The following is a 98,806-nucleotide window of genomic DNA, read 5'->3' as shown; positions in this document are numbered from 1 at the left end:
CAATAGAATTGATATGTATTTTAAATACACGTATAGGATACAAAAATATAGGGGCCTATAGTGTATTAATAATTATACACTAAAACCCCCGAATTATTACGCTGCGATATTCTCCATCGCCTGCAAAATACGCTTATCAGATATCGGATATGCTGTACCCAGCTGTTGGGCAAACAGGCTGATACGCAGTTCTTCAATCATCCAGCAGATTTCTTTTACTTCCGGTAACTGTTTTTGCTGAACAGAAAGCTTAGCTAACCATTGCTGCCATTGTTGCTGAATATATTCAATCCGGCTCATATGCGTCCTATCCCTGTTTATATCAATAGCCAGTTTTTCCAACCGGCGTTCAATACCATTCAGGTAACGCAATACATCTGCCAGACGTTTCCAACCGTGGGCAGTGACGAAACCTCTAAAGACCAGACCGGAGATTTGCGCTTTGATATCAGATAGTGCCAATGCCAGAGAAATATCTACCCGCCCTTTCAGGCGCTTATTAATGGCGAATACCGTTGTCAGGATCTGCTCGACCTGTTTGGCAATGTCGACCACTGCATCATTCAAATCAGCCCGGACTTTATCCTGCAAATCTGAAAATGCCTGTTCATTCCATGCCGGACCGCCATTTTCTGCAATTAATTTGTCCACACCGCAGGAAATACAATCATCTATCAAATCCAGAACTTTTCCATATGGATTGAAATATAGCCCCAACTTGGATTTATTCGGCAGTTTTTCATGCAGGTATTTAATCGGTGATGGAATATTCAGCAACAGTAACCGACGCGTTCCTTCCCACATTGCATTAAGCTGTTCGGATTCAGTTTCGAACAATTTAATACCGATACTGTCTTTTTCATCCACCAGCGCCGGGAATGCTTTAACCGAATAGCCACCTCGTTTCTGCTCATAGCGTTCAGGTAATTCGCCAAAACTCCAGATATGCAGCCCGCTTTGTTCAATACCATCATCCGCTACGGCTGAAAGTGTTTCCTGTACTTTATCTTTCAGTTTCAGCTTCAGTGCCGAAAGATCTTTCCCTTCCGCCAGCGCTTTGTTTTTCTCTCCAATAACACGGAAAGTCATTTTCAAATGATCCGGAACCTGTTCCAATTGCCAGTCATCACGTGACAACGTCACTCCCGTCATGCGACGAAATTCTTTTTCAAGACTTTCCAGCAATGTTGCCTGTGGCTGAGTTACCCGCTCCAGAAATGCCTCTGCGTAATTAGGTGCCGGTACGAAATTACGGCGGATCGGCTTCGGTAACGATTTAATTAATGCCACGACCAATTCATGACGAATTCCCGGAATTTGCCAGTCAAATCCCTCATCTCTGACCTGATTTAATACTGGCAATGGAATATGCACCGTGACTCCATCAGCATCTGTCCCCGGTTCAAACTGGTAAGTTAAACGAAATTTTAAATTATCCTGATACCAGTAATTGGGGTAATCCAGCGCACTGACTTTATTGGCATCTCCTTTAATCAACATGCTCTTTTCAAAATTGAGCAATTCCGGTTGATCTTTGCTTACTGTTTTCCACCAGCGGTCAAAATGGCGGGATGAAACTACGTCCTTGCCAATCCGCTGATCATAGAAGCTGAATAATGTCTCATCATCCACCAAAATATCCCGACGGCGGGATTTGTGTTCCAGCTCTTCGACTTCTTCACGTAATTTGAGATTAGCCCGGAAGAATGAATGGCGGGTTTGCCAGTCCCCTTCCACCAGCGCATGGCGGATAAATAATTCGCGGCACAGCATCGGGTCAATCTGACTGTAATTGACCAAACGACCCATCACTATCGGCAATCCATATAAGGTGACTTTCTCTGATGCCATTACCGCACCCTGAGATTTTTGCCAGTGTGGTTCACTGTAATGACGCTTGATCAGATGCGATGCCAGAGGTTCTATCCATTCTGGTTCAATGCGGGCGGCAATGCGCCCCCAGAGGCGGCTGGTTTCCACCAGCTCCGCTACCATTCCCCATTTAGGCGGCTTTTTAAATAACCCCGAACCCGGAAATATGGAAAAACGAGCGTTACGGGCACCGGTATATTCCTGTTTCTCGACATCTTTCTGACCGATATGGGATAAAAGCCCGGTCAGTAATGCAATATGAATACTACGGTAATCGGCTTCCTCGCTGTTAACCGGAATACCGATCTCTTTGACTACCTGTCGCAATTGGGTGTAAACATCCTGCCATTCTCTGACGCGCAGATAATTCAGATAATCCTGACGACAAAGTTTGCGGAACTGAGAACTGGATAGTTCTTTTTGCTGTTCTGTCAAAAAATCCCACAATTTCAGGAAAGCGATAAAATCTGAGTCTTTATCAGCAAAACGTCGATGTTTTTCATCGGAAGCCTGCTGTTTTTCCAGCGGCCTTTCTCTCGGATCCTGAATGGATAATGCCGCTGTAATCACCATAACTTCACGCACACAGCCATGCGTTCTGGCTTCCAGCACCATACGGGCCAAGCGCGGATCAATCGGTAACTGTGCCAACTGCCGCCCCATTTGCGTCAGTCGGTAAGTGCCATCGGTTGAAGACTCTGTATCGATAGCCCCCAGCTCTTCCAATAGTCGGACACCATCCTGAATGTTACGTTTATCAGGCGCTTCAACAAATGGGAACGCACTGACATCCCCCAATCCAATCGAAGTCATCTGCAAAATAACGGATGCCAGATTGGTACGCAGAATTTCAGGGTCAGTAAATTCCGGACGGGATAAATAATCATCTTCAGAATAGAGTCGAATACATATCCCGTCAGAAACACGGCCACAACGACCTTTTCGTTGATTGGCTGATGCCTGAGAAATAGGCTCTATCGGCAAACGCTGAACTTTGGTTCGATAACTATATCGGCTGATACGCGCATAGCCAGTATCGATAACATATTTAATGCCCGGTACAGTCAATGAAGTTTCAGCGACGTTAGTGGCTAGAATAATTCGCCGCCCGACGTGCGACTGGAAGATCCGGTTTTGCTCGTTATTGGAGAGACGCGCAAACAGAGGCAAAATTTCGGTATGCTTAAAATTCTGTTTACTAAGGGCATCAGCGGTATCACGGATTTCACGCTCTCCGCTCATAAATACCAGAATATCACCGGCACTTTCGCGGCCTAATTCTTCTACCGCATCAATGATAGCTTCTAACTGATCCCTATCGTTGTCATTATCGTCTCCTGCTATTGGCCGATAACGAACTTCCACCGGGTAAGTGCGACCTGAAACTTCAATAATAGGCGCATTACTGAAATGACGGGAAAACCGTTCAGGATCAATGGTTGCAGAGGTAATAATCACTTTCAGATCGGGACGCTTCGGCAATAACTGACGCAGATATCCCATAATAAAATCGATGTTCAGGCTACGTTCATGGGCTTCATCGATAATCAGTGTATCGTATTGTAATAACAATCTATCCTGCTGCAATTCCGCCAGCAAAATACCGTCAGTCATTAATTTGACCAGTGTATTCTCACTCACCTGATCATTAAAACGAACCTTATAACCGACCGCTGAACCCAGCGACGTTTCCAGTTCATCGGCAATACGGCTGGCCACTGAACGAGCCGCTAAACGGCGGGGTTGAGTATGCCCGATAAGCCCTTTAATCCCCCTGCCAAGTTCAAGACATATTTTAGGGATCTGGGTGGTTTTACCAGATCCTGTTTCACCAGCAATAATAACAACCTGGTTATCCCTGATAGCTTTATAGATATCATCTTTTTTCTGGCTAACAGGCAGGTTTTCAGGATATTTAATCGTAGGACATGCCGTTTGACGATTAATAACTTTTTGTTTTGCTGTAGTAATATCCGCAGCAATAGATTGTGCTACAGCCTGTAAGGAAGCCTGATTTTTTATTTTTGCAGCTCCCTGTAAACGTTTTCTTAAACGGAACTGGTCACGCAACGGCGTGTGCTCAAGTTCAGCGTATAATTCAGCAATCGTCGCTGTTAAAGGTAATTCCACTGTGATAAATCCTTGTGACGTTCTTAATTGAGTAGTGCTGTTTTTCTGAAACACACTTTATTGTCAAAATTTCTTTTACTATCAAGGTATTCTAGTAAATTGAGTTATAGGATAGGGTTTTATAACTGGGCTATCAGAAGTGTAACATATCTTGAGTATTTCAATGTACTGCATATAAACGCATTTATTTCCCTCATCTTTCAGGTTAAAACCGATGACATCAATCTGATGTTCAATAATTTTGAATACAAACCTCGAAATATTGCGCTATTTACTGAATGACTATCCCATTAAAATGCCTGACCTATAGAAACCGTTGACAATGTATTAGTTACAGTAACAAATTAAGGAATTAAAAATGAGTAAATTACTGGTTCTGAAATCCAGCATTATGGCGCAAAATTCACAAAGCAATAAAATGGCGGATAATTTTATTGAGCAATGGTCCACCAGCCATGCAGATAGTCACATCACCATCCGTAATTTAGCTGAAGAACCAGTTCCGGTGCTGGATGGGGAACTATTAGGTGCTATGCGTCCAAGTGGCGCGGAACTGACAGAGCGTCAAAAAACGGCGATGGCACTATCTGATGAATTGATCGCCGAATTAAAGGCTCATGATGTTATTGTAATCACAGCACCAATGTACAACTTCTCTATTCCTACCCAATTAAAAAACTACTTTGATTTGATTGCTCGTGCTGGTATTACTTTCCGCTATACTGAATCAGGCCCAGAAGGCTTGTTGAAAGGAAAACGTGTTATTGTGCTAACCACCCGTGGTGGAATTTATCAGCAAACACCAAAAGATTTGATCACTCCGCACTTACAGATTTTCTTGGAGTTTATTGGTATTACTGATGTTAAATTCGTCTTTGCAGAAGGGATTGCGTTAGGCAAAGAACTGGCACATCAGGCACACCAAAACTCTCACAATGCAATAATTGAAATTATAGAAAAAATAAAGCAGGAACAATCTGAAGAAATTGCAGCCTGATTCTGTTGTTACTAACGGTGCGTGCCAGCCTAAAAATGGCACGCTTTATTTCTTCAACCAGTTACCATTAATACCACGCACATATTCCCCTGCTCCTGCACGACTAACCAGCTTTTCACCGGCTATTCTTGCCACTTGATCGGTAGTTATATTATTTTGCGCCGCAATCTCCGCATACTTTTTTTCCCGTTCACTATTGATTTGCTTAACTACGGAAAGTGCATCCTCAGTATTCCGGACAGGAGCCAGATATCCGCTGAATGTTTCACCTACCAAACCTTGTTGTTTTGCTTCATCCAGCGTCATACTCATTGCAAAAGAGCTAAACAACAAGCTTAACCAAAGTATCACTCCTGTTTTTTTCATATTCTCACTCCTTAGAATAAGTCAGAGTTATTTTTGAGCATATCTTCAATCTGCCGATCGACTTTAATATGAATTTCATGTTCAATTTTCACATTCATATTAATATTGATGGGCTTATCCGGTGTTGCAACTTCCAGCCTGATACACCCAACCAAACCTACGCAGATTAACGCCATGCCACCAATGACCATCGTTAATCTGAACCCACGCTTTGTTATCATTTATTATTACTCCCGGTTAAAAACACCAAACTATTCCAGTTCAGCGATAATTCTACGGTACAGAGCAAAGTATTAAAACACAGTAATCTCTTAGGGAATTCGGAACTCATTGGATATAGAACTTTTTACCTATAATTTCCACTTGCTTTTTTCTATGCAGATTGCTAAAAACTTAAACATTATGAAAATTAAATCAATCTTCATTCTGGCCATGCCAGCTCAACAAACTACCACCACCGAAACCACTAGGTTGTTCGGGGGGTAGTCTCGACAGAATTTTAAAAAACCCTCTGAGCGACTCGCCAGAGGGTTTTTTAATACCTGCCTTATGCGTTTCGCTCAGAGTTTCATAACAGGAGAAGCTATGAAAACTCATCGTGAGATTGCACAACAACTTGATTTGTTTCATTCAGAACCCCAAGGGCCGGGAATGATTTTCTGGCACCCGAACGGCTGGCGGCTATTTCAAAATATTCAACAGCATATGCGGAAAATTTACCAACAGCATGGCTTTCAGGAAGTCCGTACACCTCAATTTTTGAAAAAAGAGTTATGGCAAACTTCCGGTCATCTTGCTATGTACGAAGAAGATATGTTTTTCGGCGGTGGTCAGGACGGCATATCGGATTATGCTTTAAAACCAATGTCCTGCCCGGCGCATATTTTACTTTTCAAACGTGGTGTACATAGTTACAAAGAACTCCCTATAAAACTGTTCGAATTTGGTTTAGTCCATCGCAATGAAGCCTCTGGTGCATTGAATGGCTGCCTGAGATTGCGCCAATTTACTCAGGACGATGCCCATGTCTTTTGTGCATGGTCACAAATTCAGGTAGAGGTAATTAATTTTCTGAATAGAGCTAAACTTGTGTACAGCCAGTATGGTTATCATCAACTTTTGGTCAGAATTTCTACTCGGCCAGAGTCTGCCCTCGGCGATAAAGCTTTATGGCAGAAAGCTGAAAAAATATTAATTGATGTATGCCAGGAACAATCTGTTGATTTCGAAATACAAATCGGTGAAGGCGCGTTTTATGGTCCCAAAATCGAACTGGCTCTTAAAGATAATATGGGGCGTGAGTGGCAGTGCGGAACAATACAGCTGGATTTTAACCTCCCGGAACGCTTTGATATTGCTTATACAAATTCGTCCGGCGAGAAAGAACGCCCGGTGATTTTACATCAGGTCATATATGGCTCAATAGAGCGCTGGATCGGCGTGTTACTGGAAAGCACTCAGGGCGCATTGCCAGAATGGATACATCCATTACCGGTTGCAATCGCAACAGTGAGTGAGGCAGCTATTGATTATGCTAACGCACTGGTTTATTCACTCAACTCTGCGGATTTGCCTGTATTAGCTGATCATAGTAATAGCTCTGTTGCTCATAAAATCAGGCGATTCCATCAGTTGAAGATCCCCAATATTCTGATTGTCGGAGAGCAGGAAATGAAAACAGATCAGGTTGCTCTGCGTCGGGGGAAGGTTATCTCTATCGTAGGGAAAGAGCAGCTGGTTGAGCAGTTAATGGTTTATAGAAATAAATGATGGTTCTTAATTGTATCCGGTCATTGAATTCTCAATGACCGTTTTTTTAATCTGTGAATGTTCATTCCGGTAAAGCAATATTTTTCTCTAACCATTCCTCCAAATTGCTGCCAAATCGCAGGCTGCGCCATAGCTGAAAGATATTCTCTTCATGCCGGTAGCTCAGCCTGACTTCACGCTTTTTATCCACGACTGGATTAACACCGTTTATCTCTGAGTGCATGACCAAAATACCCAGATTATCCAGTGTTACATTCGCTTTAGAGTGGCTGATTTCCAAATAACGTAGCCAATCCATTGCTAAACCAGCCGTTAAATCATTTTTTCCTATTGAATCAACCGTATCTTTATCAAGCCTTAATGTCAGGCCGCCTTCGTTAGCTATCCAGCCTTGCTTAATAAGCCACTGTTTATCATTTAATAACAGCGGTAATTCACCACTGATTCTTCCTGACATAGCAAGTTGCTTCACTTTCAATACATAAAATAATTTACTCACATTCAGATGATTAAAACTCAGTACCGCAGGCTGTTTTTGTGGGAGCTGTAATTTATCTAATTTGAGACCACCATCCAGCATATCAATATTCACATTGGATAATGTTAGTGGCTGAATCTGAGTCGGGGGATAAAAACCCTGCAAATCGGCAGAAACATTATTCATCTCGAATAGGCTATTGATTGTTTTAACCCGTAACTGAACAGGCGATGTAACACCTAATTGCCAGGTCTGTTCCTGTAAACGCCACGGTAATACAAAATCCAGCCCGTCAATACTTCCATCTTTCAGCCAAATTCCTGCATTTTTGACTACCCAGTGCCCACCAGCACGTAAACCTTGCCCTTTTGCGGCAGAAAATGCTGCCTGCGCATAGATATTGCCGCTACGCACGGTAATCCCCAGATCCGCGGGAATCAGCGTCTGGAATGCCAGCAATGACTGCCTTGGCCAACGCGCCTCTCCTCTTAACCTGACGCCATCCCAACGACCATAAACTGGAATCGGCCCTATTCCCTTAGCCTGCAATTTACCATTTAACATAAAATTATCAGGTGACTGACCCGTTACTGTTGCCCTGAAATTAACTGGCGGTAAAAAGCCACCGGAACGAAAATCAGTTCGCAAGGCAGAAAGTTGTAGTTCTCCCGCTAATTCTGGCTGGGTTATGGAACGATTCCATATCAACGGTTTTATCAGCTGCAAACGAGGAGCTTTCATTTTTACAAGGCCATAATTGATAGTATCAAACCCTGTATTGAGTTCACTTATCGCTATCTGTGACTGATTCCAGTTTCCTTTACCCGATATATCCCATTTAGCCTGCAACGGCGGTAAATCACCGTTCCCCCAATACCGCCAGTTCCAGTTTCCATGATCGGGAATAAAATTTTCGGCCATTCCATCAAAATGGAGCCTGAAAGTTCCCCAATAGCTCTCTTTTGCAGTTACTATTGCCTGTAAACGGCCCGTAAAACCATGACGGGTAAGGTAGGTTCCAGCCAAAGGTAATCTGGCTTCTTTGATAATAAAATTTTCGCTGACTTTTCCCCAGACACGGAACAGAGAACCGGGCTTGAATGTTATCTTCGGATCAGCTAATGAGCCTGTTATGACTGTCGGCAATGACATTGTCATGATCATTTGCCCGCTATTCATTTGCCCTGTCAGTTGGAGAGGAATATGTGTATTTGTTAGGCTTACCTTTGTCGGTTGCATGGAAAGAACCACATTACCCTTGCCAAATTCACCCTGTGTGATCAGATTCACTTTTCCACTGATCTGGCTACCATTAAAGCCTTTCTTCCAGTCTCCGAGAGTAAAATTCACTCCCCCGGATAATGGCTGCCCTGCTCCCAACCATTGCCATTTTCCATGCTGAATAACAAATTGAGACTGATTGAACGACCACGGTAATTCAGCCCATATCTGCGGCTTACTCTTGTTGTTTTTGTCTAATTGGCTGGGTTCCTGAGTGATCGTGAATTTTCCATTCTGCCCTTTCCATTCCAGTAACATCACCAAAGGCTCAGGAAACTGCCCGACAGACAACTGCCCCGTTATTCTGCCCTGTTCCGGCAACTTGTTGATATCCAATGGCAATGAAAAACCACCATTCAGGCTAATAGTCTGGTGGGGTAATTTTGCAAAAAATTGGTGAACGTTCAGGTATTTTTTATCTGTAATATCAGCCGATAATTTTAACTGACTCCCCTGATAAGAGAGCGTTTGCTGGTGAGAAGATGAATCAAACTGAAGCTTTCCGGCAAATTCCTGCCACGGAGAAAGAGCAACGTGGTCAATAACTAATTTAATTACAGGAATGGAAGATAAGATCTCATCAACGGATACGGGAGCTGGCTGCTTTTGCGTTATCGGTAATTGTGGCAAGCATTCACTCTGGCTATAAACATTAGCAATATGAATATCCCAATACTTGCCTTCTGCCCGTTGCTTTGGCAAATATCCGGCAGATAAACCAGATAACTTTATGAGTTCACATTTTTGTACCTGCACGGTTAGGCTATCAAGCTGTAATCTGTTATTTGTCCATTTGGGCTGAGTCAAAGAAAGCGTCATTCCCTGTGGTAACCAATGGCTGGCAACCAATGGTAACCAGTGAGAAAGAGTGAACCATCCTGTCAACACTAATAACACCAGTAGTATTACCATGACTGCGAACGCTTTTAATATCCTGATCATTTATTGTCGAACTCTTCTTTTTCAGTCTGAATATAACTTCCTGTTATGATAATCTCATGGAAAACTATGAGTCGGTTTATTATACCGATGAATTTCAAGTTGCATCACCATGGCAAGGACGAAAACATAGCCCAAAAACTATATGCCTAATGTATTTCAAGCCAGATAGTAGTGGCAAGAGAACAAATTTGCTTAGTCATCAAGGAGGAGGCTTGAAAAACAACAGGTATACTCTATGAACTGGAAAGCTCAATAAGTAGCTCGAATGAAATTAAGCACCACACAGTCAATAAAGTACCGGAGATAAAGTTATGAAAGTTGCTGTTTACAGTACAAAGCAATACGATCGTAAACATTTTGAATTACTCAACCAAAAACTTGGCCTTGATTATCATATCGAGTTCTTTGATTTTCCCCTTAGCCCACAAACCGCTAAAAATGCTGTTGGAGCTGATGCTGTCTGTATTTTCGTCAATGATGATGGCGGACGTGAGGTCCTGCAAGAACTGGCAGAAATGAACATCAAAATTCTGGCATTACGTTGTGCCGGTTTTAATAATGTTGATTTAGATGCAGCTAAAGAACTCGGCATTCAGGTTGTTCGCGTACCGGCCTATTCACCGGAATCCGTTGCTGAACATACAGTCGGGTTAATGCTATGCCTGAACAGACGTATCCACCGTGCTTATCAGCGTACCCGCGATGCCAACTTCTCCCTTGAAGGCCTGACTGGGTTCAACATGTATAACCGTACCGCAGGTATTATCGGTACCGGGAAAATTGGCCTTGCTACCTTAAAAATCCTGAAAGGTTTCGGTATGCACTTATTAGCACATGATCCTTACCCAAATAAGGAAGCATTAGAGCTTGGTGTGAGATATGTGGATTTGGATACTCTGTATGCCGAATCTGATGTGATCTCACTACATTGTCCAATGACTCCGGAAAACCATCACTTACTGGATGAAATTGCGTTCAGTAAAATGAAAGATGGTGTAATGATCATCAACACCAGCCGGGGCGCATTGATTGATTCTGTTGCTGCAATCAACGCATTGAAACAACAGAAAATTGGCGCATTAGGTATGGATGTATATGAGAACGAACGCGATTTATTTTTTGAAGATAAATCAAATGACGTTATTCAAGATGATATCTTTCGCCGTTTATCCTCCTGCCATAATGTCTTATTCACAGGCCATCAGGCATTTTTGACAGAAGAAGCATTAACCAGTATCAGTGAAACAACGTTACAAAGTATCCAACAATTAACTTCTGGTGAACCCTGCCCGAATCTCGTTGGATGAAGTAATAAACATCAGGAGATAAAATGAACAGAGCGATTCCGTTAGCGGTCGCCACCTTGTTACTTACAGCATGTCAATCCACAGGGGTAAGTGCCACAGGAAATGTAACTGCCAAAGATTTGCAGCACCATAAATTTGCGTTAGTCAGCGTTAATGGTGAGAATGTATCCAATAAAGAAGATACAAAGCTGTCCATCACATTTGGTAAAAACATGTTTGTTTCCGGAACAATGTGTAACAACTTTATGGGGGTAGGTGAATTAAAGGATAATGTTTTAATCGTCAACAATTTGACTAAATCCGACATATTCTGTGTTAATGAAAAGCTCAACAAATGGGATCGGGTTATTATTGATATCCTGACCCACGGTGCAACAGTGAGTTTACAAAACAGGCAATTAACACTGAAAAATAACAGAAACAAGCTGGTTTATACTTTGAGAAAGCCTGCTCAATAATGCGATAAGCTAAAGTTATTTTATTCTTTGTCATCGATATTATAGATTTCAAGATACGTCGAAGAAAAAAGGAAACGTATTTTTTTCCAGTCAAAGACTGGCCTCTTATTCATTCCCGGAAGCATAGATAACCGCATGTTTATAAAACGGTAACCCGTGCAGCCAACAAAGAGGCAACTTGAAAGACGAAGAATTGCAGTTAAAAACATCAGGATTACCCGCATACGTCGGGTAATCTGTTTTCTAATAACTGATTACCTAATAAGAGTGTCTGTCTTATTTGTCATCGTCAAATTCTACTTTAATTCTGACGGCAGATGGGCACTTTTCATCTAACGACTGGCGATAACGAGTACAACCTCGCATAAACTGCGGCCAGTCCGGTACTTCAATTTCTGTGTGTTTATATTCTGGCAACAATCCCCATAAATCAGGATGATACCAGCAAAGATCATGACCGGATGAATCTCTGTGCTCTCTTATTCCTTCCCTGAGCTTCTTGATTTCTTCAATTAATTGCTCTTTCGACATATTATTGAGATCAGAGTCAGCCAAATTCTTTCCCAAAATAAAGCTCCTGCAATAAATAATGTTACTGTTCAAATGTAAAAAAACCTCGCCAAAGCGAGGTGACAAAATTTATATCATAATCATTTATTATGACAACATAATCCCGATCATTAACGTTACTGCAATCCAGAAACCTAAAAATTTCATATAACACATCCAGTTACTGTTCATTTTTCGACTCCCTCATTATCAAACAAACATTCGCAGCAACACAGTCAAGGCTGTCAGGTATCATGGTATTACTTTACCAATGTATCCCTATATATTTGTTCAATGAATCGGAAGCTATTCTATTATTTATTACTGGTTTATTAATTTGAAATATAAGAAAATTTACCTACATCAGTTTGTTTTTCAGACTGCCATTTTTTATTTACTGGATTAATCAGTTTTCTGGATGTTCCTTATCAATATACAACGCAGCGCTCCAGTTACTGTAAGTACAGACAAATATGGAAGGGTCTTTGCTTGAATAAGACTTAGCAATGGATTTGATTTTTTCTGCCAGTTGAAGAGAGCCTAATGAAGAATTACCAATATACGTTCCACTTGGAAGGCGATGCCACTTTCCATCGGGGAAACGTATAGAGCGACTGAACTGATTGCCTGCCATCCTTTTATGTAGCTTTTCATATCCCGCAGACCCCGTACCATACAGTTCTACTCGAATTAAATAACTTGCCATTTCTCTTTCCTTGTCTTGACTGCCAAATAGTCAAACTATCAGTTTTTCTTCTCTGATAAAAGTGAGAAAAACGAGAAGAAATTTGGCATTAATGGCAATTTAAGCACTGGGTATATTTATGGCGGTTATTTCGACATCCTCTGTAGTTCTGAAACCCAGTTTGGTTCAGAGAACAATTGCCTCCCGACAGCTACTAAGTCAATTTGCTGGTTATCTAACTGCCGTATCAATACTTCTAAGTCAGAACTGTAAGCTGAACACCCTGATAATGACAAATCGATCCAACCACCTGCAATGGTAGGAAGTTCTGTCAATTCTTTCGCCCATACAGCTAAACTACGATCTGAATTCCGAAAAGCAGGTTGGCCGAAATGGCCGTCTGAAGCATGTAATATAGTTGTACCAGCCTGAACAATCGGATCAAGCAGGGTTTCTAAGTCCTGCGGACTGGTTGCAATAGCCGCGTTATTGGCACCCATCTTCCATTGCGAAAATAAAAAAGAGATCGGGAACAAACGGCCTGTAGCTCTACGCACCGCGGCGATTATCTGCGCCGCAAATTGCGCACGATTACGGATGGATCCGCCCCATACATCTTCGCGGCGGTTCGTATTTGCCCAAAGGAACTGATCTATCAGATAACCATGTGCCCCATGAATTTCTACACCGTCAAATCCTATTGACTGGGCGAAACTGGCGGCTTTTGCAAAAGAAGCAATAATCTCATCAATGTCGTCCAGCGTCATGGCTTTGCCATATGAGCCACGTGTGGCAGAAAATCCCGACGGACTCCAGACCAGTGACGGATCAAGCCGCCCTGAATCATCGGCACCCGGATGAAATAATTGCGCAAAAATAACTCCGCCAGTAGCATGTACGGCCTTAACCATTTCAGAAAAGTATGCTTCTGAGCCAGAACCCAAGCGGGATAAATCCGTTTTTTCTCCTGCGGAGGGATGATTGATATAGACGGCCTCCGTGATAACCAGACCAGCGCCTTCGTTAGTTGCACACTGGCAAGAGTGTTCTGCCATTTCTTTCCCTGACACTTCTCCGAATGAGCGCTCCTGCTCTATTGAAGCCATAACAAAACGGTTTTGTAATTTCAGGGTACCTAGTTCAAATGGCTTGAATAATGAGGTGATGGAATCTTTCATGCTAGCGTTTACTCCTTAATAGCAGGCCCGAATCCTTTAGCTTTGTTTTAATACAGGCTTACTAAGGTATGCACTTTGTATATTGCTGATATTAAAGCGTACAGTGTATTTTAATTGCTAACAAATTTTGGAGTATTTTATTTTCCACTTATTAATTTCCGTATAAATAAGCCAATATCGTTCATATAGATTTAAATATGATGGATCATCGGCATTGATTAATCTGGTTATGGCATCAATTTATTAAATCATGACCAGATTTTTAATGAAAAAGGCAGGATGTTATATAAACATAAATTAAAGAAGAAGGAACCTTATTATTTATTTTATAGGCTAAAAATATTTACTTCTTAAAAAACTTACCGATGAAATAAAATAATCACCTTAGTACCCAATAGAAAGCCCAAATGGGCTTTCTATTACTCTAATATATTAGCCTACTATCCCGATATGAAACACTATCGCTTCATTCATCAGAGTACAAGTAGCACTTCTACCATCATCAGCTAATGTAAAAGCAAGCTTTATATATTCCGCACGATCACCCCCCCCCTCGCCCATCGGGATATTATACTCCATAGGCTGATTATATATATCCCTACTGGCAGGTAACAACATAGTAACATATCCGATCAACCCCTGATCACCATCCGACGAACATATTAAATATTTCCCCCTGACATCTTCCGGAAAATACAAAGTTTTCACAATGACTAAGCCACGATAATAACCAGGATTTCCCCATCCATCTGCCCCCTTGGGCATAGGAACCCAACGAATATTTTTCAATGCCTCTTTAGATTGGTATCGTTCATCGGATTCGGCTTTTGTATAGCTCACCCCTTTGGCTTCGTATCGTCCATCAGATTCGGCTTTTGTATAACTCACCCCTTTGGATTCGTATCGCCCATCAGATTCTCCTTTCGTATAACTTACCCCTTTGGATTCGTATCGCCCATCAGATTCTCCCTTTGTATAGCTCACCCCTTTGGATTCATATCGCCCATCAGATTCTCCCTTTGTATAACTTACCCCTTTGGATTCATATCGCCCATCAGATTCTCCCTTTGTATAGCTCACCCCTTTGGATTCATATCGCCCATCAGATTCTGCTTTACTGTAAGCGCCCACATCATCGGCAGTCAGATCAGCTTTTAACTCCACCCAGGCATTCCCTGTTTTTGGCTCTTCCTTGTTGTTATCAATACGGGATTGCCAGAGTTTTTGTTTATGGTAAACCAACCCACGCAAAGGGTAAGGCTGGCCTTCTACAGCCCACTGCGATGCACCAAAAGTCTGAATCTCGCCCACCGCTTCCGTAATATCGTGAAAAATGCCATTCATTTTTTCACGTTCAATTTCCCTTGCTGTAGGATCTTCATTTTGGTCAAGCCCGTATGCAGCACCGTACCCTTTAGCATATGAGACAGCCCCCTCTGATTGGGCCTCATCAGGTACAGAAACTCTATCTCCTTGCGCGGCAAAAGGAACTTTAAATTGTTTTGTCATGGTATTAAGCTCCGAAATGGCTGTTAAAGAAGTTGGCATGTGAATAACCAAAGCCAAAGATATTACTGACTCTGTTTTCGGCTTGGTTTCGCGTGACAGTCTGCTTTTCCCTGATTGAGCTATCAGGGAGCACATCATCTTTTTTCGTCGTCTTATCCGGTTTATTATTTTGAGAATTCATTTGTAACCCTCATTTAATCAACAAATACATTGTTAAGTAATATGAAGGCGGTTGATACTTCTCCGCCTGTAAACATCATTTATCAGGTTTAACAACACGGAAAGTCTATTTTGGTGAGTTTCTATTTCTATCCGTGGTATAAGCATTTTCCACGGCCATACTTTTATAACAGAAGCATAAAATATAAGATATTAATAAATTTTATTTCACCAGTAATACTTAATGTAATACAACAGGATATTTATAATTTATTCACACTATTAGGAGAGAAATGTTGTAATTAAGGTTAATTTGAGAATATTACTTAGCCCACGATAGTCTGAAAGGTTCTTTGGTGTTTATACTTTCTAGATAAGATTACGAGGTATACAGAACCGTAGCTTTGGCACTCTTACATCAGAAGTACCATCTTAACTTAATAATTTATTAAAAATAGAGTTAATTACATGAGCGAAATCAAGGTATTCATTAAACAAAATAAATAATTGAAAATATCCAAACCAGTACAATCCAGAAGAGTTTTAATATGTAATAGATTATTTTTTAATTAATTGTCGCTGTAGAGCTTGTTATGCATTCATTCTTAACAATAGCCATACAAATTTCATTAATTTACTACCAGTTATTCCATGTCATCCTAGAACCAAAACATGTAGCCTACCCACTGAACTAAAAAATAAAGCGTGTTCTCCATTACTGATGAATCCATTTATTAATATTCATCGGTGGAGAAACATCGCCCTCAGAAAGTTATAAAAAGATATTGGAGGTAATGCTATGTATGATTGGTCTGGAACTGTGTCTGGAAAACTTCAACAAGGTCAACCCACGGGACTTGTACTCAAAAAAGGGGATGTGATCTCTGTTATTGCGTCAGGATGGGTTCAGTATGCCAATGATAACCGACCGAATCCTTGGTCTGCCCCTCAAGGGGTTCCACCTAACCCTCCGGGAGGTGCTTTAGCTGCAAAAATTGGTGATAAGACCTATGAAATTGGCAATGGTGTACTTCACAGAACTATTCCCACCGATGGAGAATTAATTCTTTTATTTTTAGATACTCATTATGAAGATAATTCCGGTGACTTTTATGTCAACGTTAAAATAGAGTCGCGTTATTCTCCTCTCCAATAAATAAAATAAATAACTAAAATTCTAACCCGCAATTTTCTGCGGGTTAATCATACCATTACTCCATCTGCTCAGCCTTGTTCACTATCAGTGGCAGCCTCTACCATCTTCTGCTTCACATTCCACACTGAATCCTCCGGCATCTGAATACGGACATCCAAACGATAACCTGCGGAAATATTGCACGGCTCACAATCATGATACTACCGCCCTTATTCACCTTGTCATCAAGGTAGATTAGTTCCAGTCCGTTGTTATTCTTTAGATGCGCGTGCTAATGCAAGGTGAAATTCAGATATAAGACCACGGGATGTGATGGCTTGGATATTCCTTTAACCACTCAGGGGATGGGTGAAGAAATATTGACTTTAGTTTCAATAGGTAACTAATTGTTAAGAATTATTCGCTTGTTGTTGCAGTGTGATGGGTTTATTAAATTTACCAGTTTTTTCGATAGTAATGATGTAACCGATGTGGGGGATACCTTTGAGAAAATACGTTCTTCTTTGCCTAGTGGCTGGCACGACTCTTTTAGCCTCAATGCAGACTTATGCCAATATTTGTTCAGATTTATACGCTCCTAACAGCCCAGAATATAGAGACTGTCAACTTGTATGCTCACTATATCCTGGAGGGACTTGTTCATCATAAAACTGAGGGAGGTGGAAGTGTTTCGACCTCCCTTTTATTCTTTCCAATTCACCACGCTGCGCCCTGATATACTCCTGCAACCCCAGAATCATTTGCTCTGAGGTTACAATGCGTTCTCTGAGTAACCAAGGATTTCTGATAGCGGGTCACCTATTTAAATGACCCGATAAGTCGGTTTTTATTAGGCAGCCAACATTGCTAAGTATGACCACCCACCTGGAGAACCCTAACTACTTCATTGACACTATCTATTGTAAATAAAACTCTGTGCCTCTGACTAAGTCTGATGGTATATAGTTCGGTTGCACCGCTCAACATTTTAAAATTGGAGTCTCCTATATCACGTGCAGCATCACTTGGAGATCTATTATTTTCTACTATAATTCTCACCCATTCATCATATTTATTTTCGGCAGCACGTGGTATTTGTGCCCATTCGGCACGTTCGTCATCAACTACCCATACCATATATCACCTCTATTTTTTAGAAATGGTTTTTAAATACTACTCCTAATGTATTTTTTTAAATCATCAAATTTTGTACGCCTAATACAGTAAAGTAATAAGTCAGGAGACCAGAAATGAAAAATAAATTTAATGAAGAAACTTCATCTGCTGATTTTTTAAGTAAATTATCACAAGAATATACTGATGAAATAGAATTAGCTGATTTCTGTAAAAATAACGAAGAAAAATCAGTAGCATTCGGAAAGATGTTCAATAGCAGAAATCAATGATTTTATGACAGCACTGCAATAATCAATTCATTATTGCAGAACGCCGAAACTTATAAAATTGATGGATATATCAAAACCCAAAACTCTATTTATAATATACGTCAACCAAATAAATAACTGAAAATAATATGGCAAATTTTGGAAATAGTAATACCTCTCCCGTTATTTAAAGCGCTCGACCTAGAATTTAGGTTTACCCTTGATGTAAAGGTGGTGATTGCTATTCTCCGGGATCATCTGGAGCTACGTGGAATCCCCCAAGCATCTACCCTATGATATAAATTCCCTTTTATATCAATAAGTAAAATACCTACTCAGGCTTATTCAAGATATGGTCTTCCCAGTCCACTACATCAACCTCACGCACAGCAATATGCCTGACAGAAATGCGTTCTGCGTGCATGGCTGATTTTGAACCGCTGACTAGCGGGTGCCACGGCAAAAGGCCTTTTCCTTCGTCAATCAGACGATAAGCACAGGTTGTGGGTAGCCACTCAAAAGTCACCATATTTTCACGAGTCAGTTTTATACAGTCAGGTTCATAACTGAAACGATCTTCATAATTTCTGCATTGGCAGGTTTTGATATTCAGCTGATTACAGGCGACATTGGTGAAATAAATTTCATCAGTGTCTTCATCCATCAACTTGTGCAGGCAACACTGACCACAGCCATCACACAGAGCTTCCCACTCCTGATCGGTCATTTGTGCCAAGGTTTTCATCTGCCAGAAAGGTTGGGACATAATTACTGCCATTCCTCATCATTAAATCACTCTGGTAGTTAAAACGTGTTCATTAAGAGAAACGTTCAGAACATCACCAGATTTCAAAGCCCCTACTCCCTCTGGTGTTCCGGTCAGAATAATGTCACCGGGACGCAGGGTAAAAAATTGTGACATGTAGCTAATCAAAGGGATGATTGGCGTTCGCATGTCACTCGTATTGCCGTTTTGACGTAACTCGCCATTTACTGTCAGAGAAAGACGGACGTTCTGTGGATCTCCAAAGACATTAACCGGAATAAAACCCGAGATCGGGCATGAGCCATCAAATGCTTTACTCTTCTCCCACGGCTGGCCTGATTGTTTAAATTCACGCTGTAAATCGCGCAGTGTCAAATCTAAAGCAACGGCAAAACCAGCAATGGCGTTACTGACCCGTTCCTCATTGGCATTTTTGAGTGTCGAACCAATTAAAACCGCCAGTTCTACTTCATGGTGCACTGCCCCCAGTTTTTCCGGAATAGATATGGGTTGGCGCAAATCACAAAGCGCAGTTTCGGGTTTAATAAATATCACCGGCTCATCAGTGATACTGGAACCCATCTCTTTAATATGCTTAGCGTAGTTACTACCAACGCAAACAACTTTATTAGCAGGAAAATCCAGCAGTGCCCCCTGCCAGTCTCTATGCTGGTACATAGTACTCTTCCTTAAACTGTCATCAACCTGATTACTCAGGCTCTGATATTTAATGAGTGAGATGACGCATTCTCTGTTCGATACCGTCAGCCATCATACCAACACTGAGGGCAAAATAGTAAGAACGATTCCAGTGCATAATAGTACGGAAATTTTGCGTCACCCAAAACGCCTGCGGTTCGACCCCATCAGTGATTATAATCCAACCGTTGGTTTTAGCGGGTAATTGTGCAAATTCAGGAGAAAAAACACCCAATGACTGCCATTGTGAAATAGATTTACCCTGCTCCACCTTAACGCCTTCCAGCGCTTTATCAAAATTAGCCGGCAATGAAACGGCAAAACCCCACGGTAGTCCTTTTTGCCATCCTTCTTTATGCAGGTAATTAGCGGTGGAAGCAAAAACATCTTCTTTGTTGTTCCAGATATCGATCTTTCCGTCACCATTACCATCTGCGGCATAAGTCAGATACGAAGTCGGCATAAACTGGCTTTGCCCCATCGCTCCAGCCCAAGAACCTTTCAGAGTCTGGTCTGCGCCAATGTATTTTTTCTCCATAATCTCAAGAGCGGCCAGAAGCTGTTTGATAAAGAAGTCTTCCCGCCGCCCTTCAAAAGCCAGCGTAGACAATGCGGATATGACATCTTCCTTACCCTGAATACGGCCAAACCCGCTCTCCAGCCCCCATAAGGCGACAATATAAGATTCAGGGACACCATATTTACGACCGACCCTTTCTAATTGCAGGGAATTATTCTGATATTGTTCAACGCCCTGTTTTATTTTCCAGTCCGGCAAAACACGTTTCAGATACTCATCCAGCGTCGCTTTCTTCTCTGGTTGATTACGATCTGATTTAATGACCCGTGGGATAAAGTGTATATCAGCAAATGCCCGTTTTAAGGTCTCCTCACTGATCCCCTGTTGCCGCGCCTGCTGCCTGATTAAAGCCACATAAGCAGGAAACTGCGATGATTCACGTAAAGCGCGTGGAAACTGCTGTTCCAGTACCTTAACATCCACTTGAGATAAAACCGTCAACCCTGAATCCTGCTGTATTTTTTTATCGGGTGAAATACACCCAGCCAGCAGTATTACACTCAATAATAAAGGTACCTTGATGATTAATTTCATAAATCACCCTCTTAATTCAGGATCAAGCCACTATACGTGGCTCTTCGGATGACGATTTTTTTCATGATTTGGCTGCTGCCAGATGTTCATTGATTAAACTTTCAACGGGAGGGGGAACCTGCAAGTAAAAACCCTGCTCACTCAGTGCCGCTTTTACTTTTTCAATATCCGCATTAGCTAATTTTTTTCTTTCTGATAACGAAATCATCATAGAAAATTGTGGCTCGCCAAAAGCTTTCAATAACTCTTCAGGAACAGAGGAAAAATCTCCTTTTTTTGTAAGATAGAGATATGTTTGTTCACGCTTTGGACTTCTATAGATTACACAAATCATTGTCATAAACTCTTTTTAATTAACACTGCGACTTGCTTGAATAATTCAGTAACTATAACATGCTTATTATATTTAAGAATATCGTATCCTTGGAGTTGTTCCATGGAACTTAACCTTGCTGAGTCTGAATATCGATGTCACAATCGCCAATTGAGCTAAAAGGCAGTAATTTTACGCTTTCGGTCGTTCATTTGCATGATGACCAGCCGGATATCATTCAAAAGGCCATACAGGAAAAATTGGAGCAAGCGCCCGAATTCCTGAAAAATGCTCCAGTTGTTATCAATATATCCCATCTCCCTGCTGGTGCAGACCTTCTTGCTCTACATCGTGTGGTTGAATCTAGCGGGCTACGTATTGTTGGCATCAGCGGCTGCCAGGATGAAGAACAGCGGAAAATTGTGTTGGAATCGGAACTCCCTTTATTAAAAGAAGGGAAAAGCCAGAAAATTCGTACTGAAGAAAATAAGCCACCTGAACCTATTTTCAAAAAAACTCGTATAATTAATACGCCTGTTCGTTCAGGACAAAGGATTTATGCTCCGAATAGTGATCTTATTGTCACCAGTAATGTCAGTGCTGGTGCAGAATTAATCGCTGACGGGAATATTCATATATATGGCGTGCTACGTGGGCGTGTATTAGCAGGCGCATCTGGCGATCAAGAAAGTCAGATTTTCTGCACCCATTTAAATGCTGAGCTAACCTCTATTGCCGGCCAATATTGGCTCAGTGATGAAATTCCAGATAATTTTGCTGGTAAAGCGGTGAAATTACGTCTGGTAAATAATGAATTAACTATTGAAACCTTAATCTAGCCCTTATAACAAGGAATCGCTTCATGGCACGCATTATTGTTGTTACATCTGGTAAAGGTGGCGTTGGCAAAACCACTTCAAGCGCGGCCATTGCTACCGGCCTCGCACAAAAAGGGAAAAAAACCGTAGTCATTGATTTTGATATCGGGCTGCGTAATCTCGATCTCATCATGGGATGTGAGCGCCGTGTGGTTTTTGACTTCGTTAACGTGATCCAAGGTGACGCCACATTAAATCAAGCGCTGATAAAAGATAAGCGCACAGAGAATTTATATATTCTGCCTGCTTCTCAGACTCGGGATAAAGATGCCCTCACCCGTGATGGTGTCGAAAAAATCCTGAATGAATTAACTCAGCAAGGGTTTGAATTTATTATCTGTGATTCACCAGCAGGTATTGAAAGTGGTGCCCTGATGGCTCTCTACTTTGCCGATGAAGCTATTATTACAACAAATCCGGAAGTTTCATCTGTTCGCGATTCAGATCGAATTTTAGGTATTCTCGCGTCTAAATCACGTCGGGCTGAACGAGGTGAAGATCCTATCAAAGAACATCTTTTGTTGACTCGTTATAACCCCGGTCGTGTGAACCGTGGTGATATGCTGAGTATGGAAGATGTCCTGGAAATTTTGTGTATTCCTTTAATCGGTGTCATTCCTGAAGATCAATCTGTTTTACGCTCTTCGAACCAGGGAGAGCCTGTTATTCTGGATAAAGAGTCTGATGCGGGTAAGGCATACGAAGACACAGTTTTACGTTTACTCGGTGAAGAGCGGCCTTTCCGCTACATTGAGGAAGAAAAAAAGGGCTTTTTGAAACGCCTGTTTGGAGGGTAACGCATGGCTTTGTTAGATTTCTTCCTGTCGAGAAAAAAACCGACAGCCAATATTGCCAAGGAACGGCTGCAAATCATCGTGGCAGAGCGGCGCCGTGGTGATGCTGAGCCTGCCTATTTGCCCGAAATGAAACGCGATATTCTGGCTGTTATTTGTAAATATGTACAAATTGACCCGGATATGCTTTCTGTACAGTTTGAGCAAAAGAATGATGATATCTCCGTACTGGAACTCAATGTAACATTACCGGAGATTGAGGAATCGCCAAAATAACGCTATCAAATGGCGCTATTTAATTTAAGCGTGTGATTTCCCGAAAGTAATCGGGATGTTTATACATCCCGATTTCAGTTCCGACAAATGAATCACTGAACTGGGTAATCAGCTAATATTTCAGTAATCTGTTCAGCCAATAGTTTATTCCGCCAGCCCCGTAATAACTCAGGTAGATTTGCTGATGATTTCAGTTTCCAGTGAGCACTGAGTAATTGATTAATCTGACGGCGGGATGCCAATAATTCAGCGCAAAACTGGTGTGGTTCACTGACCGTATTTATCAATGATTTTATTTCTTTAAACGCTTTACGATATTCAGGATAATCAACTAAGTTTTTAATTAATTCAGGGCATTCTTCATCTGAAAGATCCCGGCATTCTGCCACCATTGCCAGTAACCGACGCCCATGACAACGAATTTCCTGCCCGCTTAAACCCAAAGCATCCAGCTCGCCCAGTGAAGCTGGCATATAACGCGCCACCTGCCACAAGTTTTCTTCACGAATAACAAAATTAACCGCCAAATCCCGCTCACGAGCCTGATTTAAACGCCATGCAGCCAGTTTTTTTAAACAGGCTAATTGCCTTGGGCGTAGTTGGTTGGCATTGCTGATATCTTTGTATGCAGACTCCGGCATTAAGATCTCTTTGCGACGCTGTACAATCAGTTCGCTTTCATCTTTTGCTGCGTCCATATAACCCGCCTGCTCTGTGGCTGTCATCAGAATACCAGCCAGAGGCAAGAGATAATAAACATCCGCCGCCGCATATTCACATTGCTTTTCACTGAGAGGACGAGCCAGCCAATCGGTACGCGATTCACTTTTATCCAGTTCTACATGCAAATATTCTGAAACCAGTGTTGCAAACCCGCACGACAAAGGATGCCCAATAAACGCCGCCAATACCTGAGTATCTATGATCGGAGTCGGCATGCACTGAAAGCTGTTCCAGAAAACTTCCAAATCTTCGCTGCCAGCATGAATGAATTTTACGACATTCGGATCAGTCAGTAATTCGCACAAAGGCTGCCATTGAGAAATTTCAAGGGGATCAATCAGAGAAAGTTCTTCCCCATCAAACAGTTGAATCAAGCCTAATTGGGGATAATATGTCCTTGTGCGTACAAATTCTGTATCCAGCGCAATTTTTGCATGTTGTTTGGCCCGATCACAGATGGACTGTAACTGGGCATCGGAGGTAATCAATTGATAATTACAATTATTTAGGAAAGTATCCTTTAAATACATTGTCTTATATAACCATATATACTATTAAAACATAAACATGCACACAATCATGTACACACAGTAAAATCTCTAAATATTCTTTACTCAGATAGCTGTTTCTATAGTATTAAACATACCTTCCACTTGCCACAACTTTGAAAAATTTACACTGAGGAATATCAGAAAAATCTTTAAAACGCTTGTTGAGGAGATAGGTGTTGACCACCCAGATCACTCTGAGTTGTAAACGCTGACTTGATTACTGCAAATACGAAAAAGGCCACACCGAAGCGCAGCCTAAAATTCAGAAGGTAGGTTCAGGCAGGCTATTTCCAGTTGAAACAATAGGGAAATAAATCACCTGCGTTTTGGTGTTGCAGCAGATTACCCAATCTTTGGGCATCATCGTTACCATACGCGCCAATAAACTCAAACTCATGCTTACCATATAAATGGTTATCGGTGCTACCACCCAATTGATAATCGATACCGCTCACATTTATCGTGAGGCTTTTCTTAAATAATTCCACCATCTTCTGATAACCTTGTTGATTGTTATCCGAAGAGGCCCGAATAAAAATCTTCTGTTGCTTACCATCCCAGACAAGCAACGAAAATTTTGTGATATCTGTTTTATTCTGGAAATTACTCAGAGTACCGAAAGGCCCTAAATGCTCCCCCATAGGTTCAAACTCAGCATCAGCAAGATAACCCCACAACTGATCCTTATTAGAAAAAGAGCCAGTCCCCACTACAAGATAAAATGATAACATACAATCAGCTGGCTGTGGCTTTGGTGTTAGCACCTGCAATTTCCAATCACAAGCCATCAACTCTTCCTGTATAGGTACCCAATCTGACGTGCCATATTTATCATGTTTAACAATATGAGCGGCGCTGTCAGGACTTTGAACTGTCAACGCTATATACTCTTCAGGTGCTTCCCACTCACTACGAGCTACTATCTCTCCCTTATACACCTGAATTATTGCCCACGGCAGAGAACCTTCTGGAGCAAGGTTATCAATTTTCATCTGATATTTATCAAGATCAAACGGGCATTTTTTATTATCCAGCTTATTAACTTCAGACATAAACACCTCACTTTATTATTCGTTAAAGGTCATTTCATCCTACTGCTAACCAGCTGGTTAATATTACTTAGGACGGATTTTTATCTCAATTGAATAACCTATAACAGAATCAATACGCATTAAAATAAGGTGCTGTATTATAATATATGTCTGTTTGTCGAGTGACTGATTAAGTGAGTTGTATATTTGAAGTTTAGTGCTGAAACATGCTAGATCTACTATTAGCCAGATAGTAATTATTTTCTGAAGATTTTTAATATAAAACAGGGTATACCTTCATGGCTTCTAATAGCCTTAATTTTCACCCAATAACTCCTGACCATAAAAAGGTATGACATAATTAATATATTGATTATCTAAATAGTAGTTATTCAGTTAATTCAAAAAATTAATGCCATACCTGTTTATAAAACCTGCCTATGATCTCTAAAGAATATCTCAAAGTCAGAGGCAGTTTATTCTAAAATTTAAAAATTTTAGAATCGATAACCAACACCGACCATCCATGTACCAACTTTAACATCATCAAGTTTTGTATATTCGTATGATGCGTCAATAGCTATATTAGGGATCGGATTAACCTGAAAACCTGCACCATAAGCAAGTTCAGTTTTGCTTCCACTTCCACTTTCACTCCTTAATCCCCAGCGTGTCCGCTCCAGATAGCTGTACTCCGCTTCACCATGACCTGCACCAACCAAACCATAAACACTCACATAATCATTGATGCGATAGGATGGCCCTGCTGTTAATGAGTAGTAACTTACACTGGAGTCACCTACCTTGAAACCGCGATCACGATATTCATATCCTTGATGCGTATATACAAATGAACCCACTACACCCCAATTATCATCGGACTCATAGCGATATTTGACGTTAAAGCCTTTTGGATTATCTTTTGGTTTTTCACCGTAAAGCTTAATACTATTCTGCGCATAACCTGCTGAAATTGTACTTTCACCCGCAGCATATGCACCTACTGAAACCGCTGATAGTCCCAAAGTAACTAACGAAGTTAAAATTATTTTTTTCATTATTATTCCCTTAATGCAATTAATGAAGCAAAAGCATTATACAGAAAATATTATTCTTGTCTTTTTGTGCTTTATGAAAAATTGAATTAATGCGTTGTATTTGATGTAATTTTCTACAAGTTAACGAAGCTATTGCCTTAACAACAAAAATAACTTTTTAACAGATTACAACTCGTTAATTTGTAAGTCGGAATATCAGTAATATACAACAACGCCGGTAAAAACCGGCGTTGTTCATGTAATAGGCAATTAACATTGCCTTTTTAAACACTCTCTAATCTATTTTTCTGCTTTTGCTATTTCTTCTTTACGCAGTTCTTTACGAAGAATTTTACCTACATTCGATTTCGGTAATTCATTACGGAATTCGATAATTTTCGGCACCTTATAGGCGGTCAGATAGCGGCGGCAGTGTGTTTTAAGTTCATCCTCAGTTAAACTCGGATCTTTACGAACAACAAAGATTTTAACCGTTTCACCTGAGTTTTCGCTCGGAACACCGATTGCCGCTGACTCCAACACTTTGGGGTGTGATGAAACAACATCTTCCACTTCATTCGGATAGACATTGAAACCGGAAACCAGAATCATATCTTTTTTCCGATCAACAATATGCAGGAAGCCTTTTTCATCCAGATTGGCAATATCCCCTGTTGCCAGCCAGCCATCTTTTAATACCTCAGCTGTTGCATCAGGGCGATTCCAGTAACCTTTCATTACCTGAGGCCCACGAACCCACATTTCACCAGCCTCTCCCATAGGAACTTCATTCCCACTGTCATCCATTAATCTAATATCTGTTGAAGGAATCGGGAAACCAATGCTGCCACTGTAGTGATCCAGATTATATGGGTTGGCAGCCACTAAAGGTGCACACTCAGTCAGGCCATATCCTTCCACTAAATGGCAGCCTGTCAGTTTTTGCCACTTATCCGCAACGGCACTCTGCACTGCCATACCACCACCGACAACCAGACGTAATGCAGAAAAATCCAGTTTCTGGAATTCCGCATTGTTCACCCAGGCATTAAATAACGTATTCACGCCAGACAATGCGGTAAATTTATAGCGGGAAAGTTCTTTAACCGTTGAGTTCACATCACGTGGATTAGTAATCAATAAGTTCCGGCCACCCAATTCAGTGAACAGCAGACAATTTATAGACAGAGCAAAAATATGGTATAGCGGCAACGCCGTGACAACCAGTTCTTGTCTTGGGCGTAACAACGGTGCATAACTGGCTTTCACCTGCTCAAGGTTCGCTAACATATTCCGGTGGGTTAGCATGGCTCCTTTTGCCACACCTGTTGTGCCACCAGTATATTGCAGAAATGCCAAATCTTCGTTATTTACCTCTGGTTTGACATACTGCATGCGATAACCCTTGTGGATAACGCTGCGAAATGAAATTGCATCCGGCAAATGGTATTTCGGAACAAGCCGTTTAATATATTTTACGACGAAATCTACAAGAGTCCCTTTTGGACGGGATAACTGGTCACCCATGCGAGTCAAAATGACATGTTTGACCGGAGTGTTGAAAACTATTTTTTCTAAGGTATGAGCAAAATTAGAGACAATGACTATAGCCGAAGTACCACTGTCAGTCAGTTGGTGCTCCAATTCTCGCGGGGTATACAGTGGGTTTACATTAACGACAATCATTCCCGCACGCAGAATACCAAAAAGGGCAATGGGATATTGCAGCAGATTCGGCATCATTAATGCCACACGATCGCCTTTTTTAAGCCCCAATCCATTTTGTAAATAAGCAGCAAAAGCGCGACTACGCTCTTCCAGTTTGCGGAAAGTGAGAACCTCACCCATATTAATAAATGCGACCTGATCAGCATAGTTCGCCACGGCATTTTCAAACATTTCAATCAATGATGAATAACGATCGGGATCGATTTCTGCCGGAACATCCGCCGGATAATGTTTTAGCCAGACTTTTTCCAAGTTGAGTACTCCTGAAATCTAATTGCTGTGTAACCATTGACCATGAAACAAAAACCAGACCTGTGTATTTAACAAATTATTAACTCAGCGTACCAGTTTGAAAAGGAACATTGTTCAGGTTGGCGATACACATCACTAATTTAATACTTCATTATCGCTGCTAAAAAATAAGGCAGCTTATGCCGCCCATATGTTTTTATTATTTATCAAATAGTTAATACCAAAACTAGTATTTAGATGTATAATTCACTAATTATACACTGATTTAGCTATTTTTGCCGAAAACCCATATCATTATTCCAAATAGTTATAAACAATGTAAACCAATGCCCGATAATTATTAAGGGTTATTCGCATGTCCCTGGTTAATATTCAAACAAAATAATGCGTTAACTACTCTCCCTAAGATGAGCTCCCTTGCCACCGCCACGTATTCTGAAATCCATTGTGTACACATCTTGACCTAATAAACGCTTCGGTATTGTTTATCTTGTATTGATAATTTTGTCACTATATTAGGACAAGGTCATTTTATTCATTGATAGTCCATCTGCAATCAGGTGGGTATTTTGTCATTAGCAATAAAACTTACATGTACGAGTCGGTAGAAATGAAGGTATTTTAATGAACGAACAAAAAACAATTCTTTTTTCATGCTTTTTACTCGTTGTTGGTTTAATGGCTGTTGATTTTTTTAACCCTTCACTACCTTTTATTTTAAAAGAACTCAATACTTCACAAGAAAGCATCAAAAATTTAATTGTAGTTTATATGGCAATACTGGGTATTTCTCAGTTTTTTTATGGCAGTATCAGTGATCACTATGGCAGAAAGCCTGCTATTGTTATCGGATTTGCCATTTCTATTATTGGACTGTTCTTATCAGGCTATAGTGAAAAAATCAGTTACCTCTATTTGTCCAGAATAATCACAGCATTTGGTGCTGCTAGTTTTACTGTTATCTCAAGGGCCATTATCGTTGATGTCTTTCAGGAAAATATAAAATTAAAAAAAGCATTTTCTTATTTTTCAATGTCCAGCCAGCTATCTCCGGCTCTTGCCCCTGTCTTTGGAGGCTGGCTACAAATGAAATATAACTGGCATATATCCTTTTTTACACTGGCTGTTATTTATTTTGTTGGTCTAATTATTACCTTACTTATAATGGATGAAACGAGGAAAAAGGAACCAAAACCATCAGCGTTCCTGACACCATATATTCAATTGGCAAAAAATATACAATTTATTGCATTCAGCATTGCATCATCACTCATCTTTTCTTATACAATAGGCTATTACTCCACCTCTCCTTATATTTTCCATAAACTTGGTTACAGCCCGATAGAAAACAGCCTATTCTTCATTATTTATTCTGCTGGAATTATTCTAGGATCATGGTTGTTAGGAAGGCAATTTATAAGAATAACGTCTAAAAAACTCTATTTATTATCACTCATATTTTATAGCTTTATCCTTATTTTTTTCTCATTACAAAAATTAGAAACACCCATTAATATTATGATATTCTCTTTTTTATTAGCCACTGTATCAGGTGTTACTGCACCTTTATCATTGATTTTGTGCATGGAGAAGGTAACTAAGAACAAAGGTGCTGCCAGTGCTTTACAGGGTGCATTAAAAATGAGTTTCACCGGCGTATTTATGATGTATTTTGATTTATTTCATATAACTGAGTTTCATCAGTTAATTAATATTTTCATGATTTTCACTATCCTTTTGTTTATAATATATTTTTCTTTACGACTCCAGTCTTGTAATAATAAAATTTAGTACTTATTTAAAATGGCCCCATATTTTTTACAAATATGAGACCACCTTTATCACTCGGCTGGATGTTTCTCAGTCAAGATAGTTTCAACAGGCGCAGACTGAATTTCTGGACGTTCTATCCATTCATTAAAATAGGGATCACCATAATAACCCCACATATTTCCTACTGAAGGTGGTAATGAAATACGTCTTATTTCATGCCAGCGTTTAAAACCATTAACATTCATCACAACATAGTTATATGGGCTATCGCCGACTTTTCCTTTTTCTATTCCCGTAATCAAGCCGACAACAGTCACATAATGGTTCTTGAAATCGGTGGGTTCCAGAAAAGAATTCACGTAAGCATAAAGCCGGCCGAGTGAAGGGGCACCAATAAGAGGAGCAGCATTACTTGCCAGTGGCATTGTTGAAATTTCTAACCGTGTCCGTCCTTTTTCATTTAAGACGCTTAGGACTTTTCCACCAAAGCGCCCTTCATGCCCAACATATAAATCGGGTTTGTTTTTGACACTAATCAGGTTTTCCTCCGGGTGTTTAGTTGCTCCTTTTATTGAGTCCGGAACTGATGCACAACCGATGAGTGCCATTGCCCCCATAAATACAATAGATTGCAATATGACCCGACAGTATGTTCCATTGAGCATAATAAATACCTCCCATACAGGAAAAATCAGAGAATGCGACTTCTTCGTCTTTCAGATTGCCTCTTCTTTGGCTAAGATTCAACCTGAAAGACAGTGGGTATAGCCAGTCCTGTTTTTATGGATATCAATATTTCATGGACACCAGTTTCCGCTACAAGTTGCATTAAATTTATGCAACTTTCTCCCCTAAAGTTACCTGAACAATTTTAACGGCCCGGTAATTTTTTCCATGTGACTTCATTACGTAGATAAACGGGTTCTGCCAGCTCAACTGCGGTTGCCTCGCCCTCTTTCCACATCTGAACGGCTAACGGCAGCATGTCTTCTGCATGAGGTAACGCCATATCTCCCGGAATTAAAGTTAAATGGCTTTCCAGTAATTGAGGATAAGCTTCCCATCCCGTTCCAGCTATTGCCCATTCCCCTGTTAAATTAGACATAATGGCCTGTACCTGCTCAGGTTTTAACACAGATTCAGTTTCATCCCCTGACCATATACCCTGTTCATCACGGGTATACTGTGCCCAATAAACCTCTCCCATACGGGCATCAATGGCAACCAAGACATTCGATATATTTTTAAGACGGAATACCCCCTGAACCATTGTTTTCAGGGAAGAAACACCTATCATTGGCAGTTCAGCTCCTAAGGCCAGCCCCTGAGCAATCCCCACTCCAATACGCACACCAGTAAAACTACCCGGACCTCTGCCAAACGCCAGTGCATCCAATTGTTGTAACTTTATACCACCTTTGGACAATACCGCCTCCACCATAGGTAGAATGCGTTGAGTATGTTCCCGTGGGGAAATTTCAAACTGCGCCTCGATGAGACCATCATTCCAAAGTGCAACAGAACATGCTTCAGTTGCAGTATCAATAGCTAAAATCCGTGTGGACATGCCTTAACTCCGGCAAGAATAGAATTCGAAATAAGGGGGCTATGCTATCATACCCCCAGAGATTTTACTTCGACTGTGATTGACGGGATTTAAGAAATTCCACCGCTTTCGACAGATCCCGGGTACGGGGAGATGGAGGCAGACTGTTGAGAAAGACTTCACCATAAGGGCGCATGACTAATCGATTATCACAAATAACTACCACGCCATAATCATCAACATCACGAATCAAACGCCCGACTCCCTGTTTCAGGCTAAGTACGGCATCAGGAAGCTGAACTTCACTGAAAGCATCTCCCCCTTTATGCTGACAGTCTTCGATTCTCGCTTTAAGTAGCGGATCATCCGGCGCCGTAAAGGGTAATTTATCGATAATGACACAGGATAGTGCATCACCTCGCACATCCACGCCTTCCCAAAAACTTCCGGTAGCCACCAGCAGAGCATTACCTGCTGCGAGAAATTGTGACAATAATTTTCCCTTACTGGTTTCGCCCTGTACCAATACAGGTAATGTCATACTTGCACGGAATTCCTCAGCCAAACTGCGCATCATTTGATGGGAGGTACACAGGAAAAAACAGCGTCCTTTATTACTTTCGATCAGTGGTTTCAACATACCTGCTAACCATTTCGCCCCACCATTCTGATTAGGTAGTGGTAAATGACGCGGAACACATAACAACATTTGGCGCTGATAATCAAACGGGCTGGGAAGGAGCAAAGTTTGAGCCTGTTTTAACCCCAGACGCGCGGTGAAATGTTCGAGTTGTTCGTTAACTGACAACGTTGCTGATGTGAAAACCCAACAACCGGATTGTTCACGGATCATTTCACTGAATTTATCAGAGACAGACAGAGGCGTTAAAGCCAGCAAAAAGTGCCGCCCATAACTTTCAAACCAGTAACTATAATCAGACACAGTCACATCAATCAGTCTTTTAAGACGGTTACGATAGATTGTAGCCCGTTCAAAAGCTGCATCCAGCATTGCTGAACGCCCCAGTGACAGTTTCATAACGTCATAACAAAGTTCCAGTGCATCATCCAGCCGCACCAATGCCCGCTTAATATGTTGCTGCTGCAAAATTTCACGGAGATTACCACGATAACTGTTTTCTCCGAGTTCTAAACGAAAATCTTGCGTACTCTGGCTCAGACGATCCGCACTTTTCTGTAACTGAGCCTGATCCCTGACTTCCGTGCGGTAAGCCATGATGATATCCCGGGATAAATCCAGTAATTGTCGGCTGCTTAACTGCTGCCCAAAATACTGGCTGGCGATATCAGGAATTTGGTGCGCCTCATCAAAAATCATCACTTCCGCCTGCGGAATTAATTCGCCAAATCCGGTATCTTTGACAACCGCATCCGCCATAAACAGATGATGATTGACGATGACAATATCTGCTTCCATCGCCCTACGGCGGGCTTTCAATACAAAACACTCCTGATAATTCGGGCAGTCACGACCAAGGCAGTTATCATTAGTGCTTGTTACCAACGGCCAGACAGTGCTGTCTTCCGCAATTTTATGGCAGGTACTGATATCACCATCTTCGGTTTGTGACGACCAATTTTTCAGCGTAATTATTTCTGAGAGTGTTTCTGGCTCAAGTTGAGAGCCACCGATTGATTGCTGTTCAAGGCGCTCAAGGCATAAATAATTTGAACGTCCTTTTAGCAGTGCCAGACGACCGGAAAATGCCAGCGAATCAGTAATAGCAGGCAAATCCCGGCTATAGAGTTGATCCTGTAACGCCTTTGAACCCGTGGAAATAATCACTTTCTTGCCCGACCGCAATGCAGGCACCAGATAAGCAAAAGTTTTCCCCGTTCCTGTCCCTGCTTCTACCACTAACTGTTGCTTATTTTGAATTGCCGCAGTAATCGCAGAAGACATTTCCCGTTGTGCATCGCGGGGTTTAAAGCCCTGTATGGTTTTGGCAAGTATGCCATTTTCTGCAAAATCGTCTGACACAGATCGTCTCTTTTAATAGAATAAGATTGATTTAAAAATCACAATATAAACATAGAAATTAAGATCAGGATAATTCATTTCACCTAAAAATGCCGCTAGTCTGCAGATGCACAGCGCAAAATGACAGTATGTATTAGCAGCTCTCTTTTATCACTCAGGGAATGGATAAATATTAACTTTAATCCCAGACATTTCTCGCAAACATTACGTCCTGATATATCCCAATAATAAAGAGCTTGCAGACGGAACTGGACAACAGGTTATGACATCACAATAATGAACACCCCCTATCAGGATAAATGTGCTATGGGTTTATTTCCATAGACCTTTTACAGGGACAATAACCCGCCAATTCAGGATCAAAATTGTACCAATCGACAGGAAATTAAATGACTATTAAACGCATTGACCCAGATACCCGTTGGTCAGAAGCTGTTATCCACAACGACACCATTTATTATACCAGTGTGCCAGAAAATCTGGATGGTGATATCACAGCGCAGACCGCCAGTACACTGTCTGACATTGATGCTATGTTGCAACGTTTGGGTTCAAACAAAAGTAAAATCATTGATGCAACAATTTTTCTGGCTGATAAAGCCGATTTTGCAGGCATGAATGCCGCTTGGGATGACTGGGTTGTTGCAGGCCATGCTCCTGTACGTTGCACTGTTCAGGCTGGGCTGATGCATCCAAAATACAAAGTGGAAATCAAAATTATTGCAGCTTGTTAAGCTCTAATATTATTCTAATACTGAAATAAAATTTATGGCATTGAAAATTGTTAACTTATTCAATGCCATTTTAGCAGTCAGGTTTAAGCTGAATTTATGCCATTTTGATCATAACCATACCGATCAACAATAACACAATTCCTCCCCATCCCTTAAAATTCAGACGCTGGTTAAACATAATCCAGCCCGCCGCAACTGTGGCAATAATTCCGAATGCTCCCCAAAGCGCATATGCAATGGAAAGTTCAATACCTTTTACCGCTTGTGCCAGTGCGCTGAATGCACCTAAAACAGCCACCAGCGATAAAATACCAATCCAGAAGCGCTCGAACCCATTGGAAAGTTTCAACAAAATATTTGCCACAATTTCTAAACAAACAGCCAGAATCAGAAAAGCGATATGCCACCATTCAAAATGCGCCAGCATATTATGCCTCCTTCTCTTTCATCTGGAGTTTTGGTGCTTTTTTTGCACCTGCTTTGATAAGTGCAATACCCATTATTAGCAGTGACAACCCACCTACTTTCATCGGTGACAATGATTCATCAAACCACAACACACTAAACGCTGTAATAAACAGGATACCGATCCCTTCCCACAAAGCATAAGCAACACCCAAAGCCACTTTTTTAACCGCTATTGCTAATAAAATATAAGACGTTGTGATCATGAAATACATCACAAACATACCGGTGAAATCACCTGAAATACTGGCTTGCTTCATGGACAGCGTACCAATAACCTCTGTCACAATCGCCAGTGCAAGAAATATCCAATAAATCATTTTTCTCTCCCAAACATACCGCATAGGCATGCCAAGACATCAAACTATTCATGCCAATAACATCACCTAAAAATGCGATATCAAAAGAAGCCTGATATTTTGGCTCATAATTAGTTGACTAATAATTGGCTAAAAAGTCGCTAGAATTTTCCGGAACAAGCCGGTTAATAGGAGAAAAAGAAGCTAAAGTGCACCACACCAGTAGTGTTCACTGGATAAAATAGCTGAGAGGAATAAGACGTGAGTATTGCTTTGAATTTTGGTACTACGTTGGATTTTTACGCTTTTGGCGCTATTCATGATGTTTTATTCTTTCATCACACGGAAATCACTGTGTAATATACTACGAACCCTCATATTAGTGGTGTAACTGATTGCGCTATATTTCTAACATATCCAAACAATAAACACAATTAATGAAATCACTTAACTCATTTGAGTTAGCTTAAACAATATATGGATAGTGCGAGCAGGATCTGACCGCTAACGCGGCCAGATTTAATAACATTTAGTTATTCAAATTCATTCCATGAGCGCCCATCTCGGGTGATCATCGCAATAGAGGCAACCGGTCCCCAGGTTCCTGCCTGATAAGGTTTTGGAGGCTCGTTATCCGCCGCCCATGCTTCCATAATGGAATCAACCCATTTCCAGGCTTCTTCCACTTCATCCCGACGGACGAACAGTGCCTGAATACCACGCATTGCTTCCAGCAATAAGCGCTCATAGGCATCAGCAAGGTGGGTTTGATTGAATGTTTCAGAGAAGCTCAAATCAAGTTTTGTTGTCTGTAAACGGTGCTTATGCTCCAGCCCCGGTGCTTTATTCAGCACTTCAATATCAATACCTTCATCCGGTTGTAAACGAATAGTCAGCTTATTTTGAGGTAACTGCTGGTAGGAACCAGCAAACAGATTTAATGCAGGCTCTTTAAAATAAACTACAACCTCAGAGCATTTCGCCGGTAAGCGTTTACCCGTTCTCAGGTAGAAAGGCACACCCGACCAACGCCAGTCATCAATATCGACACGAACCGAAACAAAAGATTCCGTTTTGCTGGCCTTGTTTGCCCCTTCTTCTTCCAGATAACCCGGAACCTTTTTACCATGCACAAATCCGGCGGTATATTGCCCGCGAACTGTTTTTTCCCGTACATTAGTATGGTCAATCCGGCGCAATGAACGAAGCACTTTAACTTTTTCATCACGAATACGATCTGCCGACAAATCAGACGGAGGTGACATAGCAATCATAGTCAGGATTTGCAGCAAATGATTCTGGATCATATCCCGCATCTGACCGGCCTGATCGAAATACCCCCAGCGCCCTTCGATACCAACCTCTTCAGCAACTGTAATTTGCACATGGTCTATCGTGCGATGATCCCAGTTATTAACAAACAAAGAGTTAGCAAAACGTAACGCCAGCAGGTTCAGTACGGTTTCTTTACCCAGATAATGATCGATACGGTAAATCTGATTTTCACTGAAATATTTTGCTACTTCATCATTGATAGCACGAGAAGAGGCAAGATCTGTACCCAATGGTTTTTCCATCACGACACGATTGGGTTCTTTATTCAATCCCGCAACACCCAACCCATGGCAGACAGAGCCAAAGGTGTTTGGAGGCATAGCAAAGTAATGAATGGCAGGTAATTTATCCTGATTGAGAATTTTCGCCAGTCGGGAGAAATGTTCCGTCTCGTTGACATCCAGATTACAAAATTCCAGACGCGAACTGAGTTTCTTCCATAATTCCGGGTCCAGTTTTTCGGACATAAATGTTGTTAATGCTTCTTCAACCAACTTTATATAGGCTTTTTTATCCCAGTCAGCACGACCAACCCCGATAATACGGGTATCCGGATGGATATAACCCGCTTTCTCCAGCTGATAAAGGGAAGGCATTAATTTCCGGCGTGCTAAGTCTCCTTTTGCCCCAAAAATCACCAAATCACAAGCCTGAGCTGTAGACGTCACCGCCATGTTGCATCTCCTCAATTACGGGATATTGTAATTTTTTTACAGAAATTGCAGGTAATGTACTCTTTTGGTTATATGCAGTAAATACTTCATTCCTCGATCATGGTGGCCTGCATGAATCTTACTACCTGACTCATTGTGTATAAATTTTTACATTTCATCTTGTATTATGAATGATATTTGCAGCGAAAAGTGGTAATCAGGTGAAAATTTACTACGAATAAGAAGTAATCTTACCAAGTTGAAAGTTAGATGTTTGTCATATTTTCATGAAAAATATCAAGTTATTGACTTTTACCTCTGCCAGCTTTCAATAACAAGTAGTATATTTTCACGAAAATTACATAGATTTCCCCTGTTAATGAAATCGTTAAAACCGAGGTTTAACTGCGTCTTATGAACACACTGGAACGGCTCCAAAATAGCCTTGATGTTTTGAGTAAGTCTGAGAAAAAGGTTGCGCAGGTCATTCTCGATTCACCCAATACTGCCATTCATTCAAGTATCGCTACTCTGGCAAAAATGGCGAATGTCAGTGAACCTACGGTTAATCGTTTTTGCCGTCGCCTGAATACCAAAGGCTTTCCTGATTTTAAACTGCATTTGGCACAAAGTCTGGCGAATGGCACTCCTTATGTAAATCGCAATGTGGAAGAAAGTGACAGTGTCACCTCTTATACTAATAAAATTTTTGAATCGGTGATGGCTAATCTGGAAACAGTCAAGAGTAATCTGGATATCACAACCATTAACCGTGCTGTTGACCTTCTGACACAGGCAAGGAAACTCTCTTTTTTTGGTCTGGGCGCTTCTGCTGCTGTCGCACACGATGCCATGAACAAATTTTTCCGCTTTAACATTCCCGTCAGCTATTTTGATGATGTCGTTATGCAGCGAATGAGCTGCATCAACAGTACTGAAGGTGATGTTGTCGTGCTGATCTCTCATACAGGACGGACTAAAAATCTGGTGGAACTGGCCAGACTGGCCCGTGAAAATGACGCAACAGTTATTGCCATTACCTCAACGGGTTCCCTGCTGGCACAGGAAGCCACTCTCTCTATTCTGCTGGATGTTCCCGAAGATACTGATATTTATATGCCGATGGTTTCCCGGATTGCTCAGCTTACCATCATTGATGTGCTGGCAACGGGTTTTACATTGCGCAGAGGTTCAAAATTCAGAGATAACTTGAAGAAAGTCAAGGAAGCATTACGCAATTCGCGGTTTGATAAGCACGACTAAAGCATAAAAATAGACTGTGTTTTTGTTCACTATTTATCAACTCTCCAGCCTGATAGCATAATGGAAAGTTTATCCCCGTCAATATTATGCATATTACACATATTGCGGGGTTGATAATCAAAAAAGTTGTATGGTTATCTCACGGTAATCAAGCATCCATACTTTACAGGTCAACGGAGTAATACATGTCCAGACGGCTCAGAAGAACTAAAATCGTCACTACACTTGGTCCCGCTACAGATCGTGACAACAATTTAGAGAAAGTGATCAATGCGGGAGCCAATGTTGTCCGCCTTAATTTTTCTCATGGTACCGCAGAAGATCATATCCTGCGCGCAAATAAAGTACGGGAAATCGCAGCCAGGCTGGGTTGCCATGTCGCTATCCTTGGTGATTTACAAGGCCCTAAAATACGTATATCGACGTTTAAAGAAGGGAAAATATTCCTCAATATCGGGGATAAATTCCTGCTTGATGCCAACTTAGGCAAAGGAGAAGGCGATAAAGAAAAAGTCGGAATTGATTACAAAGGACTGCCATCAGATGTTACAACCGGCAATATTCTGTTGCTGGATGATGGACGAGTTCAATTGAAAGTACTTGATGTGCAGGGCATGAAAGTATTTACAGAAGTGACTGTAGGCGGCCCGCTTTCCAATAACAAAGGTATTAATAAACAGGGTGGCGGCTTATCTGCCGAAGCACTGACAGAAAAAGACAAAGAAGACATTATCACTGCCGCAAAAATCGGCGTTGATTATCTCGCGGTATCTTTCCCCCGCTCTGGTGAAGATCTGAATTATGCCCGCCGGTTGGCACGGGACGCTGGTTGTGAAACACAAATTGTAGCCAAAGTAGAACGTGCTGAAGCGGTCAGCAGTGATGAGATTATCGATGAAATTATTCTGGCATCTGATGTAGTCATGGTAGCCCGTGGCGATTTGGGTGTTGAAATCGGCGACCCTGAATTAGTTGGAGTTCAGAAAAAACTTATTCGTCGTGCCCGTCAACTGAATCGTGTCGTAATCACAGCGACTCAGATGATGGAATCGATGATTACCAACCCAATGCCAACACGGGCGGAAGTGATGGATGTTGCCAATGCCGTCCTTGATGGTACTGATGCGGTTATGCTATCTGCGGAAACAGCGGCGGGTCAATATCCAGCGGAAACTGTTGCGGCAATGGCTCAAGTTTGCCTGGGTGCAGAAAAAATGCCGGGGATCAATGCATCCAAGCATCGGATGGATATCACATTTGACAGTATTGAAGAAGCTATCTCAATGTCTGCCATGTATGCAGCCAATCATCTGAAAGGGGTCAAGGCCATTATCGCCATGACCGAATCAGGTCGTACAGCACGTATGATGTCACGTATCAGCTCCGGTCTGCCTATTTTCTCTATGTCACGCCATGAATCAACGCTGAACCGTACCGCATTATACCGTGGTGTCACACCGGTTTATTGTAGCAGCCACATTGATGGTATTGCCGCGGCGAGTGAAGCAGTCAGCCGTCTGCGTGACAGAGGTTACTTAGCCTCTGGCGATTTGGTGCTGGTCACTCAGGGGGATCAGATGGGAACTATCGGCAGTACCAATACTTGCCGAGTGCTTGAAGTCGAATAACGCAAATACTTATTCTGCGCGATCTCAAAAACGCGCAGAATAACAAAATAATATTAATTCTGTTCAGCGACTAATATCGCCTGTGTATCCGGTTCCAGTGCCTTAAATATATGCTCCTGATCTGCCGGATAACAGATGTAATCGCCTTCACTTAATTCTTCCGGGGCTTCTGTTAGCCCCACCAAAGCCCGTCCTTTCGTGACAATAATATGTTCTACCGAACCGGCTGGATGCGGATCTGAAAGGCGATCTGCTCCCGGCTGAGTCATCAGCAAATAGATATCACGACGGGCGCCCGGTGGACAGGTTGCCAATAAAGTTGCCTGATAGTTTGCCTGTTCAGCCGTGACTTTAGTTCCTTCACCACGTCGAATCACTTGCGTTTTATTACTTTGAGGTTCCAGCAAACGGGCAAAAGGAATATTTAATGCCACACACAATGCCCAAAGCGTTTCAAGACTGGGATTCCCATTCCCTGCTTCCAGCTGCGAAAGTGTAGATTTGGCAATACCTGCGCGCCGCGCTACTTCCGTCAGTGAAAGACCGCTTCGTGCACGTTCACGAACTAAACTCTTCGCAATTATGCTGATTGGCTGTGTCATTATTGCTGCTCCTTTGTTCATTATAATGAACAAAATGTTCATCTTGACCTGCGTTTTAATAATGTTCATTATAATGTAATTTTGTTCGATATGGGTAAATGTATATGTTCACACACCATTTTTCCTGTTTGTCAGGAGAGATAAAAAAAGCAATATTTCTGGTTTATCTGGCTGTCGGCGTTGTTGGCGTTTCTTACGGATCGCTCGCCATTGCTTATGGCTTTCCATTATGGCTTCCTCTTGTGTTATCCACATTCGTGCTGGCAGGCGCATCTGAGTTTATGTTTATCGGTATTATTGCCAGTGGTGGTAATCCACTTGCTGCGGCAGCGGCGGGTTTATTGGTAAATGCGCGTCATTTACCTTTTGGTGTAGCGGTACGCGAATTAGTCGGAAAAGGTACAGCAAAGTTTTTCGGCTGCCATATTATGAACGATGAGAGTGTGGTATTCGGCATGTCACAGTCGACTCCCGAACAACGTAAGGCCGCATACTGGTTTTGTGGTATCGGAGTCGCTCTATTCTGGCCCTTAGGTGTTCTTATTGGCGGTACAGTTGGCAAATTTATTCCTGCACCAGAAACGATTGGTCTAGATGCAGTCTTTCCAACCATATTACTGGCAATGGTGATCCCTGCATTCAAGAATAAAACATCTCTTATTCGTGCTTCCAGCGGAGCAGCACTTTCACTTTCCGTTGTACCTTTTATACCCGTGGGCTTACCAGTTCTGCTGTCGTTATTGGGCTTATTCGCGAGGAAAAAATAATGGCTGATTACTCTCTGATTATTATTGGTATTGCAATACTATCGCTGGGCACTTATTTAATGCGTTTCGGTGGAGCAAAACTGGGTAATAAGTTAGCTTTATCTGAGCGTTCTCAGGCACTACTTTCTGATGCAGCAACCACATTGTTGTTCGCTGTAGCACTGGCTGCAACCTTCTACGAAGGTGAACATTTTGCAGGTATGGCGCGTGTATTGGGTGTTGTTATTGCGGTATTTCTGGCCTGGAGAAAAGTGCCGTTAATTGTGGTTATTCTGTCGGCGGCGCTCATAACAGCGTTACTGCGCTATGCAGGGATAAACTAAAAAGCGCTTAAATTTACAGAATAATCTTTACCCGATAATAATCAGGGGCGGCTTCTACCCCTGATTATTATACACTTCGTCTTTCAGGTTGCCTCTTTGTTGGCTGCGTTCGTTCACCCCAGTCACATCGTTATCTATGCTCCTGGGGACTTTCTCCCTTGCCGCCGCGACGCATCTTGAAATCCATTGTGGATATTAAATCAAATATCTTTCCTTTTATAAGGCTCGATATCACCCTCTTTACGGGTTTTAAGCAGTTTCAATATCCAAGTGTATTGCTCAGGATTAGGCTTCACCAATTCTTCCAATTCCTGATTCATACGGCGGGCGATATAAGCATCATCCTGCCCTGCTATATCGTCCATCGGTGGACGAATATAAATATCCAGTTGATGCGTTTCACAGTTATAAACCGGGAACAAAGGAACAATTGCCGCTTTACACACTTTCATCAGGCGTCCGACAGCAGGCAGCGTAGCTTTATAAGTTGCAAAAAAATCGACAAACTCACTGTGTTCTTCGCCATGATCCTGATCCGGAAGATAATATCCCCAATACCCCTGACGCACAGATGCAATAAAGGGCTTTATCCCCGCATCACGGGAATGTAAGCGGCCACCAAAATAGCAACGCGCCTTGTTCCATAAATAATCAGCTACCGGATTACTCTGGTGATGAAACATGCCTGATATTGGTTGACCCCGAGCAGCCAGTAACATGGCCGGAATATCGATAGCCCAGCCATGTGGGATCATAAAAATTACATTTTTGCCCTGCTCTTTTAAAGCCTGAGTGATTTCCTCTCCATGCCACTGAGTACGTTGGAGTGTAGGCTCCACACCTCTCAGGCAAAGCTCGGCAAGCATAACAAAAGATTGTGGCGCTGTTGCGAACATTTTGTCGATTAATATTTCGTGTTGTTGTTCTGATAATTCAGGAAAACAATACAACAGATTAATCTTCGCTCTTCGCCGGGCACTTTTTGCTTTACGGCCAGCAAAAACGCCTATTTTAGCCAGCAAAGGGTCACGCCATTTAGCGGGGATATAAGCCAAACCTGCCAATATTCCAACACCAGCCCAAATTCCCCAATAACGAGGGTGCAAATAGGATAAATGAAACGTTGGGATATAACCCAGTTTGCTATCTGTATCTTTTTCTTTATTCATGAGCTAACTCTGCTGGCTCCAACATAAACTTCCAAATCATTTGTTTTCAATCTGTTTTCAATCTGTTTTCAATCTGTTTTCAACAAACATAACATAAAAGATAAAAGCGGATGATACCAATCATCCGCTTTTATGTGTTAACAATCTGGATTTTTAATTTAGTGATAATTGCGGTTTAAGCTCCTTAACCATCGCAATATATTCCGAACGATCTTTACCACTTAATCCGCCGGAACGAGGTAATTTTGCAGTCAATGGATTCACCGGCTGCTGATTATCCCAGAATTCAAAATGCAAATGAGGGCCAGTTGTGCGGCCGGTGTTACCCGACAGACCAATACGTTCGCCACGTTTCACTTTTTGGCCCGGTTTTACCAATAGCTTTCTTAAGTGCATATACCGGGTTGTGTACTGACGACCATGCCGGATAGCAATGAAATTACCTGCTGCACCATCAAATTTGGCAACAATAACTTCGCCATCACCAACAGCCAGAACAGGTGTTCCTACAGGCATGGCAAAATCAACGCCTCTATGAGCTGTCACTCTTCCCGTGACAGGATTTAAACGACGCGGATTAAAAGGAGAAGAGACCCGGAACTGTTTTGTTGTTGGGAAACGTAAAAAACCACGCTCCAAACCAGATGCATTACTATCGTAAAAACGACCATCATCAGCCCGGAATGCATAATAGTCGTTACCACCACTTCGTAAGCGAACACCCAATAGCTGGCTCTGTTCACTTTTTCCGCCAAGCATTTCGCGGGACAATAATACAGAAAACTGATCACCTTTTCGCAGCTTGCGGAAATCAATCTGCCATTGAAGTGCTTTAGTCACATCCCTTGCTTCGCTGCTGGTTAACCCTGCGGCTAAAGCACTTCCGGTAAAGTTACCATTCACAGCGCCTTTTATGACACTGTTTACCCACTCACCCTTCTGGAGCTCTTTTGTTTCTTTGAAGATATCACCTTCACGAGTATAAACCCGTGTCTCACGACGCGACATTCCCCATGTTAACGTTTTCAGACTACCGTTTTCATCGACAGTCCATGATAATGACTGACCAATATTCAGGCCACGCAGTGCCTTATTCTGATTCGCCAATAAAGCAATATCGGACGAATCAATACCAAACTGATTTAAAATAGAACTTAAGGTATCACCACTGGAAACAACATATTTATGAGGAACATTTACAGCTGCTTCCGATTCATTTTCCTCATCTCTGATCCCTTCATCAGAGAACTGCTCATTACTATCACCAATCGTGTCATCTGTTGCATCAGGGATAGTGCTGGGAGCTGTGATGGTGATACTCCCCGATCTTTCCATTCTTTCTTCTTGTTCGTGATAAACAACCGGACGCCACACAGCCACAGCTAAAGTGACCAACGTCAAAGAACCAAGCATGATTTTGTGTGGTCTAGGCAGGTTGTTATATACCAGAACGATAGTTTTAACCATCTGCTGCACTATTTATAATTCCTTATTATATTAATTCAGGCAGCTCGAGTATTGTTCTGACAACTGAGTTATAAATTTCATATAACTGTCTTTATTCAATACAATGCCGCTTCCCAATGGGTCAAGTGTTCCAATACGTACATCAGTACCTTTTGCAACGGCATGAATGACGGCTGGCCTGAATTGAGGCTCAGCAAAAATACACTTCGCTTTTTGCTCAACCAATTGTGTTCGTATGTTATGTAATCTCTGCGCACCGGGTTGTATTTCAGGGTTCACAGTAAAAACACCCAACGGTGTCAACTTATAATGTTTTTCAAAGTAGCCATAAGCGTCATGAAAAACGAAATACCCCTTCCCTAACGCGGGTTTTAGCATATCTGTAATATTCTTGTCAGTTTGTACAAGCTGTCCATTGAATTTACGTAGGTTTACTTCTAATTGTTGCTTATGTTGAGGATATCGCTCGACAAGACGGGTATATATCGCCTGAGCCGCCTTCTGTGCAATGTTTGGTGACAACCAAATATGCATATTATATTGGCCATGGTGATGATGTTCGTGATCTGTTTCATGTTTATGCTGATTCGATTCATCTGAATCATGGTTATCTTCGCTATTTTTCAGTAATAAAGGTTTGATGGTAGGTAAATTAGCCAATTCCAGTTGTTTATTTTGTGCAATTTTCTCTATTGGCTTCGCTAAAAATGTTTCCATATCCGGGCCAATCCAGACAACCAAATCCGCCTGATCAAGTTTGCGGATATCCGAAGGCCTTAAAGCATAATCATGTGGAGAGGCGCCATCAGGCAAAATTACCTGCGTCTCTGTTACACCATCAGCAATAGCTGCAGCAATAAAGCCCAGAGGACGAATAGATGTGACAACATCCGCCTGTGCAGAATAATTAATACCCGCGGTCAGCACAGAAATCAGAGCTGCCTGACGAAAAAATGTATGCGCGTATCTGTGTGGTTTGTGTAACATATTATGAATATCCCATGCATAGAATCTAAAAATGTTATATTATAACATTCCAATGATTCTGCAAGACACTTTTAACATGCCTGTTATGTAACATGCCAATTATGATCACCCTGAAAAACATTACGGTTAAGTTTGGTAGCCGCACGGTATTAAACAATATTTCTTTCAGCCTTACACAAGGTAAGATCCTGACGTTAATCGGCCCAAATGGAGCCGGTAAATCAACGTTAGTACGCATTGTTCTAGGATTAATTCGTCCTACTTCCGGTGTCATTGAGCACAACCAAACACTAAGGATAGGATACGTTCCACAAAAATTAAATCTTGACCCTACTCTTCCTTTGACTGTTAAACGTTTCATGATGCTTAAACCGGGGGTTAAATCAACCGATATCACCCCTGTTTTAGAACGAGTCAAAGCTGCTCATTTATTGCAGCAACCCATGCAAAAACTATCAGGAGGAGAAACTCAACGAGTTTTGCTCGCCAGAGCATTACTCAATCATCCTCAACTGCTGGTTCTCGATGAACCGACACAAGGTGTGGATGTGAATGGTCAATTAGCACTTTATGATTTAATTAATCAAATCAGAACAGAACTAAATTGCGCTGTCCTTATGGTATCGCATGACCTGCACTTGGTGATGGCGAAAACAGACGAGGTTTTATGCCTTAATCAACACATTTGCTGCTCAGGTACCCCAGAAGTGGTATCCATGCATCCGGAATTTATTGCCATGTTTGGTCACCGCGGTGCCGAACAGCTGGCAGTTTATCGCCATCATCATAATCATCATCACGATTTAAGAGGGAAAATTATTTTGAAAAAGGGTGGAGAGCCTCGCCAATGATCGAACTACTATTTCCGGGCTGGCTGGCCGGAGTTTTATTGGCGATTGCCGCAGGGCCTCTTGGCTCTTTTGTTGTCTGGCGCAGAATGTCCTATTTTGGCGATACACTGGCCCATGCTTCACTGCTTGGTGTGGCATTCGGCTTCCTGTTAGATGTGAATCCGTTTTATGCGGTGATTGCAGTGACACTGATACTGGCTGTTATTCTGGTCTGGCTGGAAAAACGTCCACAATTAGCCGTTGATACATTACTGGGCATTATGGCCCATAGCGCATTATCACTGGGTTTAGTGGTTGTCAGCTTTATGAGCGGCATCCGCGTCGATCTGATGGCTTATTTGTTCGGTGACCTACTTTCTGTAACGTATGAAGACCTCTGGCTGATTACGGCAGGCGTTGTTATTGTGGCAGGGTTACTAGCATGGCAATGGCGCGCTTTACTGTCGATGACCGTCAGTCAGGATCTGGCTTTCGTTGATGGAGTTAATATTCAGCGGTTACGTATATTGTTGATGCTGGTCACTGCATTAACTATCGGGCTAGCAATGAAATTCGTCGGAGCGCTGATAATCACTTCTTTACTTATTATCCCGGCAGCTACTGCTCGTCGTTTTGCTCGCACACCTGAACAGATGGCAATTTGTGCAATTGGTATAGGTATGTTTTCCGTTACCGGCGGGTTGACTTTATCCGCGTTTTATAACACACCAGCAGGGCCTTCTGTTGTGCTTTGTGCTGCGGTATTATTTGCTTTAAGTTTAACTTGTAAGGCAAAAAGTTAATTTTTTAATCAAATAAATAGTTGGGTCATAATTTAAATAATTATGGCCCTTTTATTTAAATCAACATTAAATTTACTCGCCAAGTGAATTTCAAGACTAATCAACATCAATAACTTCATTCCTTACCAATATAATTTTTCACTATAAAAAACAATATCTTTTATAAATTCAATTATGACAATATATTATCTTTATCTAGAGATATGAGTAACTCACCTATATTTTTTAACCGTTCTGACTCATATTCCAGTTTAATTAAGCTCACAATTTTCGTTATGCTTCTTTCCGCAAGATAATACATGCTATCGTGTCTTGGGTCTGCATGATCCATTGGTACATTATTAACTTTTCATCACCCAGTCACTCAGAGAATTTATCGTAATATGAAGTTCCTGCTGACGACTCTGCCAATCTTCTTCATTCCCACTCAAATAAGCCTTCCGCGCATCAGCCAAGACTGTGGATTGTATAGCGGGAAGACGTGCCGCCGCCCAGTCAGCAGCAATATCCTTAGGAACAAACTCTCCGGTAACTAACGTTCTCCACATACGCGCCAGCGTTAACAAAACATTACGTTCATCTCCCTGTAAGGTTTCAATTAACCCCGGCAGAACATCTTTAATAGCCCGACGAATCTCTGACTTTGGAATAACTGGAATTAGATCACTTACGGGTGGGCCAATCAGAGGGGTCGCTTCCTGTCGTGACTGAGCCAACACTAAAGTTAGTTCCGGATCACAAACAGGTTTAAGCATTTTTCTTTCTTCATATTGATGACGTAGCCATTCGCCATATATGAACTCACTTCGGGCTGGATAATTCGATGCTGTCAGATCAGTGCACAGGAAAACAATCAGTTCAACCGGGCGACGTCCATCAGGATCAGAAGGATATCGGCCCGATATCAGCATTAAATCAGTAGCAAGACATTCCCGGATTTCAGACGTCAGTGGTTTATTAATGACTACCAGTAAATCTACGTCACTGTTTGGGCGAAGACCTCCTGCCACAGCCGATCCATGAAGGTAAACAGCCACCAGCGATTCCGCTAATCTATTCTGGAGGATTAACAATGCATTATCTGCTTCAGGAGGAGTAGTCATTAATGTAATTTTTACTCGTTTTCTTTGCTCAAACCAAAATGCCGGTAAGCATGGTTAGTTGCTATTCGGCCCCGAGGTGTACGCTGGATAAAACCCTGCTGTATCAGAAAAGGCTCCAGAACATCTTCTATGGTTTCCCGCTCTTCACCAATAGCTGCGGCGATGTTATCCAAACCAACCGGGCCGCCCATAAATTTATCGATAATGGCAACCAGTAATTTGCGGTCAAGATAATCAAAACCCGCTGAATCCACATTCAGCATATCAAGGGCTTTAGCGGCGATATCATTGTCAACTGAACCATCGCCTTTTACCTGAGCAAAGTCACGTACCCGCCGCAGCAAACGGTTTGTGATACGCGGAGTTCCACGGGAACGCATGGCAATTTGCCTTGCTCCATCGTCTGAAATCTCCAACCCCATATAACGGGCACTACGGGAAACGATACTTTGCAGATCATCAACGTTATAAAACTCAAGGCGCTGCACGATACCAAATCGATCACGTAAAGGAGAAGTTAAAGAGCCTGCGCGGGTTGTAGCGCCGACTAATGTAAACGGAGGCAAATCAATCTTGATTGAACGGGCAGCCGGCCCTTCGCCAATCATGATATCCAACTGATAGTCTTCCATCGCCGGATAAAGAATTTCTTCTACAACCGGAGATAAACGGTGGATTTCGTCAATAAACAGAACGTCATGAGGTTCAAGGTTCGTCAGCATCGCAGCGAGATCACCCGCTTTTTCCAATACTGGCCCTGAAGTTGTACGCAGATTCACACCCATTTCGTTGGCAACGATATTCGCCAGCGTAGTTTTACCCAATCCTGGAGGGCCAAAAATCAGCAGGTGATCTAACGCATCCCCCCTCTGCCGTGCAGCCTGAATAAAAATCTCCATTTGCTCACAGACATGAGGCTGACCAACATATTCAGATAAGAATTTTGGCCTGATAGCGCGATCAACCGCCTCATCATCTTGCAGAATTTCTGCTGAAACCAGACGATCAGCTTCAATCATCACTTAACTCCTGCCATTATAGAGCCGCACGAAGCGCTTCTCGGATAAGGGTTTCACAATCTGCGCCCGGTTTAGCCACTTTGCTGACCATCCGGCTTGCTTCCTGTGGTTTATATCCCAGTGAAACCAGAGCTGCCGCAGCTTCTGCTTCAATATCAGCATCGGAATTAGCCGGTTGTGTTGCTGCTGGCAAATTAATATCGCTATTTTGATTGAACAGATCGCCATTAAGCCCTTTAAAACGATCTTTCATTTCTACGACTAATCTTTCCGCTGTTTTTTTACCAACTCCCGGTAACTTAACCAGAGAAGAAATAGCCTCCTGCTCAATAGCAGTAACAAATTGCTGAGCAGACATACCAGAAAGGATCGCCAGTGCCAGTTTTGGCCCGACGCCATTAACTTTAATCAGTTCACGGAAAAGAGCACGCTCTTGCTTATCATTAAACCCATATAGTAGTTGAGCATCTTCCCGTACAATGAACTGAGTGAATAATATGGCTTCCTGACCAATTTCAGGTAGTTCATAGAAGCAGGTCATTGGCATATGAACTTCATAACCTACACCATTCGTTTCTAACAAAACCAGTGGTGGCTGTTTTTCCAATACAGTTCCTCTCAAACGCCCTATCACTACTTACCCCCTGAAAATAAAAATAAATGATTCGATAAAGCTTATAGCATAAAAAAAGCTGGATGCATATCCAGCCAAAACAATTGAAAGGTTATTTCAGACGCCCTCGCGCTAAATTTAACCTCGCATTGCCCATACGGAGTAAATTCTGGCTCATATGACAATGTGTAATCGCAATCGCTAAAGCATCTGCTGCATCGGCCTGCGGGTTAGCTGATAATTTCAGCATTGAACGAACCATATGCTGAACCTGACTTTTATCTGCTGCGCCAGTGCCCACAACCGTTTGTTTCACCTGACGTGCTGCATACTCAAATACAGGAATGGATTCATTAACTGCCGCAACAATAGCGACACCACGCGCCTGCCCAAGTTTTAAGGCTGAATCTGCATTTTTCGCCATAAAAACTTGCTCTATTGCGAAAACATCAGGTTGGAATTGAGTGATTATTTCAGCAACACCTGCATAGATTCGCTGTAAACGACCGGGAAGATCATCAACTTTTGTCCGGATACAACCGCTGCCAAGATAAATAAGCTGTCGTCCCTGCTGGCGGATAACACCATACCCTGTCACTCTGGAACCAGGGTCTATACCAAGAATAACCGCCATGCTGTTTATTCACCTGTTGTATGGAATAAAAACTATGGAATAAAGAAATCCGGAATAAGAATGCATGAAATAAAAACGTTAGAGAAAGTGCCCTGACATGAGGGGCACTTTCTCTACGCTGTGAACCCTAATGTTAATTACAGCAAGGCTGCAACTTCATCAGAGATTTCACCATTGTGATAAACTTCTTGAACGTCGTCAGAGTCTTCAAGCATATCAATCAGACGAAGTAATTTAGGTGCAGTTTCTGCGTCCAGTTCTGCTTTCGTCGATGGGATCATGGAAACTTCGGCAGAATCAGCCTTGAAACCCGCTGCATCCAGTGCATCTTTAACCTCACCAAAACTCTCTGGTGTAGTATAGACATCAATCGCACCATCATCATAAGTTTCAACATCATCAGCGCCTGCTTCCAAAGCCGCTTCCATCACAGCATCTTCATCCAGACCCGGCGCATAGGAAATAACACCCTTTTTGGTGAACAGATAAGCAACAGAACCATCCGTACCCAAATTACCGCCGGTTTTGGTGAATGCGTGACGAACATCGGAAACTGTACGGTTACGGTTATCACTCAGGCACTCAACCATTACAGCTGTACCACCCGGGCCATAACCTTCATAAATGATGGTTTCCATGTTATCTGACTCGTCATTACCCACACCACGGGCAATAGCACGGTTTAAGGTATCACGAGTCATGTTATTGGACAGTGCCTTGTCAATCGCTGCGCGAAGACGTGGGTTAGAATCAGGATCACCACCGCCCAAACGTGCTGCAGTGACTAACTCACGGATAATTTTAGTGAAAATTTTACCGCGTTTTGCATCCTGCGCCGCTTTACGGTGCTTCGTATTGGCCCACTTACTATGACCTGCCATGAAAATATCTCCGATAAAACGTCTGTGCCCTTCATCATTCAGTTTACCTGCTTTATCTGCGGTAAAGTGAAATCTGTCAGGTTTAGCAGACTAAATAACAAACTCTTCAATTGCCTGCTGATTACTCCATGACTTAGTCAGGCTGGCAGCTTTTTCCACTGCCAACCATTGATAAGCCAGATGCTCTGTCAGCAGGATCTCGCACTCCCCGGGCAACGGCAGCAAAAACCAGTGTTCTTTGTTCCGTGTTACCCCGGGAGCATATCGATAACGTAAATGTGAGAAAATCTCATAATAGAGGCTGCGCTGGCAATCTATCAGTTCAAGATTGGCACTGATAATATCAATCCCGATCTCTTCCTGTACTTCACGCAACGCTGCTTCATACGGCTTTTCGTTCTCTTCGAGGCTCCCCGTAACGGATTGCCAGAAATCAGGATCGTCCCGCCGTTGTAACATCAGCACCCTTTTGCTGTCGGCAGCATAAATAACAACCAGTACAGATTCAGGGCGCTTGTAATCCATTATTCGCTCTCTTTTTTAGTAACCGAAATAGCTAACTCTTCCAGTGCTGCCGAACTTGCGTAACCCGGTGCTTCAGTCATCAGACATGCTGCTGCGGTTGTTTTCGGGAATGCAATCACATCACGGATATTATCAGTATCTGTCAGCAACATGACGAGGCGATCCAGACCAAAAGCCAGCCCTGCATGAGGAGGAGTGCCATATTTCAGGGCATTCAGAAGGAAACCGAATTTTTCCTGTTGCTCTTCTTCGGTGATACCCAGAATGCGGAATACCGCCTGCTGCATTTCATTACGATGGATACGGACTGAACCACCACCCACTTCGTAGCCATTGATAACCATATCATATGCATTCGCAATAGCAGATTCAGGGCTACTTTCCAGATCTTCAGCAGACATATCGCATGGAGAAGTAAATGGATGGTGCATTGCAGCCAGACCACCTTCTCCATCGCCTTCAAACATTGGGAAATCAACAACCCAAAGCGGTTTCCAGCTGGTCAGGTCAGTCAGGTTCAGGTCACGACCCACTTTCAGACGCAGTGCGCCCATGGCATCGGTAACGATATTTTTCTGATCAGCACCGAAGAACAGAATATCTCCGTCTTGTGCATTAGTACGGGACAACAAGCCCTCAACCACTTCTGCGGACAGGAACTTGGCAATCGGGCTTTGAACACCTTCCAGACCAGCGGCACGGTTATTAACCTTCATCCATGCCAATCCTTTCGCACCATAGATCCCGACAAACTTGCCGTATTCATCTATCTGTTTGCGGCTCAGCTCAGCGCCACCCGGTACACGAATGGTTGCTACACGCCCTTTAGGGCTATTCGCCGGTTCAGCGAAAACAGCAAATTCAACGTCTTTAACCAAATCAGCAACATCAACTAATTCCAGCGGGTTACGCAGATCCGGTTTGTCCGAACCAAAGCGGCGCATAGCTTCAGCGAACGTCATAATAGGGAAAGTCCCCAAATCGACACCACGAATTTCCAGCCACAGTTCACGGATCATTTTTTCCATGATTTCGCGAACCTGCTCAGCGGTCATAAATGAAGTTTCAACATCAATCTGAGTGAATTCTGGCTGACGATCAGCACGCAGGTCTTCATCACGGAAACATTTGACGATTTGATAATAACGGTCAAAACCGGACATCATCAGCAATTGCTTGAACAGCTGTGGAGACTGAGGCAGTGCATAAAACTTGCCTTTATGTACACGGCTTGGTACCAGATAATCCCGCGCACCTTCTGGTGTTGCTTTAGTCAGCATCGGAGTTTCCACATCCAGAAAACCGGCATCATCCATAAAGCGACGGACAAAACTAGTGATTTTTGCCCGGGTTTTGAAACGCTGAGACATTTCCGTGCGACGCAGATCAAGATAGCGATATTTCAGGCGCTGTTCTTCACTGTTGTTTTGGTTGCTATCCAGCGGTAATGGCTCTGAACGGTTGAAGATTTCAAGACTTTCAGCAAAAACTTCAATTTCCCCTGTCGCCATATCTTTATTGATCTGGCTGTCAGGACGGGCGCGCACAATCCCGGTAATTTGAATACAAAACTCATTACGCAGTTCAGAAGCCTGAGCAAATGCGTCTTTTCTATCCGGATCAAAAAATACCTGAACGATACCTTCACGATCTCGCATATCAATAAAAATAAGACCACCCAAATCACGACGGCGGTTTACCCAACCTGATAAAGTCACTTTTTGGCCTTCATGGGCCCGGCTCAACTGCCCACAATAATTAGTACGCATACAATATCCTTTTACTCAGCTCGTTATGCATTCTGCTGCGGAAATTTTGGCATTGTTCTTTTAGGAAGAATTGTCAAAAAAGGAAGCCATTATACTGGAAATTCTATCCGGAGATAAGGCTATAACACGCTTCATGACAAGACAATTTTCACGATCAGATAAACCAAATCCAATTTATTATTAAATATGATGATTTATAGCGACAGTTTTACTTTTGAGGTTTATCATCAGTAAGCCGTTTTTGGGTTAGGCAATGGAGTTAGAAATGGTTAGCTCACTTTATATTGTATTGGGCGCACTATTGTTAATTAAACTGTCTCTTGATGTGATTAAATTAAGAACACAGTATCAGGTTGCATATGGTGATGGCGGTTTTTACGAATTACAAACAGCGATTCGCGTTCATGGTAATGCTGTTGAATATATTCCTATTTCCTTACTTTTGTTACTGGTCATGGAGATGAATGGAGCAACAGTCTGGATGCTGCATATTTGCGGAATATTGCTACTTGCTGGCAGGTTATTGCATTTCTATGGCCTAAAGCAGCGTGAACTCCGATGGCGGCGAATGGGTATGGGGGCGACCTTTATGTCAATGATCATAATGGTTGTTGCCAACATATATTATTTGCCCTGGGAGCCAATATTTTCTCCTTATTCGTAACCTGCCCCCAATTGACTGATTATTAAAGAGGCCAATTATTCATTTCAATTGGCATCTTTACTACCTGATCTTACTGCTCAAAACAGTTCTGTTAGATTAGCGCTTCCTGCCTTTTCCTGCATTCTGCTAGAATAGCCAATTCTTAATTGTTTCCAAAATCAATGTTGTTATGTCAAATCAAGATCCGCACAACCAACGGGACAGTCTGTTTTCTGCTCCAATCGCTAACTTAGGTGACTGGAGTTTTGATGAACGTGTTGCCGAAGTCTTTCCAGATATGGTGAAACGCTCCATTCCTGGTTACTCAAATATCATCTCCATGATAGGCATGCTGGCAAGCCGCTTTGTCACGCCGGACAGCCAGATTTATGATCTTGGTTGCTCCCTCGGTGCAGCCACTTTATCTATTCGCCGCAATATTGATGTTGACGGCTGCCGTATTATTGCTGTTGATAACTCACCGGCTATGGTCGAGCGCTGCCGCCGTCATATTGATGCTTTCAAGGCAAAAACTCCCGTTGAAATCATCGAACAGGATATTCTTGATACCGACATTCAAAATGCTTCAATGGTGGTACTGAATTTCACATTGCAGTTTCTTCAGCCGGATGATCGCCAGAAAATATTAAATAAAATTTATGCCGGACTAAAACCCGGGGGCGTTCTGGTTCTGTCTGAGAAGTTCAATTTTGAAGATCAGAACATTGGCGAGTTACTGTTCAGCATGCATCATGACTTCAAACGGGCTAATGGTTACAGTGAGCTGGAAATTAGTCAAAAACGCAGCATGCTGGAAAATGTCATGCGGACAGATTCTGTTGAGACTCATAAATCACGCCTGAAACAAGCCGGTTTTCAGCATAGCGAAGTCTGGTTCCAGTGTTTCAATTTCGGTTCGTTATTAGCTGTTAAGGGAGCCGAATAATGATTGATTTCGGGAATTTTTATCAATTAATTGCCAAAAACCACCTGAATCATTGGTTGGAATGCTTACCGGCACAATTAAACCATTGGCAGAAAGCCTCATTACACGGCCAATTCAGCTCATGGTTAAAGAATCTGGATAATTTGCCTGAAATTCAACCATCTCACCTTGATCTGAAGAATGGTGTTATCGCCACACACATTCCCGAATTACCCGATGGTGAAAAGGCACGTATCCGCAATATTCTGAAAATCCTGATGCCCTGGCGCAAAGGGCCTTTTTCGTTATACGGTGTTGAAATTGATACTGAATGGCGTTCTGACTGGAAATGGGATCGTGTTTTACCACATCTCTCCCCTCTCGAAGGAAAAACCATACTTGATGTCGGTTGTGGCAGTGGTTATCACATGTGGCGTATGGTCGGCGAAGGTGCGGAGTTAGTTGTCGGTATCGATCCTACTCAACTTTTCCTTTGCCAGTTTGAAGCCGTCAGAAAACTCTTGGGTAATGACCAGCGTGCTCACCTGCTCCCGCTGGGTATTGAACAGTTACCTGAATTAAAAGCATTTGATACTGTCTTCTCCATGGGGGTGCTTTATCATCGCCGTTCACCTCTTGACCATTTGTGGCAGTTGAAAAATCAGTTAGTCTCAGGCGGGGAGCTGATTCTGGAAAGTTTAGTCATTGAAGGAGATGAATATCAATGCCTAATCCCGGGTGAACGTTACGCGCAAATGCGCAATGTTTACTTTATTCCTTCAGCTGAAATGTTGAAAACATGGCTGGAAAAATGTGGTTTTGTCGATGTCAGGATCGTTGATCAGGCAGTGACAACGACGGATGAGCAACGTCAGACAGAGTGGATGAAAACTGAATCTTTGGCTGATTTCCTTGACCCGTCAGATCAGCGCAAAACAATCGAAGGCTATCCGGCACCATTGCGCGCCGTTCTTATTGCCCGCAAGCCTTAATACCTGAAAATTTAAATATTGATGTGTGAATTGCTCGTTATGGCAGTTCACACCTTCAATGTTCAGAGGTGGTTTTAGCCGGGATTTAGTTATCAATCAGGATCATCACTCCTTTCATGGATTCTACTAACTCAGGATCGACACTATAATTCGTGTATTCCTCCATTTCACGGTCTTCGGAATTCATTCTTACACCAGCCTTACGGTAGACCATTTTAGAAGATACAATTTTACCTGCTGAGCTGTGCACTTCCTTTACTCCAATTTCTAAAAACTTACTAATATTACTGGCCCGGACACCCGCTCCCGGCATAATACTAGGGCCACGACTGGCCTGCGCCAACTCTTTTAATAAATGTAAGCCTAACTCTGCACTACTTTGCTGACCAGAAGTTAATATACGCTTTACACCCAGTTCAGTCAGCTGGTCCAGCGTATATAGCGGATCACAACACATATCAAAAGCGCGATGGAACGTAACAGCCATATCTCCAGCCAAGGACATTAGTTGCCTCATGCGCAACATATCAACTTTCCCTTCTTCGTTCAAAATACCGAAGGAAACACCGGGAAACCCCATATCGCGGATACAGGAAACATCATTTTTCATCGCTTCAAAATCGAATTTACTGTAGCAAAAATCCCCTCCTCTGGGCCGAACAATCGGGTGTACAGGAATAAATAAGCACTGCAACGCTTGTTTTAATATTCCCATACTGGGGGTCAGCCCCCCTTCCAATGGCCCTGCACACAATTCGATTCGATCAGCTCCTGCCTCTTGTGCAATAAGCGCACAATTTACGCTATAACAGCAAATTTCCAGTTTTAGCATTAACCCCTCCTCTGAATTCAAATCTGTCAATGCGTCATAAATAGATTCGAAATATTCCATTAGCGAACTTATTAACTATGACAACTATTTTTCAAAATGACATATTGCAAATCACAAGAACAGAATTTTTTGCTGATAAATCGTTATGAAAAAGTCAATTTTGCTGATATGTCCGCATTTTTATCAAGATTAATAGATAGAAAAAGAATAATGCTTGATCACAGTGGCATTATCAGCTATTAGCTGCACAATTATAACAATCTGAACATCCAACAAGATAAATCCATTAGCTAAATATTTTCTAAATATCAGAGTATTAATCACATTTATATGACTCTTTATCAGCGCGATAATTGCCTGTACAGAGGCTCATATTTTGTTCAGCCACTAATTCTTAATTTAAGAGAGCATATTATTATAATTACTCATTAATTCTTTGTATTGGATAGTAATTATTAATATTTCTATTATTTTGGCGTAATAACAAACACATTATTTATCCATATTACGGATAACCCAGAGCCTTTCCGCTCATGGCAGGATGTCATTAATATTATCCTTAGTCATGAATACAGAAACATTGCTGATTTCATAATCAATGAGGCTTGCTTTCATCCTGATTTTTTCAGATTAAAAACGGGAATTGCTGGCGAGATGCTGCAAATCTTCGTTAATTATCGGGTAAAAGTCGCTATTTTAGGGAATATGACGAAGTACACCAATATCAGCACTAGTTTTCGTGCTTTTGTTGTGGAAAGTCATCAAAATAACCAGCTTTTCTTCGTATCAGAGATTAATGATGCTATCAGATATCTTTCCTCGACGAAGAATCCACCAAAAGAAGTGGCAAAAACAAAAAGTCCCCCTGCCAACTGGGGCTGATAGTAGCATGCAGGGTATTGAATATGGTATAAACCCCGTTATTTTCTCATAACCCGCATGCCAGAAAATGCTGCATTATAAAAATGTGTAGTTTTGGTACGTAATTTAAGGTAACACTGTGAATATACAGGCTATTCTTTCAGAAAAAATCAGTAGTGCGCTGATTGCAGCTGGTGCTCCAGCCGATAGTGAGGCTCACGTTCGTCAATCTGCAAAAGCTCAATTTGGTGACTATCAAGCAAATGGTGTCATGGCGGCAGCGAAAAAAGTTGGTATGCCTCCACGACAACTGGCAGAAAAAGTTGTCAATTTGCTGGATCTGCAAGGAATTGCCAGCAAAGTCGAAATCGCGGGTCCGGGTTTTATCAATATCTTCCTTGATAAAACATGGGTTGCCACAAATGTAGAAAACGCGCTGACAGCAGAAAAACTGGGGGTATCACCTGTAGAACCACAGACTATCGTTATCGATTATTCTGCTCCTAATGTCGCTAAACAAATGCATATCGGTCATATTCGCTCAACCATCATCGGTGATGCTGCAGCGCGTACCCTTGAATTCCTCGGCCATAAAGTTATTCGTGCTAACCACCTTGGCGACTGGGGTACTCAGTTCGGCATGCTGATCGCCTATCTGGAAAAAGTACAGAATGAAAATGCCAGTGATATGGCATTAGAAGATTTGGAAGAATTTTATCGCGCCGCCAAGAAAAATTACGACGAAGACGAAGAATTTGCCATTCGCGCCCGCGGCTATGTTGTAAAACTACAAGGCGGTGATGAATATTGCCGCAATATGTGGCGTAAATTGGTTGAAATAACCATGTCACAGAATCAGGCAACTTATGACCGCCTGAATGTCACGTTGACAGAAAAAGACGTGATGGGTGAAAGCCTTTATAACGATATGCTGCCGGGGATCGTTGCTGACCTGAAACAACGTGGCATAGCTGTTGAAAGTGATGGCGCAACCGTGGTTTACCTTGACGAATTCAAAAATAAAGAAGGCGAACCGATGGGCGTTATCATCCAGAAAAAAGATGGTGGCTACCTCTATACAACGACAGATATCGCCTGTGCCAAATACCGTCATGAAATCCTGAATGCAGACCGTGTGCTTTACTACATCGATTCACGCCAGCACCAACATTTAATGCAGGCGTGGACAATTGTACGCAAAGCCGGCTACATCCCTGAATCCATGTCACTGGAACATCACATGTTCGGCATGATGCTGGGCAAAGATGGCAAACCATTCAAAACCCGCGCAGGCGGTACAGTGAAATTAGCTGATCTACTGGATGAAGCCATTGAACGCGCAGATGCACTTATCCGTGCGAAAAACCCGGATATGCCGGAAGATGAACTTAAAAAAGTTATCGAGGCAGTTGGTATTGGCGCAGTAAAATACGCCGATCTCTCCAAGAGCCGTACAACAGACTATGTATTTGACTGGGATAATATGCTGGCCTTTGATGGCAACACTGCTCCTTATATGCAGTATGCATATACCCGTGTATCCTCTATTTTCAAACGCGCTGAAATCGATGAAAACAGCCTGACACTGCCCGTTGTACTGAATGAAGAACGCGAGCAAACGCTGGCTACCCGTCTTCTGCAATTCGAAGAAACAATCACAACAGTAGCTCGTGAAGGGACACCACATGTGATGTGTGCTTACCTGTATGATCTGGCTGGCCTGTTCTCCAGTTTCTACGAACACTGCCCAATCCTGAATGCGGAAAATGAAGAATTGCGTCAGAGCCGCCTGAAACTGGCATTGCTGACGGCAAAAACCCTGAAGCAGGGTCTGGATACTTTGGGGATTCAGACTGTAGAGCGGATGTAATCGAACTATAAAAATATCCCGCCGTTTGCGGCGGGATATTTAAACACACTAATAGACTAAATAATCACTGCAATCCCCGATGTGCGAAATCCTTTAACCGGAATCCCAATAAAGCTAATGCAGCAAAATAACTGCCTGCCCCGGCAACCACAACGCCCATCAGTCTTAACAAACGCATTGCCATATTACCCTGCTCCCAGTTCGGCATGAGCCATAGCATTGCCAGCAGAACACCAACCATAACTACAATTGCCACCAGCAATTTAAGCAAGAATACTCCCCATCCTGCTAATGGTTTAAATATCTCACGCTTACGCAGTTGCCAGTACAGCATCACTGCATTGAAACAGGCAGCTAAACCTATGGAAAGGGCTAATCCTGCATGTTTCAGGGGACCGATAAAAGCAAGGTTCATTAACTGAGTTAAAATCAGGGTTGCAATCGCAATCTTAACCGGTGTTTTAATATCCTGACGGGAATAAAAACCGGGAGCCAGAACCTTAACAACGATCAACCCCATTAAGCCAAAGCAATAGGCGATCAATGCCCGTTGTGTCATGGCTGCATCAAAAGCAGAAAAATTACCATACTGAAACAGTGATACTGTTAATGGTTCAGCCAAAATCCCCAATGCCACAGCACAAGGCAATGCCAACAAAAAGCAAAGGCGTAGCCCCCAATCCATCAGTTTCCGGTATTCATCATGATTCCCACTGGAAAAACTTTTTGCCAGAGATGGCAATAAAATCGTTCCTAATGCGACCCCTAAGACGCCAGAAGGTAATTCCATTAATCGATCTGCGTAATACATCCATGAAACAGAGCCGGAAACCAGAAATGAAGCAAAAATCGTATTGATAATCAAAGAAATCTGGCTGACTGATACCCCCAGAATAGCCGGTCCCATCTGGCGGATAACACGCCATACACCACTATCACGGAAAGAAACCCGAGGCAGCACTAACATACCTATTTTTTTCAGATGAGGGAGCTGGTAAGCCAGTTGCAAAATACCACCAGCAACCACAGCCCATCCTAGCGCCATCACGGGAGGGTTACAGTACGGTGCCACGAACAACGCAAAGAAGATCATGCTGACATTAAGCAAAGTGGGTGCAAAAGCAGGTACTGAAAAACGGTTCCATGTATTCAGAATTGCCCCTGCCAAAGATGCCAAAGATATTAAAAAAATATAAGGGAATGTGACTCTGAGTAAATCACGGGTCAGCGTAAACTTATCCGGTGTATCAGCAAAACCCGGCGCGGTCACATAAATCACCCACGGCGCAGCAATTATCCCAATTACGGTAACAATCGCTAAGATTAATGTCAGCATACCCGATACATAGGCGATAAAGGTGCGTGTTGCTTCATCCCCCTGCTGATTTTTATATTCAGCAAGAATGGGAACAAAAGCCTGTGAAAAAGCCCCCTCGGCAAAAATACGGCGTAATAGGTTAGGTAATTTGAACGCAACAAAGAAGGCGTCTGTTGCTACGCCTGCACCAAATATACGGGCAATAATAGCATCACGGATGAAACCCAGAACGCGGGAAAACATCGTCATTGAACTGACGGCTGCCAGTGATTTTAGTAAGTTCATGATATTGTTTAATAAGTATATTTCTATGAAATGAGCGTGAAAGCGTAAAGCAACGTCATCAGATATGCTTAAAATGGAACCGAATATGATCCGATGAGATAGCACTGATAGGCAAAGTTTAACAGACAAAAACCCTGCCTACATTGGCTATCTCCTTTTTATTAATTATTTTTAACCCTGTATGCTCTTTCCCGTTCACCAATCATTGTTGGTTAATGCCGTCAGAACATGATCCTGCCAGACACCATCTATCATTAAGTATTTTTTTGCATACCCTTCCTGCTCAAAATTCAGTTTCTTAAGCAAATTTCCACTTCGTTGATTATGCGGCATATAGTTAGCCATGATCCGGTGCATTTTCTGGTGATTTTGCATATAACGAAGAGCAGGCTGCAATGCTTCATACATAATCCCCTGCCCTTGTAATTTTTCCGCCAGAGAATAACCCAAATAACAGGAGTGAAATGCACCACGTACAACATTGGTAAAATTTGCCACACCTAAAATTTCATTCTCATTAGGATCCAACAACACAAAATTAAATGTCGCATTTTGCCGTTGTAATTCCGCAACATAACTCAGCTTATTCGTCCAGCCCGAAGGTTGGTAAAAACTCCGATCTCTTATCGGCTCCCACGGTTTAAGAAACTCTTTATTTTCTGAATAATATTCAGCCAAACGATAAGCATCACGCTCATATACCAGACGGACGATCATCCTGTCCGTAATAAAACGAACTTTAGGCGATGTAGACCGATAACCAAACATGCCCTCTCCCGATATTTATTTTAAAAAGATTCTGAATAATTTATAGCTAATAAAAGCCAATATCATTGTTTTACGATAAAAAAATATCATATATAAATCCTCTATCTTAAAAATAGGATTGCGTACAAAATGATAGAAATTTCATTTTTATTTTCTCATATATTGATGGTGCGAAATGTCATTGGTTTCACAGGCCCGTAGTTTAGGTAAATATTTTTTATTACTTGATAACATATTGGTTGTTCTGGGATTTTTCGTTGTTTTTCCATTAATTTCGATCCGTTTCGTCGAGCAAATGGGTTGGGCCGCCGTCATTGTCGGGCTCGCTCTGGGGACTCGACAGTTTGTTCAGCAAGGGCTGGGCATTTTTGGTGGTGCCATTGCTGATAAATTTGGTGCCAAGCCGATGATTGTCTGCGGTATGTTACTGCGCGCATTAGGCTTCGCTTTGATGGCAATAGCTTCTGAACCGTGGATATTAATCTTTTCCTGTATTTTATCTGGTTTGGGTGGAACATTGTTCGATCCACCACGAGCTGCGCTGGTCATTAAGCTAACCCGCCCACATGAACGCGGTCGTTTCTATTCACTATTATTGATGCAAGACAGCGCAGGCGCTGTGATTGGTGCACTGATAGGAAGCTGGTTATTACAATACAATTTCAATATGGTGTGCTGGATAGGCGCCGGGATTTTCGTTCTGGCAGCCATTGCAAATGCCTGGCTATTACCTGCATATCGTATCTCGACAATCCGCACACCTATCAAAGAAGGTATGATGCGGGTTATTAAAGATCGTCGCTTCTTTTATTATGTACTGACCCTGACAGGGTATTTTATTTTATCAGTACAAGTGATGCTGATGTTCCCGATTATTATCCATGAAATGTCCGGCAGCCACACCGCCGTAAAATGGATGTATGCTATCGAAGCGGTTATTTCCCTGACATTGCTTTACCCTATCGCCCGGTGGAGTGAAAAACATTTCCGCATGGAACAGCGCCTGATGATAGGCTTATTTTTAATGAGCCTGTGCATGTTTCCTATCGGCTGGATTAACCAATTACACCTGCTTTTTGCCCTTATTGCCCTGTTTTACCTGGGTACTGTTACGGCAGAGCCCGCCCGGGAAACCCTCAGCGCCGGTCTGGCAGATCCAAGAGCTCGTGGCAGTTATATGGGATTCAGTCGATTAGGGCTGGCGCTAGGTGGCGTATTGGGCTATACCGGTGGCGGCTGGCTTTATGATACTGGCCATGCTTTGAATATGCCTCAATTGCCGTGGGTTTTATTAGGATTGATCGGCTTATTCACCATTTATGCTCTTCATCGCCAATTTAATCAGAAAAAAATCGAACCAGTAACCATTAGTAGACATTAACAATATGAATAATGGTGTAGAATCTGCCCAGCAAAAATAAATATAGGAGCCGGCATGAAAAAGTTTTTATTAGGGGCAGCATTAGTGCTGATTGGTTTACTCAGTGGTTGCGGTCAGTTTAAAGATCTCAGCATCAGTGAAGGCTTGCTCAATGATTATTTATTAAAAAAAGTGCATTATCAGAAAGAAATTGGAATTGCTGGCATAGCAAATTTCAATGTTTCTCTGGGAAATTTAAGTAGTCAGATAGGCCGTCAGGATCCGGAAAAAATCATCCTGACCAGCAAGGGAAAAGTTGAAATTTCAACATTATTTGGTTCAACACAGGCCGATATGACATTGGCTATCAGGGCCAAGCCTGTATTTGATGCAGAGAAAGGGGCTATTTTTGTCAAAGGGCTGGAAATTATTGATTATCAGACTACCCCAGAAAAAGTAGCTGGACCGATCAAAGCATTGATTCCTTATCTGAATACCTCGTTAACTGAGTTTTTTGATACTCATCCGGTTTATGTTCTGAATCCGGAAAAAAGCAAGTCCGAAGCAGCAGCGGCAAAATTCGCTAAGGGACTGGAAATTAAGCCGGGAAAACTGGTGATTGGATTAAATGATAAATAATTTTTATTGTCATTGAAATAATAAGGGCAAATTATTCATAAATAATTTGCCCTTATTTTATCGATAATTAACGCAATTAACCTCAGCTAAGTGACAATGTCACTCCGCTTCCAGCTCTTCACGCAGTGCCTGTAATGCTTCACGGGTAATCATAGCCAGAGTCCGATAAAAACCACTGACAGCATGAGCTTCAACTTTTCCAAGAAACTGCCCACACCACGGCAATAAATATTCATCGAATAATGTTATCTGAGCCTGAACTTCATCTTCTGCCGCCTGATCTTCCAACCATGACGCAGCCAGCAATAAAGAGCCAAACTGATCGGCTGCTGTATCAGATAATGGCATATCCCGTTCGCTCAGGAACTGACGCACTTCATTTTCTGTTCCATCAGTATAATCAGAGCGGCAAATGGCAACCTTAGCCTTCTCCCCGACAAACAACGCCTGATAGTCTGATTCTATTACAGATAAATCGCTATTTTGTTGCAGGCGAACCAATAATTCATCCTGTTCTAAAGGCCATGCCTGCTTTAATTTACCTTCAGCAATCATGTTCATCAGAGGCTGTAACATAGGATCTTGCGGTGCGCGGTTAAACAAGGTGCCTAAAATGCGGCAGACAATCGAAAATTCATTCATGACTTCATTAAATCCCAATAATTTAAAATAACGACTCATTCAAATGGCGTTATTTTGCTAATCATCCGCCATGCTGTAAAGCAGCTTATTAATAGCCAAGCGATATATCCACAAGGCCAGTTGGTGTTTGTCCCTGCTCCATTCTCCGGATATTCTGACAAATAGCGTCCATAGCCTGTTCCGGAATGGTGTTTGCAGCAATATGTGGCGTAATAGTGATACGGGGGTGAGTCCAGAATGGGTGCATATTTGACAGCGGCTCTTCAGCGAAGACATCAAGTGTTGCGCCGGCAACATATCCTTTATCAATGGCAGTCAGTAAATCCTGTTCAACAAGGTGAGAACCTCTCGCTATATTAATGATATATGAACCTTCTTTTAATTGACTAAATGCCGAAAGGTTTAACACACCGCGGGTTTCAGACGTGCTGGGAAGTAAGTTAATTAATACCTTACAGTCAGAAAGGAACTCTCCAAATTGTTCTTCACCATAAAAACTTTCAACACCATTAAGTTGTTTTGGAGTCCTACTCCAACAACGTACCGTAAAATTAAACTCTGCCAATTTCTCAATCACACAGCGCCCCAAAACCCCGGCACCCAATACACCGATAACAAAGTCTTTTCGATCGTGAGGAGATAATGGCTGCCAGATGCGCTGCTCCTGATTACGTTTATACTCATCCATTCGCCGGAAATAATGTAACACCGCACTCACTGCATATTCCTGCATCTGATATCCCATTCCCGTATCTTCGAGACGGATTAACGGGACATTCGCTGGCAAAGCTCCGGGATTTTCCAACTCTTGCTGAAGAATAGAATCAACACCAGCACCCAGAGAAAATATTCCCTTAAGATCTAAGCGCTCAGTCAACATTTCATAGGGAGGATGCCAAACAAGGGCATAATCTGCGGGAGCGTTATCTCCCTTAGCCCACTTTCTCACTTTAGCATCAGGTAAACGTTCAGTTATTCCTTGAACCCACTTATCGGCATCAGACGCAGGACTAAAAAAAATGATGTTCATATAATCTTATCCCTTTTTATTTTTTGATAGATTAAAACTATTGCCGAAAGGTGAAATGTCAAGAAAAACATAGCTGAATGTCGTTCATTCGCTCATCAATATCTACTATACAATTGAATTGAATCAATTTATATTTCAGCTGATTTTCGTGTACTGAGAATTATTTCAGCAGCAATGCTATTTTTATGGTCTTTTCAGCATTGCAGTAAGTGACGCGCTACCCGCCACACAGATGGCCCCCAAAAGAAGCATAACGACAAACACAGATAGTAATATGCCAAAGTGAGATATTTCTGCCGCAATTAATGGCCCGATACTGGCCCCAATAAATAGAATGAATCCATTAAGTGCCATTCCAGCACCTCGGTTGGGTGCTGATAGCGAACCAAACTGCGTGATCATCGCAGGAATAGCAATGGCAATACCAATAACAAAAACCAGACTACCAATGGCAATGCCAGTCAGGGATTGTGACAATATAGCTTCCAGTGAGAACCCGACAGCAGCAGTAATATAACCAATGATGGCAATTGCAGGCATACTGATTCTGCGAGCTAATACTCCAACCAGCAGTGCCGCAAACATGCCCGGTAATCCAATTAAGCGCAGTAAAATTACTTTATCCGGCGTCAGGCCCAACTCCCATAAATGGGGTCCTAATGCTATATACATGGCGACAAATGATAACAACAACGTAATATGCGCGCATGACAGAAGTAAAACCGCCGGGCGGACAATAATTCTTCCTAATGCTATGAAGCGGTGCCCAAGATGCCCCTCGGTAACAAAACGTTTTGATTCTTTGACCACGATAATAAACAGTGGGATCATCGCCATCAAAAATGCTCCCGTCACCAGAAAGACTTCGTTCCAATTCCATCGTAGAGCTATCCAAGCAGCTAAAACCTGCCCAAAAATGCCTGCCACAAGAAACGACGTGGACATAGTTCCGATTGCAGTCGCACGATAACGTTCTGGTACTGTTTCAGCCAGATATGCCAGCGCTATGGGGGCAAAACTAGATGCTGCCAGCCCCTGAATCACCCGCAGACTAGCCAGCCATGATAGTGACGGAGCAAACGAACATACGAGGGTAGTAACCGATATTGCCATCAATCCCCATAACATCACGACGCGACGACCATACTGATCCGATATTGGTCCCCAAATCAGAAATCCTATGGCATAAGCCAGACTAAAACTTGTGACAAGCGCAAATGTAACTTCTTCCGAATCTACCAAACTAAAATTCTGACTGACAGGCGCGAGCAGAGGGATCGCCAAATAAAGCTGAGTTAAAACAAACAATGCTATTACCGCCAACAACATAACCACACCGGTTCCTGCTACATAGGTTTGTTCGGATGAAACGGTCTGGTTATTTATATTATTAACGGCCCCTTTTATATGTTCTATCTGATTATTCATAATCTACAGCCTCCGATCCTGGTACTGCTGATGAGATATCCACCCCGCCAAAGCCGGGGGAATAATGTGGAATACCTGAGCCACGCCTGTTAATTAGTATCGAATGTGTCATCACTCAATTTCCAACTAAAACGTTGGAGTTTATTATAGTATTATTTTTGTAATAGCAACAACTGATTAATAGGAAAGCAAATTATGGCTTGGGATACAGAGGCAACAAAGCGCAGGATTTTAGAAGCGGCAGTAAAAGAATTTGCCTACCTTGGGCCCGATGGCACTACTATCGAAAAGATTGCTAAGTTAGCTGGAGTAAATAAAGAACGTATTTACAATTACTTTGGTGATAAACGGGCATTATTTTCAACTGTGCTACGCAGTGAATTAGCCAGAGTCGCTCAGGAAGTACCGGTTAAGCCTTTCACAATTGAGGAAATTGCTGAATATGCCGGTAAAGCCTACGATTATCACCGCGAACATCCTGAGTTAAGCCGGCTTATGCGCTGGGAAGGGCTTGTTTTCGATGGTGAAGTGCCGGACGAGGAGCAACGACGCGAATACTATAGTTCCAAGGTTCAGGCTGTCGCTGATGGACAACAGCAGGGATCAATCACACAGACTCTGGCTCCCGATCATCTGGCGTTCTTGATATTGTCCCTAGCCGGATGGTGGTCAGCAGTACCTCAGGTAGCGCGTATGCTCACTGGCTCAGATAGCCAGCAAGAGCATGCCAGACGTCGGGCTTCTGTTGTTGAAGCTGCCCGGCGCTTAGCATCAGCACCTTAAATTACAAAAAACCATCAGAGCTTTGATTAAAAACAGCTTCAAAAGTGCTATAAATGTTTATCACGTATGCAAATTGTTTTTTATTTGTCTAATCAATCAAAAAGCGAGAAAAAATCGTGATAAGTCTGTTGACGCCTGCACTGCTTTTCCCTATAGTAGCGCCCCGTTGCAGCGACGAATACAAACAGAATCGCTGAAATGACAAAATATGGTGAGGTGTCCGAGTGGCTGAAGGAGCACGCCTGGAAAGTGTGTATACGCGAAAGTGTATCGAGGGTTCGAATCCCTCCCTCACCGCCATATTTTGTAATCAACTGAAAAATTAGAAAACGGTGAGGTGTCCGAGTGGTTGAAGGAGCACGCCTGGAAAGTGTGTATACGTGAAAACGTATCGAGGGTTCGAATCCCTCCCTCACCGCCATGATTTAATGTCAGTTGAATAAATTATAAAGATATGATGCCTCGTTAAAATAACGGGGCTTTTTCATTTTATACTGGTCAAAGCTCCTCTTTTTATTCTCATTCAACTCTTCTTTTTTGCCGACCCTTATAATAAGGGATATAGAGATTCAGTGTTCCTCCCCAGAAAACACCATCTAACAAACCACTGGCAAAGCCAAATAATAAATTAAAGCTAAAAGAGTGTGTTAGCGCTGGATGTATTGCTGCCGTAGCGGAAATAATGAATTTAACGCAAAATATGATCAGAATAAAAATCAAGGTTAAAGGAGTGCCTGAACGGATAATTAAATCGCTGCCCGGCTTTTGTCTTAAGCGGGGCTGAGTACTCCATAATTTCCAGCCTATTGCAATACCTGCCAATATCCCCATAACAAGCGCCAATAATGCCGAAGCCTGAAAAACCGTTTCATGTAGTACAGCGTAAACCGCCCAGATAAAAAACACTATTGGTAATAAAAATAGACGACTTACCGTCATTTCTCTGTCATCCAATGCTTTAATGCCACGGAGAACCAAAAAAACAAATAAGATCCAAACCCATACCGGTGTGTCTTTGATAATCATCAGGATTGACATATCTTTCCTCACTGAGTCCTATTACTTTTAAAAGAGCCTAACCATATAGACTCTTATTATAATTGTTCCTCAATGGGCTTTCTATTTTGTCGTCTTAATCCAATAAACAAACCCGAATCATATGGCCGTCAGGATCTTCAATAACAAACGTTCGGCCAAATACTTCAGTATGAGGTTCCTGTAATACTTTAATTTTTAGTTCCTGTTGCCATTTTACAAATAATTTATCGATATCTTCACTGTTTGGTAACATGATGCCAATTTCGGAAAATCGGGGAGTATTTAAATCAGGTTTCGGACCTCCTGACCAAATGGAAAATAAAGCTTCAGCACCAGCAGAAAATGCAACGTAACGTTGGCCAGCAAAAACCGGTTCAGAATTAAATATTTTTGTATAAAAGGATGTCGAACGCTCTATATCAGAAACATAGACAAGCTGAAGATTAGGTTTAGCAGTTATTGTTTCCATATTAACCTCATATTAATTTTATCAAAATTTTTATTTGTATTTAAATAAAAGACTGATGTGATTTAATTTTCCCTGATCAATATTTTTCATACTTAATAGGTTTCAACAGTAGCTTTCAGCCTTAATACTGTTTCAACTAAATCATGTGTGACTTGTTTAAAGAAATTCTGAACCTGAATAGCAGGCACATTCGAATCAGGCATAAGTGATACCGTTGCCTTAATCAGATATTCCATATTGTTCTCATGTGGAATAATTTGGTGAGAAAAAATTAAAGTTCCTATATGCGGAAGACTAACCTGATCAGTGAATTCTTTATTGATTTCAATATTTGAAAGGTAGAATCGAATTTCTGGCTTTCCCCTCAACACCATTTTTCCGTATTGCCCGGTTTTTACCTCACCTTCAAATTGCAAAAATTCAAGATCAGTTTCCCATTTCTTCCTTAACTCAAAATCAACATAATGAGCCCAAATATGCGATGGTTCAGATTTTACCGGGATAGAAAAAGACAGAACTAACATGAAATACCTCCAACTATTGTCTGTGCTGCTTAGAATAGTTGTAAGGTATCAACACCAAGTGACAGTTTCTGTCAGTAGCCTGACTTAATCAGTGAGGTATTTTCTTAAATTCCCTCCATTCTTTCAGTAAAGATTGCCTTGAACGAGGGTAACACTGTTTTTCAACATGCAGACTCAGGATTCTGTCAGACCGAAAATGGCGGAATTCTTCCCTCAATTCACACCAACCAATCACAATACTGACATTTTCAAAATACCCTAATGCGAATGGCCAGATAGTTCTTTCGGAATCCTGTTCTTTCAAATCCCGGTAAGTCAAAATAACTTTACGTCTGGCACGAATTGCTTGCCGGATTGATGAAATATCGATCACGGGCTGAGTAGCGGCCGCAGCGGGCCCGACTAACAAAGAGCTGCTCTCCAGAAGTTGCTTCAATTCTGTTGGGATAACCGCTGCAATTTTATTGACAACACCCTTTGCCGCTTCCCTCAATTGTGGATCTGCACGTTTCGCCACCCAATTGGCACCTAATGCCAGCGCTTCAATTTCATTCTGGGTAAACATCAAAGGCGGCAATACAAAACCGGGCCTTAAGACATACCCCACCCCCGGCTCCCCCTCAATAATCGCTCCTTGCTCCTGTAAAGTGGCAATATCCCGATAAAGCGTTCTTAAGCTAATATTCATCTTCTGGGCTAATACTTTCCCCTGCACAGGAAAATGATAGCTACGCAATATTTCAATCAAAGATAACAGACGCTGTGCTCTGGACAATGTTCCATCCTCATCCAATTTGTTTATTTATTTAGTGAATCATAGGATAACTACTGAAGTGGGCTCAAATAGATCTTCGGGGATACTGGTAAATATATATGCCGAAAACACGTTATGAGATCCGTAAAATAACCCGTTTTTATAACGTCCGACAAGCTGTATACCAATAGGAATACCCTCATCACTCCAGCCAAGTGGCAATGAAATAGCTGGCTGACCAGAAATATTGAAAGGATAGGCAAACACTGAGTCTGTCCATTTGGCGGTGAAACAGTAAACCCAATGTGTAATTCTCCCGTATCACGCTCTGACAGTTCTAACCATGGCAAATCCGGGATCGGAGGTGTATAAGGCTCACCCGGAAGTGCTCCTGCCAAAGCATCCGAATAAGCCGCCGTATCTCTGACAGAGCGTGTACAACAAAGAAAATAGGCACCACCATAATAGTGATACTTAAACTAGTTTTGGTGACTTATACACGGCAGGGAATAATGGCGATTACTCACTGAAAAGTAACCTGAAAAATGAATAGTATATCAGTATGTTTTTCTACACATAATATTTGACATCACATGGTACATTAATAACACTGATATTTTTACCTCTAACGGATCTAGGGAAATAATGACTATATATGATCTAAAACCCCGTTTTCAGAACCTGTTACGGCCTATCGTCATTCGTCTTCATCATCTGGGATATACAGCCAATCAAGTCACATTATCCGCTCTGTTTTTATCGCTTTTTATCGGTTTATTATTAAGTTTATTTCCCACTCCTTCCCTATATTGGATACTGCCTGTTTTTCTATTTATTCGTATGGCACTGAACGCAATTGATGGAATGCTGGCGCGGGAACATAACCAAAAATCTCATTTAGGCGCTATTTATAATGAGTTAGGGGATATTATTTCTGATGTTGCCCTCTATCTTCCCTTCTGTTTTTTACCCGGTGTCAGCAATATCAGCTTACTGATTATTCTATTTATTACCATCTTGACCGAGTTTATTGGTGTATTAACGCAAACCCTCGGCGCATCACGACGCTATGATGGCCCAATGGGAAAAAGTGATCGCGCTTTTGTTTTTGGTACTTATGGGCTGATTATTGCCATTTTTCCTTCGGCTTTAAGTTGGAGTAGTTATCTGTTTCCTTTGATCGCTATCTTACTTTTAATGACTTGCTATCAGCGGGTTGCCAAAGCCCTGTATGAGATCAGGCAAATTGAACAATCCCAATCCAGATAAGGCTCCCACAATGACACAGCTATTCAAACAACGTATTGCTGAAGAACACTACTTCACTACTTCTGATGATGTATCTCTGTTTTATCGTCACTGGCCACAGCAACAAATTAAAGCAGAAAAAGCGATTATTATTTTTCACCGTGGTCATGAACACTCCGGACGCGTTCAGCATATTGTTGATGAACTCAATCTACCTGATTTTGCTGTCTTTGCGTGGGATGCCCGTGGTCACGGTCAGACAAAAGGAATACGTGGCTATAGTCCGTCAGTCGGCACATCAATTCGTGATGTGGATGAATTTGTCCGGTTTATTGCCGCTGAATATGATATTGCGATGGGAAATATCATAGTGATTGGTCAGAGTGTCGGCGCTGTGTTGGTATCCGCCTGGGTACATGATTATGCGCCAAAAATCCGGGCGATGATCCTTGCTGCTCCGGCTTTTGATATTAAATTGTATGTTCCTTTCGCTACTCGGGGATTGCAGTTGATGCAGAAAGTACGCGGAATTTTCTTCGTCAACTCCTATGTAAAAGCGAAGTTTTTAACCCACGATGAAACCCGTATTGCCTCTTATAATAATGATCCACTGATTACCCGTGAGATTGCAGTCAATATCTTGCTGGAACTTTACCAAACCTCAGAACGTGTCGTTAAAGATGCCGCCGCGATCACACTTCCTACTCAGTTATTCATTTCAGGCAGTGATTATGTTGTGAACTCAAAACCACAGCACCAGTTCTACCAGCAATTAAGTAGCCCAATGAAAGAGAAACATGTCATGGCAGGTTTCTATCACGATACGCTGGGTGAAAAAGATCGGCACCTTATTTTTGATAAGATCCGGCTTTTTCTGGAGCGTATTTTTGCTATTCCACGTTACCAGCATAACTATGCGCAACAAGATATCTGGAGCTACTCCGCCGATGAGTTTCGTGCACTCAGTACTCCTCTTCCTCATTTCAGTCCCAAAAACCTCGCTTATCAATTAATGCGTAAAGCCATGGAGAGTCACTTAGGTAAGGCTTCAGAAGGAATACGACTGGGTTTTACAACAGGCTTCGATTCTGGTTCTACGCTGGATTATATCTACCGAGATCAACCACAAGGTCAGGGAATTTGGGGGAGATTGCTGGATAAACACTATCTGAATAGCATTGGCTGGCGTGGTATACGGCAACGTAAAATTCATATCGAAACGCTGATCCTACAGGCCATTCGTTGTTTGCATGAACAAAAAATGCCAGTACACATTGTGGATATTGCAGCCGGGCATGGGCGCTATGTGCTTGATGCCATCAACGAGTTCAGTAAAGTTGATTCTGTTTTACTGAGAGATTATAGCGATATTAATGTGCGTCAGGGGCAAGCTTATATTGAAGAACGCCATCTATCTGAAAAAATTCGGTTTGTTATAGGGGATGCTTTTGATGCTGACAGCATAGCCTCAATAACACCCGCGCCAACACTGGGAATTGTTTCAGGTCTCTATGAATTATTTTCTGATAATAATCTGGTCAGAAATTCCCTGCACGGTCTTGCTGAAGCTATTACAGAAAATGGTTATCTGATATATACCAGCCAGCCGTGGCATCCGCAGCTTGAAATTATTGCCCGTGTTCTTTCAAGCCACCGAGAAAATGAGCCGTGGATCATGCGACGCCGCACACAAGGTGAAATGGATGCATTGGTGGAAGCGGCCGGGTTTGAGAAGTTATACCAGTTAACAGATAACTGGGGTATCTTTTCCGTTTCCATTGCTAAACGTGTTTATCGTTGAAAATAATATGAGCCAGTGAGTACTGGCTCTTATTATTTTATTAAAACTATTTATAACGATGAATTAATATCCACATTAATATAACAAAGTCATAAAAGCATCAAAAAACGCATTCAATTGATTTTTATTTATTCAACGCTAACCTATCAGGTAACTTTTTGACGTATAACACCTTTATTAGGTAACTAAAGCGATATCCTTATCCCTGTTTCTTATTTTCAATCCACTATACACAATGGATTTCAAGATACATCGCGGCAGCAAGCAACTTGAATGACGAAGTGTATAAATGGATATTTTATTCTTAGGTCTTACATGAAATGAATACTAAAAAAATCAATGGAATACGGATTTTTAGCGCATTTATTGACGCCTGCTGGAAAGAATCTTACTCTTTCTCCCGTTTTATCAAAGATATCATTGCCGGGATTACTGTGGGTATTATCGCCATTCCTCTGGCAATGGCTCTGGCTATAGGGAGTGGAGTGGCACCGCAGTATGGTCTTTATACCGCCGCAATCGCCGGTATCGTTATCGCCATTACCGGCGGTTCACGTTATAGCGTATCCGGGCCGACTGCCGCCTTTGTCGTCATTCTCTATCCGGTATCACAACAATTCGGCCTGAGTGGCCTATTGATAGCGACACTCATGTCCGGTGTTATCCTGATTGTTATGGGTCTGGCTCGTCTGGGCCGACTTATCGAATACATTCCGCTTTCTGTTACCCTTGGGTTCACTTCCGGCATTGCTATCACGATTGCCACCATGCAAATACAAAATTTCTTTGGCTTGCAAATCAGCGAAGTTCCAGAAAACTATATCGATAAAGTCATTACTCTCTCTCAGGCAATTCCTTCATTTCATTTAAGTGATACGATTATAGGCCTAACTACCCTTCTGATATTAATCTTCTGGCCCAAACTGGGATTAAAGTTACCGGGGCATTTACCGGCTTTAGCTGCCGGAACGGCTGTTATGGGAATAATGCATCTGCTCGGGCATGATGTAGCCACTATCGGCTCTTCATTCAGTTATACACTGGAGGATGGAACACAGGGTCAGGGTATTCCGCCAATCCTGCCTCAGTTTGTATTACCGTGGAGTTTACCGAATTCGCCTTCTTTCGATATTAGCTGGAGTACGATTTCCGCATTAATGCCCGCTGCATTTTCAATGGCTATGTTAGGCGCTATTGAATCTTTATTGTGTGCGGTGATTCTTGATGGTATGACAGGAAAAAAACATCATTCCAACAGTGAATTGGTCGGGCAAGGCTTAGGCAATATCGCAGCGCCCTTCTTTGGTGGTATCACAGCAACCGCCGCTATTGCCCGTTCTGCAGCTAATGTGCGAGCAGGAGCAACCTCCCCTATCGCCACAGTCATTCACTCCTTATTGGTGTTATTAACTTTACTGTTTTTGGCACCAATGCTTTCATACTTACCATTAGCTGCAATGTCCGCTATTTTACTGATTGTGGCCTGGAACATGAGTGAAGCTCATAAAGTGGTGGATTTAATCCGCCATGCTCCCAGAGATGACATTATTGTGATGCTGCTATGTATGTCATTGACAGTTCTGTTTGATATGGTGATCGCAATTACTGTCGGCATTGTTCTGGCGTCACTACTGTTTATGCGTAAAATCGCCAATATGACCCGTATCAGCACTTCTGCCATAACAGATGCTGAAAAAAGATTATTGGTCGTTCGGATTAACGGGCCACTTTTCTTTGCAGCTGCGGAGCGCATTTTTACTGAATTAAAAGAAAAAAGTGCTGAATATCAAAACATCATTATGCAGTGGGATGCGGTCCCTGTACTGGATGCAGGTGGGTTACATGCTTTTCAGGGTTTTGTTCGCGAGATGGCTAAAGAGTCGAAGCAGGTTGTTGTCTGTGATATCCCCTTCCAGCCTTTGAAAACACTGGCAAGAGCTAAAGTCACACCCATTGCAGGGCAACTCAGTTTTTATGCTACTTTACCTAAGGCATTAAAAGAGATGAAAGTTGAATATTCACCTGAAATTTGTGTCTCAGTGGATAAAGCCAGCCATCAATAATTAAAATATGCGGCTACAAGATATAAATAAATATATACCCAATGGATTTCAAGTTGCATCGCGGCGGCAAGGGAGTTCATCCCCGGGAGCATAGATAGCTATGTGACCGGGGTGAGCGAGCGCAGCCAACAAAGAGGCAACTTGAAAGACGAAGGGTATAACCGCAATTTCAGCAATACATCCAAACAGCTCAAGAATTAGTTACTGGTATCCAGCTCCGGAAAGCTTTTCACTACATTATCAATCGCTTTCATCTGCATCAGGAATGCTTCCAGTTTTGCCAGTGGCAGTGCTGATGGGCCGTCACATTTTGCATTTTCCGGATCTGGGTGTGCTTCAAGGAATAAACCTGCGATACCCACTGCCATTCCCGCACGAGCCAATTCAGCAACCTGCCCGCGACGCCCGCCGGAAGCTGCACCAAATGGGTCACGGCACTGCAACGCATGAGTAACATCGAAAATGATTGGTGAACCGTTAGTTGCCTGCTGCATCACACCGAAGCCCAGCATATCTACAACCAGATTGTCATAACCGAAGTTGCTGCCACGATCACACAAAATCACCTGATCATTACCGCCTTCTTTGAATTTCTCGACGATATTGCCCATTTGCCCTGGGCTGACAAACTGTGGTTTTTTAACGTTAATCACCGCACCCGTTTTTGCCATCGCTTCCACCAGATCGGTCTGACGGGCAAGAAAAGCAGGAAGCTGGATAACATCAACCACTTCAGCTACAGGCTGCGCTTGCGCGGGTTCGTGTACATCAGTAATAATTTTTACGCCGAAGGTTTGTTTCAGCTCCTGAAAAATTTTCATTCCCTCTTCAAGACCCGGGCCACGGTAAGAACGGATAGAAGATCGGTTAGCCTTATCAAAAGAGGCTTTAAAAACATAAGGAATGCCCAGTTTTTGTGTCACCGTGACATAGTGTTCACAAATCTTCATGGCCAAATCCCGTGATTCCAGGACATTCATGCCACCAAACAACACAAATGGCAGATCATTTGCGACCCTGATATCACCAATATTAACCACTTTCTGTTGCATGCTTATACCTTCTGCTGTTAAGGACAAATGTTAAGAACAAATCATTTGTTAATGGGTAAAAAATTTTTAATAAAACACCAAATCAGGTGTGAATAACTCTGCCACCATCCGCTTAATACCTGCCTACCAATATGATAGTAAGGTTAGTGCAGCACTATGGTTCGGCGTTCTCTATCTATAGAATTAATCTGCATTTTTATCATCTCTGAGATAGGGTCTTCAGGACAATGTTCTACAAAGTAACTCAGATCTGAAACTGCAATATGATCACAGTCAAGCTGGGCATAAATAAGCCCACGATCACGGATTTCATATGGGTCATCCGGATCAAACATCAGCACAACTTCACTGGCTTTGAGTGCCAGTTCCATCTTTTTTTCTTCCATCAGAGAAACTTTGATCGTATCAGTGATTTTGCGTACTAAGCTGCTGTTATCGGCTTCCTGTAAGTCTTTCTTTTCCAGCCGGACAGTCGGGCCAATGTTACCTTTTAGCCAGACATCAAGGATATGTTCATTAAGCGTTTCCCCATTCATGGGGTTAATAAACCAGGCAGGTTGATCAGGCAAATCAATACGCAATATCAACTGGGTCGGAAATATTATCGGCGTTATAGGAATAGCCAACATCTGAGCGATATGCACAAATAGCGCACCCAGTGCAACCGGTGCCCCCTGACGGGAAGCAATTACACTATCCAGCCATAGAGTATCCGATAGACAGTACACCCCATTTGCTCCACCAAACTTCCACTCCTGATAAAAAAGTGTCAGTAATGATTGCAGTTTTTCTTTATGGTCATTGATTGAAAAAAGTGCCTGCTGTGCTTCTTCGACTAACGCAGTTAACTGCTCTGACACTAATGCCTGAGGGAAATCAGGGCGAATAGCCTTCGATACCAGAATAATACCATCAATCAGGGGAGCATCATTGAATTCATAATTAGTTATGGGTTTCATTTTTATTCCATCGACCTACCGTGATACGTTCATTACCACCATAATCCTGAAAAGTCGCTATCTGATGATAACCCTTCTCTAAAAACAGGTTCCTGACAACTGCTCCCTGTTTCCAGCCATGTTCCAATAACAGCCATCCATTCGATAATAGAAAATGGCGGGCCTGTTCCACGATTGCCTGTAAATCCGCCAAACCATTTTGTGCGGCAATCAATGCAGTGGCCGGTTCAAACCTAACATCCCCTTCTTTCAAATGAGGGTCATTCTCATCTATATACGGGGGATTACTGACAATCATATCAAATTGTCTGTCACCCACTGCAGAAAACCACTCACTTTGTAAAAAATTCACATTGTGAATAGCTTCTTGTCCATTGACTTTTCCAATATTGATCTTTTCAACATTGTTTTTTGCCAGTATGACTGCTTCAGGATTAATATCGACTCCCGTGACATGGCAATCACGCCTTTCAGTTGCCAGTGCCAGAGCGATCGCGCCCGTTCCGGTGCCAAGATCGAGGATTTGTGCCGGTGTTTCCGGCAACAATTCAAGTGCTTTTTCCACCAGACACTCCGTGTCAGGCCGCGGGATCAGAGTTGCGGGTGAGACTGCGAGTGGTAATGACCAGAACTCTTTCTCACCGACAATATAAGCGATTGGCTCACCTTTCAGTCGGCGAGCCAGTAAGCCATTAAGCTGAAGGGTTTCTTCTCCTGAAATGGACGTTTCGCTAAACGCTATCAGGTAGGTACGGGAGCGACCTGTCACATGCCCTAACAGGATCTCCGCCTCTCGCTTAGGGCTGCTATCAGCAGGCAAATTACCAGATAACTGAGCCGCGGCGTATTGCAGCCAATGTTGATAATTCATTAATCCTGCTCTGACAGTGCTGATAACTGGTCAGCCTGATATTCGGTAATGATTGGCTGGATCAACATATCCAGTTTACCTTCCATGACTTCATCAAGGCGGTATAGCGTCAGGTTGATGCGGTGGTCAGTCACTCGTCCTTGCGGGAAGTTATAAGTCCGGTTGCGATCTGAACGGTCACCAGAGCCAAGCAGGTTACGGCGTTCAGAGGCTTCAGCTTCCTGACGCTTCTGCATTTCAGCAGCACGAATACGGGCACCCAGCACGGATAGTGCTTTAGCTTTATTTTTATGTTGCGAACGTTCGTCCTGACATTCCACTACAATTCCGGTAGGAATATGGGTAATTCGGATCGCGGAGTCGGTGGTATTAACGTGCTGACCACCCGCTCCGGAAGAACGGAAGGTATCAATTTTCAGGTCTGCTGAGCTGATTTCCGGCAATTCAGCTTCCGGAATTTCCGGCAGTACCGCTACTGTACAGGCCGAAGTATGGATACGACCCTGAGATTCTGTTTCCGGCACACGTTGAACACGATGACCACCTGATTCAAATTTCAAATGCCCGTAAACCTGCTCACCAGAAACTTTCGCGATAACCTCTTTGTAACCGCCATGTTCCCCTTCGTTGGCACTCATAATTTCTACTTTCCAGCGACGAGATTCGGCGTAACGGCTATACATCCGGAACAGATCTCCGGCAAATATTGCCGCTTCATCACCACCGGTTCCCGCACGAACTTCCAGAAAACAGTTGCGCTCATCATCCGGATCTTTTGGTAACAGCAATAACTGGAGTTGCTGCTCCAACTCTTCATTACGAATTTTTGCGTCCTTGAGTTCTTCCTGCGCCATTTCCCTCATTTCAGGATCATCAAGCATCATCTCGGCTGTCTGTAAATCATCCTGAATTATTTTCCAGGATTTAAAACAGCTAGTTACATCGGTAAGTTGAGCATATTCCTTTGATAATGCACGGAAACGCTCTTGATCAGCGATCACTTCGGCATCACCGAGGTGAGCCAGTACTTCTTCATGGCGTTCTTGCAATGCTTCCAGTTTAGCGACAATAGAAGGCTTCATTCGTAATATCAGACCTTATTTAGAATAGGGTTATGGATCCAGCCCAAGGCCGTCCCGCAGGAGATTCAGGCGTTCTAAATCGCCGTCACTGGCAGCCTTTTGGAGTGATTTAGTTGGTGTATGGATCAGACGATTCGTCAATTGGTGAGTTAACTGGTTGATGACCTGTTCTGCGTCAGCACCCTGCTGTATGGACATTAATGCTTTTGCAGTCATCTCAGCCCTGATTTTTTCTGCCTGTTCCCGATATTCGCGAATTGTATTAACTGCGCCCTGCGAACGCAACCAATCCATAAAATGAGTGCTCTCTTGTTGTACAATTCCTTCAGCAATCACCGCCGCTGCTTTACGTTGCGCAAGATTTTGCTGAATAATGGCCTGTAAATCATCAACACTGTACAAATAGGCGTCACTCAATTTCTCAACATCCGGCTCGATATCTCGGGGAACAGCAATATCAATCAGCAGCATGGGTTGATTACGGCGCAGTTTTAGTGCCCGTTCGACCATTCCTTTACCAATAATCGGTAAAGGGCTGGCTGTAGAACTGATGACGATATCTGCTTCTGCCAGTCGGGTATCAATTTCCGACAGGGATATCACTTCCGCATTCACCTCATTCGCCAGCGTATACGCACGCTCTTTTGTGCGGTTGGCAATCATAAGATGGTTAACCCGGTGCTCTTTAAGATGACGGGCGACAAGCTCAATCGTTTCCCCGGCTCCTACCAGCAGGATATTTAACTGGGAAAGCGACTCAAAGATCTGCCGGGCGAGCGTACAGGCAGCAAAAGCGACAGAAACCGCATTCGCCCCAATTTCTGTTTCAGTTCTGACCCGTTTGGCAACAGAAAATGATTTCTGGAACAGGCGCTCTAATTCCCCTGATAAGGATTGGGAACTCTGCGATTCAGAAAAAGCTTTTTTCACCTGACCTAAAATTTGAGGTTCACCAAGCACCAGTGAATCCAGACCGCTGGCAACTCTCATTAAATGGCTGACAGCATCACTCCCCAGATGCCAGTAAAGGCTCGTGTTGAGTTCATCGTGGCTTAACTGGTGATATTCGCATAACCAATTAATGAGTTGCTCTTTCAGGTTGTCCTGCTGTTCGACACTGAGATACAGTTCGGTGCGATTACAGGTTGACAGCACAACTCCGCCCCTCACCAGCGGCTGCTGGAGCAGGTTATCAAGTGCAAGCCCTATCGTATCGGGAGAAAAGGCTACCCGTTCACGCAAAGAAACAGGCGCTGTTTTGTGATTTATACCGAGTGCTAATAAAGTCATCTTAACTGCGTTGAGTTATCTGGTATGGGCTCATAATAATATTAATAATCATTCTCATAAACCTACACCTTTCGTAAGGACTCTCATTGGTTGAGCATTCTACTTGATGCAACAGTTCAATAAAAGTCAATCAAACAGTTCGGCTATAATTATTCGGGAAATTTTAACGAAACTTCGCTAAATTACCTCCTTGATTATAGACTTTGATTGCACATTATTCGCTATCACACCATTGGGCTACCCTATGAAAATACCATCATTTTTTCGTTTACTCCCCCTCTCCGCTGTTTTGCTGACGGCTTGTACCGTTACACAGGCACCAGACGGAACAGGGTCAATGAGCTCCCCGCAATGGAATGATCGCAAAGCACAATTGCAAAATTTGACTCATTATCAAACCCGGGGATCTTTCGCTTATCTGGCAAATGAAAAGAAAGTGTATGCCCGTTTTTTCTGGCAACAATATGCGGCAAATAACTACAAGCTACTTCTGCTAAATCCATTAGGGACAACTGAACTGGAATTATCTGTTCAGCCTAATATCACCCAGATTACGGACAATGAAGGGAAAAAATATATCAGTAATAATCCGGAAGAACTGATTTATAAGCTTACCAATATGAATATTCCTCTGGATAATCTGAAAAGCTGGATTATCGGCCTGCCCGGCAATGCCCGCGATTTTCAGCTGGATAAAAACTATCTGCTTAAATCGGTAAGCGATAAAGAAAATGGTGAAATCTGGCAGGTAAATTATCAGGGATACGATACGTCAGTGACTCCCGCCTTACCAAACCGGCTGGAACTGACCCAAGGTAAAAACCGTATTAAACTGAAAATGGATAACTGGACTACCCAATAATGACTTTGACCTGGCCTTCTCCGGCAAAATTAAATTTATTTTTATATATCACCGGGCGCCGTTCTGATGGCTATCATGAACTACAAACACTGTTTCAGTTTCTGGATTATGGTGATGAAATAACCATCACTCCCCGTCAGGATAATCAGATCCGCCTGCTGACACCCGTTAAAGGTGTGCCAAATGACGATAATCTGATCGTCCGGGCTGCGCGGTTATTACAAGAGCACGCTGAAAAGCAGTCAATCGGCACCCAATACCGGGGCGCAGATATCCACATTCATAAACGTCTGCCTATGGGTGGCGGTCTGGGTGGTGGCTCTTCCAATGCAGCCACGGTACTGATTGCCCTGAACTATCACTGGCAGACAAACCTGTCGGATGATGAACTGGCACAACTTGGCGTCACCCTCGGCGCGGACGTTCCTGTCTTCGTTAAAGGACACGCAGCTTTTGCCGAAGGCATCGGTGAAAAACTCCAACCAGCCTCACCTGAAGAGAAATGGTTTCTGGTTGCTCACCCCGGAATTGAGATCCCGACCCCAAAAATATTCACAGATCCTGAATTAAAAAGAAATTCTCCGATCCGCACTTTACCCGCATTATTACAGGCACCATTCAAAAATGATTGTGAGCCAATCGCAAGAAAACGTTTCCGTAAGGTTGAACAGCTTCTTTCATGGCTGTTAGAATACACCCCGTCACGCCTGACCGGGACAGGTGCATGTGTTTTCGGCGAGTTCGAATCAGAAGCATCAGCCCGTAAGGTGTTAAATCAAGCCCCAGAGTGGATGCAGGGCTTTGTTGCGCGTGGCGTTAACATTTCACCATTGCATACATTTCGCTGTAAACAAACAGCTCTGGGATAAACATGTTATTGAACCAATGGATCGTTGTTTTGCTTTAATGAGTAGCGGTTTGATTGGTCAACAATATCTCTCTGGACGCAAGCCTGAGGTTTTTCTCGTGCCCGATATGAAGCTTTTTGCTGGTAATGCCACCCCTGAACTAGCACAACGTGTTGCCAACCGTCTGTACACAAGCCTGGGAGACGCTGCTGTCGGTCGTTTCAGCGACGGTGAAGTCAGTGTTCAAATCAATGAAAATGTACGCGGTGGCGATGTATTCATCATCCAGTCCACTTGTGCACCAACCAACGATAACCTGATGGAATTGGTCGTTATGGTCGATGCGCTGCGTCGCGCTTCTGCCGGACGTATTACCGCAGTAATTCCTTACTTTGGTTATGCCCGTCAGGATCGTCGTGTTCGTTCAGCGCGTGTGCCTATCACTGCCAAAGTCGTTGCGGACTTTTTGTCCAGCGTTGGTGTAGACCGTGTTCTCACGGTTGACCTGCACGCCGAGCAGATCCAAGGCTTCTTTGATGTTCCGGTTGATAATGTATTTGGTAGCCCAATCCTGCTGGAAGATATGCTCCAGAAAGGGCTGGAAAACCCGATTGTTGTTTCTCCAGATATTGGTGGTGTTGTTCGCGCCCGTGCTATTGCTAAGCTGCTGAATGATACTGACATGGCTATTATTGATAAGCGCCGCCCACGTGCGAACGTTTCTCAAGTTATGCATATCATTGGTGATGTTGCAGGCCGTGACTGCATTCTGGTTGATGACATGATCGACACAGGTGGCACGCTGTGTAAAGCCGCTGAAGCACTGAAAGAGCGCGGAGCTAAGCGAGTGTTTGCTTATGCAACACACCCAATCTTCTCTGGTAATGCTGTAGAAAACATCAAGAACTCAGTGATAGATGAATTTATTGTCTGTGACACAATTCCTCTGTCTGATGAGGTCAAGGCGTTGAACAAAGTTCGTACTCTGACACTGTCTGGCATGCTTGCTGAAGCAATCCGCCGTATCAGCAATGAAGAGTCAATCTCTGCAATGTTTGAACACTAAGATATAAGCCAGTGCAGATTTTGAGCACAAACTTATACAAGTGATTAAATAAATCATCGCTGAAAAAACCCGTTGGTGCGCCTGTACCAGCGGGTTTTTCTGTTTATTTAGCAATCAGATGAAATAATTAGATATTGGTTTAGTTAATCAAGATGATATTCACAACATAAAAATAATCATCCATATCAACAAGTTAATCTGATTTATGATTAATATCTCAGGAAAACTCGCCATCAACATATCAGAACAGAAAAACAACAATCATATCTGTGCATAACAAATCATCTGGTACGTCCAGTCCTCTATAAACGTAACAATACTGGTGCGCCCGTGTGGTTGCTGCTAACCTGTCGCCGTTTTGAAAACTGACGATAAAAATACCTTAAAAAAACAACAATTATGTTAGTAAATATTTTTCATCGAAAAAATTAAAATTATCTGATGAGATAAATTTCAGGCTCATTTGGACTACTCAGACAGGAAACACCATTCAATCCAGAAAAGTTGTTCCCCATAGATTATTGATCTGACCAGCCAGATATCAATCAGACATATTCAACCTATCAGCACCTTCAAACTTATGAAGAGGCGTCGCTTAGGCTTTGCCATTAAAAAAAGCCGATGCTGCTGATAAATAAAAACTATTTAAGTAAGGATAATGCTAATGAAAAAGGCATTTTTATTCACACCAGCACTGTTAGCACTTTCAATCAGCACCATTTCTAATGCCCATGCTTATGACAATCTTTATGTTTTTGGCGATAGTTTGAGTGATACTGGAAATACTAAAGGTGTAGAACGTTTCACAACGGATGGTAAAACTAGCCAGCTTTATAATGAATATCTTGCTAAAAAACTTGCAAATATCGAATTAAAACCCTCCAGTGAAGAAGGCGGCACCAACTATTCACAAGCAGGCTCGACAGCTCTTAAAGAATATAGTGAGCGTGGTCTTGGGACTAAGGAACAAGTAAGTCAGTATTTGGCACAGCATAATCAACAGGCTGACTCTAATGGAATCTATATCCATTGGGTAGGTGGGAATGATCTTGCAGCAGCATTAATCGCAGGAAGTAAAAATCCGAAGGACCCTTCTGAATCGTATGACATTGTCGGGAAAAGTGCTACAGAAGCATCAAGGCAGATCACTCAATTGGTGAACGCTGGCGCCGGCTTGGTCATAGCGCCAACTGTGCCTGATGTCGGCACTACTCCAAGAATGTTAGAAACATTACTTAGCCAAGCTATGTTTAATCAAGCTTTAGTAGCTAAAGGTATTGATCCTAATGTTTTTAACGAACCAACAAAAGACAAAGAAAAAGCCGCTGACAAAGTAGCCATTGAACAAAAAATCAAAAATGATCCTGAATTTCAAAAAACAGGCAAAGAAACCTTAACATTAGTCCATGATGGTATTAATAGTTACGAAACTCCTTCTGGTGTTTTCCGTGATAAAGTTCTTGAAGGCACCTTGAAAGTAGTTGCCGCAAAGGCAGCCGCAAAATCAGCTCAAGCTGATATGGACAAGGCCGCAACTCCAGAGGAAAAAGCTAAAGTTCAGGCTGAAATCAACACTAAAACCGAAGAGTTATATAAACAACTTATTACCGCCTATGGTGATGCAAGTGAAGGTGCAACAAAACTCACCGATGCTTATAACGAATTAGTGGATAAACAAATCAGCGAGAGCAAGGGCAATATCCTGCGTGCAGATATCAACGGTCTGCTAAAGGAAGTGATCGACAATCCTTATAGTTATGGTATTCAAAATACATTAGGTTATGCCTGCCCTCAGGGACAGTCAGCCAGTGAATGTGTTTCTAAAATAGACGGAAAGGATAATCCTGAATTCAATAATATCAGAGAATTTTTATTCGCTGATCAATTCCACCCAACTCCACTAGCACACAAAATTATGGGCCAATACATAGAATCCATCTATATTGCCCCATCACAGGTTATGACCCTGAATCAGGTCAACCGTGCTCCGGTTAAAGGTACGCGGGCTTCCCTTGATGGTCATCTGCAACAACTGCGCAGCGGTGGTAATGAACAGGGGAAAACGGGTGTATTCGGTGGCTATAGCGGCGGCCGTAATACCACCTTTACCTTAGGTGGTGATTATCAGCTGACAGAAAGTCTGTTACTGGGTGCTCTGTACTCTAACGATAATACTGAGCGTTCACCGACTTCTAACTTCTCCTATCAAAGTGATGCACATGTTGCCACTGCCTATGGCTTGTGGAACGTATTTAACAAAGCATGGCTAAGTGGTGATCTCCACTATGCGGACATCAATTACGACAGCTTAACCCGTAGCATCCAACTGGGTCAGGCAACTCGCAGAGAAGTAGGCTCAACTACAGGTAGACAATGGGGTGCCCGTCTTACTGCCAACTGGGATATCCCAGTCACCAACATCGTAACTACCAGCCCGATTGTACAGTTCAGCTGGGATAAAGGTGATGTTAAAGGCTATCGCGAATCTGGTCATCAAAGTTCTGCCATGAACTTCAGTGGTCAGAACTACACCTCTAAAATCGCTACACTGGGCTGGCGTGTAGATACTCAGCTGGGTCGTTTCAACCCATATGCGTCTGTTCAGTTTAACCACCAGTTCGGCGATACCCAGTCTAAAATGCGCAGTGCCATTAACTCTACCCAAACATCGTTTGTTGTGGATAGTGGCAAACAGAGCAAAGACTGGCGTCAATATACTGTAGGTGCAAATGCTAATCTGTTCGGTAACGTACGCGGTTTTGCATCCGTCACCCGTAATGAAGGCAGTGCACAAGATGCTAACTATGATTTCAGCTTAGGTATCAACGCCAGCTTCTGATTTTGTAGGCAATAAACACGATAGAAGTCGATTAATTTTAATCAGCTGATTAATTAAAAATGCAGGGCAACAATGTTGTGCCCTGCATTTTTTCATCCCCTTCAAATCCCTTCTTCAGCCTAAATCCGCATAAAACTTAACACTGAAATAATATAAATATACTGGGTTAACTATTTCAGACACACTGGTCAGACATCACATTATTTACAAATAATTCAATGTGATATGGATTATTTTTTACGTTTGAACATACTCTAATTTAGTCAATTGTTATCAGATGGTTAACAACTTGATAGAAATCACAAAATATTTAACCTGTCAGCACCTCAAAACTTCCGAAAAGGCGTTGCTCAGACTTCGTCATTAAAAAAATTGGGGAACTGATAAATAACAAAAAACTATTTATGGAGAATACCAGTGAAAAAGGCTTTTTTATTTGCACCTGCCCTATTAGCGCTTTCAGTCAGCACCATTGCTAATGCTCAGTCTTATAATATTCTTTGTACGAATGGAAATAGTTTAAGCGATAGTGGAAATAATGGAGTCTACACCTCTGACCAAAAAGAAGTGTATAGCCAATATGTTTCTCGGGTATCACTTAACCAAGACCACTTTAGTTCAAAACATGGTGGCACCAATCTTGCAGTAGGTGGTGCAACAGCTATCAGTAAGTTGAATCCTAAAAATCCTGATAATACAACAGATAACCAGCTCAAAGACGTTCTGAGAAATAATAATTGCGTAGATCCTAATGCTATCTTTATACACTGGATAGGTGGGAACGATATTGCTCAAACGTTACAAAATACTTTAGGCGATCCCAATAAAGCATATAGTGAGCTTATAGAGAGTGCAGAAGCAGCTGCAGGGCAGATTAACCAACTGGTGGATGCAGGAGTTGGGTTGATCATTGCACCAACCATTCCTGATGTTGGTATGGCTCCTAGAGTGTTAGACGAAGTTTTAACAATGGGATTGGAAAAAGAGTTAAAAAATAAAGGAATATCAGAGGACAAAATTAAAGTTATTATAAAAGGAACTTTAGGTAAAGTTCACTCAGATATTAATGATGCTGATCTCCCTAATGGTGAAGCACGTCATCTGGCTCTCCAAAAAGTCTTTGATTCTCTAGCTCAAAAAGCCAGTAAAGACTTTAATTTAGACGCTGAAAAAGTAAAAAAAAATCTGACTGAGGGATATTCCAAAGCCAGTATGCTCGCAACAAAGTACACTAAAGATTATAACAAGATAGTGGATGATAAAATCAGCGCAAATAACGGCAATATTCTACGTGCCGATATCTACGGTCTATTGCATGAAGTTATCGATAATCCATTTAGTTATGGTTTTAATAATAATCTTGGTTATTCCTGTGCCGTAGGTAAAAGCTCCCGTTACTGCAAGTCTGAAGATGCTGACTTTGATAAACGCAAAGAGTTTATATTCTCTGACAATTTCCACCCATCACCATTAGCACACAAAATTATGGGTCAATATATAGTATCCACCCTTATCGCCCCATCCCAGGTTATGACCCTGAATCAGGTCAACCGCACCCCGGTTAAAGGCACCCGTGCCTCCCTTGATGGTCATCTGCAACAGCTACGCCATACCGGCAATGAACAGGGGAAATTTGGGGTTTTCGGTAGCTATACCGATAACCGTCATGATTCCTTTACGTTAGGCGGCGATTACCAACTGGCGGAAAACTTTTTACTGGGCGCTCTGTACTCCAACAACAAATTTGATCGTTCCCCTGTTTCTAACTTTACTTACGAAGGAAATGGGCATGTGGCAACCGGTTATGCACTGTGGAACCTCTTTGATAACGCATGGCTGAGTGGTGATATTCACTATGCCCGTATCAATTACGATAGCCTGACCCGCAGTATCCAGCTTGGTCAGGCAAACCGCAAAGAGACAGGCTCAACCACCGGTAAACAATGGGGTGCCCGCCTTACCGCTAACTGGGATATTCCTGTCACTGATATCGTCACCACCAGTCCGATTGTGCAGTTCAGCTGGGATAAAGGTGATGTTAAAGGCTATCACGAATCCGGCAATAACAGTTCTGCCATGCGTTTCAGTGACCAAAATTACACCTCTAAAGTCGGGACACTGGGCTGGCGTGTAGATACCCAGCTGGGTCGTTTCAACCCATATGCGTCTATTCAGTTTAATCACCAGTTCGGTGATACCCAGTACAAACTGCGCAGTGCTATTCTATCAACCAAAACATCGTTTGTTACGGATAGCAGTAAACAGAGCAAAGACTGGCGTCAATATACTATAGGTGCGAACGCCAATCTGTTCGGTAATATCCATGGTTTTGCTTCCGTTACCCGTAATGAAGGCAGCTCACAGGATCCAAACTACAATTTCAGTCTGGGTGTTAGCTCCCGCTTCTGATTTGATGTCGTAAAAAATAAAGCGCACGGGAAAGAAACTCTCCCATGCGCTTTTCTTTTTCCGTCACATTTTCTCTTTCTATATACATACATCCGCATCACGTTGATTTTTCGTATAAGTAACCAGAAGTAATATCGTATTGAAATTATCAGGGAATATAAGGAGTCAACTCTTAATCCAACAATATCGGGAGGATAAGAGCTGAGAGGAAAGCAATGGTTACGTTCTCTGGAGAACTCCAATGAAAAAAATACTTTTCGGAATATCAACTACAACACTACTTTTATCCAGTTTCATTACAAATTCCTATGCTTATGATACTACCTATGTCTTCGGCGATAGTCTGAGTGACGGCGGGAATAAAGGACGTTATACAACCGACGGAGCAAATAGTGAACTGTATGATGAATATGTGAGCCGCCACATTACCGGTAAAGACTTAACTCCTTCCAAGAAAAACGGAACTAACTACGCTGAAGGAGGTGCAACCGCACTGCCGATGCCAGAACACCAGGATACAACAGAAAAGCAGCTGGATAATTATCTTAAACAACACGGAGGAAAAGCCGATCCAAATGGTATCTATATTCATTGGGTCGGTGGTAATGACATGACTGCTGCTTTACAAGCTTATAATATTATGTCGGATGATTCTAAAAAATCACATGAAATTGTTGATGCCAGTGCAAATGCCACATCAAACCAAATCAACACGCTGGTCAAAGCCGGAGCCGGACTAATCATCGTACCAACCGTTCCTGATGTGGGAACAACGCCCAAACTTATGGAAACATTGGTTGAAAAGGAATTAGTCACCATGGGCAAAACTCCGGAGCAGATTAAAGAAGTATTAGAAAAGATCCGTCAGGAGGTTAATAAACACGATATTCCCAGCGGTGAAGCTCGTGAAATGGCGATTAATAAACTCCTTGAAGAATTGGCAAAAAAGTCTGGAATAGATGTAACAATACTGAAGTATGCTTATAACAAATACCGCCAAAAAGCCACCGAGTTCACCGATAGTTATAACCAACAGGTAGATGATAAAATCAGTCAAAGTCATGGCAATATCCTGCGTGCTGATATTAATGCTCTACTACGCGAAGTCATGGAAAACCCCTATGCATACGGTATTCAAAATACATTAGGTTACCCTTGCCCTCAGGGAGAACTTGCTGATCAGTGTTCTTCACAAGATACAAATTTTGATAAAGACAAAGAATTCTTATTCTCTGATGGCTTCCACCCGACCCCATATGTTCATCATGTCACCGGTCAATACATTACCTCAATCTATACTGCACCATTCCTTGTGGCATCACTAACTAGTGTCAATCAACTCCCGGTCAAAGGTGTTCGTTCATTCCTTGATGGCCACTTACAGCAGCTCCGCGATGCCGGTAATACACCGGGAAAAATCGGCGTATTTGGCGGTTATACACATAGCGGTAATGATAGCTTCACGTTGGGTAGTGACTACCAGCTGACAGATAATCTATTACTGGGAGCGCTCTATTCTCACTACGAGGATGAACGAACTCTCGCTTCCAGCTTCACTTATGAAGGGCTGGGACATACTGTCATCGCTTACGGACTGTGGAATCTCTATGGCAACGCGTGGCTGAGTGGTGATCTCCACTATTCGCATATAAATTACGATAGCCTGATCCGTAATATTGAGCTTGGTGAAGCTACCCGTAGAGAAATTGGTTCAACATTGGGTAAACAATGGGGTGCCCGCATTACTGCCAACTGGAATATTCCTGTGACTGAAGTCATCACTACCAGCCCGATTGTGCAGTTTATCTGGGATAAAGGTGATGTTAATGGTTATCGTGAACACGAAAATAACAGTACATCCATGCACTTTTCTGGTCAGAGATATACGTCTGAAGTTGGTACACTGGGCTGGCGTGTAGACACTCAGTTAGGTCGCTTTAATCCTTATGCTTCTGTTCAGTTTAATCGCCAGTTCGGGGATCTCAGCACCAAAATACGCAGTGCTATTAATGCCACCAAAACTTCCTTTGTAATAAAAAGTAGTAAACGGAGCAAAAACTGGCGGCAATATACCCTTGGGATGAATATGGGACTGGTCAATAACCTACATAGTTTTATTACTGTAACCCGTAATGAAGGTAGCGGTGAGGAGCCTGACTATAATTTCAGTCTGGGAATTAATGCAATATTCTAAGATTCATTACCTTTCAAGTTGCAGCGTTATCAGCTGCAACTTGAAATAACTGAAATATGTTAATAACCCAGCTAACAAAATACCCGTGTTATATTGTGTGCAATGCTAATAATAGCGTTATATCAAAATATAAATATATCTTAATAAAATTACGAATGCTTATGTTGTTTTTTGCGACGATAGCGCTCATCATGATTTTTCAACCACCAATACTTATCCGTAATATGCTCCCGCCCTCCAAGACTAGCGCCACCCAACCAAATAAGTGCACCGACAAATAACCCTATCAGTGCAACTCCCGCAAAAAATTCAGATTCCTTGATACTAAATATATGGCTGAGCAAGACATAGGCTAGACTAATAAGCATCCCAGCCATACCTAATCCCATAAAAATATTGCCCAGAATAAACGCTTTTTTACGTCCCATAGCCAACCTCCAATACTTTTTGTGAACGTAATTTGTTTACAAACGAACTCAAAAGCACGAAAGCGGATGCCTCCTAGTTATTATAGCCATAGTATTAAACAGGTTATTGCGCCAGTGATCACAAGCTGTGCAAATTTTAACTTATTTTTAATACCGACATCCTATTATCTAATATCATAATCAATTTTGTACTCAAGCTCTGAGGCAGGTAAACTAGGCCTCTTTTTTTAATACATTAATGCCAATAAGCGAAACCAAACTGTGAGTAACATAAAATTAATCGTTGGTCTGGCAAACCCCGGGGCTGAATATGCTCAAACCCGTCATAATGCAGGAGCATGGTTTGTCGATTTATTAGCACAGCGCCATAACCAGTCTTTAAAAGAAGAAAGTAAATTTTTCGGTTATACCACTCGCATTAATATGAACGGGCAAGATGTCCGCCTACTGGTGCCAACGACATTCATGAACCTCAGTGGTAAGTCTGTTCTTGCCCTGGCTGGATTTTACCGTATCCAGCCGGATGAAATTCTGGTTGCACATGATGAGCTTGATCTCCCGCCGGGTGTGGCAAAAATGAAGCTGGGCGGCAGTAATGGCGGGCATAACGGACTGAAAGATATCCAGAACAAATTTGGTAATAATCCTAATTTCCATCGTCTGAGGATTGGTATCGGCCATCCGGGTGATAAAAACAAAGTTGTGGGATTTGTACTTGGCAAGCCACCGCTCGGTGAACAAAAGCTGATTGATGATGCTATCGCTGAAGCATTAAGCTGTACTGATATTCTTATGAAAGATGGCATGAGCAAAGCCATTAACCGCCTGCACGCATTTAAAGCCAGTGCCTGACGGGAGTACATGGCACGTGATGCTATTGCGTGTATAATGGCGCCAATTTTATATAACTCACCGACAGGTTATGCCCTATGGCTTTTCAGCCAGACAAAGAGCATCTTCATTGTTGGTGTATAAGTAATCAAAGGTGATAAATTTATGGGATTCAAATGCGGTATCGTTGGCCTGCCTAACGTCGGGAAATCTACATTATTCAATGCGCTGACCAAAGCAGGTATCGAAGCAGCAAACTTCCCTTTCTGCACTATCGAGCCAAATACCGGTGTTGTTCCGATGCCGGATCCACGCCTCGACAAGCTGGCTGAAATTGTTAAACCACAGCGCATTCTGCCAACCACAATGGAATTTGTGGATATTGCCGGTCTGGTAAAAGGCGCGTCAAAAGGCGAAGGTCTGGGTAACCAGTTCCTGACCAACATTCGTGAAACTGAAGCGATTGGTCACGTTGTACGTTGCTTCGACAATGACAATATCATTCACGTTTCCGGTCAGGTTGATCCGGCGGCTGATATTGACGTTATCAATACTGAGCTGGCCCTGTCAGATCTGGAAACCTGTGAGCGTGCTATCCAGCGCGTCCAGAAAAAAGCCAAAGGTGGCGATAAAGACGCTAAAACTGAATTAGCCGCACTGGAAAAATGTCTCCCACACCTTGAACAGGCAGGCATGTTGCGTGCTTTAGACCTGAGTGTGGAAGAAAAAGCAGCTATTCGTTACCTGAGCTTCCTGACCCTGAAACCAACAATGTACATTGCTAACGTCAATGAAGATGGTTTTGAAAACAACCCACATCTTGACACCGTTCGTGCCATTGCTGCGCAGGAAGGTTCTGTGGTTGTTCCTGTTTGTGCTGCAATTGAAGCAGATATCGCAGAACTGGAAGATGAAGACCGTGAAGAATTTATGGCTGAAATGGGGCTGGAAGAACCGGGCCTGAACCGTGTTATTCGCGCCGGGTACGAACTGTTGAATCTGCAAACCTATTTCACCGCTGGTGTGAAAGAAGTCCGCGCATGGACAATTCCGGTAGGCGCAACTGCACCACAAGCAGCGGGTAAAATCCATACTGATTTTGAAAAAGGATTTATCCGTGCTCAGACTATTGCATTTGAAGATTTCATCACCTATAAAGGCGAACAAGGTGCAAAAGAAGCAGGCAAAATGCGTGCGGAAGGAAAAGAATATATCGTTAAAGATGGCGATGTAATGAATTTCCTGTTTAACGTGTAACTATCTCCTTCCACTTCAGTGGAACAACTCGTAACTGACGAGTTTTAATATGAAGGCGGCGTTGATATCATAAACATATTCAGCGCCGCACTAAAAAAATTACCAAAACCCTCTTTTTACTACTGGCTAAATATTTAGTCCTCATAACATTTAGTCTTTCAAATTATTTTTCCTTCGCCGCTTACCATTTTATAAACTTACGATTATCAACAAGTAACAGTCATTCTTTTAATTCATCTGATAATTAAACTTTATATTACTTACCTTATTAAGTAATATTTATTACACACTGAACTCTTGCAAACTTAAGTTACTAATCAATGGTAAACGCTCAGTAACCACAAAAATCGATCAGGTTAATCCTAAACCCCATCCAGAAACCGTTTACAAAACAGACATCTGTAGTTATGGCGGGCATAATTACAGCGCATTCAGTTCATTTTTAAAAGTATTACCCATGTTGGAGTCAAATGGTGACTCAGTACTTATCCCAATCCCGTATTCCGCCGCAACAAATATCCGCTGGAACGGTCAAGGGATGGGCAAGAGCCTTGCTTCAAGTACTTCTGTCCATCAACAAATCGAAGAATTGCAAAAAGAGCTTGGTGAATTAAATATATGTAGTTTTAGTAGCGAGAATTGGAGCCCTGACTGGAAATATACAGATGCTTATCAATTACGCAAATTAAAAACAGCATACTTAGGTTTAGTGGATAGGATTGGTAATATATTTAACTAATACTCTATCAACATCATTAATTCATTCTGGAAGGAACTCTTTCCTTCCAGGTTTCCCCTTAACTATCTTATATTAAATAGTTCCCGCATTAAGCCCCGGAAACCTCATTAATGGTTTAAGTAACATTCAGGTTACCTATATTACAGTAAGATAGTATCAAATTCGTCACTCCACTGACATTACCTGATAAATGGCAGCTTTTAGTTACATTCAGGAACATTTCAATCAAATAAAACATGAAGATTAACCATAAATGACTGCTATGAATAAGTTATTTAGGCAAGAAGCCTTAGATAATAAAAAATCCAGATGGACGGGTAAGGCAATATTAATAGCAAAAGTTCCTGCATGGATTATTTGTGTTGCTTCAATCGTTTTTCTGACTATTTTGTTTCTTTTTATTACTTTTGGAAATTATGCAAGACGTATCAATGTTTATGGCGAAGTCATCACTAATCCTCACCCAATAAATATTTTAGCTTCTCAACAAGGCTTTATCTTAAAATCATTTGTTAAAGTCGGTGATATCGTAAAAAAAGGTCAGAAAATTTATCAGGTTGATATTAGCCAAGTGACCGAATCCGGTAAAACCAGCACCAACGCGCAAAACTCCCTCAAAAACCAGCTAACACAAATAAACAAAATCATTGAAAACCTCGAACATAATAAAAGCGTTACTTTAGCCAGCCTTGAGGAACAAAAAAATCAGTATGAGCTATCGCATGAAAAAGACAGGATTATTGTAGAAAATGCACGGCAAGGTGTTGAATTTGCAAAAGAAAACATGAAGAACTATAAAACTTACCAGGAACGGGGGCTTATTACAAAAGATCAGTTTAATAACTACGGTTACTCTTATTACCAGCAACAAAATATGTATCAAAACCTCTATAGCCAATACATCAGCGATTCATTAAAAATCACCAGTCTGAATAGTGACATCATGCTACAAAAAGCCGATTTTGATAAACAGATTTCACAATATAAAATCCAGCAGGATGATTTAAAACAAAAATTAACTGAAATGAATGTCAGCGGATCGATATTTATTACTTCTCCTATTGATGGGCGGATTGAATCCCTGAATTTTACCGATGGTCAAATGGTTGTCACAAATGATAATTTAGTTCAGGTAAGCCCAGATAATGTAAAACCAACTTATTATTTAATTTTGTGGGTTCCTAATAGCAGCTTACCTTATATTAAAAAAGGTGATGGTATTAATATACGCTACGATGCTTTCCCATTTGAAAAATTTGGCCAATTTTCAGGAGACATCAATAACATTTCTTATATTCCTGCCACTGCTCAAGAAATGTCTCATTACAGAAGCTCACCAGTAAATGTCCCCGGAGATAAAACCGAATCATATTATAAAGTTCTGGTTGGCCTGAAGAAAGAACAGTTCAATTATAATGGAAGAAAATTATATTTATCCAACGGAATGAAAGCTCAATCGACCTTTTTCCTTGAAAAAAGACCACTTTATCAGTGGATGTTCTCACCATTCTATGACATGAAAAAAACATTAACAGGCCCTCAAAAATGAATAAAACCTCTTTTGAAACTATCACCGAAAGATTAAATCTAGGATTCAGAAGAAGAGTTCCTAAAATTTTGCAAACCGAAGCGGCCGAATGTGGATTAGCCAGTTTAGCAATGGTATTTCATTATCATGGTCTACAAATTGATTTATCCAGCCTACGCAGCCAATTCGGGATTTCCACCCGCGGCGTAACGCTGACGACACTGATCAATATTGCCACTACCCTTAAGTTCAAAACCAGAGCTGTAGCACTGGAGCTTGATGAGCTTAATGCATTAAAAACCCCCTGTATTTTACATTGGGACATGAATCATTTTGTCGTTCTGGTTAATGTAAAAAAAAATAAAATCACTATCCATGATCCTGCATTCGGGCAACGTGTGATGAATTTTGCGGAAGTATCCAAACACTTTACTGGCATTGCATTAGAAGTATGGCCAGGTAGTGAATTTGTTCCGATAAAAAAACAAAATAAATTACGCATTATCTCCCTGCTGACTAATATTCAGGGAATTAAATCGACACTGAGTAAAATATTTTTCTTATCTCTGGTTATAGAAGCAATTAATATACTCTTGCCAGTCGGAACCCAATTAATAATGGACCATGTCATCATCGCTCAGGATCATAGCCTTCTGAAAATTATTTGCTATGGTCTACTCTTTTTCATTTTATTTAGAGTCAGTGTATCCACATTGCGTAGCTGGACATCCATTACTATGGAAGCATTTGTGGATGTACAATGGAAATCCGGTGTATTTGATCATTTAATGAAATTACCTTTAGCATACTTTGAAAAACGTAAATTAGGTGATATTCAGTCCCGCTTTGGCTCACTCAGTGTAATACGGACAACTTTCACTCAAAATGTTATTAACAGCATTATTGATACTATTATGCTGGTTAGCGTTTTCATTATGATGCTGCTTTATGGTAACTGGCTCGTTTGGGTTGTATTAGGGTTTACTATCATTTATATCATCATAAGATTTATAACCTACCAATATTTCAGACAGCTCTCTGAAGAACAGATAGTTAAAGATGCCAGAGCCAATTCTCATTTTATGGAAACATTATATAGCATTAATACATTAAAGGCACTTGGACTATGTGATAGCCGGGCAAAATCCTGGTTAAATCTGAATATTGATACGCTTAATTCAAATACCAGACTTAACAAGATAGGCTCCATTTTTAATATTGTTAAGGCTTTTATTTCCACGAGTGAGCAAATTATCATTTTGTGGTTAGGAGCATCATTAGTTATAGATAATCATATGACACTTGGGATGTTTGTCGCGTTTAATTCATATCGTGGACAATTTGCTGACAGAGCCAGTAATTTAATTGATATGGCAATGAAATTACGCATGTTAAACTTACATAATGAAAGGATTGCCGATATCGTACTTACTGACACAGAGAAAGAAACGCCAGATAGGGATCTCGGTTTTTCAGGAAAAGCGGTTAATTTAACCATCCATGATTTACATTATCAATATGATAGTTTATCAAAGCCGATTATTTCTGGTTTTAATCTCCATATTAATGCGGGAGAAAGTATCGCCATTGTTGGTCCGTCCGGGGCCGGAAAAACGACATTAATGAAGCTCATGAGTGGTTTGTTAGAGCCCAATAAGGGTACAATTCTAATGAATGGGCTTGATATTAATATTATTGGTTTAAATAACTACCGAAAATGTATTGCCTGTGTTTTACAGGATGATAAATTACTTTCCGGTTCTATCGCAGAAAATATATCCGGGTTTACCCACTCACCAGATGTACACTTCATTCAGGAATGCGCTAAACGTGCAAATATTCATGATGATATTTTATTGATGCCAATGGGATATGAAACACTGATTGGTGAGTTAGGTAATGGATTGTCAGGTGGTCAAATACAACGGCTATTGATTGCAAGAGCGCTGTATCGTCGCCCAAGCATCCTATTTATGGATGAGGCAACCAGCCATCTGGATTTAGATAATGAGTCATATATTAATGAGTCAGTATCTTCATTAAAAATTACCCGAATTATCATTGCGCACAGGCCTTCAACTATCCAATCAGCAGAGCGTGTTATTTCTATCTCTGGCTCTGGGGCTCCCTAATAACCCCATCTGGCAGAATTGATAATATCCCAGAGTAATCTCTGGTGAGAAAAGTTTTTTTTACTCTATAGAGAATAAATTGTGGCCTATAAAAAATCACCCACTCTAATAAAATAGAATGGGTGACTCTTGCCATATGAACTATCAATTAAATAACATCAATAATTGAGTCTACGAATTCTGCACCTTTTTTCATAGCTCCCTTAATATGCTCTCCCGTCTCTTCAGAAATAACACCAAATTTCTCCAAGGCGCCTATTATGCCTTCACCTATTTTTTCACCTATACCCACAATCCCTTCAGCGATCTCTTTCGCGCTAACGCCAGCACCAGCGACTTGCTCCATTTCTTTTTGATTTAACTCTTTCATATATTACCTCATTATAATTAGGATGCTTACTTCAACGATTAAAACATTATTAGCCTTAAAAACCACAATGTAGAATTAATACTCTTATTCATAGTTTCATCTCTGCTACGTCATTACCATATATCACTCAACATTAACTTTTATTAAACCGCTTTGCTATTAATATAGCAATTGTCACACTCTTAACCATAGTAAATAGACTCCATGCTTTACTCATAAAAAT

Annotated in this window: 92 protein-coding genes, 2 tRNA genes and 1 pseudogene; 41 read left to right on the top strand and 54 right to left on the bottom strand. The window is 42.1% G+C overall.

Annotated features, from left to right (window positions below; all coding sequences use genetic code 11):
- Positions 1-96: 96 nt before the first annotated feature.
- Positions 97-4,002 (bottom strand): ATP-dependent RNA helicase HrpA, encoded by a 3,906-nt coding sequence (hrpA, locus tag AACX38_RS17255; RefSeq protein WP_228863205.1) that lies wholly within the window; start codon positions 4,000-4,002, stop codon positions 97-99.
- Positions 4,003-4,360: 358 nt separating this feature from the next.
- Between hrpA and AACX38_RS17250 the strand changes: the two genes are divergently transcribed.
- Positions 4,361-4,999, top strand: coding sequence for an FMN-dependent NADH-azoreductase (locus AACX38_RS17250; protein WP_228863204.1), 639 nt, complete (start codon positions 4,361-4,363; stop codon positions 4,997-4,999).
- Positions 5,000-5,044: 45 nt separating this feature from the next.
- On the opposite strand, the gene AACX38_RS17245 is transcribed toward AACX38_RS17250, so the two are convergent.
- Together AACX38_RS17245 and AACX38_RS17240 are read right to left on the bottom strand one after the other, a co-directional pair.
- On the bottom strand, positions 5,045-5,365 hold the full coding sequence (locus AACX38_RS17245; RefSeq protein ID WP_228863203.1) for a YdbL family protein: 321 nt from the start codon (positions 5,363-5,365) through the stop codon (positions 5,045-5,047).
- Between the two features lie 11 nt (positions 5,366-5,376).
- On the bottom strand, positions 5,377-5,556 hold the full coding sequence (locus tag AACX38_RS17240; protein WP_228863208.1) for a YnbE family lipoprotein: 180 nt from the start codon (positions 5,554-5,556) through the stop codon (positions 5,377-5,379).
- 394 nt (positions 5,557-5,950) lie between these two features.
- Here AACX38_RS17240 and thrS point away from each other — a divergent pair, with 394 nt between their 5' ends.
- Entirely contained in the window at positions 5,951-7,135 is a 1,185-nt protein-coding gene (gene thrS / locus AACX38_RS17235; RefSeq protein WP_228863202.1) for a threonine--tRNA ligase, read from the top strand.
- A gap of 61 nt (positions 7,136-7,196) precedes the next feature.
- On the opposite strand, the gene AACX38_RS17230 is transcribed toward thrS, so the two are convergent.
- Positions 7,197-9,836, bottom strand: coding sequence for a YdbH family protein (locus AACX38_RS17230; RefSeq protein ID WP_228863201.1), 2,640 nt, complete (start codon positions 9,834-9,836; stop codon positions 7,197-7,199).
- A gap of 311 nt (positions 9,837-10,147) precedes the next feature.
- On the opposite strand from AACX38_RS17230, the gene AACX38_RS17225 reads away from it, so the two are divergent.
- Positions 10,148-11,143: a 2-hydroxyacid dehydrogenase gene (locus AACX38_RS17225; RefSeq protein ID WP_228863200.1), complete on the top strand. Its 996-nt coding sequence runs from the start codon at positions 10,148-10,150 to the stop codon at positions 11,141-11,143.
- Between the two features lie 23 nt (positions 11,144-11,166).
- Positions 11,167-11,601, top strand: coding sequence for an META domain-containing protein (locus tag AACX38_RS17220; RefSeq protein ID WP_228863199.1), 435 nt, complete (start codon positions 11,167-11,169; stop codon positions 11,599-11,601).
- A gap of 276 nt (positions 11,602-11,877) precedes the next feature.
- Here AACX38_RS17220 and AACX38_RS17215 read toward each other — a convergent pair whose 3' ends face one another.
- The 5 genes from AACX38_RS17215 to AACX38_RS17195 all read right to left on the bottom strand — a co-directional run bounded on the left by AACX38_RS17215 (position 11,878) and on the right by AACX38_RS17195 (position 15,703).
- The gene (locus tag AACX38_RS17215; protein ID WP_206601863.1) at positions 11,878-12,168 is read right to left on the bottom strand and encodes a hypothetical protein; all 291 of its coding nucleotides are present in this window, start codon (positions 12,166-12,168) and stop codon (positions 11,878-11,880) included.
- A 388-nt stretch (positions 12,169-12,556) separates the two neighbouring features.
- Positions 12,557-12,856: a type V toxin-antitoxin system endoribonuclease antitoxin GhoS gene (ghoS, locus tag AACX38_RS17210; protein WP_228863198.1), complete on the bottom strand. Its 300-nt coding sequence runs from the start codon at positions 12,854-12,856 to the stop codon at positions 12,557-12,559.
- A gap of 125 nt (positions 12,857-12,981) precedes the next feature.
- A complete protein-coding gene (locus AACX38_RS17205) occupies positions 12,982-14,013 on the bottom strand; it encodes an oxidoreductase (protein WP_228863197.1) in 1,032 nt (343 codons plus the stop codon).
- Between the two features lie 432 nt (positions 14,014-14,445).
- Positions 14,446-15,522 (bottom strand): hypothetical protein, encoded by a 1,077-nt coding sequence (locus tag AACX38_RS17200; RefSeq protein WP_228863196.1) that lies wholly within the window; start codon positions 15,520-15,522, stop codon positions 14,446-14,448.
- Between the two features lie 4 nt (positions 15,523-15,526).
- The gene (locus AACX38_RS17195; protein WP_228863195.1) at positions 15,527-15,703 is read right to left on the bottom strand and encodes a hypothetical protein; all 177 of its coding nucleotides are present in this window, start codon (positions 15,701-15,703) and stop codon (positions 15,527-15,529) included.
- 777 nt (positions 15,704-16,480) lie between these two features.
- Here AACX38_RS17195 and AACX38_RS17190 point away from each other — a divergent pair.
- The gene (locus tag AACX38_RS17190; protein ID WP_228863194.1) at positions 16,481-16,837 is read left to right on the top strand and encodes a LecA/PA-IL family lectin; all 357 of its coding nucleotides are present in this window, start codon (positions 16,481-16,483) and stop codon (positions 16,835-16,837) included.
- Between the two features lie 704 nt (positions 16,838-17,541).
- Here AACX38_RS17190 and AACX38_RS17185 read toward each other — a convergent pair.
- Together AACX38_RS17185 and AACX38_RS17180 are read right to left on the bottom strand one after the other, a co-directional pair.
- Positions 17,542-17,628, bottom strand: a pseudogene (locus AACX38_RS17185) (lysis protein); the annotation flags it as partial.
- 55 nt (positions 17,629-17,683) lie between these two features.
- Entirely contained in the window at positions 17,684-17,953 is a 270-nt protein-coding gene (locus AACX38_RS17180) for a hypothetical protein (RefSeq protein ID WP_099121762.1), read from the bottom strand.
- A 113-nt stretch (positions 17,954-18,066) separates the two neighbouring features.
- Here AACX38_RS17180 and AACX38_RS17175 point away from each other — a divergent pair, with 113 nt between their 5' ends.
- The gene (locus AACX38_RS17175; protein WP_228863193.1) at positions 18,067-18,222 is read left to right on the top strand and encodes a hypothetical protein; all 156 of its coding nucleotides are present in this window, start codon (positions 18,067-18,069) and stop codon (positions 18,220-18,222) included.
- 310 nt (positions 18,223-18,532) lie between these two features.
- On the opposite strand, the gene AACX38_RS17170 is transcribed toward AACX38_RS17175, so the two are convergent.
- The 4 genes from AACX38_RS17170 to AACX38_RS17155 form a co-directional block, all read right to left on the bottom strand.
- The gene (locus AACX38_RS17170; RefSeq protein WP_228863207.1) at positions 18,533-18,970 is read right to left on the bottom strand and encodes a YcgN family cysteine cluster protein; all 438 of its coding nucleotides are present in this window, start codon (positions 18,968-18,970) and stop codon (positions 18,533-18,535) included.
- Positions 18,971-18,988: 18 nt separating this feature from the next.
- Positions 18,989-19,645, bottom strand: coding sequence for a fumarylacetoacetate hydrolase family protein (locus AACX38_RS17165; RefSeq protein ID WP_228863192.1), 657 nt, complete (start codon positions 19,643-19,645; stop codon positions 18,989-18,991).
- 49 nt (positions 19,646-19,694) lie between these two features.
- Positions 19,695-20,780, bottom strand: a complete 1,086-nt coding sequence (locus tag AACX38_RS17160; RefSeq protein ID WP_228863191.1) for a lytic murein transglycosylase — start codon at positions 20,778-20,780, stop codon at positions 19,695-19,697.
- A gap of 61 nt (positions 20,781-20,841) precedes the next feature.
- Positions 20,842-21,114: a YcgL domain-containing protein gene (locus AACX38_RS17155; protein WP_099110141.1), complete on the bottom strand. Its 273-nt coding sequence runs from the start codon at positions 21,112-21,114 to the stop codon at positions 20,842-20,844.
- A gap of 134 nt (positions 21,115-21,248) precedes the next feature.
- On the opposite strand from AACX38_RS17155, the gene minC reads away from it, so the two are divergent.
- Genes minC through minE form a run of 3 tightly spaced genes read left to right on the top strand, consistent with a single transcriptional unit; the run spans position 21,249 to position 23,041 of the window.
- Complete coding sequence (gene minC, locus AACX38_RS17150; RefSeq protein ID WP_099121765.1) at positions 21,249-21,932, top strand: septum site-determining protein MinC; 684 nt, start codon at positions 21,249-21,251, stop codon at positions 21,930-21,932.
- 23 nt (positions 21,933-21,955) lie between these two features.
- Entirely contained in the window at positions 21,956-22,768 is an 813-nt protein-coding gene (gene minD, locus AACX38_RS17145) for a septum site-determining protein MinD (RefSeq protein ID WP_099110143.1), read from the top strand.
- Between the two features lie 3 nt (positions 22,769-22,771).
- On the top strand, positions 22,772-23,041 hold the full coding sequence (gene minE, locus AACX38_RS17140) for a cell division topological specificity factor MinE (protein ID WP_099121767.1): 270 nt from the start codon (positions 22,772-22,774) through the stop codon (positions 23,039-23,041).
- A gap of 92 nt (positions 23,042-23,133) precedes the next feature.
- Here minE and rnd read toward each other — a convergent pair whose 3' ends face one another.
- The 4 genes from rnd to fadD form a co-directional block, all read right to left on the bottom strand.
- A complete protein-coding gene (rnd, locus tag AACX38_RS17135) occupies positions 23,134-24,294 on the bottom strand; it encodes a ribonuclease D (protein ID WP_228863190.1) in 1,161 nt (386 codons plus the stop codon).
- Positions 24,295-24,599: 305 nt separating this feature from the next.
- A complete protein-coding gene (locus AACX38_RS17130) occupies positions 24,600-25,367 on the bottom strand; it encodes a Thoeris anti-defense Tad2 family protein (protein ID WP_099121769.1) in 768 nt (255 codons plus the stop codon).
- A gap of 476 nt (positions 25,368-25,843) precedes the next feature.
- On the bottom strand, positions 25,844-26,404 hold the full coding sequence (locus tag AACX38_RS17125) for an Ail/Lom family outer membrane beta-barrel protein (RefSeq protein ID WP_228863189.1): 561 nt from the start codon (positions 26,402-26,404) through the stop codon (positions 25,844-25,846).
- Between the two features lie 279 nt (positions 26,405-26,683).
- Entirely contained in the window at positions 26,684-28,363 is a 1,680-nt protein-coding gene (gene fadD / locus AACX38_RS17120; RefSeq protein ID WP_228863188.1) for a long-chain-fatty-acid--CoA ligase FadD, read from the bottom strand.
- A 624-nt stretch (positions 28,364-28,987) separates the two neighbouring features.
- Here fadD and AACX38_RS17115 point away from each other — a divergent pair.
- Positions 28,988-30,154, top strand: coding sequence for an MFS transporter (locus AACX38_RS17115; protein ID WP_228863187.1), 1,167 nt, complete (start codon positions 28,988-28,990; stop codon positions 30,152-30,154).
- 50 nt (positions 30,155-30,204) lie between these two features.
- Here the strand turns inward: AACX38_RS17115 and AACX38_RS17110 are convergent, their stop codons facing one another.
- The 3 genes from AACX38_RS17110 to AACX38_RS17100 all read right to left on the bottom strand — a co-directional run bounded on the left by AACX38_RS17110 (position 30,205) and on the right by AACX38_RS17100 (position 33,684).
- Positions 30,205-30,801, bottom strand: a complete 597-nt coding sequence (locus tag AACX38_RS17110; protein ID WP_228863186.1) for a Slp family lipoprotein — start codon at positions 30,799-30,801, stop codon at positions 30,205-30,207.
- Between the two features lie 206 nt (positions 30,802-31,007).
- The gene (tsaB, locus tag AACX38_RS17105) at positions 31,008-31,703 is read right to left on the bottom strand and encodes a tRNA (adenosine(37)-N6)-threonylcarbamoyltransferase complex dimerization subunit type 1 TsaB (RefSeq protein ID WP_228863185.1); all 696 of its coding nucleotides are present in this window, start codon (positions 31,701-31,703) and stop codon (positions 31,008-31,010) included.
- A gap of 64 nt (positions 31,704-31,767) precedes the next feature.
- Entirely contained in the window at positions 31,768-33,684 is a 1,917-nt protein-coding gene (locus tag AACX38_RS17100; RefSeq protein WP_228863184.1) for an ATP-dependent DNA helicase, read from the bottom strand.
- Between the two features lie 389 nt (positions 33,685-34,073).
- Between AACX38_RS17100 and AACX38_RS17095 the strand changes: the two genes are divergently transcribed.
- Positions 34,074-34,418 (top strand): RidA family protein, encoded by a 345-nt coding sequence (locus tag AACX38_RS17095; RefSeq protein ID WP_099121776.1) that lies wholly within the window; start codon positions 34,074-34,076, stop codon positions 34,416-34,418.
- 94 nt (positions 34,419-34,512) lie between these two features.
- Here the strand turns inward: AACX38_RS17095 and mdtI are convergent, their stop codons facing one another.
- The 3 genes from mdtI to zwf all read right to left on the bottom strand — a co-directional run bounded on the left by mdtI (position 34,513) and on the right by zwf (position 37,191).
- Positions 34,513-34,845 (bottom strand): multidrug/spermidine efflux SMR transporter subunit MdtI, encoded by a 333-nt coding sequence (mdtI, locus tag AACX38_RS17090; RefSeq protein ID WP_099121777.1) that lies wholly within the window; start codon positions 34,843-34,845, stop codon positions 34,513-34,515.
- 1 nt (position 34,846) lies between these two features.
- Positions 34,847-35,203, bottom strand: a complete 357-nt coding sequence (gene mdtJ / locus AACX38_RS17085) for a multidrug/spermidine efflux SMR transporter subunit MdtJ (RefSeq protein WP_099121778.1) — start codon at positions 35,201-35,203, stop codon at positions 34,847-34,849.
- Between the two features lie 512 nt (positions 35,204-35,715).
- Positions 35,716-37,191 carry a glucose-6-phosphate dehydrogenase gene (gene zwf / locus AACX38_RS17080; protein ID WP_228863183.1) on the bottom strand — a complete coding sequence of 492 codons (1,476 nt, stop codon included), beginning with the start codon at positions 37,189-37,191 and terminating at the stop codon, positions 35,716-35,718.
- A gap of 393 nt (positions 37,192-37,584) precedes the next feature.
- Between zwf and AACX38_RS17075 the strand changes: the two genes are divergently transcribed.
- Together AACX38_RS17075 and pyk are read left to right on the top strand one after the other, a co-directional pair.
- Complete coding sequence (locus tag AACX38_RS17075) at positions 37,585-38,433, top strand: MurR/RpiR family transcriptional regulator (protein WP_099121780.1); 849 nt, start codon at positions 37,585-37,587, stop codon at positions 38,431-38,433.
- Between the two features lie 185 nt (positions 38,434-38,618).
- Entirely contained in the window at positions 38,619-40,061 is a 1,443-nt protein-coding gene (pyk, locus tag AACX38_RS17070) for a pyruvate kinase (protein WP_099121781.1), read from the top strand.
- A gap of 53 nt (positions 40,062-40,114) precedes the next feature.
- Here the strand turns inward: pyk and AACX38_RS17065 are convergent, their stop codons facing one another.
- Positions 40,115-40,663, bottom strand: a complete 549-nt coding sequence (locus tag AACX38_RS17065; RefSeq protein ID WP_099121782.1) for a helix-turn-helix domain-containing protein — start codon at positions 40,661-40,663, stop codon at positions 40,115-40,117.
- A gap of 104 nt (positions 40,664-40,767) precedes the next feature.
- Here AACX38_RS17065 and AACX38_RS17060 point away from each other — a divergent pair, with 104 nt between their 5' ends.
- Complete coding sequence (locus AACX38_RS17060) at positions 40,768-41,430, top strand: AzlC family ABC transporter permease (RefSeq protein WP_099121783.1); 663 nt, start codon at positions 40,768-40,770, stop codon at positions 41,428-41,430.
- On the top strand, positions 41,430-41,753 hold the full coding sequence (locus AACX38_RS17055; protein ID WP_228863182.1) for an AzlD domain-containing protein: 324 nt from the start codon (positions 41,430-41,432) through the stop codon (positions 41,751-41,753). The genes AACX38_RS17060 and AACX38_RS17055 overlap by 1 nt, the downstream gene beginning before the upstream one ends.
- Positions 41,754-41,953: 200 nt before the next feature.
- On the opposite strand, the gene lpxM is transcribed toward AACX38_RS17055, so the two are convergent.
- The 3 genes from lpxM to znuA form a co-directional block, all read right to left on the bottom strand.
- The gene (gene lpxM / locus AACX38_RS17050; RefSeq protein WP_099121785.1) at positions 41,954-42,922 is read right to left on the bottom strand and encodes a lauroyl-Kdo(2)-lipid IV(A) myristoyltransferase; all 969 of its coding nucleotides are present in this window, start codon (positions 42,920-42,922) and stop codon (positions 41,954-41,956) included.
- 153 nt (positions 42,923-43,075) lie between these two features.
- On the bottom strand, positions 43,076-44,398 hold the full coding sequence (gene mepM, locus AACX38_RS17045; protein WP_228863181.1) for a murein DD-endopeptidase MepM: 1,323 nt from the start codon (positions 44,396-44,398) through the stop codon (positions 43,076-43,078).
- A 21-nt stretch (positions 44,399-44,419) separates the two neighbouring features.
- Positions 44,420-45,376: a zinc ABC transporter substrate-binding protein ZnuA gene (gene znuA, locus AACX38_RS17040; RefSeq protein ID WP_228863180.1), complete on the bottom strand. Its 957-nt coding sequence runs from the start codon at positions 45,374-45,376 to the stop codon at positions 44,420-44,422.
- Positions 45,377-45,468: 92 nt separating this feature from the next.
- Between znuA and znuC the strand changes: the two genes are divergently transcribed.
- Positions 45,469-46,227, top strand: a complete 759-nt coding sequence (gene znuC, locus AACX38_RS17035) for a zinc ABC transporter ATP-binding protein ZnuC (RefSeq protein WP_099121788.1) — start codon at positions 45,469-45,471, stop codon at positions 46,225-46,227.
- Complete coding sequence (znuB, locus tag AACX38_RS17030) at positions 46,224-47,009, top strand: zinc ABC transporter permease subunit ZnuB (RefSeq protein ID WP_228863179.1); 786 nt, start codon at positions 46,224-46,226, stop codon at positions 47,007-47,009. Before znuC ends, znuB begins: the two co-directional genes overlap by 4 nt.
- Positions 47,010-47,350: 341 nt before the next feature.
- Here the strand turns inward: znuB and AACX38_RS17025 are convergent, their stop codons facing one another.
- The 7 genes from AACX38_RS17025 to aspS all read right to left on the bottom strand — a co-directional run bounded on the left by AACX38_RS17025 (position 47,351) and on the right by aspS (position 53,553).
- Positions 47,351-48,112, bottom strand: coding sequence for an aminoglycoside adenylyltransferase family protein (locus AACX38_RS17025; RefSeq protein ID WP_228863178.1), 762 nt, complete (start codon positions 48,110-48,112; stop codon positions 47,351-47,353).
- 11 nt (positions 48,113-48,123) lie between these two features.
- Positions 48,124-49,131: a Holliday junction branch migration DNA helicase RuvB gene (ruvB, locus tag AACX38_RS17020; RefSeq protein ID WP_099121790.1), complete on the bottom strand. Its 1,008-nt coding sequence runs from the start codon at positions 49,129-49,131 to the stop codon at positions 48,124-48,126.
- 16 nt (positions 49,132-49,147) lie between these two features.
- Positions 49,148-49,765 (bottom strand): Holliday junction branch migration protein RuvA, encoded by a 618-nt coding sequence (gene ruvA, locus AACX38_RS17015; RefSeq protein WP_099110167.1) that lies wholly within the window; start codon positions 49,763-49,765, stop codon positions 49,148-49,150.
- 91 nt (positions 49,766-49,856) lie between these two features.
- Positions 49,857-50,378 carry a crossover junction endodeoxyribonuclease RuvC gene (gene ruvC / locus AACX38_RS17010; protein WP_099121791.1) on the bottom strand — a complete coding sequence of 174 codons (522 nt, stop codon included), beginning with the start codon at positions 50,376-50,378 and terminating at the stop codon, positions 49,857-49,859.
- A gap of 137 nt (positions 50,379-50,515) precedes the next feature.
- Positions 50,516-51,259, bottom strand: a complete 744-nt coding sequence (locus AACX38_RS17005; protein WP_099110169.1) for a YebC/PmpR family DNA-binding transcriptional regulator — start codon at positions 51,257-51,259, stop codon at positions 50,516-50,518.
- 90 nt (positions 51,260-51,349) lie between these two features.
- Positions 51,350-51,784, bottom strand: a complete 435-nt coding sequence (gene nudB / locus AACX38_RS17000; protein ID WP_099121792.1) for a dihydroneopterin triphosphate diphosphatase — start codon at positions 51,782-51,784, stop codon at positions 51,350-51,352.
- Positions 51,784-53,553: an aspartate--tRNA ligase gene (aspS, locus tag AACX38_RS16995; RefSeq protein WP_228863177.1), complete on the bottom strand. Its 1,770-nt coding sequence runs from the start codon at positions 53,551-53,553 to the stop codon at positions 51,784-51,786. Before aspS ends, nudB begins: the two co-directional genes overlap by 1 nt.
- Positions 53,554-53,818: 265 nt before the next feature.
- On the opposite strand from aspS, the gene AACX38_RS16990 reads away from it, so the two are divergent.
- The 3 genes from AACX38_RS16990 (at position 53,819) to cmoB (ending at position 56,113) form a co-directional block, all read left to right on the top strand.
- Entirely contained in the window at positions 53,819-54,217 is a 399-nt protein-coding gene (locus AACX38_RS16990) for an MAPEG family protein (protein ID WP_099110172.1), read from the top strand.
- A gap of 169 nt (positions 54,218-54,386) precedes the next feature.
- The gene (cmoA, locus tag AACX38_RS16985; protein WP_099121795.1) at positions 54,387-55,142 is read left to right on the top strand and encodes a carboxy-S-adenosyl-L-methionine synthase CmoA; all 756 of its coding nucleotides are present in this window, start codon (positions 54,387-54,389) and stop codon (positions 55,140-55,142) included.
- Positions 55,142-56,113, top strand: coding sequence for a tRNA 5-methoxyuridine(34)/uridine 5-oxyacetic acid(34) synthase CmoB (gene cmoB, locus AACX38_RS16980; RefSeq protein ID WP_099121796.1), 972 nt, complete (start codon positions 55,142-55,144; stop codon positions 56,111-56,113). Before cmoA ends, cmoB begins: the two co-directional genes overlap by 1 nt.
- An 85-nt stretch (positions 56,114-56,198) precedes the next feature.
- Here cmoB and cutC read toward each other — a convergent pair whose 3' ends face one another.
- Positions 56,199-56,945, bottom strand: coding sequence for a copper homeostasis protein CutC (gene cutC, locus AACX38_RS16975; protein ID WP_099121797.1), 747 nt, complete (start codon positions 56,943-56,945; stop codon positions 56,199-56,201).
- Positions 56,946-57,425: 480 nt separating this feature from the next.
- Between cutC and AACX38_RS16970 the strand changes: the two genes are divergently transcribed.
- Positions 57,426-57,827: a DUF4180 domain-containing protein gene (locus tag AACX38_RS16970; protein WP_339385696.1), complete on the top strand. Its 402-nt coding sequence runs from the start codon at positions 57,426-57,428 to the stop codon at positions 57,825-57,827.
- Between the two features lie 118 nt (positions 57,828-57,945).
- Positions 57,946-59,676: an arginine--tRNA ligase gene (gene argS, locus AACX38_RS16965; protein ID WP_228863176.1), complete on the top strand. Its 1,731-nt coding sequence runs from the start codon at positions 57,946-57,948 to the stop codon at positions 59,674-59,676.
- 64 nt (positions 59,677-59,740) lie between these two features.
- Here argS and murJ read toward each other — a convergent pair whose 3' ends face one another.
- Positions 59,741-61,279, bottom strand: a complete 1,539-nt coding sequence (gene murJ, locus AACX38_RS16960; protein WP_228863175.1) for a murein biosynthesis integral membrane protein MurJ — start codon at positions 61,277-61,279, stop codon at positions 59,741-59,743.
- Between the two features lie 195 nt (positions 61,280-61,474).
- The gene (gene rimJ, locus AACX38_RS16955) at positions 61,475-62,047 is read right to left on the bottom strand and encodes a ribosomal protein S5-alanine N-acetyltransferase (RefSeq protein ID WP_099121801.1); all 573 of its coding nucleotides are present in this window, start codon (positions 62,045-62,047) and stop codon (positions 61,475-61,477) included.
- Positions 62,048-62,222: 175 nt separating this feature from the next.
- Between rimJ and mdtH the strand changes: the two genes are divergently transcribed.
- Together mdtH and AACX38_RS16945 are read left to right on the top strand one after the other, a co-directional pair.
- Positions 62,223-63,428, top strand: a complete 1,206-nt coding sequence (mdtH, locus tag AACX38_RS16950; RefSeq protein WP_099110179.1) for a multidrug efflux MFS transporter MdtH — start codon at positions 62,223-62,225, stop codon at positions 63,426-63,428.
- 54 nt (positions 63,429-63,482) lie between these two features.
- Positions 63,483-64,046 carry a lipoprotein gene (locus AACX38_RS16945; protein WP_228863174.1) on the top strand — a complete coding sequence of 188 codons (564 nt, stop codon included), beginning with the start codon at positions 63,483-63,485 and terminating at the stop codon, positions 64,044-64,046.
- Between the two features lie 99 nt (positions 64,047-64,145).
- Here AACX38_RS16945 and AACX38_RS16940 read toward each other — a convergent pair whose 3' ends face one another.
- The 3 genes from AACX38_RS16940 to AACX38_RS16930 form a co-directional block, all read right to left on the bottom strand.
- On the bottom strand, positions 64,146-64,688 hold the full coding sequence (locus AACX38_RS16940; RefSeq protein WP_228863173.1) for a TorD/DmsD family molecular chaperone: 543 nt from the start codon (positions 64,686-64,688) through the stop codon (positions 64,146-64,148).
- A gap of 88 nt (positions 64,689-64,776) precedes the next feature.
- On the bottom strand, positions 64,777-65,718 hold the full coding sequence (ghrA, locus tag AACX38_RS16935) for a glyoxylate/hydroxypyruvate reductase GhrA (protein ID WP_228863172.1): 942 nt from the start codon (positions 65,716-65,718) through the stop codon (positions 64,777-64,779).
- A 183-nt stretch (positions 65,719-65,901) separates the two neighbouring features.
- Positions 65,902-67,146 carry an MFS transporter gene (locus AACX38_RS16930; protein WP_228863171.1) on the bottom strand — a complete coding sequence of 415 codons (1,245 nt, stop codon included), beginning with the start codon at positions 67,144-67,146 and terminating at the stop codon, positions 65,902-65,904.
- Positions 67,147-67,341: 195 nt separating this feature from the next.
- Here AACX38_RS16930 and AACX38_RS16925 point away from each other — a divergent pair, with 195 nt between their 5' ends.
- The 3 genes from AACX38_RS16925 (at position 67,342) to AACX38_RS16915 (ending at position 68,350) form a co-directional block, all read left to right on the top strand.
- Positions 67,342-67,929, top strand: coding sequence for a TetR/AcrR family transcriptional regulator (locus AACX38_RS16925; protein WP_099121803.1), 588 nt, complete (start codon positions 67,342-67,344; stop codon positions 67,927-67,929).
- 210 nt (positions 67,930-68,139) lie between these two features.
- Positions 68,140-68,229, top strand: a tRNA-Ser gene (locus AACX38_RS16920).
- Positions 68,230-68,260: 31 nt separating this feature from the next.
- A tRNA-Ser gene (locus tag AACX38_RS16915) sits at positions 68,261-68,350 on the top strand.
- Positions 68,351-68,448: 98 nt separating this feature from the next.
- Here the strand turns inward: AACX38_RS16915 and AACX38_RS16910 are convergent.
- The 5 genes from AACX38_RS16910 to AACX38_RS16890 all read right to left on the bottom strand — a co-directional run bounded on the left by AACX38_RS16910 (position 68,449) and on the right by AACX38_RS16890 (position 70,981).
- A complete protein-coding gene (locus AACX38_RS16910) occupies positions 68,449-68,967 on the bottom strand; it encodes a DUF6622 family protein (protein WP_228863170.1) in 519 nt (172 codons plus the stop codon).
- 94 nt (positions 68,968-69,061) lie between these two features.
- Entirely contained in the window at positions 69,062-69,436 is a 375-nt protein-coding gene (locus AACX38_RS16905) for a VOC family protein (RefSeq protein ID WP_099121805.1), read from the bottom strand.
- Between the two features lie 92 nt (positions 69,437-69,528).
- Positions 69,529-69,960: a hypothetical protein gene (locus AACX38_RS16900; protein ID WP_228863169.1), complete on the bottom strand. Its 432-nt coding sequence runs from the start codon at positions 69,958-69,960 to the stop codon at positions 69,529-69,531.
- An 88-nt stretch (positions 69,961-70,048) separates the two neighbouring features.
- Complete coding sequence (locus tag AACX38_RS16895; protein WP_228863168.1) at positions 70,049-70,735, bottom strand: helix-turn-helix transcriptional regulator; 687 nt, start codon at positions 70,733-70,735, stop codon at positions 70,049-70,051.
- A 39-nt stretch (positions 70,736-70,774) separates the two neighbouring features.
- The gene (locus AACX38_RS16890) at positions 70,775-70,981 is read right to left on the bottom strand and encodes an amidase family protein (RefSeq protein ID WP_339385695.1); all 207 of its coding nucleotides are present in this window, start codon (positions 70,979-70,981) and stop codon (positions 70,775-70,777) included.
- A gap of 378 nt (positions 70,982-71,359) precedes the next feature.
- Here AACX38_RS16890 and AACX38_RS16885 point away from each other — a divergent pair, with 378 nt between their 5' ends.
- The 3 genes from AACX38_RS16885 to dauA all read left to right on the top strand — a co-directional run bounded on the left by AACX38_RS16885 (position 71,360) and on the right by dauA (position 75,826).
- The gene (locus AACX38_RS16885; protein ID WP_228863167.1) at positions 71,360-71,983 is read left to right on the top strand and encodes a CDP-alcohol phosphatidyltransferase family protein; all 624 of its coding nucleotides are present in this window, start codon (positions 71,360-71,362) and stop codon (positions 71,981-71,983) included.
- Between the two features lie 10 nt (positions 71,984-71,993).
- Positions 71,994-73,763: a bifunctional alpha/beta hydrolase/class I SAM-dependent methyltransferase gene (locus tag AACX38_RS16880; protein ID WP_228863166.1), complete on the top strand. Its 1,770-nt coding sequence runs from the start codon at positions 71,994-71,996 to the stop codon at positions 73,761-73,763.
- Positions 73,764-74,083: 320 nt separating this feature from the next.
- Positions 74,084-75,826, top strand: a complete 1,743-nt coding sequence (gene dauA, locus AACX38_RS16875; RefSeq protein WP_228863165.1) for a C4-dicarboxylic acid transporter DauA — start codon at positions 74,084-74,086, stop codon at positions 75,824-75,826.
- 197 nt (positions 75,827-76,023) lie between these two features.
- Here the strand turns inward: dauA and kdsA are convergent, their stop codons facing one another.
- The 5 genes from kdsA to hemA form a co-directional block, all read right to left on the bottom strand.
- Positions 76,024-76,878 carry a 3-deoxy-8-phosphooctulonate synthase gene (kdsA, locus tag AACX38_RS16870; protein WP_228863164.1) on the bottom strand — a complete coding sequence of 285 codons (855 nt, stop codon included), beginning with the start codon at positions 76,876-76,878 and terminating at the stop codon, positions 76,024-76,026.
- A 143-nt stretch (positions 76,879-77,021) separates the two neighbouring features.
- On the bottom strand, positions 77,022-77,837 hold the full coding sequence (gene sirB1, locus AACX38_RS16865; protein WP_228863163.1) for an invasion regulator SirB1: 816 nt from the start codon (positions 77,835-77,837) through the stop codon (positions 77,022-77,024).
- A complete protein-coding gene (prmC, locus tag AACX38_RS16860) occupies positions 77,821-78,708 on the bottom strand; it encodes a peptide chain release factor N(5)-glutamine methyltransferase (protein ID WP_228863162.1) in 888 nt (295 codons plus the stop codon). Before prmC ends, sirB1 begins: the two co-directional genes overlap by 17 nt.
- The gene (gene prfA / locus AACX38_RS16855; RefSeq protein ID WP_099121815.1) at positions 78,708-79,790 is read right to left on the bottom strand and encodes a peptide chain release factor 1; all 1,083 of its coding nucleotides are present in this window, start codon (positions 79,788-79,790) and stop codon (positions 78,708-78,710) included. Before prfA ends, prmC begins: the two co-directional genes overlap by 1 nt.
- 30 nt (positions 79,791-79,820) lie before the next feature.
- Entirely contained in the window at positions 79,821-81,080 is a 1,260-nt protein-coding gene (hemA, locus tag AACX38_RS16850; RefSeq protein WP_099121816.1) for a glutamyl-tRNA reductase, read from the bottom strand.
- Between the two features lie 244 nt (positions 81,081-81,324).
- On the opposite strand from hemA, the gene lolB reads away from it, so the two are divergent.
- From lolB to AACX38_RS16820, 6 genes are all read left to right on the top strand, one after another.
- Positions 81,325-81,942 (top strand): lipoprotein insertase outer membrane protein LolB, encoded by a 618-nt coding sequence (gene lolB / locus AACX38_RS16845; RefSeq protein ID WP_228863161.1) that lies wholly within the window; start codon positions 81,325-81,327, stop codon positions 81,940-81,942.
- Positions 81,942-82,811 (top strand): 4-(cytidine 5'-diphospho)-2-C-methyl-D-erythritol kinase, encoded by an 870-nt coding sequence (gene ispE / locus AACX38_RS16840; protein ID WP_099111198.1) that lies wholly within the window; start codon positions 81,942-81,944, stop codon positions 82,809-82,811. The genes lolB and ispE overlap by 1 nt, the downstream gene beginning before the upstream one ends.
- A 97-nt stretch (positions 82,812-82,908) precedes the next feature.
- Positions 82,909-83,856 carry a ribose-phosphate diphosphokinase gene (gene prs / locus AACX38_RS16835; RefSeq protein WP_141554498.1) on the top strand — a complete coding sequence of 316 codons (948 nt, stop codon included), beginning with the start codon at positions 82,909-82,911 and terminating at the stop codon, positions 83,854-83,856.
- 664 nt (positions 83,857-84,520) lie between these two features.
- Positions 84,521-86,695: an autotransporter domain-containing protein gene (locus AACX38_RS16830; protein ID WP_228863160.1), complete on the top strand. Its 2,175-nt coding sequence runs from the start codon at positions 84,521-84,523 to the stop codon at positions 86,693-86,695.
- A gap of 417 nt (positions 86,696-87,112) precedes the next feature.
- Positions 87,113-89,104, top strand: a complete 1,992-nt coding sequence (locus AACX38_RS16825) for an autotransporter outer membrane beta-barrel domain-containing protein (RefSeq protein WP_228863159.1) — start codon at positions 87,113-87,115, stop codon at positions 89,102-89,104.
- Between the two features lie 241 nt (positions 89,105-89,345).
- Positions 89,346-91,298 carry an autotransporter domain-containing protein gene (locus AACX38_RS16820; protein WP_228863158.1) on the top strand — a complete coding sequence of 651 codons (1,953 nt, stop codon included), beginning with the start codon at positions 89,346-89,348 and terminating at the stop codon, positions 91,296-91,298.
- 149 nt (positions 91,299-91,447) lie between these two features.
- Here AACX38_RS16820 and ychH read toward each other — a convergent pair whose 3' ends face one another.
- Positions 91,448-91,726 carry a stress-induced protein YchH gene (gene ychH, locus AACX38_RS16815; RefSeq protein ID WP_228863157.1) on the bottom strand — a complete coding sequence of 93 codons (279 nt, stop codon included), beginning with the start codon at positions 91,724-91,726 and terminating at the stop codon, positions 91,448-91,450.
- 261 nt (positions 91,727-91,987) lie between these two features.
- Here ychH and pth point away from each other — a divergent pair, with 261 nt between their 5' ends.
- From pth to AACX38_RS16790, 5 genes are all read left to right on the top strand, one after another.
- Positions 91,988-92,578 (top strand): aminoacyl-tRNA hydrolase, encoded by a 591-nt coding sequence (pth, locus tag AACX38_RS16810; RefSeq protein ID WP_228863156.1) that lies wholly within the window; start codon positions 91,988-91,990, stop codon positions 92,576-92,578.
- Between the two features lie 144 nt (positions 92,579-92,722).
- Positions 92,723-93,814 (top strand): redox-regulated ATPase YchF, encoded by a 1,092-nt coding sequence (ychF, locus tag AACX38_RS16805; RefSeq protein ID WP_099121824.1) that lies wholly within the window; start codon positions 92,723-92,725, stop codon positions 93,812-93,814.
- 457 nt (positions 93,815-94,271) lie between these two features.
- Positions 94,272-94,553: a hypothetical protein gene (locus AACX38_RS16800; RefSeq protein WP_228863155.1), complete on the top strand. Its 282-nt coding sequence runs from the start codon at positions 94,272-94,274 to the stop codon at positions 94,551-94,553.
- Positions 94,554-94,806: 253 nt separating this feature from the next.
- Positions 94,807-96,102, top strand: coding sequence for an HlyD family secretion protein (locus AACX38_RS16795; protein ID WP_228863154.1), 1,296 nt, complete (start codon positions 94,807-94,809; stop codon positions 96,100-96,102).
- Positions 96,099-98,213 (top strand): peptidase domain-containing ABC transporter, encoded by a 2,115-nt coding sequence (locus tag AACX38_RS16790; RefSeq protein ID WP_228863153.1) that lies wholly within the window; start codon positions 96,099-96,101, stop codon positions 98,211-98,213. Before AACX38_RS16795 ends, AACX38_RS16790 begins: the two co-directional genes overlap by 4 nt.
- Positions 98,214-98,361: 148 nt before the next feature.
- On the opposite strand, the gene AACX38_RS16785 is transcribed toward AACX38_RS16790, so the two are convergent.
- Positions 98,362-98,583, bottom strand: a complete 222-nt coding sequence (locus AACX38_RS16785) for a hypothetical protein (protein WP_228863152.1) — start codon at positions 98,581-98,583, stop codon at positions 98,362-98,364.
- Positions 98,584-98,806: the final 223 nt, after the last annotated feature.

Source organism: Xenorhabdus sp. PB30.3 (assembly GCF_963895965.1).
Lineage (GTDB): Bacteria > Pseudomonadota > Gammaproteobacteria > Enterobacterales > Enterobacteriaceae > Xenorhabdus > Xenorhabdus stockiae.
This window is presented reverse-complemented; position numbering and strand designations above follow the sequence as displayed.

Excerpts from the sequence above, each read along its gene's own strand:
- AACX38_RS17250 (WP_228863204.1), top strand. The coding sequence starts at position 4,361 with ATGAGTAAATTACTGGTTCTGAAATCCAGCATTATGGCGCAAAATTCA.
- AACX38_RS17245 (WP_228863203.1), bottom strand. The coding sequence starts at position 5,365 with ATGAAAAAAACAGGAGTGATACTTTGGTTAAGCTTGTTGTTTAGCTCT.
- AACX38_RS17240 (WP_228863208.1), bottom strand. The coding sequence starts at position 5,556 with ATGGTCATTGGTGGCATGGCGTTAATCTGCGTAGGTTTGGTTGGGTGT.
- thrS (WP_228863202.1), top strand. The coding sequence starts at position 5,951 with ATGAAAACTCATCGTGAGATTGCACAACAACTTGATTTGTTTCATTCA.
- AACX38_RS17230 (WP_228863201.1), bottom strand. The coding sequence starts at position 9,836 with ATGATCAGGATATTAAAAGCGTTCGCAGTCATGGTAATACTACTGGTG.
- AACX38_RS17225 (WP_228863200.1), top strand. The coding sequence starts at position 10,148 with ATGAAAGTTGCTGTTTACAGTACAAAGCAATACGATCGTAAACATTTT.
- AACX38_RS17220 (WP_228863199.1), top strand. The coding sequence starts at position 11,167 with ATGAACAGAGCGATTCCGTTAGCGGTCGCCACCTTGTTACTTACAGCA.
- ghoS (WP_228863198.1), bottom strand. The coding sequence starts at position 12,856 with ATGGCAAGTTATTTAATTCGAGTAGAACTGTATGGTACGGGGTCTGCG.
- AACX38_RS17205 (WP_228863197.1), bottom strand. The coding sequence starts at position 14,013 with ATGAAAGATTCCATCACCTCATTATTCAAGCCATTTGAACTAGGTACC.
- AACX38_RS17200 (WP_228863196.1), bottom strand. The coding sequence starts at position 15,522 with ATGACAAAACAATTTAAAGTTCCTTTTGCCGCGCAAGGAGATAGAGTT.
- AACX38_RS17195 (WP_228863195.1), bottom strand. The coding sequence starts at position 15,703 with ATGAATTCTCAAAATAATAAACCGGATAAGACGACGAAAAAAGATGAT.
- AACX38_RS17190 (WP_228863194.1), top strand. The coding sequence starts at position 16,481 with ATGTATGATTGGTCTGGAACTGTGTCTGGAAAACTTCAACAAGGTCAA.
- AACX38_RS17180 (WP_099121762.1), bottom strand. The coding sequence starts at position 17,953 with ATGGTATGGGTAGTTGATGACGAACGTGCCGAATGGGCACAAATACCA.
- AACX38_RS17175 (WP_228863193.1), top strand. The coding sequence starts at position 18,067 with ATGAAAAATAAATTTAATGAAGAAACTTCATCTGCTGATTTTTTAAGT.
- AACX38_RS17165 (WP_228863192.1), bottom strand. The coding sequence starts at position 19,645 with ATGTACCAGCATAGAGACTGGCAGGGGGCACTGCTGGATTTTCCTGCT.
- AACX38_RS17160 (WP_228863191.1), bottom strand. The coding sequence starts at position 20,780 with ATGAAATTAATCATCAAGGTACCTTTATTATTGAGTGTAATACTGCTG.
- AACX38_RS17155 (WP_099110141.1), bottom strand. The coding sequence starts at position 21,114 with ATGATTTGTGTAATCTATAGAAGTCCAAAGCGTGAACAAACATATCTC.
- minC (WP_099121765.1), top strand. The coding sequence starts at position 21,249 with ATGTCACAATCGCCAATTGAGCTAAAAGGCAGTAATTTTACGCTTTCG.
- minD (WP_099110143.1), top strand. The coding sequence starts at position 21,956 with ATGGCACGCATTATTGTTGTTACATCTGGTAAAGGTGGCGTTGGCAAA.
- minE (WP_099121767.1), top strand. The coding sequence starts at position 22,772 with ATGGCTTTGTTAGATTTCTTCCTGTCGAGAAAAAAACCGACAGCCAAT.
- rnd (WP_228863190.1), bottom strand. The coding sequence starts at position 24,294 with ATGTATTTAAAGGATACTTTCCTAAATAATTGTAATTATCAATTGATT.
- AACX38_RS17130 (WP_099121769.1), bottom strand. The coding sequence starts at position 25,367 with ATGTCTGAAGTTAATAAGCTGGATAATAAAAAATGCCCGTTTGATCTT.
- AACX38_RS17125 (WP_228863189.1), bottom strand. The coding sequence starts at position 26,404 with ATGAAAAAAATAATTTTAACTTCGTTAGTTACTTTGGGACTATCAGCG.
- AACX38_RS17115 (WP_228863187.1), top strand. The coding sequence starts at position 28,988 with ATGAACGAACAAAAAACAATTCTTTTTTCATGCTTTTTACTCGTTGTT.
- AACX38_RS17110 (WP_228863186.1), bottom strand. The coding sequence starts at position 30,801 with ATGCTCAATGGAACATACTGTCGGGTCATATTGCAATCTATTGTATTT.
- tsaB (WP_228863185.1), bottom strand. The coding sequence starts at position 31,703 with ATGTCCACACGGATTTTAGCTATTGATACTGCAACTGAAGCATGTTCT.
- AACX38_RS17095 (WP_099121776.1), top strand. The coding sequence starts at position 34,074 with ATGACTATTAAACGCATTGACCCAGATACCCGTTGGTCAGAAGCTGTT.
- mdtI (WP_099121777.1), bottom strand. The coding sequence starts at position 34,845 with ATGCTGGCGCATTTTGAATGGTGGCATATCGCTTTTCTGATTCTGGCT.
- mdtJ (WP_099121778.1), bottom strand. The coding sequence starts at position 35,203 with ATGATTTATTGGATATTTCTTGCACTGGCGATTGTGACAGAGGTTATT.
- zwf (WP_228863183.1), bottom strand. The coding sequence starts at position 37,191 with ATGGCGGTGACGTCTACAGCTCAGGCTTGTGATTTGGTGATTTTTGGG.
- AACX38_RS17075 (WP_099121780.1), top strand. The coding sequence starts at position 37,585 with ATGAACACACTGGAACGGCTCCAAAATAGCCTTGATGTTTTGAGTAAG.
- pyk (WP_099121781.1), top strand. The coding sequence starts at position 38,619 with ATGTCCAGACGGCTCAGAAGAACTAAAATCGTCACTACACTTGGTCCC.
- AACX38_RS17065 (WP_099121782.1), bottom strand. The coding sequence starts at position 40,663 with ATGACACAGCCAATCAGCATAATTGCGAAGAGTTTAGTTCGTGAACGT.
- AACX38_RS17060 (WP_099121783.1), top strand. The coding sequence starts at position 40,768 with ATGTTCACACACCATTTTTCCTGTTTGTCAGGAGAGATAAAAAAAGCA.
- AACX38_RS17055 (WP_228863182.1), top strand. The coding sequence starts at position 41,430 with ATGGCTGATTACTCTCTGATTATTATTGGTATTGCAATACTATCGCTG.
- lpxM (WP_099121785.1), bottom strand. The coding sequence starts at position 42,922 with ATGAATAAAGAAAAAGATACAGATAGCAAACTGGGTTATATCCCAACG.
- znuA (WP_228863180.1), bottom strand. The coding sequence starts at position 45,376 with ATGTTACACAAACCACACAGATACGCGCATACATTTTTTCGTCAGGCA.
- znuC (WP_099121788.1), top strand. The coding sequence starts at position 45,469 with ATGCCAATTATGATCACCCTGAAAAACATTACGGTTAAGTTTGGTAGC.
- znuB (WP_228863179.1), top strand. The coding sequence starts at position 46,224 with ATGATCGAACTACTATTTCCGGGCTGGCTGGCCGGAGTTTTATTGGCG.
- AACX38_RS17025 (WP_228863178.1), bottom strand. The coding sequence starts at position 48,112 with ATGACTACTCCTCCTGAAGCAGATAATGCATTGTTAATCCTCCAGAAT.
- ruvB (WP_099121790.1), bottom strand. The coding sequence starts at position 49,131 with ATGATTGAAGCTGATCGTCTGGTTTCAGCAGAAATTCTGCAAGATGAT.
- ruvC (WP_099121791.1), bottom strand. The coding sequence starts at position 50,378 with ATGGCGGTTATTCTTGGTATAGACCCTGGTTCCAGAGTGACAGGGTAT.
- AACX38_RS17005 (WP_099110169.1), bottom strand. The coding sequence starts at position 51,259 with ATGGCAGGTCATAGTAAGTGGGCCAATACGAAGCACCGTAAAGCGGCG.
- nudB (WP_099121792.1), bottom strand. The coding sequence starts at position 51,784 with ATGGATTACAAGCGCCCTGAATCTGTACTGGTTGTTATTTATGCTGCC.
- aspS (WP_228863177.1), bottom strand. The coding sequence starts at position 53,553 with ATGCGTACTAATTATTGTGGGCAGTTGAGCCGGGCCCATGAAGGCCAA.
- AACX38_RS16990 (WP_099110172.1), top strand. The coding sequence starts at position 53,819 with ATGGTTAGCTCACTTTATATTGTATTGGGCGCACTATTGTTAATTAAA.
- cmoA (WP_099121795.1), top strand. The coding sequence starts at position 54,387 with ATGTCAAATCAAGATCCGCACAACCAACGGGACAGTCTGTTTTCTGCT.
- cmoB (WP_099121796.1), top strand. The coding sequence starts at position 55,142 with ATGATTGATTTCGGGAATTTTTATCAATTAATTGCCAAAAACCACCTG.
- cutC (WP_099121797.1), bottom strand. The coding sequence starts at position 56,945 with ATGCTAAAACTGGAAATTTGCTGTTATAGCGTAAATTGTGCGCTTATT.
- murJ (WP_228863175.1), bottom strand. The coding sequence starts at position 61,279 with ATGAACTTACTAAAATCACTGGCAGCCGTCAGTTCAATGACGATGTTT.
- rimJ (WP_099121801.1), bottom strand. The coding sequence starts at position 62,047 with ATGTTTGGTTATCGGTCTACATCGCCTAAAGTTCGTTTTATTACGGAC.
- mdtH (WP_099110179.1), top strand. The coding sequence starts at position 62,223 with ATGTCATTGGTTTCACAGGCCCGTAGTTTAGGTAAATATTTTTTATTA.
- AACX38_RS16945 (WP_228863174.1), top strand. The coding sequence starts at position 63,483 with ATGAAAAAGTTTTTATTAGGGGCAGCATTAGTGCTGATTGGTTTACTC.
- AACX38_RS16940 (WP_228863173.1), bottom strand. The coding sequence starts at position 64,688 with ATGAATGAATTTTCGATTGTCTGCCGCATTTTAGGCACCTTGTTTAAC.
- ghrA (WP_228863172.1), bottom strand. The coding sequence starts at position 65,718 with ATGAACATCATTTTTTTTAGTCCTGCGTCTGATGCCGATAAGTGGGTT.
- AACX38_RS16930 (WP_228863171.1), bottom strand. The coding sequence starts at position 67,146 with ATGAATAATCAGATAGAACATATAAAAGGGGCCGTTAATAATATAAAT.
- AACX38_RS16925 (WP_099121803.1), top strand. The coding sequence starts at position 67,342 with ATGGCTTGGGATACAGAGGCAACAAAGCGCAGGATTTTAGAAGCGGCA.
- AACX38_RS16910 (WP_228863170.1), bottom strand. The coding sequence starts at position 68,967 with ATGTCAATCCTGATGATTATCAAAGACACACCGGTATGGGTTTGGATC.
- AACX38_RS16905 (WP_099121805.1), bottom strand. The coding sequence starts at position 69,436 with ATGGAAACAATAACTGCTAAACCTAATCTTCAGCTTGTCTATGTTTCT.
- AACX38_RS16900 (WP_228863169.1), bottom strand. The coding sequence starts at position 69,960 with ATGTTAGTTCTGTCTTTTTCTATCCCGGTAAAATCTGAACCATCGCAT.
- AACX38_RS16885 (WP_228863167.1), top strand. The coding sequence starts at position 71,360 with ATGACTATATATGATCTAAAACCCCGTTTTCAGAACCTGTTACGGCCT.
- AACX38_RS16880 (WP_228863166.1), top strand. The coding sequence starts at position 71,994 with ATGACACAGCTATTCAAACAACGTATTGCTGAAGAACACTACTTCACT.
- dauA (WP_228863165.1), top strand. The coding sequence starts at position 74,084 with ATGAATACTAAAAAAATCAATGGAATACGGATTTTTAGCGCATTTATT.
- kdsA (WP_228863164.1), bottom strand. The coding sequence starts at position 76,878 with ATGCAACAGAAAGTGGTTAATATTGGTGATATCAGGGTCGCAAATGAT.
- sirB1 (WP_228863163.1), bottom strand. The coding sequence starts at position 77,837 with ATGAAACCCATAACTAATTATGAATTCAATGATGCTCCCCTGATTGAT.
- prmC (WP_228863162.1), bottom strand. The coding sequence starts at position 78,708 with ATGAATTATCAACATTGGCTGCAATACGCCGCGGCTCAGTTATCTGGT.
- prfA (WP_099121815.1), bottom strand. The coding sequence starts at position 79,790 with ATGAAGCCTTCTATTGTCGCTAAACTGGAAGCATTGCAAGAACGCCAT.
- hemA (WP_099121816.1), bottom strand. The coding sequence starts at position 81,080 with ATGACTTTATTAGCACTCGGTATAAATCACAAAACAGCGCCTGTTTCT.
- lolB (WP_228863161.1), top strand. The coding sequence starts at position 81,325 with ATGAAAATACCATCATTTTTTCGTTTACTCCCCCTCTCCGCTGTTTTG.
- ispE (WP_099111198.1), top strand. The coding sequence starts at position 81,942 with ATGACTTTGACCTGGCCTTCTCCGGCAAAATTAAATTTATTTTTATAT.
- AACX38_RS16830 (WP_228863160.1), top strand. The coding sequence starts at position 84,521 with ATGAAAAAGGCATTTTTATTCACACCAGCACTGTTAGCACTTTCAATC.
- AACX38_RS16820 (WP_228863158.1), top strand. The coding sequence starts at position 89,346 with ATGAAAAAAATACTTTTCGGAATATCAACTACAACACTACTTTTATCC.
- ychH (WP_228863157.1), bottom strand. The coding sequence starts at position 91,726 with ATGGGACGTAAAAAAGCGTTTATTCTGGGCAATATTTTTATGGGATTA.
- ychF (WP_099121824.1), top strand. The coding sequence starts at position 92,723 with ATGGGATTCAAATGCGGTATCGTTGGCCTGCCTAACGTCGGGAAATCT.
- AACX38_RS16800 (WP_228863155.1), top strand. The coding sequence starts at position 94,272 with ATGTTGGAGTCAAATGGTGACTCAGTACTTATCCCAATCCCGTATTCC.
- AACX38_RS16795 (WP_228863154.1), top strand. The coding sequence starts at position 94,807 with ATGACTGCTATGAATAAGTTATTTAGGCAAGAAGCCTTAGATAATAAA.
- AACX38_RS16790 (WP_228863153.1), top strand. The coding sequence starts at position 96,099 with ATGAATAAAACCTCTTTTGAAACTATCACCGAAAGATTAAATCTAGGA.
- AACX38_RS16785 (WP_228863152.1), bottom strand. The coding sequence starts at position 98,583 with ATGAAAGAGTTAAATCAAAAAGAAATGGAGCAAGTCGCTGGTGCTGGC.